Source organism: Variovorax pasteuri (assembly GCF_051216435.1).
Taxonomy (GTDB): Bacteria; Pseudomonadota; Gammaproteobacteria; order Burkholderiales; family Burkholderiaceae_C; genus Variovorax.
The window spans coordinates 219411-329593 of sequence record NZ_JBPJZS010000007.1 but is presented as its reverse complement, the minus strand read 5'-3'; the positions used below and the strand labels follow the sequence as shown (position 1 = coordinate 329593).

At 68.3% G+C, this 110183-nt stretch carries 102 protein-coding genes (1 of these 102 only partly in view); 37 read left to right on the top strand and 65 right to left on the bottom strand.

Going from position 1 to position 110183, the window contains the following annotated elements:
* Both ACSFBM_RS24690 and ACSFBM_RS24685 read left to right on the top strand, forming a co-directional pair.
* Window positions 1–695, top strand: the 3' portion of a protein-coding gene (locus ACSFBM_RS24690) for a transporter substrate-binding domain-containing protein (protein WP_435486738.1). The gene continues 127 nt to the left of window position 1, outside the view; 695 of the gene's 822 nt are visible here — the last part of the coding sequence; its start codon lies beyond the left edge, outside the window; it ends in the stop codon at window positions 693–695.
* 5 nt (window positions 696–700) lie between these two features.
* Complete coding sequence (locus ACSFBM_RS24685; protein ID WP_435486737.1) at window positions 701–1810, top strand: mandelate racemase/muconate lactonizing enzyme family protein; 1110 nt, start codon at window positions 701–703, stop codon at window positions 1808–1810.
* Window positions 1811–1829: 19 nt separating this feature from the next.
* Here the strand turns inward: ACSFBM_RS24685 and ACSFBM_RS24680 are convergent, their stop codons facing one another.
* Genes ACSFBM_RS24680 through recA form a run of 3 tightly spaced genes read right to left on the bottom strand, consistent with a single transcriptional unit; the run spans window position 1830 to window position 3866 of the window.
* Window positions 1830–2258, bottom strand: coding sequence for an SRPBCC family protein (locus ACSFBM_RS24680; RefSeq protein WP_435486736.1), 429 nt, complete (start codon window positions 2256–2258; stop codon window positions 1830–1832).
* Window positions 2239–2700, bottom strand: coding sequence for a recombination regulator RecX (recX, locus tag ACSFBM_RS24675; RefSeq protein WP_435486735.1), 462 nt, complete (start codon window positions 2698–2700; stop codon window positions 2239–2241). The genes ACSFBM_RS24680 and recX overlap by 20 nt, the downstream gene beginning before the upstream one ends.
* A gap of 50 nt (window positions 2701–2750) precedes the next feature.
* Window positions 2751–3866: a recombinase RecA gene (gene recA / locus ACSFBM_RS24670; protein WP_435437346.1), complete on the bottom strand. Its 1116-nt coding sequence runs from the start codon at window positions 3864–3866 to the stop codon at window positions 2751–2753.
* Between the two features lie 147 nt (window positions 3867–4013).
* Here recA and ACSFBM_RS24665 point away from each other — a divergent pair, with 147 nt between their 5' ends.
* Both ACSFBM_RS24665 and ACSFBM_RS24660 read left to right on the top strand, forming a co-directional pair.
* Entirely contained in the window at window positions 4014–4499 is a 486-nt protein-coding gene (locus ACSFBM_RS24665; RefSeq protein WP_435486734.1) for a MarR family winged helix-turn-helix transcriptional regulator, read from the top strand.
* A gap of 65 nt (window positions 4500–4564) precedes the next feature.
* Window positions 4565–5239: a response regulator gene (locus ACSFBM_RS24660; RefSeq protein ID WP_435437344.1), complete on the top strand. Its 675-nt coding sequence runs from the start codon at window positions 4565–4567 to the stop codon at window positions 5237–5239.
* Between the two features lie 34 nt (window positions 5240–5273).
* Here the strand turns inward: ACSFBM_RS24660 and ACSFBM_RS24655 are convergent, their stop codons facing one another.
* The 3 genes from ACSFBM_RS24655 to ACSFBM_RS24645 all read right to left on the bottom strand — a co-directional run bounded on the left by ACSFBM_RS24655 (window position 5274) and on the right by ACSFBM_RS24645 (window position 8777).
* On the bottom strand, window positions 5274–6221 hold the full coding sequence (locus ACSFBM_RS24655; RefSeq protein ID WP_435486733.1) for a hypothetical protein: 948 nt from the start codon (window positions 6219–6221) through the stop codon (window positions 5274–5276).
* 243 nt (window positions 6222–6464) lie between these two features.
* Window positions 6465–7457 carry an asparaginase gene (locus ACSFBM_RS24650; protein WP_435486732.1) on the bottom strand — a complete coding sequence of 331 codons (993 nt, stop codon included), beginning with the start codon at window positions 7455–7457 and terminating at the stop codon, window positions 6465–6467.
* A complete protein-coding gene (locus ACSFBM_RS24645; protein WP_435486731.1) occupies window positions 7458–8777 on the bottom strand; it encodes an MFS transporter in 1320 nt (439 codons plus the stop codon).
* 233 nt (window positions 8778–9010) lie between these two features.
* Between ACSFBM_RS24645 and ACSFBM_RS24640 the strand changes: the two genes are divergently transcribed.
* Together ACSFBM_RS24640 and ACSFBM_RS24635 are read left to right on the top strand one after the other, a co-directional pair.
* On the top strand, window positions 9011–9910 hold the full coding sequence (locus ACSFBM_RS24640; protein WP_435486730.1) for a LysR substrate-binding domain-containing protein: 900 nt from the start codon (window positions 9011–9013) through the stop codon (window positions 9908–9910).
* A 237-nt stretch (window positions 9911–10147) separates the two neighbouring features.
* A complete protein-coding gene (locus ACSFBM_RS24635; RefSeq protein WP_435486729.1) occupies window positions 10148–11590 on the top strand; it encodes a sensor histidine kinase in 1443 nt (480 codons plus the stop codon).
* 9 nt (window positions 11591–11599) lie between these two features.
* On the opposite strand, the gene ACSFBM_RS24630 is transcribed toward ACSFBM_RS24635, so the two are convergent.
* The 3 genes from ACSFBM_RS24630 to ACSFBM_RS24620 are packed head-to-tail and all read right to left on the bottom strand — an operon-like array spanning window position 11600 to window position 13295.
* Window positions 11600–11845 (bottom strand): sporulation protein, encoded by a 246-nt coding sequence (locus ACSFBM_RS24630; RefSeq protein WP_435486728.1) that lies wholly within the window; start codon window positions 11843–11845, stop codon window positions 11600–11602.
* A 5-nt stretch (window positions 11846–11850) separates the two neighbouring features.
* Entirely contained in the window at window positions 11851–12663 is an 813-nt protein-coding gene (locus tag ACSFBM_RS24625) for a biotin--[acetyl-CoA-carboxylase] ligase (protein WP_435486727.1), read from the bottom strand.
* A gap of 2 nt (window positions 12664–12665) precedes the next feature.
* On the bottom strand, window positions 12666–13295 hold the full coding sequence (locus ACSFBM_RS24620) for an SET domain-containing protein (RefSeq protein WP_435486726.1): 630 nt from the start codon (window positions 13293–13295) through the stop codon (window positions 12666–12668).
* Between the two features lie 85 nt (window positions 13296–13380).
* Between ACSFBM_RS24620 and ACSFBM_RS24615 the strand changes: the two genes are divergently transcribed.
* Both ACSFBM_RS24615 and ACSFBM_RS24610 read left to right on the top strand, forming a co-directional pair.
* Window positions 13381–16338, top strand: a complete 2958-nt coding sequence (locus tag ACSFBM_RS24615) for a DNA topoisomerase III (protein WP_435486725.1) — start codon at window positions 13381–13383, stop codon at window positions 16336–16338.
* Between the two features lie 5 nt (window positions 16339–16343).
* Entirely contained in the window at window positions 16344–17324 is a 981-nt protein-coding gene (locus ACSFBM_RS24610) for a tripartite tricarboxylate transporter substrate binding protein (RefSeq protein WP_435486724.1), read from the top strand.
* Between the two features lie 64 nt (window positions 17325–17388).
* Here ACSFBM_RS24610 and ACSFBM_RS24605 read toward each other — a convergent pair whose 3' ends face one another.
* Window positions 17389–18315: a LysR substrate-binding domain-containing protein gene (locus ACSFBM_RS24605; RefSeq protein WP_435486723.1), complete on the bottom strand. Its 927-nt coding sequence runs from the start codon at window positions 18313–18315 to the stop codon at window positions 17389–17391.
* 123 nt (window positions 18316–18438) lie between these two features.
* Here ACSFBM_RS24605 and ACSFBM_RS24600 point away from each other — a divergent pair, with 123 nt between their 5' ends.
* The 3 genes from ACSFBM_RS24600 (at window position 18439) to ACSFBM_RS24590 (ending at window position 20582) form a co-directional block, all read left to right on the top strand.
* Window positions 18439–19401 (top strand): tripartite tricarboxylate transporter substrate binding protein BugE, encoded by a 963-nt coding sequence (locus ACSFBM_RS24600; protein WP_435486722.1) that lies wholly within the window; start codon window positions 18439–18441, stop codon window positions 19399–19401.
* 13 nt (window positions 19402–19414) lie between these two features.
* A complete protein-coding gene (locus tag ACSFBM_RS24595; RefSeq protein ID WP_435486721.1) occupies window positions 19415–20290 on the top strand; it encodes an N-formylglutamate amidohydrolase in 876 nt (291 codons plus the stop codon).
* Window positions 20291–20402: 112 nt separating this feature from the next.
* The gene (locus ACSFBM_RS24590; protein WP_435486720.1) at window positions 20403–20582 is read left to right on the top strand and encodes a hypothetical protein; all 180 of its coding nucleotides are present in this window, start codon (window positions 20403–20405) and stop codon (window positions 20580–20582) included.
* 13 nt (window positions 20583–20595) lie between these two features.
* Here the strand turns inward: ACSFBM_RS24590 and ACSFBM_RS24585 are convergent, their stop codons facing one another.
* Window positions 20596–21240, bottom strand: a complete 645-nt coding sequence (locus tag ACSFBM_RS24585) for a TetR/AcrR family transcriptional regulator (RefSeq protein ID WP_435486719.1) — start codon at window positions 21238–21240, stop codon at window positions 20596–20598.
* 148 nt (window positions 21241–21388) lie between these two features.
* Here ACSFBM_RS24585 and ACSFBM_RS24580 point away from each other — a divergent pair, with 148 nt between their 5' ends.
* Window positions 21389–23032, top strand: a complete 1644-nt coding sequence (locus tag ACSFBM_RS24580; RefSeq protein WP_435486718.1) for an acyl-CoA dehydrogenase family protein — start codon at window positions 21389–21391, stop codon at window positions 23030–23032.
* 25 nt (window positions 23033–23057) lie between these two features.
* Here the strand turns inward: ACSFBM_RS24580 and ACSFBM_RS24575 are convergent, their stop codons facing one another.
* A complete protein-coding gene (locus ACSFBM_RS24575) occupies window positions 23058–23939 on the bottom strand; it encodes a gamma-glutamyl-gamma-aminobutyrate hydrolase family protein (protein ID WP_435486717.1) in 882 nt (293 codons plus the stop codon).
* A 140-nt stretch (window positions 23940–24079) separates the two neighbouring features.
* On the opposite strand from ACSFBM_RS24575, the gene ACSFBM_RS24570 reads away from it, so the two are divergent.
* Complete coding sequence (locus ACSFBM_RS24570; RefSeq protein WP_435486716.1) at window positions 24080–25135, top strand: sugar phosphate isomerase/epimerase family protein; 1056 nt, start codon at window positions 24080–24082, stop codon at window positions 25133–25135.
* A 15-nt stretch (window positions 25136–25150) separates the two neighbouring features.
* Here the strand turns inward: ACSFBM_RS24570 and ACSFBM_RS24565 are convergent, their stop codons facing one another.
* Window positions 25151–26236: a catalase family protein gene (locus ACSFBM_RS24565; protein WP_435486715.1), complete on the bottom strand. Its 1086-nt coding sequence runs from the start codon at window positions 26234–26236 to the stop codon at window positions 25151–25153.
* A gap of 492 nt (window positions 26237–26728) precedes the next feature.
* Here ACSFBM_RS24565 and ACSFBM_RS24560 point away from each other — a divergent pair, with 492 nt between their 5' ends.
* The 3 genes from ACSFBM_RS24560 (at window position 26729) to dbpA (ending at window position 28860) form a co-directional block, all read left to right on the top strand.
* Window positions 26729–26989 carry a hypothetical protein gene (locus ACSFBM_RS24560; RefSeq protein ID WP_435486714.1) on the top strand — a complete coding sequence of 87 codons (261 nt, stop codon included), beginning with the start codon at window positions 26729–26731 and terminating at the stop codon, window positions 26987–26989.
* Window positions 26990–27047: 58 nt separating this feature from the next.
* Window positions 27048–27317, top strand: a complete 270-nt coding sequence (gene infA / locus ACSFBM_RS24555) for a translation initiation factor IF-1 (protein ID WP_013544282.1) — start codon at window positions 27048–27050, stop codon at window positions 27315–27317.
* Between the two features lie 85 nt (window positions 27318–27402).
* Entirely contained in the window at window positions 27403–28860 is a 1458-nt protein-coding gene (gene dbpA, locus ACSFBM_RS24550; RefSeq protein ID WP_435486713.1) for an ATP-dependent RNA helicase DbpA, read from the top strand.
* Here the strand turns inward: dbpA and ACSFBM_RS24545 are convergent.
* Window positions 28820–30310, bottom strand: a complete 1491-nt coding sequence (locus tag ACSFBM_RS24545) for an MATE family efflux transporter (RefSeq protein ID WP_435486712.1) — start codon at window positions 30308–30310, stop codon at window positions 28820–28822. The two genes, dbpA and ACSFBM_RS24545, sit on opposite strands and share 41 nt — an antisense overlap.
* Window positions 30311–30373: 63 nt before the next feature.
* Between ACSFBM_RS24545 and ACSFBM_RS24540 the strand changes: the two genes are divergently transcribed.
* On the top strand, window positions 30374–30544 hold the full coding sequence (locus tag ACSFBM_RS24540) for a hypothetical protein (protein WP_165840364.1): 171 nt from the start codon (window positions 30374–30376) through the stop codon (window positions 30542–30544).
* A gap of 81 nt (window positions 30545–30625) precedes the next feature.
* Complete coding sequence (locus ACSFBM_RS24535; protein ID WP_435486711.1) at window positions 30626–30961, top strand: hypothetical protein; 336 nt, start codon at window positions 30626–30628, stop codon at window positions 30959–30961.
* A 29-nt stretch (window positions 30962–30990) separates the two neighbouring features.
* Here the strand turns inward: ACSFBM_RS24535 and ACSFBM_RS24530 are convergent, their stop codons facing one another.
* From ACSFBM_RS24530 to ACSFBM_RS24410, 25 genes are all read right to left on the bottom strand, one after another.
* The gene (locus tag ACSFBM_RS24530; protein ID WP_435486710.1) at window positions 30991–31929 is read right to left on the bottom strand and encodes a fatty acid desaturase family protein; all 939 of its coding nucleotides are present in this window, start codon (window positions 31927–31929) and stop codon (window positions 30991–30993) included.
* 73 nt (window positions 31930–32002) lie between these two features.
* Entirely contained in the window at window positions 32003–32671 is a 669-nt protein-coding gene (locus ACSFBM_RS24525) for a GntR family transcriptional regulator (RefSeq protein WP_435437322.1), read from the bottom strand.
* 26 nt (window positions 32672–32697) lie between these two features.
* The gene (locus ACSFBM_RS24520; protein ID WP_435486709.1) at window positions 32698–33999 is read right to left on the bottom strand and encodes an FAD-dependent oxidoreductase; all 1302 of its coding nucleotides are present in this window, start codon (window positions 33997–33999) and stop codon (window positions 32698–32700) included.
* Window positions 33996–34244: a (2Fe-2S)-binding protein gene (locus ACSFBM_RS24515; RefSeq protein WP_435486708.1), complete on the bottom strand. Its 249-nt coding sequence runs from the start codon at window positions 34242–34244 to the stop codon at window positions 33996–33998. The genes ACSFBM_RS24520 and ACSFBM_RS24515 overlap by 4 nt, the downstream gene beginning before the upstream one ends.
* Window positions 34241–35344: an NAD(P)/FAD-dependent oxidoreductase gene (locus ACSFBM_RS24510; RefSeq protein WP_435486707.1), complete on the bottom strand. Its 1104-nt coding sequence runs from the start codon at window positions 35342–35344 to the stop codon at window positions 34241–34243. Before ACSFBM_RS24510 ends, ACSFBM_RS24515 begins: the two co-directional genes overlap by 4 nt.
* Window positions 35345–35360: 16 nt before the next feature.
* On the bottom strand, window positions 35361–36302 hold the full coding sequence (locus ACSFBM_RS24505; RefSeq protein ID WP_435486706.1) for a 4-hydroxyproline epimerase: 942 nt from the start codon (window positions 36300–36302) through the stop codon (window positions 35361–35363).
* 14 nt (window positions 36303–36316) lie between these two features.
* The gene (locus tag ACSFBM_RS24500; RefSeq protein ID WP_435486705.1) at window positions 36317–37459 is read right to left on the bottom strand and encodes a branched-chain amino acid ABC transporter substrate-binding protein; all 1143 of its coding nucleotides are present in this window, start codon (window positions 37457–37459) and stop codon (window positions 36317–36319) included.
* 47 nt (window positions 37460–37506) lie between these two features.
* Window positions 37507–38421, bottom strand: coding sequence for a dihydrodipicolinate synthase family protein (locus ACSFBM_RS24495; protein ID WP_435486704.1), 915 nt, complete (start codon window positions 38419–38421; stop codon window positions 37507–37509).
* A gap of 167 nt (window positions 38422–38588) precedes the next feature.
* Entirely contained in the window at window positions 38589–39314 is a 726-nt protein-coding gene (locus tag ACSFBM_RS24490; protein WP_435486703.1) for an outer membrane lipoprotein, read from the bottom strand.
* Window positions 39315–39438: 124 nt separating this feature from the next.
* On the bottom strand, window positions 39439–40416 hold the full coding sequence (locus ACSFBM_RS24485; protein WP_435486702.1) for a tripartite tricarboxylate transporter substrate-binding protein: 978 nt from the start codon (window positions 40414–40416) through the stop codon (window positions 39439–39441).
* A gap of 42 nt (window positions 40417–40458) precedes the next feature.
* Window positions 40459–41661 carry a M20 aminoacylase family protein gene (locus tag ACSFBM_RS24480; RefSeq protein ID WP_435486701.1) on the bottom strand — a complete coding sequence of 401 codons (1203 nt, stop codon included), beginning with the start codon at window positions 41659–41661 and terminating at the stop codon, window positions 40459–40461.
* Between the two features lie 77 nt (window positions 41662–41738).
* Window positions 41739–43010, bottom strand: coding sequence for an aspartate aminotransferase family protein (locus ACSFBM_RS24475; protein WP_435486700.1), 1272 nt, complete (start codon window positions 43008–43010; stop codon window positions 41739–41741).
* A complete protein-coding gene (locus ACSFBM_RS24470; RefSeq protein ID WP_435486699.1) occupies window positions 43003–44082 on the bottom strand; it encodes a phosphotransferase in 1080 nt (359 codons plus the stop codon). Before ACSFBM_RS24470 ends, ACSFBM_RS24475 begins: the two co-directional genes overlap by 8 nt.
* Window positions 44079–45107, bottom strand: coding sequence for a histone deacetylase family protein (locus tag ACSFBM_RS24465; protein WP_435486698.1), 1029 nt, complete (start codon window positions 45105–45107; stop codon window positions 44079–44081). The genes ACSFBM_RS24470 and ACSFBM_RS24465 overlap by 4 nt, the downstream gene beginning before the upstream one ends.
* Entirely contained in the window at window positions 45104–45841 is a 738-nt protein-coding gene (locus ACSFBM_RS24460; RefSeq protein WP_435486697.1) for a GntR family transcriptional regulator, read from the bottom strand. Before ACSFBM_RS24460 ends, ACSFBM_RS24465 begins: the two co-directional genes overlap by 4 nt.
* A 34-nt stretch (window positions 45842–45875) precedes the next feature.
* Window positions 45876–46769 carry a DMT family transporter gene (locus ACSFBM_RS24455; RefSeq protein ID WP_435486696.1) on the bottom strand — a complete coding sequence of 298 codons (894 nt, stop codon included), beginning with the start codon at window positions 46767–46769 and terminating at the stop codon, window positions 45876–45878.
* The gene (locus ACSFBM_RS24450) at window positions 46766–48160 is read right to left on the bottom strand and encodes an aspartate aminotransferase family protein (RefSeq protein WP_435486695.1); all 1395 of its coding nucleotides are present in this window, start codon (window positions 48158–48160) and stop codon (window positions 46766–46768) included. Before ACSFBM_RS24450 ends, ACSFBM_RS24455 begins: the two co-directional genes overlap by 4 nt.
* A 36-nt stretch (window positions 48161–48196) precedes the next feature.
* The gene (locus ACSFBM_RS24445) at window positions 48197–49135 is read right to left on the bottom strand and encodes a 2-hydroxyacid dehydrogenase (RefSeq protein ID WP_435486694.1); all 939 of its coding nucleotides are present in this window, start codon (window positions 49133–49135) and stop codon (window positions 48197–48199) included.
* Entirely contained in the window at window positions 49135–50787 is a 1653-nt protein-coding gene (locus ACSFBM_RS24440) for an ABC transporter ATP-binding protein (RefSeq protein WP_435486693.1), read from the bottom strand. Before ACSFBM_RS24440 ends, ACSFBM_RS24445 begins: the two co-directional genes overlap by 1 nt.
* Window positions 50784–51632 (bottom strand): ABC transporter permease, encoded by an 849-nt coding sequence (locus ACSFBM_RS24435; protein ID WP_435486692.1) that lies wholly within the window; start codon window positions 51630–51632, stop codon window positions 50784–50786. The genes ACSFBM_RS24440 and ACSFBM_RS24435 overlap by 4 nt, the downstream gene beginning before the upstream one ends.
* A complete protein-coding gene (locus ACSFBM_RS24430; protein WP_435486691.1) occupies window positions 51629–52603 on the bottom strand; it encodes an ABC transporter permease in 975 nt (324 codons plus the stop codon). The genes ACSFBM_RS24435 and ACSFBM_RS24430 overlap by 4 nt, the downstream gene beginning before the upstream one ends.
* A gap of 34 nt (window positions 52604–52637) precedes the next feature.
* A complete protein-coding gene (locus ACSFBM_RS24425) occupies window positions 52638–54206 on the bottom strand; it encodes an ABC transporter substrate-binding protein (RefSeq protein WP_435486690.1) in 1569 nt (522 codons plus the stop codon).
* A gap of 70 nt (window positions 54207–54276) precedes the next feature.
* On the bottom strand, window positions 54277–55080 hold the full coding sequence (locus ACSFBM_RS24420; RefSeq protein ID WP_435486689.1) for a class II aldolase/adducin family protein: 804 nt from the start codon (window positions 55078–55080) through the stop codon (window positions 54277–54279).
* A gap of 276 nt (window positions 55081–55356) precedes the next feature.
* Window positions 55357–56211 (bottom strand): pirin family protein, encoded by an 855-nt coding sequence (locus ACSFBM_RS24415; protein WP_435486688.1) that lies wholly within the window; start codon window positions 56209–56211, stop codon window positions 55357–55359.
* On the bottom strand, window positions 56208–56792 hold the full coding sequence (locus tag ACSFBM_RS24410; RefSeq protein ID WP_435486687.1) for an NADPH-dependent FMN reductase: 585 nt from the start codon (window positions 56790–56792) through the stop codon (window positions 56208–56210). The genes ACSFBM_RS24415 and ACSFBM_RS24410 overlap by 4 nt, the downstream gene beginning before the upstream one ends.
* Window positions 56793–56921: 129 nt before the next feature.
* On the opposite strand from ACSFBM_RS24410, the gene ACSFBM_RS24405 reads away from it, so the two are divergent.
* Both ACSFBM_RS24405 and ACSFBM_RS24400 read left to right on the top strand, forming a co-directional pair.
* The gene (locus tag ACSFBM_RS24405) at window positions 56922–57848 is read left to right on the top strand and encodes a LysR family transcriptional regulator (protein WP_435486686.1); all 927 of its coding nucleotides are present in this window, start codon (window positions 56922–56924) and stop codon (window positions 57846–57848) included.
* Between the two features lie 39 nt (window positions 57849–57887).
* The gene (locus ACSFBM_RS24400; RefSeq protein WP_116911885.1) at window positions 57888–58364 is read left to right on the top strand and encodes an FKBP-type peptidyl-prolyl cis-trans isomerase; all 477 of its coding nucleotides are present in this window, start codon (window positions 57888–57890) and stop codon (window positions 58362–58364) included.
* Window positions 58365–58401: 37 nt separating this feature from the next.
* On the opposite strand, the gene ACSFBM_RS24395 is transcribed toward ACSFBM_RS24400, so the two are convergent.
* Window positions 58402–59940: a CYTH and CHAD domain-containing protein gene (locus tag ACSFBM_RS24395; RefSeq protein WP_435486685.1), complete on the bottom strand. Its 1539-nt coding sequence runs from the start codon at window positions 59938–59940 to the stop codon at window positions 58402–58404.
* A gap of 157 nt (window positions 59941–60097) precedes the next feature.
* Here ACSFBM_RS24395 and ACSFBM_RS24390 point away from each other — a divergent pair, with 157 nt between their 5' ends.
* Both ACSFBM_RS24390 and ACSFBM_RS24385 read left to right on the top strand, forming a co-directional pair.
* The gene (locus tag ACSFBM_RS24390) at window positions 60098–60514 is read left to right on the top strand and encodes a VOC family protein (RefSeq protein ID WP_435486684.1); all 417 of its coding nucleotides are present in this window, start codon (window positions 60098–60100) and stop codon (window positions 60512–60514) included.
* A gap of 166 nt (window positions 60515–60680) precedes the next feature.
* Window positions 60681–61748 carry a pirin family protein gene (locus ACSFBM_RS24385; RefSeq protein WP_435486683.1) on the top strand — a complete coding sequence of 356 codons (1068 nt, stop codon included), beginning with the start codon at window positions 60681–60683 and terminating at the stop codon, window positions 61746–61748.
* Window positions 61749–61771: 23 nt separating this feature from the next.
* On the opposite strand, the gene ACSFBM_RS24380 is transcribed toward ACSFBM_RS24385, so the two are convergent.
* The 3 genes from ACSFBM_RS24380 to ACSFBM_RS24370 form a co-directional block, all read right to left on the bottom strand.
* Window positions 61772–62062, bottom strand: a complete 291-nt coding sequence (locus ACSFBM_RS24380) for a YciI family protein (protein ID WP_435486682.1) — start codon at window positions 62060–62062, stop codon at window positions 61772–61774.
* A 103-nt stretch (window positions 62063–62165) separates the two neighbouring features.
* Window positions 62166–63182, bottom strand: a complete 1017-nt coding sequence (locus ACSFBM_RS24375; protein ID WP_435486681.1) for a tripartite tricarboxylate transporter substrate binding protein — start codon at window positions 63180–63182, stop codon at window positions 62166–62168.
* 99 nt (window positions 63183–63281) lie between these two features.
* On the bottom strand, window positions 63282–64373 hold the full coding sequence (locus tag ACSFBM_RS24370; protein WP_435486680.1) for a tartrate dehydrogenase: 1092 nt from the start codon (window positions 64371–64373) through the stop codon (window positions 63282–63284).
* A gap of 116 nt (window positions 64374–64489) precedes the next feature.
* On the opposite strand from ACSFBM_RS24370, the gene ACSFBM_RS24365 reads away from it, so the two are divergent.
* Window positions 64490–65428, top strand: a complete 939-nt coding sequence (locus ACSFBM_RS24365; RefSeq protein WP_435486679.1) for a LysR family transcriptional regulator — start codon at window positions 64490–64492, stop codon at window positions 65426–65428.
* Here ACSFBM_RS24365 and ACSFBM_RS24360 read toward each other — a convergent pair.
* Window positions 65415–66740 (bottom strand): Nramp family divalent metal transporter, encoded by a 1326-nt coding sequence (locus ACSFBM_RS24360; protein ID WP_435486789.1) that lies wholly within the window; start codon window positions 66738–66740, stop codon window positions 65415–65417. The two genes, ACSFBM_RS24365 and ACSFBM_RS24360, sit on opposite strands and share 14 nt — an antisense overlap.
* Before the next feature lie 123 nt (window positions 66741–66863).
* On the opposite strand from ACSFBM_RS24360, the gene ACSFBM_RS24355 reads away from it, so the two are divergent.
* Window positions 66864–67172, top strand: coding sequence for a putative quinol monooxygenase (locus tag ACSFBM_RS24355; protein WP_435486678.1), 309 nt, complete (start codon window positions 66864–66866; stop codon window positions 67170–67172).
* Window positions 67173–67261: 89 nt separating this feature from the next.
* Here the strand turns inward: ACSFBM_RS24355 and gap are convergent, their stop codons facing one another.
* Together gap and ACSFBM_RS24345 are read right to left on the bottom strand one after the other, a co-directional pair.
* Window positions 67262–68263, bottom strand: coding sequence for a type I glyceraldehyde-3-phosphate dehydrogenase (gap, locus tag ACSFBM_RS24350; protein WP_435486677.1), 1002 nt, complete (start codon window positions 68261–68263; stop codon window positions 67262–67264).
* Between the two features lie 63 nt (window positions 68264–68326).
* Window positions 68327–70429, bottom strand: a complete 2103-nt coding sequence (locus ACSFBM_RS24345) for a transketolase family protein (protein WP_435486676.1) — start codon at window positions 70427–70429, stop codon at window positions 68327–68329.
* Between the two features lie 145 nt (window positions 70430–70574).
* Between ACSFBM_RS24345 and speD the strand changes: the two genes are divergently transcribed.
* The 4 genes from speD to ACSFBM_RS24325 are packed head-to-tail and all read left to right on the top strand — an operon-like array spanning window position 70575 to window position 74046.
* On the top strand, window positions 70575–70964 hold the full coding sequence (speD, locus tag ACSFBM_RS24340) for an adenosylmethionine decarboxylase (protein ID WP_435486675.1): 390 nt from the start codon (window positions 70575–70577) through the stop codon (window positions 70962–70964).
* A 14-nt stretch (window positions 70965–70978) separates the two neighbouring features.
* Complete coding sequence (locus ACSFBM_RS24335; RefSeq protein ID WP_435486788.1) at window positions 70979–71707, top strand: nucleotidyltransferase family protein; 729 nt, start codon at window positions 70979–70981, stop codon at window positions 71705–71707.
* The gene (locus ACSFBM_RS24330; RefSeq protein ID WP_435486674.1) at window positions 71704–72648 is read left to right on the top strand and encodes a hypothetical protein; all 945 of its coding nucleotides are present in this window, start codon (window positions 71704–71706) and stop codon (window positions 72646–72648) included. The genes ACSFBM_RS24335 and ACSFBM_RS24330 overlap by 4 nt, the downstream gene beginning before the upstream one ends.
* Window positions 72649–72654: 6 nt before the next feature.
* On the top strand, window positions 72655–74046 hold the full coding sequence (locus ACSFBM_RS24325) for an aminopeptidase P N-terminal domain-containing protein (RefSeq protein WP_435439762.1): 1392 nt from the start codon (window positions 72655–72657) through the stop codon (window positions 74044–74046).
* Here the strand turns inward: ACSFBM_RS24325 and ACSFBM_RS24320 are convergent.
* Window positions 73988–74962 (bottom strand): LysR family transcriptional regulator, encoded by a 975-nt coding sequence (locus tag ACSFBM_RS24320; RefSeq protein ID WP_435486673.1) that lies wholly within the window; start codon window positions 74960–74962, stop codon window positions 73988–73990. The genes ACSFBM_RS24325 and ACSFBM_RS24320 overlap by 59 nt on opposite strands.
* Window positions 74963–75092: 130 nt before the next feature.
* On the opposite strand from ACSFBM_RS24320, the gene ACSFBM_RS24315 reads away from it, so the two are divergent.
* The gene (locus ACSFBM_RS24315) at window positions 75093–76169 is read left to right on the top strand and encodes an aldo/keto reductase (protein ID WP_435486672.1); all 1077 of its coding nucleotides are present in this window, start codon (window positions 75093–75095) and stop codon (window positions 76167–76169) included.
* Between the two features lie 5 nt (window positions 76170–76174).
* On the opposite strand, the gene ACSFBM_RS24310 is transcribed toward ACSFBM_RS24315, so the two are convergent.
* From ACSFBM_RS24310 to ACSFBM_RS24240, 15 genes are all read right to left on the bottom strand, one after another.
* Window positions 76175–76537: a DUF3325 domain-containing protein gene (locus ACSFBM_RS24310; RefSeq protein ID WP_435486671.1), complete on the bottom strand. Its 363-nt coding sequence runs from the start codon at window positions 76535–76537 to the stop codon at window positions 76175–76177.
* Window positions 76537–78210: a PepSY-associated TM helix domain-containing protein gene (locus ACSFBM_RS24305; protein ID WP_435486670.1), complete on the bottom strand. Its 1674-nt coding sequence runs from the start codon at window positions 78208–78210 to the stop codon at window positions 76537–76539. The genes ACSFBM_RS24310 and ACSFBM_RS24305 overlap by 1 nt, the downstream gene beginning before the upstream one ends.
* Entirely contained in the window at window positions 78207–78515 is a 309-nt protein-coding gene (locus ACSFBM_RS24300; RefSeq protein WP_435486669.1) for an iron transporter, read from the bottom strand. Before ACSFBM_RS24300 ends, ACSFBM_RS24305 begins: the two co-directional genes overlap by 4 nt.
* Window positions 78516–78689: 174 nt before the next feature.
* Window positions 78690–80063 (bottom strand): esterase-like activity of phytase family protein, encoded by a 1374-nt coding sequence (locus tag ACSFBM_RS24295; protein ID WP_435486668.1) that lies wholly within the window; start codon window positions 80061–80063, stop codon window positions 78690–78692.
* A gap of 117 nt (window positions 80064–80180) precedes the next feature.
* Entirely contained in the window at window positions 80181–82469 is a 2289-nt protein-coding gene (pbpC, locus tag ACSFBM_RS24290) for a penicillin-binding protein 1C (RefSeq protein ID WP_435486667.1), read from the bottom strand.
* A 162-nt stretch (window positions 82470–82631) separates the two neighbouring features.
* Window positions 82632–88652, bottom strand: a complete 6021-nt coding sequence (locus ACSFBM_RS24285; protein WP_435486666.1) for an alpha-2-macroglobulin family protein — start codon at window positions 88650–88652, stop codon at window positions 82632–82634.
* Between the two features lie 283 nt (window positions 88653–88935).
* A complete protein-coding gene (locus ACSFBM_RS24280; protein ID WP_435486665.1) occupies window positions 88936–89412 on the bottom strand; it encodes a DUF2269 family protein in 477 nt (158 codons plus the stop codon).
* Complete coding sequence (locus ACSFBM_RS24275) at window positions 89409–89783, bottom strand: DoxX-like family protein (RefSeq protein ID WP_435486664.1); 375 nt, start codon at window positions 89781–89783, stop codon at window positions 89409–89411. The genes ACSFBM_RS24280 and ACSFBM_RS24275 overlap by 4 nt, the downstream gene beginning before the upstream one ends.
* On the bottom strand, window positions 89780–89932 hold the full coding sequence (locus ACSFBM_RS24270; protein WP_435486663.1) for a hypothetical protein: 153 nt from the start codon (window positions 89930–89932) through the stop codon (window positions 89780–89782). Before ACSFBM_RS24270 ends, ACSFBM_RS24275 begins: the two co-directional genes overlap by 4 nt.
* 7 nt (window positions 89933–89939) lie before the next feature.
* Window positions 89940–91082, bottom strand: a complete 1143-nt coding sequence (locus tag ACSFBM_RS24265; protein ID WP_435486662.1) for a saccharopine dehydrogenase family protein — start codon at window positions 91080–91082, stop codon at window positions 89940–89942.
* Window positions 91079–92716 carry an FAD-dependent oxidoreductase gene (locus ACSFBM_RS24260; RefSeq protein WP_435486661.1) on the bottom strand — a complete coding sequence of 546 codons (1638 nt, stop codon included), beginning with the start codon at window positions 92714–92716 and terminating at the stop codon, window positions 91079–91081. Before ACSFBM_RS24260 ends, ACSFBM_RS24265 begins: the two co-directional genes overlap by 4 nt.
* A 117-nt stretch (window positions 92717–92833) precedes the next feature.
* The gene (locus tag ACSFBM_RS24255; RefSeq protein ID WP_435486660.1) at window positions 92834–94390 is read right to left on the bottom strand and encodes a polyamine aminopropyltransferase; all 1557 of its coding nucleotides are present in this window, start codon (window positions 94388–94390) and stop codon (window positions 92834–92836) included.
* Complete coding sequence (locus tag ACSFBM_RS24250) at window positions 94387–94605, bottom strand: DUF350 domain-containing protein (RefSeq protein WP_019653703.1); 219 nt, start codon at window positions 94603–94605, stop codon at window positions 94387–94389. The genes ACSFBM_RS24255 and ACSFBM_RS24250 overlap by 4 nt, the downstream gene beginning before the upstream one ends.
* Window positions 94606–94653: 48 nt before the next feature.
* On the bottom strand, window positions 94654–96135 hold the full coding sequence (locus tag ACSFBM_RS24245; RefSeq protein WP_435486659.1) for a DUF4178 domain-containing protein: 1482 nt from the start codon (window positions 96133–96135) through the stop codon (window positions 94654–94656).
* Between the two features lie 124 nt (window positions 96136–96259).
* Window positions 96260–97309 carry an SPFH domain-containing protein gene (locus ACSFBM_RS24240; protein WP_435486658.1) on the bottom strand — a complete coding sequence of 350 codons (1050 nt, stop codon included), beginning with the start codon at window positions 97307–97309 and terminating at the stop codon, window positions 96260–96262.
* Window positions 97310–97501: 192 nt separating this feature from the next.
* Here ACSFBM_RS24240 and ACSFBM_RS24235 point away from each other — a divergent pair, with 192 nt between their 5' ends.
* The 4 genes from ACSFBM_RS24235 (at window position 97502) to ACSFBM_RS24220 (ending at window position 101141) form a co-directional block, all read left to right on the top strand.
* Window positions 97502–99850 (top strand): NADP-dependent malic enzyme, encoded by a 2349-nt coding sequence (locus ACSFBM_RS24235; RefSeq protein ID WP_435486657.1) that lies wholly within the window; start codon window positions 97502–97504, stop codon window positions 99848–99850.
* A 180-nt stretch (window positions 99851–100030) separates the two neighbouring features.
* Window positions 100031–100444, top strand: coding sequence for a guanyl-specific ribonuclease (locus ACSFBM_RS24230; RefSeq protein WP_435486656.1), 414 nt, complete (start codon window positions 100031–100033; stop codon window positions 100442–100444).
* Window positions 100445–100494: 50 nt separating this feature from the next.
* On the top strand, window positions 100495–100920 hold the full coding sequence (locus ACSFBM_RS24225; RefSeq protein WP_086011111.1) for a barstar family protein: 426 nt from the start codon (window positions 100495–100497) through the stop codon (window positions 100918–100920).
* 77 nt (window positions 100921–100997) lie between these two features.
* Window positions 100998–101141 carry a hypothetical protein gene (locus ACSFBM_RS24220; protein WP_435486655.1) on the top strand — a complete coding sequence of 48 codons (144 nt, stop codon included), beginning with the start codon at window positions 100998–101000 and terminating at the stop codon, window positions 101139–101141.
* A gap of 70 nt (window positions 101142–101211) precedes the next feature.
* Here the strand turns inward: ACSFBM_RS24220 and rsmA are convergent, their stop codons facing one another.
* From rsmA to ACSFBM_RS24205, 3 genes are read right to left on the bottom strand one after another with little or no spacing between them, the layout of a single operon-like run.
* Window positions 101212–101976, bottom strand: coding sequence for a 16S rRNA (adenine(1518)-N(6)/adenine(1519)-N(6))-dimethyltransferase RsmA (rsmA, locus tag ACSFBM_RS24215; RefSeq protein WP_435439779.1), 765 nt, complete (start codon window positions 101974–101976; stop codon window positions 101212–101214).
* 7 nt (window positions 101977–101983) lie between these two features.
* Window positions 101984–103393: a peptidylprolyl isomerase gene (locus tag ACSFBM_RS24210; protein WP_435486654.1), complete on the bottom strand. Its 1410-nt coding sequence runs from the start codon at window positions 103391–103393 to the stop codon at window positions 101984–101986.
* A 20-nt stretch (window positions 103394–103413) separates the two neighbouring features.
* Window positions 103414–105993 carry an LPS-assembly protein LptD gene (locus ACSFBM_RS24205; RefSeq protein WP_435486653.1) on the bottom strand — a complete coding sequence of 860 codons (2580 nt, stop codon included), beginning with the start codon at window positions 105991–105993 and terminating at the stop codon, window positions 103414–103416.
* Window positions 105994–106230: 237 nt separating this feature from the next.
* Here ACSFBM_RS24205 and ACSFBM_RS24200 point away from each other — a divergent pair, with 237 nt between their 5' ends.
* The 4 genes from ACSFBM_RS24200 to ACSFBM_RS24185 all read left to right on the top strand — a co-directional run bounded on the left by ACSFBM_RS24200 (window position 106231) and on the right by ACSFBM_RS24185 (window position 110163).
* Window positions 106231–107334, top strand: coding sequence for an aminoglycoside phosphotransferase family protein (locus ACSFBM_RS24200; RefSeq protein WP_435486652.1), 1104 nt, complete (start codon window positions 106231–106233; stop codon window positions 107332–107334).
* A 40-nt stretch (window positions 107335–107374) separates the two neighbouring features.
* Window positions 107375–108106 (top strand): 16S rRNA (uracil(1498)-N(3))-methyltransferase, encoded by a 732-nt coding sequence (locus ACSFBM_RS24195; RefSeq protein WP_435486651.1) that lies wholly within the window; start codon window positions 107375–107377, stop codon window positions 108104–108106.
* 138 nt (window positions 108107–108244) lie between these two features.
* Window positions 108245–109600: a M20/M25/M40 family metallo-hydrolase gene (locus ACSFBM_RS24190; RefSeq protein ID WP_435486650.1), complete on the top strand. Its 1356-nt coding sequence runs from the start codon at window positions 108245–108247 to the stop codon at window positions 109598–109600.
* A gap of 101 nt (window positions 109601–109701) precedes the next feature.
* Window positions 109702–110163: a YidB family protein gene (locus ACSFBM_RS24185; RefSeq protein WP_435486649.1), complete on the top strand. Its 462-nt coding sequence runs from the start codon at window positions 109702–109704 to the stop codon at window positions 110161–110163.
* Window positions 110164–110183 lie beyond the last annotated feature (20 nt).

The window sequence follows — 110183 nt, the reverse complement described above, 5'->3', positions numbered from 1 at the left end:
AGATCCGCATCGCCATCGACCTCGCCGTGCCGCCCTACGGCCTGAAGGACGAGAAGCTCAACGCCACCGGCTCCGACGTGGAGACCGCGCGCCTGCTGGCCAAGAGCCTGGGCCTGGAGCTCGAGATCGTGCCCACCACCGGCGCCAACCGCATTCCGTTCCTGCAGACCGACAAGGCCGACATCGTCATCTCCAGCATGTCGGTGACGCCGGAGCGCGAGAAGGTGGTCGACTTCTCGGTGCCCTACGCCGCCATCCTGGCCGTGGTCGGCGCGCCCAGGAGCATGACCATCACCGGCCCCGCCGACCTGGCCGGCAAGAAAGTGATCGCCACGCGCGGCACCACCAACGACCAGGAACTGACCAAGGTGCTGCCGGCCGGCGCGCAGGTGATTCGCTTCGACGACGACGCCACCTCCATCACCGCCGTGGTGAGCGGGCAGGCCGACATCTTCGCGACCGCGCCGCCGCTGCTGAAGACCATCAACGAGAAGAACCCGGCCAAGCAGATGGAGCCCAAGTTCACCATGAAGGTCAACATGCTGGCCATCGGCATGCGCAAGAACGAGCCGCGCCTGAAGGCCAAGCTCGACGACTTCGTGAAGGCGCAGCTCAAGAGCGGCGAGCTCAACACCATCTACAAGAAGTTCCACGGCGCCGACCTGCCCGCGGACGTGACGCGCAACGCAGGCTGAGCACGATGGCGAAGATCGACCAGGTCGAAATTGCGCAGATCGACATCGCGCCCAAGGTCAGGCGCACCGACGCCATCCAGTCCTTCGTGACGCAGGAGACCGTGATGGTCACCGTGCGCTGCGACGACGGCTCGGCGGGCACGGGCTACACGTACACCATCGGCACGGGCGGCTCGTCCATCGTGGCGCTCCTGCAGGACCACCTGGTGCCGCGGCTGATCGGGCGCGACCCGCAGCAGTACGAGGCCATCTGGCGCGACATGTTCTTCCACACGCACGCCACCGCCGTGGGCGCCATCACCAGCCTGGCGCTGGCGGCCATCGACACCGCGCTGTGGGACCGCAATGCGCGCGCGGCGGGGCTGCCGCTGTGGCGCCTGGCCGGCGGTGCGCAGCCGCGCGTGCCGGTCTACACCACCGAAGGCGGCTGGCTGCACATCGAGCCCGCGCAACTGGTCGAGCAGACGCTGGCGGCCAAGGCCGACGGCTTTCTCGGCGCGAAGATCAAGGTCGGCAAGCCGCACGTCGCGCAGGACATCGCGCGCCTCGCGGCCGTGCGCGAAGCGGTCGGTGCGGACTTCGAGCTGATGGTGGACGCCAACCAGAGCTTCACCGTGGCCGAGGCCATTCGCCGCGCGCGCCAGTACGCGCCGCTCGACCTCGCGTGGTTCGAGGAGCCGATGCCGGCCGAGCATGTGCGCGGGCATGCGCAGCTGCTGGCGAGCACCTCGGTGCCGATTGCGGTGGGCGAGTCGATGTACCACCCTTCGCAGTTCGCGGAATACATCCAGCAGGGCGCCTGCTCCATCGTGCAGGCCGACGTGGCGCGCGTGGGCGGCATCACGCCGTGGCTCAAGATTGCGCACCTGGCCGAGGCGCACAACATCGCGATGTGCCCGCACTTTCTGATGGAGCTGCACGTGAGCCTGTGCGCGGCGGTGCCGAATGCGCGCTGGGTGGAGTACATCCCGCAACTCGACGACCTGACGACGAGCCGGCTGCGCATCGAAGGCGGCCATGCGGTGGCGCCGGAGACGCCGGGCCTGGGCATCGAGTGGGATGCGGACCAGCTGAAGGCGCGGCGCAAGTTCGCGCCGATCGTGGTACGCGGCTGAAGAAGCCCGGCCGCCTCGCTCAGGCTTCCAGCAGATTGCGCAACGCCAGCAGGTCGCGCGCGATCCACTGTGCATCGCGCTCGAAGGCCGCGTCGTCCATGTGCGGCTGGCGCAGCAGCGTGAACTGCAGCTCGCAGGCGTCGGGCGCGACGCCGATCACGCGAAAGGGCAGGTAGACCTCGCTCACGCCTTCGGGCGTGACCCAGTGGTCGAGCACGCCGAAGTCGTTGCGCGGCGCGAAGCGCATGCGGGCGTCGCCGCTCTCGGGCGTGCGCACGATCCAGTGGTCGCCGTGTGGCACCAGCGCGCTCTTCGCCAGGCCGCTGGCCCAGTCGGGCAGCCGCTTCGGGTCGGCCGCCAGCACGTAGGCGCGGCGCCATTCGCAGGCCACGCGCAGCGTGATCACGCGGGAGGGCGCGCCGGGGTCTTCATTCGTCTGCTGTTTCATCGAAATCGCTCCTGAGGACCCTGGACACGACGGCGCCGGAGAAACCGCGCGCCATCAGGAACCGCATCTGCTTCGCTCGCGCCTTCGCATCGGCGGGCGGAGCGTCGAAACGGCGGCGCCACAGGGCCGTGGCGCGTTCGACTTCCGTTTCCTGCAAGCCGGCCACCGCCTGCGCGATGGCCTCGGGCGCGATGCCCTTGGCCTGCAGCTCCTGCCTCACCCGCAACGCGCCCGAACGGGCCGCACGCTGGTTGAGCACCGAGGCCACCACGCGCGGCTCGCTGATGAAGTCCTTGGCGGCCAGCTCGTCGAGCGCCTTGGCCAGCGTGCCGGGCTCTTCTTCGTGCTTTGCCAGCTTGCGCTCCAGTTCCAGGCGCGAATGCTCGCGCTGGCTCAGCAGGCGCAGGGCGCGGCCTTTGAGGGAGGGGGCGTTGAATGCCATGCGGGGTCGCTCGCGCGGCCCCGCATGAGGCCGCGGAGCCGCGCGGGGTCTTATTCGCCCTTGTCTGCCTTCTCGGCCTTGTCCGCCTTGGCGGCCTTCTGCGGCTTCTCGGGCGTGGCGCCGGCGTCGGCGGCCAGCAGCGGGATGCCCAGCGACTCGCGCACCTTGTTCTCGATCTCGCGCGACAGCTCGGGGTTCTCGCGCAGGAACTCGCGGGCGTTGTCGCGGCCCTGGCCGATTTTTTCGCCGTTGTAGGCGTACCAGGCACCCGACTTGTCGACGATCTTGGCGGTGACGCCCATGTCGATGATCTCGCCTTCGCGGCTGATGCCCTCGCCGAACAGGATGTCGAACTCCGCCGTCTTGAACGGAGGGCTGACCTTGTTCTTCACCACCTTCACCTTGGTTTCGTTGCCGATGGCCTCGTCGCCCTTCTTGATGGTGCCGATGCGGCGGATGTCCAGGCGCACCGAGGCGTAGAACTTCAGCGCGTTGCCGCCGGTGGTGGTTTCGGGCGAACCGAACATCACGCCGATCTTCATGCGGATCTGGTTGATGAAGATGACCATGCAGTTGGTCTTCTTGATGGTGGCGGTGAGCTTGCGCAGCGCCTGGCTCATCAGGCGGGCCTGCAGGCCGGGCAGCGAGTCGCCCATTTCGCCTTCGATTTCGGCCTTGGGCGTGAGCGCGGCGACCGAGTCGATGACGATCAGGTCCACGGCGCCCGAGCGCACCAGCGAGTCGACGATTTCGAGCGCCTGTTCGCCGGTGTCGGGCTGGCTGATCAGCAGGTCGGACAGGTTCACGCCGAGCTTCTGGGCGTACTGCACGTCGAGCGCGTGCTCGGCGTCGACGAAGGCGCAGGTGCCGGCCTGCTTCTGCATGGAGGCGATGACCTGCAGCGTGAGCGTGGTCTTGCCCGACGATTCAGGGCCGTAGATTTCGATCACGCGGCCGCGCGGCAGGCCGCCGACGCCCAGGGCGATGTCCAGGCCCAGCGAACCGGTGGAGACCACCTGGATGTCCTCGAGCGCCTCGCCTTCGCCGAGCCGCATGATCGTGCCCTTGCCGAACTGCTTTTCGATCTGCGCCAACGCGGCCTGCAGGGCCTTGGCCTTTTCACTGTTGGCGACCGAGATGCTTGCGCCCTTGACAACTGCGTCCATGTGGAAATCTCCTTGAATATTAACGGTTTGTGTGAGGTTTCATCCGATCTGCCTTTAACCACAGGCTGGATGCTTGAACAGTAGTGTAGGGGCTCATTGGTTTGAGTAAACCCATTTTTTGATCAGTTTGCTTTACCATTTGACGCCATGTCCGAAGCCGCTTTTCCGCCCGACACCGACGCCTGGCGCCAGACCCACCTGGGCCGCCTGCTCGGCCATGCCATGCGCCGTTTCGACGCGCGCGTGCTCGAACTGATGGCGCACGACGTCGACGTGCCGCTGGCGCTGTCGAACCTCGCGGCGCGCGCGCAGGTGAGCGCGGCGCACATCCACATCACGCGGCACCTGGCGCGCGAGGGCTCGCGCCTGACCGAACTGGCCGAGCGCGCCGGCATGACCAAGCAGGCGATGGGGGCGCTGGTCGACCAGTGCGAGGCCTGGGGGCTGGTCACGCGCGGGCCCGACCCGCTGGACGCGCGGGCGCGGCGCGTGCTGTTCACGGCCGACGGCCTGGCCTGGCTCGACGCCTTCCGAAGCGCGGTGACGCAGGCCGAGCGAGAGTTCAGAAACAGCGTGGGCAACGACATCGCCACCGTGGTAACCATCGGTCTGGAAGCCTATACAGCCGCGTAGACTCCGCCGCAGAGACAAATGTGAACGGCGCCGGCACGGCGCCCGAAACCGGCCGGAGGTGCCTCATGCGGATTCTGATTGCCGAAGACGACCAGGTGCTCGCCGATGCCCTGCTGCGCAGCCTGCGCACCTCGGGCGCGGCGGTCGACCACGTGGCCAACGGTTCGCAGGCCGACACCGCGCTCATGACCCATGACGAGTTCGACCTGCTGATCCTCGACCTCGGGCTGCCCGGCCTGCACGGCATCGAGATCCTCAAGCGCCTGCGCGCGCGCGGCTCGCAGCTGCCGGTGCTGGTGCTCACCGCGGCCGACAGCGTGGAAGAACGCGTCAAGGGCCTGGACCACGGCGCCGACGACTACATGGCCAAGCCCTTCAGCCTGCAGGAGCTCGAGGCGCGCGTTCGCGCCCTCACGCGGCGCGGCATGGGCACCACCAGCAACACCATCCGCCACGGCCCGCTGGTGTACGACCAGGGCGGCCGCGTGGCCACCATCGACGGCAAGATGGTCGAGCTGTCGGCGCGCGAACTCGGCCTGCTCGAGGTGCTGCTGCAGCGCGCCGGCCGGCTGGTGAGCAAGGACCAGCTGGTCGACCGCCTGTGCGAATGGGGCGAGGAGGTGAGCCTGAACGCCATCGAGGTGTACATCCACCGCCTGCGCAAGAAGATCGAGAAGGGCCCGGTGCGCATCGCGACGGTGCGCGGGCTGGGCTACTGCCTGGAGAAGATCCCGGGCTGAACCCTTCGGGCCCCTGCGCCTTGGCCGTTGCGCGTTACGGCTGCTTGCGCAGCGCCGCCGACAGGGTTGCGCCGGTGGTCGTCTTCACCATGAAGAAGATGCTGCGGAAATAGCCGTTGCTGTCGAAGTTGCCCGCGGGCAGCAGCACGATGGCGGCGGGCCCCGAATAGGGCAATACGGCCGTGAGCTTGCAGGCATCCTTGCCGTCGGCATTGGCATCGACCGCAGTGAACTTCAGGCCGTACATGTTCTTGGAGGTGCCGGGCTGCGCCTGTGCGAGCGTGCCCGAGATGCTGCAGTTGCCGACTTGCACGCCGGCCGTGGTGCCCGTGAAAGCGCCCGAGACGTCGACGTCGATCGACAGGCCCACGCCAAAATTGCGGTCCGGGTTGGCCCACTTGCCGACCACGCTGTCCTGCGTGACCGCCAACGCGTTTTCCTTGATGTAGTCCAGCGGACCGAATGCCGAGGGCTCGCGCGTTCCGTAGGCGTAGGTGCCGCTCATCGTCTTCCTGGGTGCGAAGGTGCCCGAGCCCGTGACGGGCGAGGCCTTGATGAAGTAGTAATTCGTGTCGGGGTTGAAGGACCAGCCGAGGCCGTCGACCTTGATCGATCCCCACATCGTGCCGATGTGATCCTTGCTGGCAATCGATCCGTCGGCGCCGACAAGGGCGACATCGAGCAGCGAGAGGTAGATGCCTTCGCTGTCGTTGCCGGTCTGCGCGGTCGATCCGGGCTGGGGTGCGTCCAACGACGGCATCGGCTCGCTGCCCGGCACCGGATCGCGGTTCGGCGCGGGCGCCGGCGCGGGGGGTGGCGCGGGCGCAGGTGCCGGGGCCGCCGCAGGCAAGACCGGCAGCATCGGCATGCCGCCGCCCTCACCGCCTCCGCCGCCCCCTCCACAGCCCGCAAGGCCCGCGACACACACGGACGCGACGATCCACAACGGCTGCACGCAGCCGTTCAATGACTTGTTCTTCATGACTCACTCCCTGATGCTTTTTTGAATTGCAGAAACTGCACGCCGAGACTACAGCCGGGCCCCGCAGGGACGCCGCTGCGCGGGCTCACCACCACACCACTAAGTCACGCCCGGCGGAGATTTCTTGCCTGCCTCTGCGAACGGGGCGACCCGCAGCGGAGGAGGCCCGGCGCGCCGCTGTGCCACCGCGGTCGACGACAGCCAGCCGACTCTCCGCCGGCGCATGCGGCAAGAAAACCCGCCTCAGCACTGCGCAGCATTGAGCTTCTGAAAGACCTCGCGAACGCTTGTTGCCCCGGCCTCCAGCACAAGCGTCAACAAGATCCTGGATTTCCTCGGGCAGAGAAATCCAGCCATCACCATCCCGTTGGCAGCAAGATCGATTTCTCCGCCCTTGTACCCATAGGTTTTCTCCGCTGTCGGTCCCGCGCCGGTCCTGGAGGACACGACGACCGGCATCTTCCTGGCCACCGCTGCAAGCGCATCGGCCCACTGCACGGACACGTGACCCGCTCCGAATGCCCCGATCACCAAGCCGTCGTAGCCGGAATTCCCGACGTGCTCGATCAAGTCGGTATCGGCGGAAAGAGTGGCCTCGATCAATGCGACCTTCCCTGTGACCCGGGCCGGCGCTGGAAATGTCAACCGTGCAACTGGCGGGCGGTGATAGCGAATGGCGTCTTCGATCAGCGCCCCGCACGCGCCAAAAATCGGGGACTCGAACGCCGCAACCGACAGGGTGTTGTTCTTGCGAATGCGTTTGGCCTCATGGACCTGATCGTTGAACGCGACCAGCACGCCCCGATGGCGACTTTCCCGCTCCAGGGCGACCAGCGCGGCCGTCCACAGATTGGCCGGGCCATCCGCTCCAGGCTGAGATGCGTTGCGCATCGCGCCTGTCAGAACCAGCGGCTTTTCGCTGTCCCACAGCAGGTCGAGGAAGAACGAGGACTCCTCCAGGGTGTCCGTTCCCTGCAGGATCACCACGCCGTCGGCGCCGCTGGCGACTTGCGTTTTTGCCCACTTCAGCACATCGAGCAGGATCGAGAAATCCAGCGACGCGCTGGGAAGAAGCTGGATGGTCTCGGCCCTGAAGCGCGCAACGCCTGCGAGCTGGGGAACCGTCAACAGCAACTCCTCCACCGAAAGGGTAGGCCTGACGCCGCTTTGCGCGGCCTGCGCCTGCATGCTGACAGTCCCGCCGATGGAGCCGATGGCGATGAGTGGAAGCGTCATTTATCTCGCTCCCTTTGGTCCGGCCATCACGCCCGGACGAACGACCAGCATGGCCAAGGCGCCCACCGCGGCTGCAACGGATGCCGCGACGAACATCGAGTCGTAGCCGTACTTCGCAACGAGCACGCCCGTCAGCGTGGGCGCGAGAACCACGCAGCTGTTGGCGAGGAAATGCGTGATGCCGCTGAAGGTGCCGACCCGGGACGACGGCACCGTGTCGATGACGACGGCCCAGAACACCGCGTTGGGCAGCGCATTCAGGGCATTGCCCAACGTCATCAATGCAATGACTGCCACCGCGCTGTCGGCCATCGAAATGGAGCCGAACACCAGCGCCGTGCAAACGAGCGACGCCGCGGCAAACCAGCTTCTCGCGATCTTGAGGCTGGACGTGCGCCGGTAGAGCCAATCCGAGAGCTTTCCACCCAGCAGGACGGTGAAGCATGCGCCCACCCAGGGAATCATGCCCAGGTACCACAGCGAAGAAAGGCTGTAGCCGAAGTGGTCCTGCAGGTATTTCGGCGTCCATGTCAGCAGCAGGAAATTGACATAGATGTATGCGCCGTAGCCCAGGGCATTGAAGACGAGCGTGCTGCTGCGGAAAAATTTCCACCAGGGCAGTTCCTTGCCCGAGACGGATGCGCCCGGCTGGTTCTCTTGCTGGCGGCCCGCACGGATCAATGCGAGTTCTTCAGCGCTCACCCGGGGATTTTCCTCGGGGCGGCTCGTGAAGACGCGCATGAAGAAAACGAGGAACAGAAGCCCGCTCACCCCCAGGACGATCAACATCACGCGCCAGCTTCCGGTGAAAACCAGCAGGCCGACGGCAATGGGCGCAGTGAGCAGGGCACCCAACGGGGTGGAAAGCAATCCGATGCTCACCACGAGGCCGCGCTCGCTTTGGGTCGCCCAATTGGAATTGGTCTTGTTGATGATCGAATACGCCGGCCCTTCGGCCAGTCCGAAAAGGATTCGAATGCACGCAAATCCCGCCAAGGCGGACCCACCAAAGAACATCAGGCCGATTTCGCCGGCAAAGGCCGTCGCCACCTCGAAGATCGACCAGGCCACCCCGGCAATGATCCATACCTTTCGCGGCCCGAGGCGGTCTGCCATTGCGCCCCCGAACAGGGCACCGAACATGTAGCCATAGCCGAAATAGCCCATGACGGCGCCCCAGGAGGCCTTGTCCAGGCCGTATTCCCTGATGATGTCTCCGGATGCATATGAAATTGCGCCCCGGTCAACATAGTTGATCAGTGCGAGAACAAACACCATGAAAAATATGGTGTATCTGTAATTTGGCGAACCTGCCTTCATTCCACCGGCCTCCATTTGAAAATCAAGATGAAAATGCCGCGCAATGCCTTCTTTTGGACGTCAATGCGGCCTTGAAAAGGCCGTTATTGTTTCGAACCCTTAATCACACGACAAAAATTAACTATTGCCGTCAATTAAAGGCGAAGAATCACTGAGCGCAGCTTGTGTGCGGATTCTAAAAACAGGAACCTGACCCACAATCCACATTTTGGTTTTTTCGATGTGCACACTTCATGAACAATCTGCCCACACCCGAAGATTTGAGGGTGTTTGTCGCCGTGGTTCGAAAAGGCGGCTTTTCTCTTGCGGCAAATGAAATGGGTACGTCGCCCGCCTACATCAGCAAGAGGATCCGCATCCTCGAGGAAATCTTGAATTGCAGGCTTTTTGCACGGACCACGCGCGTGGTGGCCATCACGCAGACAGGGGAGCGCGTCTATCGATGGGCCGAGAAAATACTGAACGACGTGAACCTCCTGTATGAGGAAATATCGGATCACAAACAGCAGCCTCGCGGCCCGATTCGCATCTGCAGCAGCTTCGGGTTTGGCCGAAATCACGTAGGGCCCGCAATTTCATCGCTGATGGACAGATATCCGCTTCTGAGCGTTCGGTTCGAAGTCTTCAGCCACCTTGTGGATCTGGCGGAGCAGGGCTTCGACCTCGACATCAGAATTGGCGACGAAATTTCTCCGCAACTTATTGCGAAGCGCCTTGGAAGCAATCACAGAATTCTCTGCGCCTCGCCGTCCTATCTGAAAAAATTTGGCGCGCCCGCTTCCCTTGCGGAATTGGAGCTCCATAAATGCCTGATCATCAAGGAGCGCGACCACCCATTCGGGATCTGGCGTCTTTGTGGTGCAGCCGGAGAAGAATGCGTCAAGGTCAAAGGAAAACTCTCGACGAATCACGGTGAGATAGCGGTTGCCTGGGCTATTGAAGGCCACGGCATCGTGCTGCGGTCGGTATGGGATTTGAATCCTCATATCGGCACCGGCCAGCTGATTCAGGTGCTTCCGGCCTATTCGCAGCCGGCCAATATCTGGGCCGTCTATTCCGAGCGCGCCGACAATTCCGCAAAAATATCCGCCGCGGTCGCATTTTTTTCGGACTATTTCTCGAAGTTCGAGTGAGGCTTCCCCCATCGAACTGCAGGCACCGGCGGTGCGAACACATTCGCGCCGCCCTTTGAGCGGATCACGAGAAATGCGGGCGCGGGCACCTGCGTGCGGTTCACCCTGGTACTTCTGCATTGCGGAAACTTCGCACCGAAGCTACAACCGGTCGCCCTCCTCAACGGCACGCAGCCCTTGCGGATCGGCACCTTCGTTCATGCGCGTCAGCGTTGTTTCGTCCAGCCAGGAAGCCCCTTGAAGCTCTTTCAGCGCGCCCAGCGTTCTCTTTTCGGCGAAATCCTCGACTGGATGCTCACCCCGCTGCTGCTGCTCGTGCCCGTGAGCATCGGCGTCACCTGGCTGGTGGCACAGGGCATCGCCAACGCACCGTTCGACCGCGCGCTCGAGCACAACGTCAAGGCGCTGGCCGAACTCGTGACGGTGAAGGACGGGCAGACGCAGTTCGTGCTCTCGCAGCCCGCGCGCGAGATCCTTCGCGCCGACAACGCCGGCCACGTGTACTACCAGCTGCTCGATGGTCATGACACGCTGCTCAGCGGCGATCGCGAACTTCCGATGCCCGGCCTGGACGAGCCGCTGCCGCCCGGCCAGGTCTTCCTGCACAACAGCGCCCTGCACGGCAAGGAGGTGCGCGTGGCCTCGCTGTGGATCGCCAGCGGCAGCGACGACGTGCCGCCCACGCTGCTGCAGCTGGCCGAGACGCGCGAGAAGCAGTCGGTGCTGGCGGCCGAGATCATCAAGGGCGTGCTGCTGCCGCAGTTCGCGATATTGCCGCTGGCGGTGCTGTTGATCTGGCTGGCGCTGGTGCGCGGCATCAAGCCGCTGTCGGTGGTGGAGGCGCGCATCCGCGAGCGGCGCCCCGGCGACCTGAGCCCGCTGGACGAATCGTCGGTGCCGCTGGAGGTGGTGCCGCTGGTGTCGTCGGTGAACGAGCTGCTCGACAAGCTCAACGACTCCATCGGCACGCAGAAGCGCTTTCTGGCCGACGCGGCGCACCAGCTGAAGACGCCGCTGGCGGGCCTGCGCATGCAGGCCGACCTGGCGCAGCGCGAAGGCGCCAATGCCGACGAACTGAAGCAGTCGCTCAAGCAGATCGGCCGCGCCAGCAAGCGCGCCACGCACACGGTGAACCAGCTGCTGTCGCTGGCGCGCGCCGAAGGCAACAGCGCCCACGCGCACCACCAGCCCTGCGACCTGGCGCGGCTCACCATCGAGGTGGTGCGCGAGGCCGTGCCGCGCGCGATCGAGAAGCGCATCGACCTGGGCTACGACGGCGCGGAGGCCGGTGCGCCCGGCGTGGTGTTCGACGGCAACGTCACGCTGCTGAAGGAGCTGGTGCGCAACCTGGTGGACAACGCGATCAACTACACGCCCTCGACGCCCGAGCGCCCCGGCCTAATCACCGTGCGCGTGCTGGCCGACCCCTTCGGCCATGTGCAGCTGCTGCAGGTGGAGGACAACGGCCCGGGCATCGCCGAGACCGACCGCGAGCTGGTGTTCGAGCCGTTCTACCGCGTGCTCGGCAACGAGGCCGACGGCTCGGGGCTGGGGTTGCCGATCGTGCGGGAAATTGCCAACCAGCACCATGCGCGGGTGAAGCTGGAGGATGCGCATCCGGGCAAGCATCCGCCGGGGGCGCTGTTCACGGTGCGCTTCGAGGGCGAAGCGGCGCCTTGAGCCACGGCGTCAGGGCGAGGGCGCCGGGGCTGGCGCCGATGCGGGCGCGGGTGTCGATGCGGGCACGGCTGCGGCCGGCTTGACGTCCTTGCGGATCTGCAGCCACTCGGGGTGGATCTGGCGCGCAACACGCTGCGGCTCGCGTTCGTAGAGGCTCGCGGGCGCCAGGCCGAAGCCGGCGAGATCGCCGCGCGTCCACAGGAAGTAGCCGGCGTTGGCCAGCAGCAAGACGACGAGCAGTGCGCGCAGCTTCATGCCGGTCAGAAGGCCATGCCGCGAGGGCGCACGCTCACTTCGTCGCTGGAGATCAGCTGCAGGCCGGCGTCGGTGCGCACCTGCAGCTCACCGCCCCAGGCCACGCCTTCGCACAGGCCGGCGGTGCCGTCGCTGAGCACCACCTCGCGCCCGCGCAGCACGTCGCGCGCGGCAAAACGTTCGGCGAAGGGGGCGAAGCCGCGGGCCTCGAACTCGCGCACGCTGCGCACCAGCGGCTCGGCCAGTTCGCCCAGCACTTCGGGTGCGCTGGCGTGGGGACGCCACTGGCGCAGCCAGGCCGGCGGCGTGCGCATGCCGTCGGCGTCGCGCGCGCCGATGTTGATGCCGATGCCGATCACCACGTAGCGCTGCGCACCGGGTCTGCCGGCGTGCGGCATTGCGGTTTCGATGAGGATGCCGACCAGCTTGCGGTCGTTCACCCAGATGTCGTTGGGCCACTTGAGGCCGATCCTGTGCTCGCCCGACGGGTCGAGGCTTTCGGCCACGCTGACGCCGACGGCGAGCGACAGGCCCGACCAGTCGGCCGGTGCGAGAGGCAGGCCAAGCGAGAACAGGAGCGACGTCTGCTCCCGGCTCTGTTGCTCGCTCTGCCACGCGCGGCCAAGGCGGCCGCGGCCCGCGGTCTGGTGCTCGGCCACCAGCAGCACCGGCTCGACGCGGCCGGCGCGCGCGCGGCGCATGAGCTCGGTGTTGGTGGAATCGATCTCGGCCACGGCCTCGACCGCGAACCCGGGCAGCAGCGGCGCCACCGCAGCGGCGATCCGGTCCTCGTGCCAGGCAGCCGTGGTGTTGCCCATGCTCAGTCCTTGTCGGACTTGTCCTTCTTGGACTTCTTTTGCTCGTCCTTTTTCTCAGCCTTCTTGTCGGCTTTCTTGTCGGCTTTCTTGGCTTCCTTCTTCTCGGCCTTCTTCTTTTCAGCCTTCTTCTTGGCTTTCTTCTTCTTTTTCTTTTCTTCGTCCTCATCCTTGGGTGTCAAGAGCGTGCCGCGGCACTGCTCCGAGCCGCACCAGCAAGGAAACTCCGACAGCAGCTTGGGCGTGTACGGCTCGTCGATGATCAGGCCGTAGTCGTAATTGAGCTCTTCGCCTGCAGCGATGTTGCGCAGCGCCTTGATATAAACGCGCCCATCGACTTCGTCGGCCTCGCAGTTCGGTTCGCACGAGTGGTTGATCCAGCGTGCGTCGTTGCCCTTGACGTTGCCGTCGATCACACGTCCGTCATCGATGTGGAAGTAGAACGTGTGGTTCGGCTGGGCGGGGTCGTGCGGATGCCGACGCAGCGCCTCCTTCCAGTTGATGACTTCGCCCTTGTATTCGATCAGCGTTTCGCCTTCGGCCAGGTCCTGCACGGCGAAGACGCCGTTGCCGTGGACATCGGAGCGGCGCATCTGAATTCGGCGGCCGCCGGAAATGGGGGTTTTGGAAGGCATTGCCGAAGTCTGTTAGTTTGAATGTGCACACATGCGCGTGTACGCGTGCGCACGCGGGAAGCCGCACAGTATAGAGAGCCCTTAGATGACAAAGACGTTGGTAATCGCAGAAAAGCCGTCGGTGGCACAGGACATCGTCCGTGCCCTCACGCCGGTGGCCGGCAAATTCGACAAACATGACGAGCATTTCGAGAACGACAGCTACGTCGTGACCAGCGCCGTCGGTCACCTGGTCGAAATCCAGGCGCCCGAGGAGTTCGACGTGAAGCGGGGCAAGTGGAGCTTTGCCAACCTCCCCGTGATTCCGCCGCACTTCGACCTCAAGCCGGTCGACAAGACGAAGACGCGCCTGAACGCGGTGGTCAAGCAGGCCAAGCGCAAGGACGTGACGCAGCTGATCAACGCCTGCGACGCGGGCCGCGAGGGCGAGCTGATCTTCCGCCTGATCGAGCAGTACGCCGGCGGCAAGACCGGGCTGAACAAGCCGGTCAAGCGCCTGTGGCTGCAGTCGATGACGCCGCAGGCCATCCGCGAGGGCTTCGATGCGCTTCGCACCGAAAAGCAGATGCAGGGCCTGGCCGACGCCGCGCGCTCGCGCTCCGAGGCCGACTGGCTGGTGGGCATCAACGGCACGCGCGCCATGACCGCGTTCAATTCGCGCGACGGCGGCTTCTTCCTCACGACCGTGGGCCGCGTGCAGACGCCGACCTTGTCCGTCGTCGTGGAGCGCGAGGAGCAGATCCGCAAGTTCGTCTCGCGCAACTATTGGGAAGTGCACGGCAGCTTCGCCGCGGAGGCCGGCGCGTATCCCGGCAAGTGGTTCAACCCCGACTGGAAGAAGGCCAACGCGCCGCTGCAGGCCAACGGCGAGCCCGACCCCGAGCAGCGCGCGGACCGCGTGTGGAACGAGCAGGAAGCGCTGGCCATCGCCAACGCCGCGCGCGGCAAGCCCGCCACGGTCACCGAAGAAAGCAAGCCCACCACGCAGGCCTCGCCGGGGCTGTTCGACCTGACCTCGCTGCAGCGCGAGGCCAACGGCCGCTTCGGCTTCAGCGCCAAGACCACGCTCGCGCTGGCGCAGAGCCTGTACGAACGCCACAAGGCGCTGACCTACCCGCGTACCGATTCGCGCGCGCTGCCGGAAGACTATCTGCCGGTGGTCAAGGACACCATGGCCATGCTCGCCGACAGCGGCATGAAGCACCTGGCGCCGTTCGCCAAGCAGGCGGTCGACGGCAACTACGTCAAGCCCAACAAGCGCATCTTCGACAACGCCAAGGTGTCGGATCACTTTGCCATCATCCCGACCCTGCAGGCCCCCAGCGGCCTGAGCGACGCCGAGCAGAAGCTCTACGACTTCGTGGTGCGCCGCTTCATGTCGGTGTTCTTCCCGAGTGCCGAGCACCAGGTGACCACGCGCATCAGCACGGTGGAGCAGGGCGGCAAGAAGTACCCGTTCCGCACCGACGGCAAGGTGCTGGTCAAGCCGGGCTGGCTCGCGATCTACGGCAAGGAAGCCCAGGACGACGAGAAGGAAGACGACAAGGACGGCAAGCGCCTCGTGCCGGTGAAGCCGGGCGAGATCGTGCAGACCGAATCGGCCGACATCAAGGGCCTGAAGACACGCCCACCCGCGCGCTATTCCGAAGCCACGCTGCTCGGCGCCATGGAAGGCGCGGGCAAGACCATCGACGACGACGAACTGCGCGAAGCCATGCAGGAGAAGGGCCTGGGCACGCCCGCCACGCGCGCGGCCACCATCGAAGGACTGATCGCCGAGAAATACATGCTGCGCGAAGGCCGCGAGCTCATTCCCACGGCCAAGGCGTTCCAGCTCATGACGCTGCTGCGCGGCCTGGGCGTGGAAGAGCTCTCCAAGGCCGAGCTCACGGGCGAGTGGGAATACAAGCTCGCGCAGATGGAGAAGGGCGCGCTCAGCCGCGACGCCTTCATGCGCGAGATCGCCGCGATGACCGAGCACATCGTGAAGAAGGCCAAGGAGTACGACCGCGACACCGTGCCGGGCGACTACTCGACGCTGCAGACGCCGTGCCCCAACTGCGGCGGCGTGGTGAAGGAAAACTACCGCCGCTATGCCTGCACCGGCAAGAGCGGCACGGGCGAGGACGCCTGCGGCTTCTCGTTCGGCAAGTCGCCGGCCGGGCGCACCTTCGAGGTGGCCGAGGCCGAGGCGCTGCTGCGCGACAAGCACATCGGCCCGATCGACGGCTTCCGCTCCAAGGCCGGCTGGCCCTTCACCTCCGAGATCGTCATCAAGTACGACGAGGAAGCAAAGAACTGGAAGCTGGAGTTCGACTTCGGCGACGACAAGAACGCCGACACGGGCGAGATCGTCGACTTCAGCGAGCAGGACACCGTGGGCCCGTGCCCGGTGTGCGGCGCGCCGGTGTTCGAGCACGGCAGCAACTATGTGTGCGAAAAGTCGGTGCCCACCAACGCGCAGCCCACGCCGAGCTGCACCTTCAAGACCGGCAAGATCATCCTGCAGCAGCCGGTGGAGCGAGCGCAGATGGAAAAGCTGCTCGCCACCGGCAAGACCGACCTGCTCGACAAGTTCGTGAGCATGCGCACGCGCCGTGCCTTCAAGGCCTTCCTGACGTGGAACGCCGAAGAGGGCAAGGTGACCTTCGAGTTCGCGCCGCGCGAGGGCGGCAGCAAATTCCCGCCGCGCAAGACCTTCGGCAAGCCGGCGGCCAAGACCGCGGCCGCCAAGAAGGTGGCCGCGAAGAAGACGCCCGCGGCCAAGAAGGCACCGGCCGCGAAGAAGGCTGCGGCACCCCGCAAGCCGGGCGCGGGCCTCAAGCCCAGCGACTCGCTGGCCGCGGTGATCGGCGCCGATCCGGTGGCGCGCACCGAGGTCATCAAGAAGCTGTGGGACTACATCAAGGCCAACGGCCTGCAGGACGCGACCAACAAGCGCGCGATCAATGCCGACGCCAAGTTGAAGCCGGTGTTCGGCAAGGACCAGGTGACGATGTTCGAACTCGCGGGCATCGTGGGCAAGCACCTCTCGGCGCTGTGAGCCGCATGCAGCGCCGTCACTTCGCCACCCTGGCCGCGGCCGCGATGCTGCTGGCCGCCACGGGCGCGGCGCAGGCCGCCGCCTGGCCCGACAGGCCGATCAAGCTCGTGGTGCCCTTCCCGCCGGGGCAGGCCACCGACATCTTCGCCCGCGCGGTGGCCGAGCAGCTCGGCAAGCGGTTGGGCCAGCCGGTGATCATCGACAACAAGGCCGGCGCCGGCAGCAACATCGGCACCGAGTTCGTGGTGCGTTCCGCGCCCGACGGCTACACGCTGGTGGTGGCGGGCAGCGCGATGGCGGTGAACCAGACGCTCTACGCCAAGCCGGGCTTCGACCCCAGAAAGGACCTGGTCGGCATCTCGCTGGTCGCCAAGGTGCCGCTGGTGTTCCTGGCCACGCCGGAGAGCGGCATCCGCACGCTGGCCGACCTGACCGCGCGCGCCAAGGCCGAGCCCGGGCGCCTGAGCTACGCGAGCGCCGGCATCGGTGGCACGCAGCACCTGTCGGGCGAGATGTACAAGGCGGCGGCGCATGTGTTCATCACGCACATTCCCTACCGCGGCAGCGGGCCGGCGCAGTCGGACTTCCTGGGCAACCAGGTGCCGCTGATGATCGATTCGGTGACGGCCGCGCTGCCGCACATCAAGTCGGGCAAGGCGGTGGCGCTGGCCGTGACCTCGGCCACGCGCTCCTCGCAGCTGCCCGAGGTGCCCGCGGTGCGCGAGACCGGCGTGCCGGGCACCGCGAATTTCGAGGCCGTGGGCTGGCTCGGCCTGATGGCGCCGCGCGGCACGCCGGCGGACATCGTCGAGCGCCTGAACCACGAGGTGACCGACATCCTGAAGGGCGAGCAGATGGCGCGCTTCATCCGCGAGCGCGGCTCCGAGCCCGCCCCCACGACGCCGGCCGAGTTCGACCGCTTCGTGGCGAGCGAGATCGGGGTCTGGGGTGCGGCGGTGAAGGCCTCGGGCGCCAAGCCCGAGTAACCACGACAAGGGCAGGGCGCGGGCCCCTTGCCGCGTCCTGCCGCACCTTGCCGCTGTCACGCCGTCACGCCGGCGCGGCGGTCAACGCGTCCTTGCCCCGGTCGACCTCGGCCAGCAGCCAGCTGCGGAAATGGTCGAGCGTGGCCAGCTGGCCCCGCCCTTCGGGGTAGCAGAACCAGTAGCCCTGGCCGCCGCGGTAGCCGCCGCCGGGCAGCGGCTCGTCCACCAGCCCCGAGGCGATCTCGTCCTGCACCAGGCAGCGCGGCACCAGCGCCACGCCCATGCCCACCATCACGGCGCGGATCATGGTCTGGAACTGGTCGAACTGCGGGCCGGCAAGCGGGTCGAGCCCGCGCACGCCGTGCGCCTCGCTCCATTGCAGCCACGACTGCGGCACCGTCACGTGGCGCAGCAGCGTGCAGCGCGCCACGTCCTGCGGCGAGCGGATGACCACCTCGGCCTGCGCCGCGCGCGGCGCGATCAGCGCCACGTCCTGTCCCGCGAGGTAGTGGGAGCGGGCGCCGGGCCAGTGGCCGTCGCCGAAAAGAATGGCGCAGTCGAGCTCGGGCCGCTCGAAGTCGTAGCCGTGCACGAAGGGCACGAAATGCAGCGTGATCTGCGGGTGCAGGCGCTGGAAATCGGGCAGCCGCGGAATCAGCCACTTCGCGCCGAAGGTGGGCAGGGTCGACAGGTGCAGCGCGCCACCGCCGTCGCCGCTGGTGATGAGCTCCAGCGTGGCCGCCTCCAGCTGCGCGAGCGTGGCGCGCACCGCCTTCTCGTAGCGCTCGCCGGCGGGCGTGAGGGCCAGGCGCTTGCGGCTGCGCTCGAACAGCGGCGCGCCGATCCAGCGCTCGAGCTCCTGCACCTGCTTGCTGACGGCGCCCTGCGTGAGGTGCAGCGCCTCGGCCGCGCGCGAGACGCCGCCGAAGCGCACCACGGTCGAAAAGGCGCGCAGCAGATTCAGGGGAGGGTTGAGACGGCGCAGCGACATGGCAAGGACCTTGAAGGATCGCGATTAAAACATTCCGAATCGGAATATTAGCGGGTATATCCTTTGCTTCAAGTGAGGTGGCAAATCGCTTCTTCACTCTCAATGCACATTGGAATACACCCCATGCAACGTCGTCATTTCATTTCCACGCTGGCTGCCGCTTCTATCCTTCCAGGAATATCCTTTGCCCAAGGCAAGCCGATCCGCCTGGTCGTGCCCTTCCCGCCCGGCGGCGCCACCGACATCACGGCCCGCGTGCTCGGCGAGCCCATTGCCAAGATCCTGCAGCAGCCCGTGGTCATCGACAACCGCGCCGGCGCCGGCGGCTCCATCGGCATGGCAGAGCTGGCCCGCGCCACGCCGGACGGCCTGACCTTCGGCATTGCCACGCTGTCCACGCACGGCGTGAACCCGGCCGTGTACCAGAAGCTGCCGTACGACCCGATCAAGGGCTTTACCGCCGTGACCGAGATCGTCAAGGCGCCGGGCGTGATCGTCATCAACCCCGCCAAGCTGCCGGTGGCCAACTTCGCCGAACTGGTGAAGTACCTGAAGGCCAACCCGGGCAAGGTGTCGTACGCCTCGCCGGGCAACGGCACCATCGGCCACATGTGGGGCGAGCTGTTCAAGAGCAGCACGGGAACCTCGATGGTGCACATCCCCTACCGCGGTGCGGGCCCGGCCATCAACGACGTGCTCGCGGGCGAAGTGCCGGTGTACTTCGACCAGGTGGCCTCGTCGCTGCCGCACGTGAAGTCGGGCAAGCTGAAGGCGCTGGCCGTCTCATGGACCGGCCGCCTCGACGTGCTGCCCGACGTGCCGACCTACGGCGAGCTCGGCTACCCGGCGAACAACGACCCGTCGTGGTTCGGCATGATCGCGCCCGCCGGCACGCCGGCCGACCTGGTGCTGCGCATGCAGCAGGCCGTGGCCACCGCGCTGAAGGACGCCTCGGTGCGCGAGCGCCTCGCGCTGCAGGGCCTGTACGCCTCGGGCACCACGCCGGCCCAGTTCACCAAGCAGATCGCCAGCGAGATCGACAAGATGAAGAAGGTGGCCGAATTCGCGCGCGTCCGATTGGACTGAGCCGCACCTGCCTATGCATCCAGTCCTGAAACTGATTCAAAACCGCGCCCAGGTGACCAGCGTCGCCGGGCACACGCCGCTGGTGCTGGACTCCCCGCACAGCGGCACCGTCTACCCCGAGGACTTCGGCACGGTGCGCGAACTCGCGACGCTGCGCCGGGCCGAGGACACGCACGTGGAGAAGCTCTACGCCTTCGCGCCCGAACTGGGCGCGGCCTGGGTGGAGGCGCACTTTCCGCGCAGCTACCTCGACGCCAACCGCGACACGACCGAGATCGACACCACGATGCTCGACGGCGAATGGACCGACCCGGTCTCCACCGACCCGCGCGTGCTGTCGAAGGTGCGCCTGGGCAAGGGCCTGATCTGGAAGCTCACCGACGAGGGCCTGCCGATCTACGACCGGCAGTTGCCGGTCGACGAGGTGCGCCGTCGCATCGACAGCTGCTGGCGCCCATACCACGCGGCCGTGGCGCAGGCGGTGGACGAGGCGCATGCGCGCCACGGCTACGCCATCCACATCAACTGCCACTCGATGCCGGCCATCGCGGCCAGCCACGCGACCGACTTTCCGGGGCTGGCGCATGCCGACTTCGTGATCGGCGACCGCGACGGCAGCACGGCCGACCCGGCGCTGTCGCGCAAGATCTGCGAGCACCTGCGCGGCATGGGCTACAGCGTGGACTACAACCACCCCTACAAGGGCGTGGAACTGGTGCGCCGCAACGGCAACCCGGCGGCGAACCGGCACAGCATCCAGGTGGAGATCAACCGCAAGCTCTACATGGACGAGGCCACGCTGGCGCTGGACGAAGCCGGCGCGGCGCGGCTGCAGGCGCACCTGCAGTCGATGGTCGAGATGCTGCTGGCCACGGACCCGCGGCGATGAAGCCGGCCCTGTCACAACAACCCTGCCGCTGGCGGGCTTGTTGTGAAGGGCGGGCCGCCGCGCGGCCTATAGTGAACCGGCAGTGTCCATCCCCTCTCTCTTGGAGTTTCCAGTGAAGCCATTCATTTCAGCCGTGTTCGTGATCGCCATGGGCGCGCTGGTGTCGGGCTGCGCGGGCACGGGATCGGCCGGCAGCGGCGCGAACGCATCGGGCGCGACCGGCGGCAGCGGCATCACGGTGTTCGGCACCATCGACGCCGGCGTGAGCAACACGACGAACAAGTCGCGCTGACAAGCCCGGCCGCTCAGGCCACGCCGGCCAGGTAGCCGTGCAACGCGCCACGCAGCTGCCGTGACAGCGCCTGCAGGTCGGGCCGCCCGCCGGTGCCGATGTACGTGTGCGCCACCAGGCCGTAGAGGAGGGTCTGGCACACGCGGGCCATCTCCTTCTTCTCGATGCCTTTCCTGCAGCCGTCGGCCGCCAGGTCGCAGGCGGCGTCGAGCGCGCCCACCCACTCGCCCACGAAGCGGTCGTACATCTTTCGGTAGGCCTCGGGGCTGGAGAGATGGCGCTCCAGCAGATAGTGCGCACCCCAGGCCAGCGGCTGCTCGCGGTGGGCGTCGAGCTGCGCATCGATCACCGCGTCCACGATGTCGCGCAGCGGCCGGCCCGCATGCGAGGCGACCGCCGCGCGCATGCCCAGCAGCAGCGCCTTGGAGCGCAGGTGCAGGCAGACGCGCGCCAGGTCATCCTTGTTCTCGAAGTACTCGTAGAAGCTGCCAAGCCCCGTGCCGGCCACGGCCGCGATCTCGCGGATGGTGACTGCCGCGTAGCCCTTCTCGACCCAAAGCCGAACAAAGGCCTCCTGCAGCGCCTGCGAGGTGTGGCGCGCGCGGGACTGGCGCGGCTTTCTCCTCGGGGCGGCGGCCGCGGCGCGAGGGCTTGTCATGCGCGCCGAACCCGAACACCCTGCGGGCGTGTTGTTCCTAGAATTTTCGAACCCATCGAACGGATTCTGCAGTGGCCTTGCGCGAAAGGGCGCCGCCTGAACCTTTCCGGAGCTTCTTCTCCGATACAGCCGACACAAGGAGACACCCATGACCACCGCCACCGGCATCCACCTCGACAACCAGGTTCCCGAACTCAAGGACTACAACGTCTACACCAGCGACCCCGCGCTGCGCGGCGCGGTGGCGCGCGGTGGCGCCGAATGGCGCGACGCCGAACTGGTGCGCCAGGGCGCGGAGTACGGCGCCGAAGCCACGCTGCGCGCCGCCGAGAAAGCCAACCGCCACGAGCCCGAGCTGCACACGCACTCGCGCATCGGCGAGCGCATCGACCAGGTGGAGTTCCACCCCGCCTGGCACACCATGATGACCATCGCGCGGCGCAACGGCATCGCCAACCTGCCGTTCTTCGACGAGCGGCCTTCGGCCTGGGTGGGCTACGGCGCGTCGCTGTACATGCACAGCCAGATCGAGTCGGGCTCGACCTGCCCGACCACCATGACCAAGGCCTGCATCCCGGTGATGCGGCGCAACGCGGCGCTGTACGCGGCCGTGCGCGACAAGCTTGCCTCCAACGAACACGACCCGCGCGACATCCCGCTCGAGGGCAAGGCCTCGATGACCGTCGGCATGGGCATGACCGAGAAGCAGGGCGGCAGCGACGTGCGCAGCAACACCACGCGCGCCGTGCCGGCCGGCAGCGGCCCATGGGGCGAGGAATTCCTCATCACCGGCCACAAGTGGTTCTTCTCGGCGCCGATGTGCGACGGCCACCTGGTGCTGGCCAGGACCGACGAGCACGGCGCCTCGTGCTTCTTCGTGCCGCGCTGGCGGCCCGACGGCAGCAGGAACCCCGTTCACATCCAGCGCCTGAAGGACAAGGTGGGCAACCGCTCCAACGCCAGCAGCGAGGTGGAGTTCAAGGAGGCCTGGGGCGTGCGGGTGGGCGACGAGGGCCGCGGCATCCCGACCATCATCGAGATGGCGACCGTCACCCGGCTCGATTGCGCGCTGTCCAGCGCCGGCTTCATGCGCCAGGCCTTCGCGCAGGCGCTGCACTACACGCGCAACCGCTACGCCTTCGGCAAGGCGCTGGTCGACCAGCCGGTGATGACCGAGCTGCTGGGCGACATGGCGCTGGAGTCCGAAGGCGCCACGCTGCTGGCGATGGGCCTGGCCTCGCGCTTCGGCTCCGCAGCGCCGATCGACACGGCCTGGCGCCGCCTGCTCACGCCCGCGGCCAAGTTCTGGAACTGCAAGCGCGCGGTGGCACTCACCGGCGAAGCCATGGAAGTGTTCGGCGGCAACGGCTACGTGGAAGACGCGCCGATGGGCCGCCTGTTCCGCGAGGCGCCGGTCAACTCGATCTGGGAAGGCTCGGGCAACGTGATGTGCCTCGATGTGCTGCGCGCCGTCTCGCGCAATCCCGACGACGTGCACCTGGTGCTCGACCAGCTGCAGGGCATTGCGGCCGGCGAGCCGCGCCTGCTGGCCGAACTGCAGGCCGTGCGCCGGATGGTGCAGCTGCCGCCGCAGGACCTGGAGCGCCAGGCCCGCCGCTTCACGCAGCGGCTGGTGCTCTCGACGCAGGCCTGCCTGATGCTGGAACACGCGAGCGCGCAGGCCTCGGCCGGGTTCGTGTCCAGCCGCTTCGACCCCGACTGGGGCGCGGTGACGGGCATCAGCGCCGGCACCAGCGACCCGGGCGCGCTGGTGCGCGCCGCCTGGCACTGAGACGGCGAAGTGCGAAGCGGCGCTGTCAGCGCCTGAGCAACGCGCGCTGCAGCATCCGCGCCGCGCGGTCGCGGATCTTGCCGGTGTTGGAGCGAAGCGACGAGCGCGGCGCGACCTTGGCGGTGGCGCAGGCCCACAGGAAGTCGTGCAGGATGGGCGTGTCGTCGACCGTCTCGTTGCTGCCGTACTTGTGGAACTCGGGGTGCCACTGGGTGGCGGCGATGTAGCTGCGGCCCCGGTCCGGCCGGCGGCGGATGGCCTCGGGCACGCGGTCGGGCAGGCTCCAGGCCTCGATGTCGAAGCCGGGCGCGATGTCCTTCACCCCCTGGTGGTGGATGCTGTTGACGCGCGCCGTCTTTATGTCGGGAAACAGCTTGGACAGGCGCGTGCCCTCCACCACCTCGATCTGGTGGAAGTTCTGGTCGTAGGTCACCGGGTCGCGGTGGCGCAGCCCGCCGTCGTGCTGCGCCTCGATGTCCTGGTAGAGCGTGCCGCCGAAGGCCACATTGATGAGCTGCAGCCCGCGGCACACGCCGAAGATGGGCTTGCCGGCCTGCTCGAAGGCCTCCACCAGCGCCAGGTCGTAGAGGTCGCGGATCTGGTCGCCGATCCACGCATCCTTGAGCGGCACTTCGCCGTAGCTGCCGGGCCACACGTCGGCGCCGCCGTGCATCACCACGCCGTCGAGCCACTCGGCGTAGTGCGACAGCTTGGTGTCGCCGCGCGCGGTCTCGCCGGTGGGGCAGGGCACCATCACCACCATGGCGCCGGCGGACATGAGCCAGTGCGCGATCGATTGCTCGACGTACTGCAGCGTCTTGTTGGTGAAGAGCGAGCGGGCCGGGTCGGCGTGCGAGAAGCAGGCGGACAGGCCGATCTTGAGCCGGGCGGAAACAGGTTGTGTCATCGCGGGACTGTCGACGGTGCGAACCGGACGAGGGGTGCGAAAAGGAAAATCCATTGTGGCTCGTTGGCCTCTCGCACGGGGTCGGACGACACGCCAAGTATGCTTTCAACGCCGCCCCAACGCATAAGGAAGACAAGCCGATGAAAACCATCCAGGGCCCCGCCATTTTTCTGGCCCAGTTCGCCGGAGACACCGCCCCGTTCAACACGCTCGACGGCATTGCCAGATGGGCGGCCGGCCTCGGCTACAAGGGTGTGCAGATTCCCAGTTGGGACGCACGCCTGTTCGACCTGAAGAAAGCCGCGCAGAGCCAGACCTACTGCGACGAGGTGACGGGCACGCTCGCCGCGCACGGGCTGCAGATCACCGAGCTCTCGACCCATCTGCAGGGCCAGCTGGTGGCGGTGCACCCGGCCTACGACGCGGGCTTCGACGGCTTCGCGGCGCCCGAGGTGCGCGGCGACCCGGTGCGGCGTCAGCAGTGGGCGGTGGAGCAGTTGCACTTCGCGGCGAAGGCTTCCGCCAACCTCGGCCTCAAGGCGCATGCGACCTTCTCGGGTGCGCTGGCCTGGCCGTACCTGTACTCGTGGCCGCCGCGTCCGCCAGGGCTCATCGAAGAGGCCTTCGACGAACTGGCGCGCCGCTGGCGTCCGATCCTCGACGCATTCGACGCCGCGGGCGTGGACGTGGGGTACGAAATTCACCCCGGCGAAGACCTCCACGACGGCGTGAGCTACGAGATGTTCCTGGAGCGCGTGAACAACCACCCGCGCGCCTGCCTGCTGTACGACCCGAGCCATTTCCTGCTGCAGCAGCTCGACTACCTGGCCTACATCGACCACTACCACGAGCGCATCAAGATCTTTCATGTGAAGGACGCCGAGTTCAACCCCAGCGGCAAGCAGGGCGTGTACGGCGGCTTCCAGAGCTGGATCAACCGCGCCGGGCGATTCCGCTCGCTGGGCGACGGGCAGGTGAACTTCAAGGCCATCTTCTCGAAGATGGCGCAGTACGACTTTCCGGGCTGGGCGGTGCTGGAGTGGGAGTGCTGCATCAAGCACCCGGAAGACGGGGCGCGCGAAGGCGCCACGTTCATCGCCGATCACATCATCCGCGTGGCGGACCGGGCGTTCGACGACTTCGCGGCGGGTGGCGTCGATGTGGCGGCGAACCAGCGGATGCTGGGCATCGGCTGAAGCGGCTGCCAGACCTCAGCGGCGCATCGGGCAACCGTTGCGCTCGCTTCGGAAGCTGGAAGACGCCGCATACGCCACCTTGCGCGCGCGCATCACGTTGCCCAGCGGGCGATGTGCGGCCAGCGCGTGCCAGGGGTTGAAGGCCATGCCGTCATCGAACTCGCGCGCCAGCGCCTCGCTCCAGACTTCCTGCGGATCGGCGGTGATGCGCGCGACCGCGATGAACGGGCTGAGCTCTTGCGACCACTCGACCGAGGCGTCTTCGATGGGCATGCGCTCGAGGTCCACGCACAGCTGCGCGCGCAGTTCCCACACCGCCGGCTGCTGGCGCATGAAGTCCGCGACGGCCTCGCGCGTGCCGTCGGGCTTGTCAGTCAGGTCGATGGGCGCGTTCTCCAGCGCCTGCAGCGCGGGCGACACCGGCGCCAGCTGCAGCTTGGCGATGTAGTTGCCGTAGCGCATCGGCACCTGCGTGAAGAAGGTGGCGCCGAGCGGATGCGTCTCCGGGTGGCCGCCCATGGCGATGAGCGTGCCGCTCTTGCCACCGACCGCCTCGACCGCTTTCTCCACGCCCTGCAGAACGCTGGACAGCACACGCTTGGCGTTGGGCGCCTTGTCGGTGGTGCTGGCGATCAGCTTCAGGCTGCGCAGGAAGCCCTTGGCGTCTGGCGCGGCGAAGACCGGGCCGTCGACGAAGAGAAAGTCCTGCGTGCTCTGGTCTTCGGAGCCCTCGACGCGCGCGCCCTCCACGTCGAGCACCTTCACGGCCATGCCGCGCGGCAGCGAGACGCGGTCGTCGAGCACTTCCGCCGGCGGCGTCGACAGCCGCATCACCACCGGGAAGCGGCGCGCCGCAGCGAAGAGGCCCTGTGCCAGCGGCTCGGGCAAGCCGTCGAGCACGCGCAACTCGCCGCGCAGCAGGCCGTGGCTCTTGGCGTGCACGGCACGCATGGCATGGCCCGTGTGGTCGGCCATGGTCTTCTCCATGTCGACGAGGGTGGCGACAAGGTCCGTCTGCGTCTGGGCCTCGTCGTCGCGGAAGGTCTCCACGGCGGGGTCGTAGCGAACGGGGGCGGTGGAGAGCGTCGTGGTCGTGTTCATGGCGCGATTGAGCGCACCGGTGCTGCGGGCGGCTGTAGGAGCGCTTCGGCAAAGCGTGCGCTCGAACGCCTGCGCGGCGGCGCGCAGGGCGCACATGGCCTGCTCCTCCACTGAGCGCTATACTTTTAATAGCTAGCAGCGCCTGATCAACGGCCCTTCGGGGCCTTTTTCACGGGACCGTTGTAATTAAGACAAGCAGCCGTCACGCCCCGCAAGCTATAATGTCGGGTTCGTTTCGATACCACGACGAAGAATTTCGTCAATACCGCCGGCTGACCTGCATCGTCCCTTGGATCTTCAGGCCTCTCATTCCCAAGCCGGCTTGCACAGTGTGTTGGAGCGCCAGACCGGGCGCCCATGATTGCCACCACTGCCTTCGTTCATGTTGAAGCGAATAGCGCGTCCGCCGCGCCGTTCTGGCAGGCCCACGCCCGTTTTCAATCATTTTTCAGGCATTTCGCGCTCCACATCTGCGCGCTGTGCCAAGGCTTCATGGACATCATTCAACACAGTATCGCGGTGGGCAAGTACCTTGTTTCCCCGCTCATTCGACACCAGGACGACGGCAACTACGCCGCTTCCGTCTCGATCCGCTCAGGCCACGGCAGCGGCATGCACGACCGCGTGATGCGCTTCACGCCGCGCTTTGCCAGCCACGCCGCCGCCGTCGGCTACGCCGTCGACCAAGGCCTGGGCTGGGTGCGCGAACGCGCCCCGCGCAATGCCCCGCTCGCGCTGACCTGCGCAGGCTGAAACAATCACGCCCAATTCCATTTCCAACACACATCGAACGATTCAGAGGTAATCACCCATGCCCAAGGAAGAACTGATCGAAATGAACGGCGCAGTGACCGAAGTGCTGCCCGATTCGCGCTACCGCGTCACGCTGGACAACGGCCATCAACTGATCGCCTACAGCGGCGGCAAGATGCGCAAGCACCACATCCGCATCCTGGCGGGCGACAAGGTGTCGCTCGAGCTCTCGCCCTACGACCTGACCAAGGGCCGTATCACCTTCCGTCACCTGGAACGTCGCGGCCCGCCGCCGACCTCCGGCGGCAACAACTCTCCCCGCCGCTGATCCGCGACGCACGAAAGGCCTTGCGGCGCCCCGCGAAGGGCGCCGGCAAGGCTTTTTGTCTTTCATGGACCACGGCTGCTGAACGATGACCACACCCACTCCCACAGCCGGCGGCCCGCAAGCCCAGGCCCCTGCCGACCACGGCTTCGCCGCGCTGGCGCTCTCGCCCCAGATGCTGGCCAACCTCACGCAGCTCGGCTACACGCAGATGACGCCGATCCAGGCCGCCAGCCTGCCGCCGGCGCTGCTCGGCAAGGACCTGATCGCCCAGGCCAAGACCGGCAGCGGCAAGACCGCCGCCTTCGCCCTGGCGCTGCTCTCCAACCTGAACCCGCGCCGCTTCGCCGTGCAGGCGATGGTGCTGTGCCCCACGCGCGAACTGGCCGACCAGGTCACGACCGAAATCCGCCGCCTGGCGCGCGCGGAAGAGAACATCAAGGTCGTCACGCTGTGCGGCGGCGTCGCGCTGCGCGGGCAGATCGCCAGCCTGGAGCGCGGCGCCCACATCGTGGTCGGCACGCCCGGGCGGCTGATGGACCACCTGGAGCGCGGCAACCTCAACCTGTCGGCGCTCAACACGCTGGTGCTCGACGAAGCCGACCGCATGCTGGACATGGGCTTCTTCGAAGACATCGTGAAGGTGGCGCGCCAGTGCCCCAAGGAACGCCAGACGCTGCTGTTCTCGGCCACCTACCCCGAAGGCATCGCCAAGCTCGCGCAGCAGTTCATGAAGAACCCCGAGCAGATCACGGTGCAGGCGCAGCATGAAGGCAGCAAGATCCGCCAGCGCTGGTACCAGGTCAAAGACAGCGAACGGCTGCACACCGTGAGCCTGCTGCTCGACCATTTCCGCCCCGTCAGCACGCTGGCCTTCTGCAACACCAAGCAGCAGTGCCGCGACCTGGTCGAGGTGCTGCAGGCGCAGGGCTTCAGCGCGCTGGCGCTGTTCGGCGAGCTGGAGCAGCGCGAGCGCGACCAGGTGCTGGTGCAGTTCTCCAACCGCAGCTGCTCCGTGCTGGTGGCCACCGACGTGGCCGCGCGCGGCCTGGACATCTCGCAGCTCGAAGCGGTGATCAACGTCGACGTGACGCCCGACTCCGAAATCCACATCCACCGCGTCGGGCGCACCGGCCGCGTGGGCCAGCAGGGCGGCTCGGAAGGCCTGGCGCTCAATCTGGCCAGCATGAACGAGATGGGCCACGTCGGAAAGATCGAGCAGCTGCAGGGCCGCGAATCGGAGTGGCACGACCTGGCCGAGCTCACGCCGGGCAAGGGCGAGCCGATGAAGCCGCCCATGGCGACGCTGCAGATCGTGGGCGGGCGCAAGGAAAAGATCCGCGCCGGCGACGTGCTGGGCGCGCTCACGGGCGACTGCGGCTACGCCAAGGACCAGGTCGGCAAGATCAACGTCAACGAGTTCTCGACCTATGTGGCGGTCGACCGCGCCATCGCCGAGGAAGCCGTGCGCAAGCTCTCGAGCGGGCGCGTGAAGGGCAAGTCGGTCAGGGTTCGGCTGCTGACGCTGCAGGACCTGGGCGAGTAAGCCCCCCAGGCTGCGGCGTGGCGAGCGCCGCAGCCTCGCCGTGCGCCGAGGTCGGCGCCACCGGCGCGTCGAGCACCGGCACAGGCGCCGAATCGGGCGCTTGCTGCCGCGCCAGCTTCGCGGCCAGCCGGAACGCCACCACCACGGCGAACAGCCCGAACAGTGACGAGCCCACCGCCTGCCCGACCAGCACGCCGGCCGCGCCGTGGTGCGAGCCCCACCAGGCGAACGGAATCGTCCCCATCGTGGCGCGCCCCCAGTTGAACGCGGTCGACAGCAGCGGATGCCCCAGGTTGTTGAACGACGCATTCGCCACGAACAGCCCGCCCGCGAAGAAGAAACTCGGCGCCAGCCAGCTGCAGAACAGCGAGATCAGCTCCGCCGCCAGGCCTTCGGCCGAGAACGCGCGAATCAAAACGCCCTGGCCCAGCGCCAGCACCAGCCACGCCGCGGCCACCGACGCCACCATGAACAGCAGGCTGTCGCGCAAGCCCTCCTGCACGCGCCGGTACTGCCCCGCGCCCAGGTTCTGCGCCAGGATCGGCCCGACCGCGCCGCTCAACGCATAGACCAGCCCGAAAGCCACCGGCGTGAGCCGGTCGATGGTGGCCGCGCCCGCCACCGCCGAGGGCCCGAACTGCGCCACCGCGTGCGTGACGAAGGCCGCGCCCACCGGCGTGGCCAGGTTGGTCAGCACCGCGGGCCCGGCCACCGTGCCGAGCGCGCGCGCATCGCCGCCCAGGCGCGACGCGTCGAAGCGCCCGAGCATGCGGTGCGTGACCATCACGCCGTGCAGCCCGATGGCCGCCAGCACCAGGCGCGAGACCACCGCGCTGATGGCCGCGCCGTCGAGCCCCAAGCCGAAGCCGAAGATCAATATCGGGTCGAGCACCGCCGTCACGAAGGCCGCCGCGAGCGTCACCGTCATCGAGCGGCGCGCGTCGCCGACCGAACGCAGCAGCGCCGAGCAGGCCATGCCGATGCCCAGCAGCGGCAGCGTGTGCACCGTCACCGAGAGGTAGCGCTGCGCCAGCCGCGCGGTCTCGCCCTGGGCCCCCAGCGCCTGCAGGGCCGGGTGCAGGAAGAAGGCCGTGCCCGAGCCCACCACCACCGACAGCACCGCCATCAGCACCAGGCTCGACGTGCCGATACGCCGCGCATCGGCCGGGCGGCCCGCACCCACCGTGCGCGACACCACCGCCGCGATGCCGATGGTCAGCCCGATGCACAGCGACGTATGAAAGAAGCCCACCACGCCCGCGAAGCCGACGGCGGCGGCCGTCTCCTTCTCGCCGAGCAGCGAGATGTAGAACAGGTTGATCAGGTCGACCGCGAACACCGCGATCAGGCCGATGGCGCCGGTGCCCGCCATGACGCAGACGTGGCGCAGCAGCGACCCCGAAACGAAGCGCGGCCCCTCGACACCGCCGGCTGTTTCGGTTATTGGCATGTGAAATCCTTGAATGTGGCCTAATTGCGCCTCGAACATTCATTACTTTTACCCGAGCTTTTCATGCCCAAGACATTCCGTACCGAAGCCGAACGCGTTGCCACCCCCAAGCCGACGCCGCTGCCCGGCTACACCGCGCCTCGCTCCGGTGGCGGCCAGAAGGTCAGCCTCGAACGCGGCACCGCAACGCGCAGCAAGAAGAACCCCGGCAAGCGTCCCAAGAAGGGCGGCTGATCCAGCACCCATGGCTCCCACGAGCCACGACGAACGCGCCCCTGGGCGCGTTTTGTCATTGGGGCCTCCGAAAAAACCGCCATGTCCGACGACAACCAGATCTTCATTCCGCCCTCGTTCTTCGCGGTGTACAGCGACGCGCGCCAGCGCCTGAGCGAGCCGATCGCCGTGGTGCGCGCGCGCTACGAGATCTGCGAGGACCTCGCCAGCCACCTCGTGGGCCACGCGCAGATCCAGCACCACACCGAGGTGCCCGTCGAAAACGAGATCCTGCGGCGCATCCACGCCGGGCTGGCGACAGCCGAGTCGGGCGTCTCCGCGGCCGAGGCCACGTGGATCGTGCAGCGGCTGGCCGAGCTGCTGGGCTGGCCGGGCTGGCAAGAGCCCGAGCCGGAACCCGCGCCGAGCGAAGACTGACCGGACCTGCGGCTACCGCCTCCGTCGCGTCAGGCCGGCTGAGCCGACGGCGACGTGGCCCGCCTCAGCAGGCTCAGGTACCCAGGCTGCACCTCCATCCGCACAGTCGCACCCTGACGTTGCAGCAGGCGGTGCGCCTTCGGCAGCGCCCAGCAGGGCAGGCTGGTGAACATGTGGTGCTCGCAGTGGTAGTTGACCCAGTAGGGCGCCACCACCAGGCGCTCGATCCAGCCGGCATGCGTGGTGCGGGCCTGGCGCAGCGGGTCGGATTCGTTCTGCGCGACCAGCGCATGCTCGGCGATGTTGCGCACGCGGCTCACCAGCGGCAGCCAGGTGGCCATCGGCAGCAGCCACATCAGCAGCCATGCCCACCCGTAGCCCGCCAGCGCGAAGGCCAGGAAGCCGAGGCCGTTGGCGAGGAGGAAGCGCCTGTCCTTCGCAAGCTCCCGGCCGAACGCCTTCAGCGCCGATTCACCCGGCGCCCGTTCGCGGATGCCCTGTGCGATGTGCCCGAAGCGCTGCTTGTAGAAAGTCTGCCCGCTCAGGTCGCGCGCCACCTTGCGCCACATCGAGGCGCGCGGGATCGGAAAGGGCGCCGACAGCACGAGGTCGGGGTCCTCGGTCTGCTGCACGAAGCGGTGGTGCTGCAGGTGATAGGGCCGGTAGTCGCGCAGCGACGACGAGCACAGCCAGTGGCCGACCCAGTCGTTGACCTTGCGGTTGCGGTGCAGCCCCGCATGCGCCGCGTCGTGCATGAGGATGAACAGGCCCAGCTGCCGCGCGCCCACGATCGGCACCATGAGCGGCACGGTCCACGGCCACACGATGCCCACGAGCATCGCCGCGCCGATGGTGCCCCAGCAATGCGCCACCAGCCACAGCCCCTTCCACGACGAACGCGCGGTGAGCGCGCGCCACTCGTCGGCGGTGAAGAAGTCTTCGGGTTGGGCACGGGGGGCGGCGGCCATGCGTTTCAGTATGCGCCGGCAGCCCCGGCGGCACACGCGGAATTCCCCGGGGTACGGACAGGGGCCGCAGGGCCTACTTGTCGATGATCTTGCGCGCAAAGACCTCGAGGTAGTCCATCAGCCGTTCGGCGCCCGCGACGGCGGCGGCTTCGTCGCCGGTGGCAATGCCCTGCGCCAGTTCGAGGTGCGCGTTGGCCCCTTCGACGATCTCGCCCTCGTGCTGGTAGGCGTACCAGAAGCGCCGGCACTGCACGATCAGCGGCACCACCGCATGCACCGCCGAGTCGTTGTGGCTGGCCTGGTGGTTGACGAGGTCGAGCGCATGGTCGGCGCGCATGTAGTCGGTCAGGTCGCCGCGGCCCGCGGCCTCGACCATTGCCTGCGCGCACTGCACGATCTGCTCGCGCTGCAGCGCGGTGGCGCGGCGCGCCGAGCAGGCGGCCACCAGCCGTTCGAGCACGCGCCGGGTCTGGATCACGTCGAGGTGGTCGGCCAGGTCGATGGCCGACACCAGCAGGCCCCGGCGCGGCTGCTGCACGATGAGCCCGATGGACACCATGCGCATCAGCGCCTCGCGCACCGGCGTGCGGCCCAGGCCCGTGCGCTCGGCGAGTTCGGCCTCCACGACTTGGCTGCCGGGCTGGATCTGCAGGGTCGACAGCAGCGCTTCGATGGCGTCGTAGGCCACGTCGGCGGCACGGCGCTTGGGAAGAGGGCGGGAGTCGGGGGTCGGGGCGGCCATGGGGTGGTTCTGCGGATGCGGCGGCGTCATTGTCGAGGGTCGCCCGGCCCGGCGAGCGCGGCCAGTGTCGCGATGCGGACCGGCGACAAGGGCGGGCGCGGCACAGGGGGCGCCCAGCCGAAGAGGAACTGCGCCGCATCGCCGCAGACGCGGCCCTGGCAGGCGCCCATGCCGCAGCGGCGGTGCAGCTTGGCGTCGGTCCAGCCGGTGCTTGCCGAGAGCGCGGACAACGGCACGTCCTCGCAGCGGCACACGAGCGTGTCGGGCCGGGGCATCGTGCGCAGGTCCGGTGCCAGCGCGAAGCTGCGGTGCAGCTGCGCGGCAAAGGCATCCCAGCTGGCGCGTTCGCGCTGGTGTGCCTTGGCTTCGGCTTCGTTGCCGACGGCCGCATGGCCCGCGATGCTGCCCTGGGCCAGCGCGCGTTCGCTGCCGCCGAAGCCCGTGCACTCGCCGGCGGCGTAGATGTCCGCGACGCCCGTGGCCTGCAATGCATCGACCGACAGGCCCTGTGCGCCGTGTGCGCCGTGTGCGCCGTGTGCGCCGAGCGCGCAGCCGAGCATCTGGCCCAGTTGCGTGTTCGGCACGAGGCCGAAGCCGCAGGCCACGCGGTCGCAGGCGATCTCGACCTCGCGGCCGCCCTGCCTGAGCCGGACCGATTCGACCTGCGCCGTGCCCTGCACCGCCACGATGCGCGACGCGGTGCGGTACTGCGCGTTTGCCAGCGTCACGGCCTGCGCCGCCTTGCCGGGCCAGCGCACAAGGCTGGCACCGAAGCGCGCGACCGATGCGAACGAGGCCTGCTCGGCGATGCGCAGCACCTTCGCACCGGCCGCGCGCGCCGTCGCCGCGGCGGCCAGCAGCAAGGGCCCGCTGCCCGCGATGACGATGCGCTCGCCCTCCACCGGCATGCCCGCCTTGACGAGCGCCTGCAGACCGCCTGCGCCCGTCACGCCGGGCAGCGTCCAGCCGGGAAAGGGCAGCAGCAGCTCGCGCGCGCCGGTGCAGAGGATGAGCTTTTTCCACTGCATGCGTGCGGCGCCCTCGGCGTCCTCCAGCAGCAGTTCATGGGCGGCGGACACGGCCACGACGCGCGTGCCGCTGCGCACGCGGATGTTGGCGTGGCTCCGGAGCGCATCGCGCCATCGTTGCGCGGCAGGCGGCAGCGCCGCACCGGGGCCGTCGCGCCAGATCTGTCCGCCGGGCGCGGGGTTGTCGTCGATGACGACGACCGATGCACCGCTCTTCGCAGCCGCCACCGCCGCAGCCATGCCGGCCGGGCCCGCGCCGACGACCAGCACATCGCAGTGTTCGCCAGCGATGCCGCTCATTCCGTGGTCTCCACGCGCATGCCTTCGGCGCACACCGTCTGGCACGCCAGCCTGCGCCGGCCGTCGACCCACACGCGGCATTCCTGGCACACGCCCATGCCGCAGAACGGCGCACGCGGCTGGCCGGTGACCGAGGTGCGCGCCACGCCCATGCCGCCGGCCACGCACAGCGCGGCAGCGACAGAGCTGCCCGCCTTCACGCGCACGAGATGGCCGTCGATGTGCAGCAGGGTGTGACCGCTCATGTCATTTCCCGCAGACCGCGCGGCGCATACGGCGCCGCGTCGACATCGGGCGTCGTGCCGGTCATCAGTGCGGCCAGCAGATGCGCGCTGCCCGGTGCGGTGGTCACGCCCAGGCCTTCATGCCCGACGGCGAGCCAGAGCCTCTCGCGCCATGGGTGCCTGCCCAGCAGCGGCAGGCCGTCGGGCGATGCGGCGCGCAGGCCGGTCCATGCGCGCACCGCATTCAGGTTCGCAAGGCCCGGCAGGTAATCGAGCGTGCGCTGCAGCATGCGCGCCAGCATCGGCGCCTCGACCGCCGGGTCCGTCGTGTCGAACTGGCGCGACGAGCCGACCAGCAGTTGCCCCGTCGGTCGCGGCTGCACGTTGAAGGCCACCGAGTCGCCGTCGCTGTGGTGCGCGCTGGTCACGTAGCCGAGCTCGACGAGCTGGTGGTGCACCGTGCCCGGGTACCGGTCAGTGATGAGCAGGTGGCCCTTCTTGGGGCGTATCGGCAGTTCCGGGCACAGCGCCGTTGCCTGCATGCCGTTGGCCAGCACCACCCGCGGCGCGCTGCGGCGGTTGCCGTCGGCCAGGCGCAGCGTGCCGTTGTCTTCGATGGCCTCGACCTTGGCGTGCTCGATGCGGACCGATTTCGCTTCCTGGGCGAGCATCCAGCGCGCCGCATTCGGCGCATAGAGAATGCCGTCGCCCGGCACTTCGAGCGCGCCCGCGAGGCCCTGGCGCAGCGCGGGTTCGGCGCTTGCCAGTTCGGCCGCACCGAGCAGGCGGCTCTCGATGCCGTGCGCACCCAGCCGCTGCTGCTTGCGCTCGGCCTCGGCCATCTCTTCGTCGTTGGCGGCGATCCACAGCGTGCCGCAGGGGCTGTACGCGCAGTCCTCGCCCATGCGCGGGGCCAGCGCGCGCCAGCGCGCCACCGAATCGCGGCTCAGCTCAAGCTCGGCTGCGTTGTCGTCCATCACCACGAGGTGGCCCATGCCCGCGCCGGTGGCGCCGCCCAGGCGCGCATCGAGCACCAGCACCCGCGCGCCCTTTTGCGCCAGCGCCTGCGCGCAGGCCGCGCCGACGATGCCGGCGCCGATGACGATGACGTCCGCGTCCATGCCGAGCAGCCCGGCGTCAGCGCCGGATGCCCCAGCCGAAGGGGTCTTCGTCTTCGATCAGCAACGTGGCTTCGGCGCTGATGTGCGCGCGGCCGCGCAGCGTGGGAATGACCTTGTCGCCGTCCATCGCGTAGCTGGCCTCGAACACGCTGCCGATCACGCTGGCCTGCTTCCACACGGCCCCCGGTGCGAGCTTGCCGTCGGCCGCAAGGCAGGCGATCTTGGCGCTGGTGCCGGTGCCGCAGGGCGAGCGGTCGTAGGCGTTGCCGGGGCACAGCACGAAGTTGCGGCTGTCGGCGCCTTCGTCATCGTGCGCGAAGAGCTCGATGTGGTCGATCTCCGCGCCGTCCGCGCCCGTGATGCCCTGCGCCGCCAGGGCAAGGCGCAATGCGGCGGTGTAGTCGGTCAGGGCGGCGAGATTGTCGCTGGCCACGCGCTGGCCGTGCTCGCTCTCGCTCACCAGGAAGAACCAGTTGCCGCCATAGGCCACGTCGCCACGCACCGTTCCGTGGCCCGGCAATTCGACCGCCACCTGGTGCAGGTGCCGGTAGGCGGGCACGTTGCGCACGCTCACCGAGCCGTCTTCGTGCAGCGTGGTCGTCACCGTGCCCACGGGTGTCTCGATGCGGTGCTCGCCCGCGCCGATGCGCCCCATGTGCGCCAGGCTCGCGACCAGCCCGATGGTGCCGTGGCCGCACATGCCGAGGTAGCCGGCGTTGTTGAAGAACACCACGCCGGCCGCCGCATCGGGCGACACCGGCGCGCACAGCAGCGCACCCACCACCACGTCGCTGCCGCGCGGCTCCAGCACGGCGGCCGCGCGCCACTTGTCGTGGCGCTCGGCCAGCAGCGCGCGGCGCTCGGCCATGGGGCCGGTCCCCAGGTCGGGGAAGCCGCCGATCACGAGGCGCGTGGGTTCGCCGCCCGTGTGGGAGTCGATGACCTGGATGCGTTGCATGGGCCTGGTTCCGTTCAGTAGCTGGCGATGGGCACGGGGACCGCGTTCTTGAAGGTGAAGACGGTGATGGGCGCCTGCTTCATGTTGCCCTTGTCGTCGTAGGCATACGTGGCGGCCACGCCCTTGTAGGTGGCCTTGTAAAGCTCGGCGCCCACCTTGTCGGGATCGATGGAGTTGGCCTTCTTCATCGACTCGCCGATGAACAGCACCTGGTCGTAGTACGAGGCCGCGTACGCGTCGGGATCGGCGTTGAAGCGCTTCTTGAACTTCTCCTTGAAGGCCGGGCCGGTCTGCGCCTTCTCGAGCATGGAGCCGCCCTGCGCGCAGAACACCAGGTCGTTCACCGCGTCGCCGCCGAGCTTGCCGGTGGCCGGGCTGCACACGGTGTCGCCACCCAGCAGCTTGCCGGGCACGGCCAGCTGCTTCATCTGGCGCGCCATGGGCGCGGCCTGCGGGGCATAGCCGCCGAAGAAGATGGCCTCGGGCGCCTTGGCCTTCATGTTGGTCAGGATGGCGGTGAAGTCCACGGCCTTGTCGGTGGTGAACTCCTGGCCGACCACGGTGAGGCCCTGCTTCTTCGCCTCCTTGGTGAATTCTTCCGCCAGGCCCTGGCCGAAGGCGGTGCGGTCGTCGATGACGCCGACCTTCTTCACCTTCAGCTCCTTGGCCGCGTACACGGCCATGGCGGAGCCGATCTGGTTGTCGCTTGCGATGATGCGGTAGAGGTTCTTGTAGCCGCCCTGCGTCACCTTCGGGTTGGTGCCCACGGTGGAGACCAGAGTGCCGCCGTCGCTGTAGAGGCGCGAGGCCGGAATGGCCACGCCCGAGCAGTACGGCCCCATGACGTACTTGACGCCGTCGTCCACGAACTTCTGCGCCACGCTCACGCCGGTCTTGGCGTCGCACTGGTCGTCTTCGGAGACCAGCTCGAACTTCAGCGTCTTGCCGCCCACGCTGAGCTTCTTCGCGTTGAGCTCCTCCACCGCGAGGCGCACGCCGTTTTCGTTGTCCTTGCCCGCGAAGGCGTTGGGGCCCGACAGCGGCCCGCTGTGGCCGATCTTGACCACCTGCTCCTGCGCGTGCGCCTGGCCGGCGAGGGCAAGGGCCGCCAGGCCGGCAAGACTGAAAGATGAAACCATGCCTGCTCGTGTCTTCATGCTTCTTCCTAGGTTGGGACAATGAAAAGTGCGAAGGTTCGCGGTGACTACATGACCGACTGGTACTGCGCGGGCCGCGTGGCCAGCGCCTTCTTCACGATGTTCTCGATGAAGGCGCGCTCCTCGCCGATCAGCGGCAGGCGCGGACGGCGCATGTGCTCGGTGCCCACGCCCACCAGCACGTCGATGAGCTTCAGGTTCTGCACCAGCTTGGTCGACACGTCCAGGTGCAGCATCGGCGTCATCCACTGGTAGAGCTTGAGCGCCTCGGCAAACTTGCCGGCCTTCATCAGGTCGTACAGCGCCACCGTCTCGCGCGGGAACGCGCAGCCCACGCCGGCCAGCAGGCCGTCGCAGCCCAGCGCCAGGCCTTCGTAGGCCAAGTCGTCCACGCCCAGGAACAGCTGGTAGCGCTCGCCCACGGTGTTGCGCAGGTCGGTGATGCGGCGGATGTCGTCGGTGCTTTCCTTGATGGCCGCGATCCATTCGCAGTCGGCCAGCTCCACCATGTGCTGCGGCTTCAGGTCGACGCGGTAGGCCACCGGGTTGTTGTAGACCATGATGGGTTTCTGCGCGGCGTTGGCGATGGTGCGCACGTTGAGCATGGCCTCGCGCGCGTCGGCCACGTAGATCACCGAGGGCATCACCATGAAGCCGGCCACGCCCAGCTTGTTGGCGCCGTCCACGTAGCGCAGCGCCTCGCGCGTGCTGGTCTCCGACACGTTGGCCAGCACCGGGACGCGGCCGTCGGCGGCGTCCAGCGCGATCTTCGCGACCTGCAGCTTTTCTTCCAGCGACAGCGTGCTGGCCTCGCCCAGCGAGCCGCAGGTGACGAGGCCATGGATGCCGTTGCGGATCTGGAAGTCGATGTGGCGCGCCGTGCCCTCGGCATCGATGCTTTCGTCGGCGTGGAACTTGGTGGTGACGGCGGGAAAGATGCCTTGCCAGCGGGGATTGCTCACTTGATCGCTCCTTGTGGATGTGCGGTGTGGAAGCGTCGCACTTTAAATATATTAAGGATATATCGTCAAGATATTCGTGGGGCAAGCGAGCTTCCGGAGCCGGTTCTTCTGTGATATCGGGGAGAAAACGCCGGGCCGCGTGGCGTCGGGGCGGCCCGGCTCGCGGCCTACTTGTGGCCGTCCACAGGGCGCAGCACGCCGCGTTGGAGGGTGACCGGCTTGCCGATGGGCGGCGCGGACTTCGTCTCGACGGTGCGCACCGTCCCGTTGTCCATGCGCACCGCCACCTCGTAGACCGTGACGGTGCGCACGTGCTTCTCGATCTCGTTGCCCGCGAAGCCACCGCCCACCGCGCCCAGCACCGTGGTCGCCGCGCGCCCGTTGCCGTGCCCGAACTGGTTGCCGACCAGGCCCCCCACCACGCCACCGGCCACGGCGCCGACGCCGCTGGTGCTCTGCAGGCGCTTCTGCACCGGACGAACCGACTCGACGCGGCCGCAGACCGCACAAGGCGCAGGCGCTGCAGCCGCCAGCGGCGCATTCACGCCCGGCGCCGGTCCCGGCTGAACGGCCTGGGCGGGCAAGGGAGCGGGCGCAGGCATCGGCGCGGCCGCCATGGCCTGCGGGGACTGCCCCGCCGCCGTGGGCGGCACGGCAGGCGCCGACGGCATGGCTTCAGGCTTGAAATCGTCCGGCGCGGCCGGGGCCGTGGGCGACGCGGCGGCCACGACCGGCGGCGCGCCCGCGCTCACGGCGGGCCCCTGCTTGTAGAGCAACACGCCGCCGAGCGCCACGACGGCCACGGCCAATGCGCCGATCACGGCCCACAAGGCCTTGGGTGAGGTGCTCACGGGCTGGCCCGGGGGCGGGTTGAATGGTGAAGACGAGTCCATGGAAATTCCCTAGTCCGTCCGAAGCGACATCCTTCGGAACCCACCAGGGAGCATGAGCGCGGGCGGCGTGTTGTCAATTGACCGGTGTCCTACAGAGCGGCCCGTGCGTGCACCCCGGACAAGGTCAGTCGATCTTCGCGCCCGAAGCCTTCACCACGGCACCCATGGCATCCCAGTCGGAGCGCAGCAGCTTCTGGAATTCTTCTGCGCTCTGCATGCGCGGCTCCACGCCCAGGCGCTTGAAGCGCTCCTGGATCACCGGGTCCGCCAGCACCTTGTTGGCCGCGACATTGATGCGCTCCACCTCGGCCTTCGGCGTGCCGGCCGGTGCGAGCAGGCCGATCCACGAATCGAAGGCGTAGCCCGGCAGGCCGCTCTCGGCCACGGTCGGCAACTTGGGCAGGAAGGGGCTGCGCGACTGCCCGGTGGAGGCCAGCAGCTTCATGCGTGCATCGTCCTGGAAGCCGATCACGCCGATGCTCGACGAGATCACCGCCTGCACCCGGCCGGCGAGCACCTCGTTGACCGCCTCGCCGGTCGACTTGGTCGGGATGTGCGTCATCTGCAGCCCCGCCTTGGCCAGGAACGACGCCATGGCCAGGTGCGTGGCGCTGCCGTTGCCCGCCGAGGCGTAGTTGTACTTGCCCGGGTTGGCCTTGACCTCCTTGATGAAGTCGGCCGTGTTCGACACGTTCAGCCCGCTCGCCACCGCCAGAACATAGCCCGCATTGCCCACGTTCGCCACGCCCACGAAGTCCTTCAGCGGGTCGTAGCTCAGCTTGTTGTACAGAAAGCCCGCGATGTTGTGGCTCGCCGCGGCCAGCACCAAGGTGCTGCCGTCGGCCGGCGCGCGCGCCACCATCGCAGCGCCCACGGTGCCGCCCGCGCCTGCGCGGTTCTCGACGATGGCGCTGGCGTTCAGCGCCACCCCCAACTCGTTGTTGAAGGCGCGCGCCACCGTGTCCTGCACCGCGCCGGTGCCGAAGGGCACGACGATGTGGATCACGCGCTGCTGCGCATGCACGGGGGAAAAGGCGCAGAGCGCTGCCGCCGCAGCGGCAAGCGCGCCGAGGGAACGTCGGGTGAACGGGGTCGAGGGCATCGTGGTGTCCGCTTTCTTCATCGTCAACAGGGGAGAAGGATTTCAGGTGCCCGACGGCAGCCAGCGCTGCACCAGCTTCACGAAGTAGCTGGCACCGATCGGGATGATCTCGTCGTTGAAATCGAACGAGGTGTTGTGGATGATGCAAGGGCCGGGCCCGTGGCCGTCGAGCCGGTGGTCGCCGTCGCCGTTGCCCAGGAACGCGTAGCAGCCGGGCCGCGCGATCAGCATGTGCGCGAAGTCTTCGGCGCCCATCACGGCGGGGAAGTCGTCGGTGACCATGTCGTCGCCCACCACCTCGCGCATCACGCCGGCGGCAAAGCGCGCCTCCGCCGCGTGGTTCACGGTCGGCGGCGACGAACGGTTGAAGTACACCTCGGCCGTGCAGCCGTGCGCCGCCGCAACGCCGGCGGCCACCTCGCGCAGGCGGGCCTCGATCTTGTCGATGGCGTCGAACGAAAAGGTGCGGATGGTGCCGCCCACCGTGGCCACGTCGGGAATGACGTTGGGCGCGTCGGAGCCCTGCAGCTGCGTCACCGCGAGCAGCGCGCGCTCCGTGCTGGGAATGGTGCGCGGCACGATGGTCTGCAACTGCTGCGCCAGCGTGACCACCGCCGCCACCGGGTCGATGCCCGTGTGCGGCATCGAGGCATGCGTGCCGCGCCCGCGCACGGTGATCTTGTAGGTGTTGCTCGAGGCCATGAGCGCGCCTTCGTTGAGCGCAAAGCGTCCCACGTCGCCCACGGGGAAGTTGTGCAGCCCGAAGACCGCGTCGCACGGAAAGCGCTCGAACAGGCCCTCGTCGATCATCTTCTTGGCGCCCGCCTTGCCCATCTCCTCGGCGGGCTGGAAGATGAAGTTCACCGTGCCGTCGAAATCCTCCGGGCCCTGTTGCGAGAGGTGCCACGCGGCGGCCAGCAGCATGGTGGTGTGGCCGTCGTGGCCGCAGGCGTGCATGCGCCCGGGGTTCGTCGACTTGTGGGCGAAGTCGTTGGCCTCGTGCAGGGGCAGGGCGTCCATGTCGGCGCGCAGGCCGATGGTGCGCGTTCCCTTGCCCTTGCGCAGCACGCCGACGAGGCCCGTACCCGCAATGCCGCGGTGCACCTCGATGCCCCACTCGGTGAGCAGGTTCGCCACCTTCTCGGAAGTGCGGTGTTCTTCGAAACCGAGTTCGGGATGCGCGTGGATGTCGCGCCGGATGTCGACGAAGCGGGCGACGTTGGCGAAGGAGTCGACGATGTTCATGGTGGGGTGGCAACAGCTGGAGTCGTTCGAAGCGAACGATTCTGGCGCAAGGCAGTGCCGCTCGCCACGACAACGGCTCAAAGCCCGGTCAGCACCCGGTCCAGCGTGTCGATCAGCAGGTCGGCGTTGGCTTCGGAGAACACCAGCGGCGGGCGGATCTTGAGCGTGTTCGCGTGCTCGCCGGTGGCACTGAGCAGCACCCGCCGCTCGCGCAGGCCGTTGACGACGCGCACGGTTTCGGCGGTGGCGGGCGTGCGCGCCTGGCGGTCGGTCACCAGCTCCAGGCCCACGAACAGGCCGGCACCGCGCACGTCGCCGATCAGCGTGTGGCGCTCGGCGAGCTTGGAGAGCCCCGCACGCAAATGGCGGCCCACGCGCTGCGCATTGGCCATCAGGCCTTCGCGCTCGATCACGTCGAGCACGGCCATGCCCGCGGCCATCGACACCGGGTTGCCGCCGAAGGTGTTGAAGTAGCGGCACTCGCGGCCGAACGCGGCCAGCACCTCGGGGCGCACCGCCAGCCCCGCCAGCGGATGGCCGTTGCCGATCGGCTTGCCCATGGTCACGATGTCGGGCACCAGGCCCGCATGGCGCATGAAGCCCCAGAAGGCGTCGCCGGTGCGGCCGAGGCCGGGCTGCACTTCGTCGGCGATGAAGATGCCGCCGGCTTCGCGCACGGCGTCGACCGCTTCGTTCAGGAACCCCGCCGGGTCGGTGAAGATGCCGTCGCTCGAGAACACGGTGTCGACCATCAGCGCGGCGGGCCGCAAACCGTGGGCCTGCAGGTCGGCAATGGCGGCGCGCACGCCGGCCGCGAACGCCGCGCCTTGCGCTTCGGGCGGCACGCGGTAGCTGTCGGGCGGCGGCACGGTGCGCACCGCCTTGCCGAGCTGCACGAAGCGCCCGAGCGACGGCGAGGCCTGCGCGATCGACTCGGTCACGCCGTGGTACGCGTTGCGCGTGACGATCAAGCCCTCGGCCTTGGTGTGGGCCTTGGCGATGCGCATCGCGAGGTCGTTGGCCTCGCTGCCGGTGCAGGTGAACATCGCATGGCCCAGCGCCGGCGGCATGGTGGCCAGCAGGCGCTCGGCATAGTCGAGCACGCCTTCGTGCAGATAGCGCGTGTGGGTGTTGAGCACACCGGCCTGCCGCGCGATGGCTTCCACCACGTGCGGGTGGCAGTGCCCCACCGAGGCCACGTTGTTGTACGCGTCGAGGTAGCGCTTGCCGTCGGCATCGTCGAGCCACACGCCCTGGCCGCGCACCGGGTGCAGCGGCGCCTCGTAGAACAGGCGGTAGGCCGGGCCGAGCAGGCGCGCGCGGCGCGCGAGGAGCGATTCTTCAGACATGTGCGTGACCCTGGTTCATGCCGCAGGCGCGGCGGAATGCGGCACTGGCGACGTCGTTGCCGATGCGCTCGCAGGCCTGCAGGCGGCCCCACGAAAGCGCGTTGTTGCGCAGCAGGTAGGCCGCGTTGTCGGGATGCCGCGCGGCGCGCCAGCCGCTGATGGCCACCACCATCGCGAGCCGTGCGGTGATGAGCGTGAACAGCACCTCGACCTCTTCCCGCGCGAGCGGCAGCACTGCGTGGTAAGCCGCCACGAAGGGAACGATGCCGGCCAGCGCATCGCCCGCCGGCTCGAGCTGGTAGGCCGCGGCCACGGCCAGGTCGTCGATCAGCGGTGCGCGCACCATGTCGCCGAAATCGAGGACGCCGGCGATGCGATCGGTGTCGCCAGGATCGACCAGCACGTTGTAGATGTTGAAGTCGTTGTGAATGGGCTGGGTGCGCAGGCCCGCGAGCACCGGCTTGGCATCGCGCTCGAAGCGGTCGAGCGCACGCTCGGCCAGCGCGCGGCGCTCGGGATCGTCGATGTGCGCGAGCAGGCCGCGCACGCTGTCGGCGCGCTGGATGTCCCAGGGCAGCGCAAGGGCGCCGGCCGGGTGGTCGAAGCCGTGCAGCGCGAGGTCGAGCCGGGCCAGTGTGCGAGCGAGGTTCAGCTGTTGCGTCGGCGTGCGCGGCGCATCGGGCATGGGCGTGCCCGGCAGATAGGTGAACAGCCGCGTCACGCGCGGCAGGCCGTCGCCGGGGTCGCTCAGGAAGGAAGGCGAACCGTCGCGCGTGGGCACGATGCGCTGCACCGGCAGCGACGCATCGGTGGCCGCGATGTGCAGCAGCGCCTGCGTCTGGAAGTCCGCCACCAGCGGTGTCTCGGACGGATGCGAGATCTTCAGCATGAAGCGCTCGCCGGTGCGCGCGGATTCGAAGCGGTAGTTGCGGTCGCGCTCGCCCGTGAGCGGGCGCATCTCGCCGTCGATGCCATAGTGCCGCAGTGCGAGCGCACGCACCCAGTCGGCGTCGAGTTCGGGCGAGCCCTCGCTCAACACGTCCCCGTCGAACCCGTCCGCCGCCGCCGTCATGCGGCGCCCGTGAAGCCGCGCAGCGCGCTGGCGAGGTTGGGACCCAGGTCGTCGGACAGGTAGCCGCCTTCCTGCACCAGCACGGTCGGCAGGCCGAGACCCGCAATTTCCGCGAGCAGTTGCGCGAAGCCGGGCGTCGTGATCTTCATGCCCTTGTACGGATCGCGCTCGTGCGTGTCCAGGCCCAGCGCCACCACCAGCGCGCCGGGCGCGAAGGCGCGGATGCTCTGGCAGGCATCGCGCAGGGCCGGCAGGTAGCCGTCGATGTCGGTGCCCAGCGCGAGCGGCTTGTTGATGTTGTAGCCCAGGCCCGCACCCTCGCCGCGCTCGTGCGCATAGCCGGTGAAGAAGGGCGTGAAATTGCGCGGGTCGCCGTGCAGCGAAATGGTCAGCACGTCGGCGCGGCGGTAGAAGATGCCCTGCGTGCCGTTGCCGTGGTGCACGTCGATGTCGAGGATGGCCACGCGGTCGTGCGCCGCGCGCAAGTGCTGCGCGGCGATGGCCGTGTTGTTGAGGTAGCAGAAGCCGTTGGCGCGGTCCGCATAGGCGTGGTGGCCCGGCGGACGGCACAGCGCATAGGCCGCGCTCTCGCCCTGCAGCACCAGTTGCGCCGCATGCGTGGCCACGTGGGCCGAGGCCACGGCCGCTTCCCAGGTGTGCGCGCCGATGGAGCAGGCGTTGTCGCCCATGTGGTAGCCGGCCTGCCCGACCACGCTCTCGGGGTAGGTGCAGGGCTCGCCAGGGAAGGGATGGATGTTGGGCATCACCTCGTCGGAGGGGTCGTCCAGCAGCCGCCAGCGCGCGTAGGCCGTTTCCAGAAAGCGCAGGTACTCGGGCGTGTGGATCGCGGCGCGCGGGCCGGGGCCGAAGTCTTCCGCGGCAATCACCTCGTGGCCGTCCTGCTCGACCGCCGACAGCAAACGGAAAGCGCGCTCGGGCTGCTCGTTGCTGCGCTTCAGGCGCCCGCGCACCATGAAGAGTTGCGGGTCGTGGTCCTTGTGCACATCGCTGTAGACGATCTTCATCGCGCGGGTCCTTGCTTGGGGATGGGAGTGGGTGGGGAAGCGGTGCCGTGCTGCTTCACGAACAGCGCGCGCACCTGCAGCCAGGCGTCGTCCAGGTGCTCGCGCATGGCCAGGCGGGATGCATCGGCGTCGCGGCTTTCCAGCGCGTCGACGATGGGGTAGTGCGTGCTGGCCATGGTCTCGGGGTCGTGGTAGACCGCGTCGATGAGCGCGATGATCATCTGCATCTCGGTCTGCGTGTTCGAGTAGATGCGGTGCAGGTGGGCGTTGCCCGAGAGCTCGCTGATCAGGGTGTGAAAGGCCAGGTCGGTCGCGATGCGCACATGCTGCGGCTGCGTGGGCGCGTCGCGCACCATGGCATCGACCAGCGCGCGCAGGCGCGCCAGGCCCGCGTCGTCGGCCTTGCGGCAGGCCAGCTCGACGGCCGTCAGCTCCAGGCTCAGGCGCACCTCGAAGAGGTCGTCGATTTCCTGGACGCTGATGGTGCGCACCGCAAAGCCGTGGCGCGGCCGCGCCACCAGCACGCCCTGGCGCTCGAGCCGGCGCGCGGCCTCGCGCACGGGCGCGCGGCTCACGCCCATGCGGCGCGCGATCTCGGCCTCGACGATGCGGCTGCCGGGCGAGAGGTGGCCTTCGACGATGGCGCGGGTCAGCTGCGCCTCGACCAGCCCGACCAGGTCGGGCGCCTCGACGGACTCGAAGACAGCGCTGTCGGAAGAGGAGGAAAAGGCCATGTTGTTTGTCTCGTTGTGTGAGGGAAGCGGGGGGCTATTTTTTCACCGGCCGCCGCGCCAGGTAGATGCCTGCCGCCACGATCAATGCAATGCCCGCCATCGCCAACCCATCGGGCGGCCGGTGGAACCAGAAGGTGCTGAAGGCCACGGCCAGCAGCAGCTGAAAATAGTTGAGCGGCGCCAGCGTGGCGGCCTCCACGCGCTCGAAGGCGGCCAGCAGCAGCCATTGCGCCAGGCCGCTGCAGGCGCCGCCCGCGAGCATCAGCAGCACGGCACCGACGGCGGGCCGCTCGGCCGGCAGGAAGAAGGGCGCGGGCAAGGCCGTGGCCACGAGGCACACCACCGCCGTGTACGCGTACTGCACCGGGCTCGCGACCTGCCCCGCGAGGCGCCGCGTGAGCAGCTGGAAGATGGCGTAGCAAACGGCCGACACCGCCATCAGCACCGTGCCCAGCCACGGCAGGTTGCCGCCGGGCCGCACGATCAGCAGCATGCCGGCAAAGCCCACGATCACCGCCGCCCACTGGCTGCGCCGCACCGATTCGCCGACCAGCCAGGGCGACAGCGCCACCATGAGCAGCGGCGCGGTGAAGTAGATGGCGGTGGCCTCGGCCAGCGGCATCCACAGGAGCGCCGTCATGAAGCAGGTGGCCACCGTCGCGAGCATGGTGCCGCGCAGCAGCAGCAACTTCTTCTGCGGCGCGCGCCAGATGCGCAGGTCGCCATGGCGCAGCAGCATGGCAAAGGCGATGCAGATCACCGACAGGTAGCGCATCAGGTTGACGAACGGCGCCGGGTAGAACTGCAGCATGTACTTGCAGAAGGCGTCGTAGCTCGCGAAGGCCATCAACGCGCAGAAGAACAGCGCGATGCCGGTGCTCCGGGAGCCCGGCGGGCGCAGTCCTATGGCGGCGCTTGCCGTGTTCACGCCAGCGAGGCCTCGAAGCGGACCATGGCCCGGTCGAAGCGCTCGAACATCTCGTCGACCTCGGCGGCCGTGATGATGAGCGGCGGGCAGAAGGCCACGGCGTCGCCCATGGCGCGCACGATGAGCCCTTCGGCCAGCGCGAGTTCGGCCAGGCGTGCGCCGGCCTTCATTGCCGGATCGAAGGGTGTGCGCTTGGCCGGGTCGGCCGCGAGTTCGATCGCGCCGATCAGGCCCACGCCGCGCACCTCGCCCACGTGCGGATGGCCGGCGTAGCGTCGCAGGCCGGCCTGGAACTTGGGCGCCAGCGCCTGCACGTGCGCGAGCACTTCTTCGTCTTCGTAGATGCGCAGCGTTTCCAGCGCCACCGCGGCCGTCACCGGATGGCCCGAGTAGGTGAAGCCATGGCCGAAGGTGCCGATCTTTCCGCTGTTGGCGGCCACGGCCGCATGCACCTGCTCGGACACCAGCACGGCCGAGATCGGCACGTAGCCCGACGACAGCGCCTTGGCGGCCGTGAGGATGTCGGGCCGCAGGCCGAAGGTGGTGGAGCCGAACATCTCGCCGGTGCGGCAGAAGCCGCAGATCACCTCGTCGGCGATCAGCAGCACCTCGTACTTGCGCAGCACGGCCTGCACCTTCTCGAAGTAGGTGGCGGGCGGCACCAGCACGCCGCCGGCGCCCATGATCGGCTCGGCGATGAAGGCGCCCACGGTGTCGGGCCCTTCGGCCAGGATGCGCTGCTCCAGCGCATCGGCCAGCCGCGTGGCGAAGGCTTCTTCGGTTTCGCCGGGCTCGGCGTAGCGGTAGTGGTGCGGGCAGTCGACGTGCAGGATGCGGTCGATGGGCAGGTCGAAGTCGCGGTGGTTGGTGACCAGGCCGCTCAGGCTGGCCGCCGCCACGGTGACGCCGTGGTACGCATTGCGGCGCGCAATGATCTTCTTCTTGTCGGGCTTGCCGATGGCATTGTGGTAGTACCAGACCAGCTTGACGGCCGTGTCGTTGGCCTCCGAACCCGAGTTGGCGAAGAACACCTTGGACATCGGGACCGGGGCCATCGCGACCAGCTTTTCGGCCAGCGCGATGGCGGCGGCGTTGGAGCGGTGGTTGAAGGTGTGATAGCAGGGCAGCGTGTGCAGCGCTTCGCTGCCGGCCTGCGCCAGGCGCGCATTGCTGAAGCCCAGCGAGACGCACCACAGGCCCGACATGGCCTCCAGGTAGCGGCGGCCCTGGTCGTCTTCCACGAAGATGCCGTCACCGCGCTGGATCACGAGCGGGTCCACCTGCGGATGCGTCGCGAGGTTGGTGAAGGGGTGCAGGTGCGCCGCGATGTCATGGGCCGCGCGCTCGGCGTGCGCCGATTGCAGGACGGAAGCGGGGAGGGATGCGTTCATGGATCGGTCCGTTTCTTGGAAGGAGAACCTCGCGGCTCAGTAGCCCCGTTCGAGGTCGACGGCCGTGTCCGGCCGCTCGCCGCGCCGCAGCAGCGCGAGGTTGTGCAGTGTCTGCTGCGCGATCACCGAGACGTCGGTGCGCGTGGCGATGTGCGGCGTGACCAAGATGCGCGGGTGGCCCCAGAAGGGGTGGTCCGGCGGCAGCGGCTCCTGCGTGAAGGCGTCGAGCGTGGCGGCGGACAGCGCGCCGCTGTCGAGCGCGCGCAGCAGGTCGGCCTCGACCAGGTGCGCGCCGCGCCCGACGTTGATCAGGTGCGCGCCGCGCGGCAGCCGTGCGAACAGCCCGGCATTCAGAAAGCCCTGCGTCTGCGGCGTGAGCGGCAACAGGCACACCAGCGTGTCGCAGCCCGAGAGAAATTCACCGAGCTGCGCATCGCCATGAAAGCCCACGACACCCGCCGGCAGATCGGCCTTCGCGCTGCGGCTCCAGCCGCGCACCGCGTAGCCGATGGCGGCCAGTGCCTCTGCACAGGCCAGCCCCAGGGTGCCCAGCCCCGCGATGCCGACGCGATGGCGCCCGGGCGGGCTCATCGTCTGCTCTCGCCATGCGCCAACGGCCGCGCTCGCCAGGTAGGCCGGCATCCGGCGCTGGTGGTGGATCACGGCCCAGCATACATAGGCCTTCATGCCGGTGGCCATCTCGGGATCGACGATGCGGCACAGCGGCAATGCACGCGGCAGCTGCGGGTCGGCCGTGATGTGGTCGACGCCCGCGGCCAGCGACTGCACCAGTTGCAGCTGCGGCAATTGCGCCAGCAGGCCGTGCGGCGGATACCAGCAGACGGCCGCATCGATCTGCTCGAGCGGGCCGAGATCGGTGCCCAGGCGCAGGTCGATGTCGGGGCAGTGCGCGCGGAATGCGGGCGCAAGGTAGTGCATGTCGAGCACATCGCTCAGGAGCGCGACGCACGGCATCAGGCCACCCTCGCCACGGCGTCGGAGCGCCCCGCCAGACGCGGCACCGCGTCGATCAGCTTGCGCGTGTACGCGTGCTGCGGGTCGTTGAGCACCTTGTGCGTGTCGCCGTACTCCACCACTTCGCCGCGCTGCATCACCGCGATGCGGTCGCACATCTGGCCGGCCACGCGCAGGTCGTGCGTGATGAACACCATCGCGAGCTGGAACTGCTCGCGCACCTGCGCAAAGAGCTCCAGCACCTGCGCCTGCACCGACACGTCGAGGGCGGACCCGGGTTCGTCGGCCACCAGCAGCTCGGGTTGCATCGCCAGCGCGCGGGCAATGCCGATGCGCTGGCGCTGGCCGCCGGAGAACTCGTGCGGATAGCGCTGCGCCGCATCGGCACCCAGGCCCACGAGCTTGAGCAGTTCCATCGCGCGCGCCATGGCTTCGGCCTTGCCCACGCCCTGCGCGATGGGGCCGCCCGCAATGGCCGCGCCCACGCGGTGGCGCGGATTGAGCGAGGCATACGGGTCCTGGAACACCATCTGGATCTTGCCCGCCGCGCCGCGCCGGAAGTTCTGGCCTTGCGCGAGCGTGCGGCCCTTGAAGATGATGCGGCCGCTGTCGAAGGGCGCCAGGCCCACCAGGCAGCGCCCCACGCTCGACTTGCCCGAGCCCGACTCGCCCACGAGCCCCAGCGTTTCACCGCGGTGCAGCTCGAAGTTGATGTCCTTGGCCGCCTGCACCGCACGCCCGCGCTTGAACAGGCCGCCGCTCGAACGGTAGGTCTTGCACAGGTCCTGCACCTGCAGCACGCGCGTGACGTCGTCGTGCGGCACGGTCTGCGCCTGGCCGTCGGGAATGGCGGCGATGAGCTTGCGCGTGTAGGGATGCTGCGGTGCGCCGAGCACCTGCGCGGCGGGCCCGGACTCGACCACGTGCCCGGTCTGCATGACCACCACGTGGTCGGCGATTTCGGAGACCACGCCGAAGTCGTGCGTGATGAAGAGCACGGCCGTGCCGCGGCGCTGCTGCAGCTCGCGGATGAGCTTCAGGATCTGCGCCTGCGTGGTGACGTCCAGCGCGGTGGTGGGCTCGTCGGCGATCAGGAGCACGGGCTCCAGCACCAGCGCGCAGGCGATCATCACGCGCTGGCGCTGGCCGCCCGAAAGACGGAAGGGGTAGCTGTCGATCAGCAGCTCGGGTTCGGGCAGGCCCACGTCGGCCAATGCGGCGAGGATGCGGCGGCGCTTCTCCGCCGCGGGCACGTGGCCGTGGGCATCGAACACTTCGCCGATCTGCTCGCCGATGCGCATCACCGGGTTGAGCGCGGTCATCGGTTCCTGGAAGACCATGCCGATGCGCCGCCCGCGCAGCTCGCGCATCTGCGGCTCGGTGAGCTGCAGCAGGTCGTGGCCGTCGAACAGGATGCGGCCCGCCACGGGCGCCACGTGCGGGCGCGGCAAGAGGCCCATGACGGCATTGGCGATCATCGACTTGCCCGAGCCCGACTCGCCGACCACGCACAGCGTCTGGCCCGGCATCACCGAGAAGGTGGCGCCTTCGACGGCCAGCGCGCGGTCGGCGCCCGCAGGCAGCGAGATGCTCAGCTCGGCGATGTCGAGCACCGGGTGCGTCGGCTTCATGGCCATGACGGTGGCGTTCATTTGCCCCTCCCGTCGAGCCGCGTGTTGAGGCCGTCGTTCAGGCCCTCGCCCACGAGGTTGAGCGCCAGCACCGTCAGCACGATGGCCAGGCCGGGGAACAGCGCCATCCACCAGGCCTGGCGCAGCACGGTGCGCGCCGCGCCCACCATGTAGCCCCAGCTCATCTGGTTCGGGTCGCCCAGGCCCAGGAAGCTCAGGCTGCTTTCGAGCAGGATGGCCGTGGCCACCATCAGCGAGGCCATCACGATGATGGGCGACATGGCGTTGGGCAGTATCTGCGTGAGGATGATGCGCGGCGTCGATTGCCCCGCGAGCAGCGCGGCCTGCACGAAGTCGCGCTGGCGCAGCGTGAGGAATTCGCTGCGCACCAGCCGCGCCACCGGCGGCCACGAGACGATCGCAATGGCCACCACGATCGACTTGATCGAGGGCTCGAAGATCGCCACCAGCACGATGGCCAGCGCGAAGCTGGGCACGGCCTGGAACAGCTCGGTGAAGCGCATCAGCGCGGAGTCGATCCAGCCGCCGAAGTAGCCGGCCACGGCGCCGAGCGTGACGCCGATCAGCAGCGCCACCAGCGTGGACACCACGCCGATCAGCAGCGACACGCGCGCGCCGTAGACCAGGCCCGACAGAATGTCGCGCCCCAGGGTGTCGGTGCCCAGCAGGAAGCCGGGCTGGGCGCCCGGCCGCACGAAGGGCTGGTCGACCATGGCCCAGGGGTCGTTGGTGGCGAGCCAGGGGCCGAGCAGGGCAACGGCGGCCACGATCAGCAGCACGACCATGCCGGCCACCGCACCCTTGTTGCGGCGGAAGCGCCGCCAGAAAGGACTGTTCAACGTCATGTCAGTTCGATCCGTGGGTCGACCAGCGTGTAGACGAGGTCGGTGATGAGGTTGAAGAGCACCGCCATCGCGGCCGTCACGAGGAAAGCGCCGAGCAGCAGGCTGTAGTCGCGCTGCAGCAGCGCGTCGAACATGAGGCGGCCGATGCCGGGCCAGGCGAACACGGTCTCGGTGAGCACGGCGCCGCCGATCATTCCGCCGGCCTGGATGCCTGCGAGCGTGACCACCGGCAGCAGCGCGTTGCGCAGCACGTGCGCGCGCAGGATGCGCCCGGGCCGCACGCCCTTGGCGCGCGCGGTCTTCACGAAGTCCATCTGCGCCACTTCGAGCATCGCGGCGCGCGTCATGCGTGCGTACACGGCCATGTAGAACAGTGCGAGCGTGAGCGCCGGCAGCACCAGGTGCTTGGCCACGTCGAGCGCCAGCGCAAGGCCGGTGGCGCCGGAGCCCACGGTCGACAGGCCGAAGCCCGGCAGCCAGTCGAGCTGCACCGTGAACACCAGCACCGCCATCAGCGCGAGCCAGTAGAGCGGCGTGGCGTAGAACAGCAGCGCCACCACGGTGATGCCGCTGTCCACCCAGGTGCCCGCGCGCCGCGCCGACAACGCGCCCAGCGTGATGCCGAACAGCAGCGAGAGCGCAAACGCGGTGCCCGTGAGCAGCAGCGTGGCCGGCAGCCGATCCATGATGAGTTTCAGCACCGGCTGCTGCTGGCGGTACGAATAGCCCAGGTCGAGCCGCACCACCTTGCCCACGTAGGTGGCCAGCTGCGTGGACAGCGGCTGGTCGAGCCCGAACTGCGCGCGCAGCTGCGCGACGAACTGCGGGTCGGACGCGCCGGCCTCGCCGGCCAGCACCGACACCGGGTCGCCCGGTGCGGCGCGCACCAGCATGAAGTTGACCGTGGCGATCAGCAGGATCGCCACCAGGCCCTGCAGCACGCGGGTGAGCATGAACTGCGTGCGTTTCATCGGCGGCTCCTTCGTTGCGGGTGCGGGCGTGTCGTCATGCGACCGTCGCCGTACCGAGGCTGTCGTTCAGGCCGATGCCCGAGCTGATGATGTTGCCGAGCTTGGTGCGGTAGAGCGTGGGGAAGTTGAGCTCCAGCAGCCAGGCCACGGGCACCTCGTCGAGCAGGATCTTCTGCGCCTGCAGGTAGATGGCCTTGCGCTTGTCGGGGTCGGTCTCGCGCGCACCCGCGTCGAACAGCTCGTCGATCTTCGGATTCGAATAGCCCTCGACGTTGTTGAAAGGCGAGCCCTTGGCGATGTTGGCGGTGGTGTAGTTGCGCGCCACGCCCAGGGCCGGGTCGCCGTATTGATAGACGTAGGTGAAGGCAAGGTCGTAGTCCCAGTCGTTCAGGCGCTGGTTCCAGCCGGCCACGTCGGTGGCGGTCATCTCCACCTTGATGCCGGCCTGCGCCAGGTTCTGCTTCAGGATCTCGGCCTGGCGCGACCAGGTCTCGCCGTAGGGCAGCGGCAGCAGCCTCAGGGTCTCGCCCTTGTAGCCCGATTCGGCGAGCAGCTTCTTGGCGGTCTCGACGTTGCGCGGGTACTTGGCGACGTCGGTGCTGTGGAACTTGATGTTGCTGTTGAACGGGCCGGTGGCGGGCTTGGCAAAGCCCTGCCACGCGATCCTGGCCATGGCCTCGCGGTCGATGGCGAACATGACGGCCTGGCGGAACTTGACGTTGTCCATCGGCGCCTTGCGGTTGTTCAGCCACAGCCACGAATGCGGTGCGAAGAACTCCCAGCCCTTGGTGGTCACGGCCACGCCGGGCAGCTTGGCCAGGCGCTGCACGTCGAAGTATTCGACCGCGCCCCCGGGCACCAGGTCGACCTTGCCCGATTCGAAGGCTGCGGCGCGCGAGGCCGCGTCGGGAATGATGTGGAAGTAGACGCTGTCGACCAGCGGCACGTCCTTCACGTGGTACTTGTCATTGGCCACGAGCTGGATGTACGAGCCCTTGACCCACTCCTTGAACTTGAACGGCCCGGTGCCGATGGGCGTGGCGTTGGCGGGGTTGGTGGCGAAGTCGGTGCCGTCGTAGATGTGCTTGGGCACCATCGGCATGCTGCCGACCTCGAAGATGCCGATGAACGGGCCGAAGGGGTACTTGAGCTTGAACTCGACCGTGAGCGGGTCGACGGCCCGAATGCTTTCCACCGCGGCCAGGTTGGCGCGCAGGCGCGCATGGGTCTTGCGCAGGAACACGTCGGCCGAGAACACCACGTCGGCCGAGGTGAAGGGCTTGCCGTCATGCCAGGTGACGCCGGGCTTGAGCTTGAAGGTGTAGAGCGTGCCTTCCTTGTTGACGGTCCACGCGGTGGCCAGCGAGGGCAGCGGGTTGATCTTCTCGTCGTAGCGCAGCAGGCCTTCGTAGATGTTGCCGGAGATCATCTGCGTGGGGCCGTTCTGCGTGATGCCCAGCATCAGCCCCGGCGGCTCGGGCTGGACGACGGCGTTGATCACGCCGCCTTTCCTGCCCGCGGCCAAAAGATGCAGGGGAACGCCCGCGAGCGTCAGGCCGGCAGTGGCAGCGGCACCCATCTGGATGAGGTTGCGACGTTTCATGAGGGCGAACTCCTTCTGGCTCTTTCGAGGTGGTGGACGGGGACGGAAGAAAGAAACGGGGAAAAGCAGGTCAGTCGCGGAACGACGTGGCCGGCGCAGGCGCAATGCGCTGCAGCATCGCGCGCCATTCGCGCGCGTTCGGGTCGGAGTGGCCGGGCAGATCGCTGCCGCCACCGGCTTCGTACTGCTGCGCGGTCTTCTCGCAGACCTCGGCCGGTACCGGGTACACCGGCAGGCCGCTCGACTGGATCGCCACCTGCACGCGGCAGGCGCGCTCCAGGTTGAGCATCAGGATGAAGGCTTCCGACACGGTGCGGCCCAGCGTGACCAGGCCGTGGTTGCGCAGGATGAGCGCGCGCGCCGTCGGGCCCAGGTCGGCCACCAGGCGCTCGCGCTCCTCGGGGTCGAGCGCGATGCCCTCGAAGTCGTGATAGACCACGCGCTGGTAGAACTGCAGCGCCCACTGGTTGCAGGGCTGCAGCCCGCAGGCCAGCGACGACACCGCCACGCCCGCCACCGTGTGCGTGTGCAGCACGCAGGCCGCGTCGTGGCGCGCCGCGTGCACGGCGCTGTGGATGGTGAAGCCGGCCGGGTTCACGTCGTAGGGCGAGTCGTCGAGGATGCGGCCTTCGAGGTCGATCTTGACCAGCGACGACGCAGTGATGTCGCGGAACAGCATCCCGAAGGGGTTGATCAGGAACTGGTCGTCGGTTCCAGGCACACGCGCGGAGATGTGCGTGTAGATGCTGTCGTCCATGCCGTAGTGCGCCACCAACCGGTAGGCCGCGGCCAGGTCTTCGCGGACCTGGCGCTCGGCATCGGTGCCGGAGGCGGAAAGGGGTCGGGCCTTGCGGTCCACTGCCTGCCATTGCATATCGCGTTCCTTTGTCAGGCCCGGCGGGGGTCGCCGGCGCCTTGTTCGGGTTCATGGGGTCAACTTGTAAGCTGTCGACAGTTGACCCGCGACAGTCTTAAGCAATATGCGGGCCCACGTCATGGGGTAAGCCCTTGGGTATTGGGCGCAAGCCCCAACAGAACGACGTCGTACGAGGGAAAAAACGCCAAAACGCCGACGGCGCGCACCGGAAAGTGCGCGCCGTCGGCGTGGCTGGCGTGGGTCGTTCGTGCGCCCGGGCGCACCGATGAAGTGCTAGGGCAGGCGCCCTTCCTGGCGCAGTTGCGCGCCGATGCGCCGGATCTCGGCCTCGCCCTGCTCGAGCGTGGAGCGGCTCGTGTGCACCGAGTAGTGCCCCATCACCAGTTCGTGCGGATGCTTCACCGCCGAGCCCAGCACGAAGGCCGTGTCGCCACGGGCGGTGAAGTCGATCGCGTCCTGCGACGCTTCGAACACCGCGAGTTCGCCGCCGCCGATGGGGCCGCCCCGGCCATCGCCGGTTTCGAGCGCGCCTTCGTTGACCGCGACCCAGCCCACCGTGTGCCCGGCCGGCGGCACGTAGCGCCAGTGCTCGCCGTCTTTCAGCTGCACGGCCAGGTAGTTCATCGACGCGGGCGCCGCTATTGCGCTGCGCGCCGCGCCGTAACGCCCGAGCAGCACGCGCGCCGGGCCTTCCTGCGGCACCTGCGAGGGCGCGAGGTAGAGGCTTTGCGCGGGCGCGTTCTCTTCCGAGGCCGGCAGCGCCACCCACAGCTGGAAGCCGCGCACGCGCGTCACGCCCGGCGCGGGGCCGCCGGTGTGCCACACGCCGTTGCCGGCGCGCATCCACTCCACGCCGCCGCCCAGCAGCCTGCCTTTCTCGCCGGTCGTGTCTTCGTAGAGCGTGTCGCCTTCGATCAGGTAGGTGAGCGTGGCGATGCCCGAGTGCGGATGCAGGCCGAAGCCCTTGTGGCCGCCGGTGGTGTCGAAGCCGAAGAGGTCGAGGAACACGAAGGGCTTGAGGAATTCGCCCAGGTCGCCCGGGCTCACCAGCCGCGTGATGCCGCCGTGCTTCGCGCCGCGCGTGCGGTAGACGATGGCGCGGGCCTGCGTGACTGCGTCGGTGCTCATGCGGCCTCCCTTGCGGTCTTCAGCGCGCGGGTCCACCAGGCCATGTCGTCGAGCATGGCGGTGGCAGCCTGTGCGAGGTGAGGGAAGTCGTCGAACGACTTGCCCTGCCGCCAGATGCCCATGAACTCCACCATGCCGATGTGCACCGCATGGCGCACCGGTGCCATCTGCATCTCGACGGCAACGAGCCGCAGCTGCTCGACGGCCCGGGCCGCGCCCACGCCGCCGTAGCCCACGAAGCCGATCGGCTTGCGGATGAACTCCTTGTAGGCCCAGTCGATCGCGTTCTTCAGCACTGCGCTCGGGCCGTGGTTGTATTCGGGCGTGACGACGACCAGGCCGTCGAAGGTGACCAGCTTCGCCTGCCAGCGCTGCGCCGCCTCGTTCTTCACCGGACCCCACGCGGGGGCGCCGGCCTCGTCGAAGAAGGGCAGCGGATGGTCGCGCAGGTCGACGAGTTCGAAGGCCAGGTCGGTGCGCTGCTTCGCGATCTCGTGGATCCAGCGGGCGGGCTTGTCGCCGAAGCGGCCTTCGCGGGTCGAGGCGATGACGATGCCGATGCGGGGTTGTGCCTGGGTCATGGGGGGCTCCTGATGGGTTGGCATGGCGGCCGGGTCGGCCATGCACCGAAGCTTAGGCACGCACCCATTGATCGACTAGACGGTAGAGTCGGATTGCACTCATCCAGAATTCGAAGGAATCAACCCGCCATGTTCGACCTCAACGACATCGCCATGTTCGTGCAGGTGGTGCGCCACGGCAGCTTTGCCGAGGCGGCCCGCCGGCTCGGCCTGCCGCCCAACACGGTGAGCCGGCGCGTCCAGCAGCTCGAGGCGCAGCTGGGCACGCGGCTGATGCAGCGCTCCACGCGCAAGCTGACGCTGACCAGCGCGGGGCAGGCATTTCATGAGCGCTGCGCGGGGGCGGTCGACGGGCTGGTGGCGGCGGGGCAGGAACTGGTGGCGGGCGGGCAGGCGCCCAGCGGGCTGGTCCGGGTCGCGGCCCCGGCGGATTTCTTCGATTTCTTCCCGATGGAATGGGTGGCGGACTTCCTGGCCGAACACCCCCTGGTCAGGCTCGACTTCGTACTCAGCGACGCCGCCGCCGACCTGATTGCCGAGCAGATCGACGTGGCGTTCCGCGGCGGCGTGCTGCGCGATTCCGGCTACATCGGCCGTCGGCTGGCCACACGCAGCGGCGGCCTGCTGGCCAGTCCCGCCTACCTCGCGCGGCGCGGCGCGCCCGCGACTTTGCAGGCGCTGGCAGACCACGACTGCGTGACGCCGCCGCATCCGGCCGGCCACACCACATGGCGGCTCATGGGCCCCGACGGGGTGGAAGAAGAAGTGCAGGTCGCCGGGCGCTTCACCGGCAACACGGCGCAGGCGCTGCGCAAGGCCGCGCTGGCCGGCATGGGCATCGCGCAGCTGCCGCCGTCGATGGCGACGCGCGACGAGCAGGAAGGGCTGCTCGTGCGCGTGCTGCCGCAGTACGCGTACACGGGGCGGGGGCTGAGCGTGGTGTACCCGAGCCGCAAGCACCTGCCGCTGGCGGTGTCGGCGTTCATCGAGATGGTGGTGAGCAAGCTGGGCCAGCTGGACCTGCTGCAGGCGCCGCCGCTGCCCGGGAAAGCCTAGTCACCAGCGCTCTTTCGTTTCCACTGAAAATGCCACCCCATGAAAATCGAAAAAGACACCGTCGTCACCATCAAGTACAAAGTCTCCGACGCCCAGGGCAAGCTCATCGAGGCGAGCCCCGAGCCGATGGCCTACCTGCATGGCGGCTACGAGAACACGCTGCCCAAGATCGAGGAAGCGCTCGACGGCAAGGAGAAGGGCTACCAGACCGTGGTGAACCTGTCGCCCGAAGACGCCTTCGGCCAGCGCGACGAGGCGCTGGTGCGCAGCATTCCCAAGGCCGAATTTCCGCCCGGCGTGAAGATCGGCGGACAGCTGCAAGGCCGCCTGGACGACGGCACCGAGCATGTCTTCACCGTGATGAAGATCAAGGGCCCGGTCGTGCTGCTCGACGGCAACCACCCGTGGGCCGGCAAGGCGCTGAAGTTCAGCCTGCAGGTGACGGATGTGCGTGCGGCGCTGCCGGTGGAGATCGAGCACAAGCATGTGCACGGGGCGCACGGGCACCATCACTGACGACTGAAGCGGCCGGGTCGCCGGGACCGGCGGCCGCTCAGTTCTTCTTCCAGAACCTCGGCGCGTCCCCGATCTTTCCCAGCGTCTTGCGGCAGGCCTTCGCGCCGCCCGCATGCCGCGCAGTGAACCAACCCACCGCAAACCAAGCGCGCGCATCGCGTTCCGTAGCCTCGCGGTACAGCGCCAGCGCCACCGCCTCGTCGTTGAACTCCCCCAGCGCGTCCTGCGCGGGCCGCAGCGCCTTCAGGTAGCGCTCCGCGGCCTCCTTGTCTTCGCCCTCGAACAGCGGCGCCACGAACTCCGCCAGGTAGCGCAGGCGCTTGAGCCGCTTGCGCACGCGGTGCTGGCTTTCGGTTGCCAGTGACTCGAAGCGCTCGCCGTCGCGCACCGCCTGCTTGTGCAGCTTCTGCAGGCGCTTGCGCAACAGGCGGCGGGCGTCGTCGGCACTGGCCGCGGCGGATTCCGCCGGCGCCAATGCGGTGAAGCCGATCAGCGAAACCAGCACGTTCTGGAACGCCGCAGCACGCACCACATCGCCCGCAGACGACGCACTGGACGCCGCATCGCCCGCCATCGGGTCGAAGGCCGGCCCGCCCGCTTCGCGCAACAGGGGCTGCGCGAGCTTCACGACCTGTTCGCGGTCGCGCAATTCGCCGAGCGCGCGGAAGGCGTCGACCAGCGGCAGCTCCCACGCGGCGGCCTCGAACAGCCCTGGGTCCGCATCGAGCGGCGCCAATTCGCGCAGCGCCGTGCGCAGCCGCCGGATGCCGATGCGCAGCTGGTGAATCTGCTCTTCGTCCGCGGGGTCGGTATCGCCCGCCGCAATCTCGCTGGCATTCGGCAGCATCTGCGCCAGGCAGGACGCGACCACGGCCTGCTGAATCGCCCGGCCGTCGGGGTGCTGCGCGGCGAAGCGCGGCGGCTGCGCCTTCACCGCTTCCACGCGGTCTTGCGCGGCCAGCAGGCGCGCGCCGCGCTCGGCCTTCGACACGGTGCCGAACCACAGCCCATGCTGCTGCGACCAGCGCCGCGCGAGCGACACCAGGCCGCGCACGTCGCCGCTCTTGAGTTCCAGCTCCAGCTCGCACACCGGCGATTGGCGCTGTTCGGGCGTGCCCGCGTGCGCGACGACCTTGCCTACGTCCAGCGCCATCTCGACCACCGCGCCACCGGGCCCCGTCACGCGCACGTCGCGCGTGAGCCGCACGATGTCGGTCGATTGCCGTTCGACCAATGCAGCATCTCCCCCCTCCGCCAGCAGTTTGGCGAGCCGTTCGCCCACGGGCGTGCCCTGGTGGCGCTGCGGATCGATTTGCGGCGCCTTGCCCGCCGTGCCCAGGTCGACGTTGTGCTCCAGCCGGTGCAGCGCGTTGTCGCCCGTGGCCTTCACGGTCTGGACCCAGCGCGGGCCTTCCTTGCGCAGCCGCAGCACCATGCCATGGGCGGCCAGCCGGAGGTCGGCGGTGTCGAAGTAGCGGGCCTGCAGGCGGGTGCGCACGACGGCGCCGCGCTTCAGCGCGGCTTCGACGGCCTTCAGGCGGCCGGGGGGAATGCAGAACTTGAACTCGATTTCCATAGCCGCCGATGATGCGCGCGCCGCATCCGCCAGCAGCGCAAAACCCCCGCACCGAAATTCATGTGGACGCCGTCCATTTTCTTTGATATCTTTTGTGGACGGCGTACACAAAACACCGGAAATCCTCCATTCATCCTCATCGACACAGGACGACACCATGGCCACCAAGCAGATCTTCGTGAATCTCCCCGTCAAGAACCTCGACAAGACCAAGGCTTTCTTCGCCGCCCTGGGCTACACCTTCAACCCGCAGTTCACCGACGCCAACGCCGCGTGCATGGTGGTGCAGAAGGACAGCATCCACGTCATGCTGCTGGTGGAAGACTTCTTCAAGACCTTCACGGCCAAGGCCATCGCCGACACCGGCAAGACCACCGAGGTGCTGCTGTGCCTGTCGTGCGAGAGCCGCGCCGAGGTCGACGACCTCGTGGCCAAGGCGGTGGCGGCCGGCGGCACCACGCCGCGCGAGCCGCAGGACTACGGCTTCATGTACGGCCACGGCTTCCAGGACATCGACGGCCACCTGTGGGAGCTGATGTACATGGACCCGAACGCAGAGATGCCCAAGCAGTAACAGCGCAATGCGCCGCCGCACCCCGAGGCAAAGAACGATGCCCATCGTTCCATACGCGCTCTTCACTGTTGCAGGCAAGGCACCTACCGGAAGGCGCTTGCGCCCCGATATTCCAGCCATCGGCAAGGCACCATCGGCCATGCCCCCCATGGAAAGGAATAACGACATGTCCGAAGACAACAACAAGCGCGCGAGCCCCGTCCTGCAGGTCGCGCCCCTCGGGTTCCCGTGGCAGACGATCGACCCGTTCCTGTTCTGCGTGTACCACGATGACGCCTACCCACAGGGCAACAGCCGCATGGGCCCCGAAGCCTCGCTCGCCGGGCGCCAGATCGGCCAGGACTTCAGCCGCAAGGACGGCTGGAGCATGTACCACGGCGACACGGTGCCGGGCTTTCCCTCGCACCCGCACCGCGGCTTCGAGACGGTGACCATCGTGCGCAAGGGCCTGGTCGACCACTCCGACTCGCTGGGCGCCACCGCGCGCTTCGGCGGCGGCGACGTGCAGTGGCTCACGGCCGGCAAGGGCATCGTGCATTCCGAGATGTTCCCGCTGCTCGACGCCGGTGCACCGAACCCGCTGGAGCTGTTCCAGATCTGGCTCAACCTGCCGGCGCGCAGCAAGATGGCCGAGCCGCATTTCACGATGCTGTGGTCCGACGACATTCCGCGTTTCGCGTCCGACGACGCCAAGGGCGGGCGCACCGACGTCGCGGTGATCGCGGGCAAGCTCGGCGACGCCCTGAACGGCCAGGCGCCGATCCAGCCGCTGGCGCCGCCGCCCGATTCGTGGGCCGCGCAGGCCGACGCCGACGTGGCCATCTGGACGATCAAGATGACGCCCGGCGCGCAATGGACGCTGCCCGCCGCCACGGGCGAGGGCACGCGGCGCATGCTGTACTTCTTCAAGGGCGCGACGGCGCACGTGGGCGGCGAGCGCGTGCAGGGCCCGGTGGCCATCGAGCTGCGCGCGGACATGGCCGTCGAGCTGGTCAACGGCCCCGACGAGGCGAGCGAGTTCCTGGTGCTGCAGGGCCGCCCGATCGCCGAGCCGGTGGTGCAGTACGGCCCCTTCGTGATGAACACGCAGGCCGAGATCAGCCAGACCATGGCCGACTACCGGCGCACGCAGTTCGGCGGCTGGCCCTTCGACAATTCGGCACCGGTTCATGGCCGCGAGACGGCGCGCTTCGCGAAGCACCCGGGCGGGCGCGAGGAAGTGCCTGCGGCCTGACCGCGCCGTGCGGGCCGGGGGCGTCAGAGGGTCTTCAGCACCTCGGCGCCCAGCGCGGTCATGCTCGGGATGAACTCGAGCACCTCCGTGCGCGCCACACCGTTCTGCACGAACGGGTCGCGCGCCAGCACCGCGTCGAGCGCCTCCCGGTCACCCGAGCGCGCCAGGATCACACCCCCCTTGCGCGGCACCTGTCGCCCGGAGGCCACGAACAGGCCGCTCGCATAGTGCTTCTTGAGCCAGGTGACATGCGCGTCCATCAGCGCGTCGAGTTCCTCGAGCGGGCGGACGTAGGTGAGGGTGACGATGAACATGGCGGCATGGCGGGAGTTCAGGAAAACGCCATCCTATGGGCTCGGCGTGTTGCCGACTGCGCCAAGGTGTGCGCACCGGTAACCGACGGCGCGCCGGCGCGCGCTAGTCGATCGCCACGCCGCCTTCCTTCACCAGTTTCGCGAACTTGGCCGTCTCCTCGCGGATCTGCTTCGCCATCTCGTCCTGCGTGCCACCCAGCGGCTCGGCGCCGATGGCCTGCATGCGCTGCGCGAAGTCGGGCGAGTGGATGATCTTCACCATCTCGGTGTTCAGCCGCGCCAGCACGTCCTTGGGCGTGGCCGCCGGCGCGAGCACGCCGAACCAGGTGCCGATGTCGAAACCCTTGAGCCCCGCTTCTTCCAGCGTGGGCACGTCGGGCAGCACCGACGAGCGGCGTGCCGTGGTCACGGCCAGCGCGCGCAGCTTGCCGCTCTTGATGTGCTGCAGCACCGGCGTGATGGTGTCGAAGGACATCGCCACCTGCCCGCCCAGCAGGTCGGTGGTGAGCGGGCCGCTGCCCTTGTAGGGCACGTGCAGCAGCGTGGTGCCGGTGCTGGCCTGGAACTGCGTGCCAATCAGGTGCTGCGCCGTGCCGTTGCCGTTGGAGCCGTAGGCCAGCTTCTCGGGCGCGGCCTTGGCCAGCGCCACCAGTTCGGCCACGTTCTTCGCGGGCGTCTGGGCCGCATTGACGACCAGCACGTTGGGCACCATGGCCACCACGGTGACGGGCGCCAGGTCTTTCTGGAAGTCGTAGGGCAGCTTCTTGTAGACGCTGGTGGCGATGGTGTGGTGCACCGCGCCCATCAGCAGCGTGTAGCCGTCGGGCTTGGCCTTGGCCACGTAGTCGGCCCCGAGCGTGGCGCCGGCACCGGGCCGGCTCTCGACCACCACGGGCTGGCCCAGCGACTGCGAGAGCTTGTCGGCCAGCGCACGCGCCAGCACGTCGGTGGTGCCGCCCGCGGGGAAGGGCACGACGAGGCTGATGGGCCGCGCGGGCCAGCCGGCGGGCTGCTGCGCGAAGGACAGCGCGGTTGCACCCAGGCCCAGGCCGAGCCCGAGCCCCAGGGCGGTGGCGCGAAGCACGGTGCGCCGGCGGCGCGCGTCGAAAAAAGCGGTCATGGTGTTTGTCTCCGGCTTGTTGTCGTGGTGCGCGCATCGAGGCGCGCGAATACCGTCGGGGTCGCTTGAAATCGATCAGTCCATCCAGGCACCAGGCCGTCAGGCGGCCATGCGCTGCGGCACGCCGGCGATGTGGTCGCACACCGCGCGCGTCACCTGCGCCGTGGTCGCGCTGCCGCCCAGGTCGCGCGTGTGCAGCGACGGGTTGGCCGTGACGTGCTCCACCGCCGCCATCACGCGGCGCGCGGCCTCGGCCTCGCCCAGGTGCTCCAGCAGCATCACCACCGACCAGAAGGTGCCGACGGGGTTGGCCAGCCCCTTGCCCATGATGTCGAAGGCCGAGCCGTGGATGGGCTCGAACATCGAGGGGTAGCGGCGCTCGGGGTCGATGTTGCCGGTGGGCGCAATGCCCAGGCTGCCCGCCAGCGCCGCCGCCAGGTCGCTGAGGATGTCGGCATGCAGGTTGGTGGCGACGATGGTGTCCAGCGTGGCCGGTCGGTTGACCATGCGCGCGGTGCAGGCGTCGACCAGCTCCTTGTCCCAGGCGACGTCGGGGAACTCCCTGGAGACCTGCAGCGCGATCTCGTCCCACATCACCATCGCGTGGCGCTGCGCGTTGCTCTTGGTCACCACCGTGAGCAGCTTGCGCGGCCGCGAGCGGGCCAGGGTGAAGGCGAAACGCATGATGCGTTCGACGCCCGCGCGGGTCATCATGCTCACGTCTGTGGCGGCTTCGATGGGGTGGCCCTGGTGCACGCGGCCGCCGACGCCCGAATACTCGCCCTCGGAGTTCTCGCGCACGATCACCCAGTCGAGCTGGCCCGGCGCGCAGCGCTTGAGCGGGCCGTCGATGCCCGGCAGGATGCGCGTGGGCCGCACGTTGGCGTACTGGTCGAAGCCCTGGCAGATCTTCAGGCGCAGTCCCCACAGCGTGATGTGGTCGGGAATGTGCGGGTCGCCTGCGGAGCCGAAAAGAATGGCGTCTTTCTCGCGCAGCGCGTCCAGGCCGTCGGCCGGCATCATCTCGCCGTGCGCGCGGTACCAGTCGCCGCCCCAGCCGAAGTCCTCGAAGCTGAACTGCAGCGCGCCGCCGGAAGCCGCGGCCAGCGCCTCCATCACCTCGCGACCCGCGGGGATCACTTCCTTGCCGATGCCGTCGCCGGGAATGGTGGCAATGCTGTAGCTGCTCATCGATGTCCTTGTGAATGTGTGCTCTGTCGAAAGAGCCCACTGTAGGATTCGATGCGCCGAACGATTCATGCCGAAAGTGAATCCATCCTTAACTTCAATTCAACAGTGAGGTGGCCATGACATCCCCCGTCCAGCCCGCCGACCTCGGCTTCTTCGCCACGCTCGCGGCCTGCGGCAGCCTGAGCGCCGCGGCGCGCGAGCTCGGCATCAGCACGCCGGCGGTGAGCAAGCGGCTCGCGCTGATGGAAGCGCGCCTGGGCGTCACGCTGGTGAACCGCACCACGCGGCGCATGAGCCTCACGCCCGAAGGCGAGCTCTACGTGGCCAGCGCGCGGCGCATCCTCGGCGAGATCGACGACATGGCACAGCAGCTCGGCGGCGCCAATGGCGAGGCACAGGGCCTGCTGCGCGTGAACGCCACGCTGGGCTTCGGGCGCAGCCATGTGGCGCCGCTCATCTCGAAGTTCGTGCGCAAGCATCCGCAGGTGGAGGTGCAGCTGCAGCTCTCGGTCAACCCGCCGCCGCTGTCCGACGACGCCTTCGACGTCTGCATCCGCTTCGGCGCGCCGCCCGAGGCGCGCGTGATCGCGCGGCGCATCGCGTCGAACCGGCGCCTGCTGTGCGCCTCGCCCGCCTACCTGGCGCGCGCCGGCACGCCCAAGGTGCCGAACGACCTCACGCACCACCGCTGCATCGGCATCCGACAGGGCGACGAGGCCTACGGCGTGTGGCGCCTGAGCACGGGGCGCGGCACGGCGCAGCGCACCGAGGCGGTGAAGACGCGGGGCGCGCTGAGCACCAACGACGGGGAGATCGCGGTCAACTGGGCGCTGGACGGCCACGGCATCCTGATGCGCGCCGAATGGGACATCGCGCGCTACCTGCGCAGCGGCCGGCTGGTGCAGGTGCTGGCCCACTGCCGCACGCCCGACGCCGACATCCACGCGGTGTACCCGCAGCGCCACCAGCTCTCGGCGCGCGTGCGGGCCTTCGTCGATTTCATGGCCGCGGCGCTGGGCAAGGACGACGCCGAACCGGCGCTCAGCCGCCGCTGAGCACCGAGCCCACCAGCCACACGTTGGCCGCGCCGATCACGCCGAACAGGCCCCAGGCCAGCAGCTTGACCACCGACCCGTTGGCGAAGCTGCCCATCATGTCGCGCCGGCTCGTGAAGCGAATCAGCGGCCACATCGCGAACGGCAGCTGGAAGCTCAGCACCACCTGGCTGAGCACCAGCATCTTGCCCACGCCGCCGTCGCCGAACCACCACACGCCGAGGAAGGCCGGGCCCAGCGCCAGCAGGCGCGTGATCAGCCGGCGCTGCCAGCACGGGATCTTCATGTCGAGAAAGCCTTCCATGATGATCTGGCCCGCGATGGTGCCGGTGAAGGTCGAGCTCTGGCCCGAGGCCAGCAGCGCAATGCCGAACAGCGTGGCCGCGAACGCGCTGCCCACGATGGGTTCGAGCAGCCGGTAGGCGTCGTCGATCTCGGCCACTTCGCGGTGGCCCGTGGCGTGGAAGGCGCTGGCCGCCAGCACCATGATCGCCGCGTTGACCAGCAGCGCGAGCGACAGCGACACGACCGCGTCGAGCGTGCAGAAGCGCACCGCCTCGCGGCGCGCCGCGTCGGTGTCGGCCACGAGCCGGGTCTGCACGATGGACGAATGCAGGTACAGGTTGTGCGGCATCACAGTGGCGCCCACGATGCCGATGGCCAGGTACAGCGCGCCCGGCTGGTGCAGCCGCTCCAGGCTGGGCGCGAAGCCCATCGCCACGCCGAACCAGTTGGGCGGCGCCATCGCCAGCTCGACGATGAAGCAGCCCGCGATGGTGCCCACGAGCCCGAGCACGATGGCCTCCACGCGCCGGAAGCCCGCGCCCTGCAGGCCCAGCACCAGCAGCGTGTCGAAGGCCGTGATGGCGATGCCCACCGGAATCGACACGCCGAACAGCAGGTGCAGCGCCAGCGCGCTGCCCAGCACCTCGGCCAGGTCGCAGGCCACGATGGCCAGTTCGGCGCCCAGCCACAGCAGCCGATTGACGCGCGGCGAATAGTGCTCGCGGCAGGCGCGCGCCAGGTCCTTCTGCGCCACGAGCCCCAGGCGCACGCACAGCGTCTGCAGCAGCATCGCCGCCAGGCTCGCGAGCAGCACCACGAACAAGAGGCCGTAGCCGAAGCGTGAACCGGCCTCGATGTCGGTGGCCCAGTTGCCAGGGTCCATGTAGCCGACCGACACCAGCAGGCCGGGGCCCGCGTAGCGCATCAGCTTCTTGATGAACGGCAGGTCTTGCGGGACGGCGACGCTGCCCTTCACTTCGGACGGGCAGAAAGGCGCGGTGGCCGTGCGGGGCAGCGGAAAGAACATGCGCGCCATGATAGGGACAAGCCTGCGACGTTGTCGCGGACCGGACCCGCGCCCTCTGCGCGGCGGCGCGAAATCTCTTAGATTCGAGCGTCGAAATTCCTACACACCCTGGAGACCTTTCACATGATCCACGTCGTCGCAGTCATCACCGCCAAGCCGGGCCAGCGCGCCGCATTGCTCGAGGCCTTTGCCGCCAACCGCGCGGCCGTGCTGGCCGAAGCGGGCTGCATCGAGTACGGCGCCGCGGTCGATGCGCAAGGCGTCCCCACGTCCAAGGCCAGCTTCGGGCCCGAGACCTTCGTCGTGATCGAGAAGTGGGAAACGCTGGCCCATCTGCAGGCCCATGCCGTGGCGCCGCACATGAAGGAGCACGGCGCGAAGACCAAGGAGCTGGTCGAGAGCAAGCTGATCCACGTGCTCGAGCCGGTCTGAGCCTGGGCGAAAAGCAGCGCGGACGCGCCTTGCGGCCACCCATGAAAAAACGCGCCCTCGGGCGCGTTTTTCATTGAAGCCGCGAAGTCTTACTTCGACACGACCTTCACCATTTCGAGGCACTTGTTAGAGTAGCCCCATTCGTTGTCGTACCAGCTCACCAGCTTCACGAAGGTGCTGTCCAGCGCGATGCCGGCTTCGGCGTCGAAGATGGAGGTGCGCGGGTCGCCGCGGAAGTCGGTGGCCACCACCTTGTCTTCCGTGTAGCCCAGCACGCCCTTCAGCGCGCCTTCGCTCTGTGCCTTCATTTCGGCGCAGATTTCCTTGTACGTGGCTTCCTTCTCGAGCTCGACCGTGAGGTCGACCACCGACACGTCGGAGGTCGGCACACGGAAGCTCATGCCCGTGAGCTTCTTGTTGAGCTCGGGTATCACCACGCCCACGGCCTTGGCCGCGCCGGTGCTGGACGGAATGATGTTTTCCAGGATGCCGCGGCCGCCGCGCCAGTCCTTGTTGCTCGGGCCGTCCACGGTCTTCTGCGTGGCGGTGGTGGCGTGCACGGTGGTCATCAGGCCGCGCTTGATGCCCCACTTGTCGTTCAGCACCTTGGCCAGCGGGGCCAGGCAGTTGGTGGTGCAGCTGGCGTTGCTGATGATGGCTTCGCCGGCGTACTTCTTGTCGTTCACGCCGTAGACGAACATGGGGGTGTCGTCCTTGGACGGTGCCGACAGGATGACCTTCTTGGCGCCCGCGTCGATGTGCTTCTGCGCCGTTTCCTTGGTGAGGAACAGGCCGGTCGATTCGAGCACGATGTCGGCGCCGACTTCGTCCCACTTGAGCTGCGACGGGTCGCGCTCCTGCGTCAGGCGGATCTTCTTGCCGTTCACGATCAGCGTGTTGCCTTCGACCGTGACTTCACCCTTGAAGCGGCCGTGCACCGAGTCGTACTGGAGCATGTAGGCCAGGTAGTCGGGCTCGAGCAAGTCGTTGATGGCAACGATTTCGATGTCGTTCTTGAAGTTCTGCACCGCTGCGCGCAGCACGTTGCGACCGATGCGGCCGAAGCCGTTGATACCGAGTTTGATAGCCATCTGACTTGCTCCTAAGGTTGAAAAACTTGTTGTGAACCGGCAAGAAGAAACGCTGCGCGACGGTCAGTCGCGCAGTGCCGCTTCCACCGTGGCGGCCACGTTCTCCGCCGTGAATCCGAAGTACTTGAACAGTTCCGGCGCGGGCGCCGACTCGCCGTACGTGTCGATGCCGACGACGGCGGCGCAGCCGTACTTCCACCAGCCGCCCGTGCAGCCCATTTCAACGGCGATGCGCGGCAGCTTCTTCGGCAGCACGGCCTTCTTGTAGGCGAGGTCCTGGCGGTCGAAGGTGGTGGTCGAGGGCATCGACACCACGCGCACGGCGATCTTCTTTTCGGCCAGCAGCTTCTGCGCGGCCAGTGCGAGCTGCACTTCGGAGCCGGTGGCGATGATGACGGCGGCCGTCTTCTTGCTCTTGAGGCCCACGGTTTCCGGCTCGGACAGCACGTAGGCGCCGCGGCTGATGTCGCCGAGTTCGCTCTTCGGTGCGTAGGCGATGTTCTGGCGGCTCAGCAGCAGCGCGGTCGGGCGCGTCTGGTTTTGCAGCGCCACGGCCCAGGCCACGGCGGTTTCGGCCGTGTCGCCCGGACGCCAGACGTCCAGGTTGGGAATCAGGCGCAGCGAGGCGGCGTGTTCGATCGACTGGTGCGTGGGGCCGTCTTCGCCCAGGCCGATGGAGTCGTGCGTGAACACGTGGATCACGCGGTGCTTCATGAGCGCGGCCATGCGGATGGCGTTGCGGCTGTAGTCGCTGAACGTGAGGAAGGTGCCGCCGTAGGGGATGTAGCCGCCATGCAGCGCCACGCCGTTCATGATGGCCGCCATGCCGAACTCGCGCACGCCGTAGTTGATGTGCCGGCCGATGGTGCCGTGCGGCACTTCCACCGGGGCTTCGGGCTTGGCTTCGTCTTCGGCGCCTTGCTTGGCGTCGACCGCCGGCACGTTCATGACCACGGCGCCGGTCTTCGCGTCGAAGCGCAGGGCGGCAGTGCTCTTGGTGTTGGTGAGGTTGGAGCCGGTCAGGTCGGCGCTGCCGCCGAGCATTTCGGGCAGCGCGGCGGTGAAGGCTTCCAGCGCGAGCTGGCTGGCCTTGCGGCTGGCCACGGTCTCGGCCTTGGTGTGGGCGGCGACCACGGTGTCGAACGCCACCTGGTGGAAGTTCCTGGGCAGCTCGCCCTTCATGCGGCGCGTGAACTCGGCGGCCAGCTCGGGGAACGCCACGGCGTAGGCGGCGAACTTGGCGTTCCACTCGGCTTCGATGTTGGCGCCGGCTTGCTTGTGGTCCCAGTCGGCGTACACCTCGGCCGGGATCTCGAAGGGCGCGTAGTGCCAGTCGATGGCATCGCGCGTGAGCTTGATTTCTTCGGCGCCCAGCGCCTCGCCGTGCGCCTTGGCGGTGCCGGCGCGGTTCGGGCTGCCCTTGCCGATGACGGTCTTGCAGTTGATGAGCGTGGGCTTGTCGGTCGACTGCTTGGCCTTGGCGATGGCCTTGGACACTTCGGCGGCGTCGTTGCCGTCGATCGGGCCGATCACGTGCCAGCCATAGGCGTGGAAGCGTTCGGCCACGTTGTCGATGTACCAGGGCTTGACCTGGCCGTCGATGCTGATGCCGTTGTCGTCGTACAGGGCAATGAGCTTGTTCAGGTGCCAGGCGCCGGCCAGTGCGCAGGCTTCATGGCTGATGCCTTCCATCATGCAACCGTCGCCCAGGAAGGCGTAGGTGTGGTGGTCGACGATGTCGTGGCTCTTGCGGTTGAACTCGGCGGCGAGCAGCTTTTCGGCCAGCGCGAAGCCCACGGCGTTGGTGATGCCCTGGCCCAGCGGGCCGGTGGTGGTTTCCACGCCGGGGGTCACGTCGACTTCGGGGTGGCCGGCGGTCTTGCTGTGCAGCTGGCGGAAGTTCTTGAGCTCGCCGATCGGCAGGTCGTAGCCGGTGAGGTGCAGCACGGCGTACAGCATCATCGAGGCGTGGCCGTTCGAGAGCACGAAGCGGTCGCGGTCGAACCAGTGCGGGTTCGCGGGGTTGTAGCGCAGGTGATCGCCCCAGAGCGCGACGGCCATGTCGGCCATGCCCATCGGTGCACCCGGATGTCCGGAGTTCGCTTGTTGGACGGCATCCATGGCCAGCGCGCGAATCGCGTTGGCCATCAGGGCTTGGTTTGCCATGGGCATGGGGCTTTCGGGGGAAAAGGGTGGGTGGGATTGGGGGGAACCCGCGATTTTACCGGGCGAGCCCGCCGGGGCGCCGACACAGGCCGAACACCCGTCCGATGCGCTCCTGTGCCGGGCCGGACTGCTAGAGTTGCCACCCATGCATGGGCTGCACCTTACCGCCGACCTCCACGACTGCCAATGCGGCCTTCAATGGCTCACCGACCGGGAGGCCCTGGGTGCCGTCTGCATGAAGGCGGTGGCCGCCGCCGGCCTGCAGGCGGTGGGCAAGCTGGTCCACGGATTTCCCGCCACGCCCCTGGGGCCGGGCGGCGTCACGGCCACGGTGCTGCTGGCCGAATCGCACCTGTGCATCCACACCTGGCCCGAGCAGCGCGGCGTGACGCTGGACGTGTATGTGTGCAACTTCGGCGGCGACCATTCGGCCAAGGCGCATGCGCTGATGGAATGCCTGGTGTCGCTGTTCCAGCCCCGTCACAGCGAGCGCAACGAACTGCAACGCGGGCGCGTGGCAGCAGGCGCGCAATGACCCCGGTCCGCGCGATGGTGCTGGCCGCCGGGCGCGGCGAGCGCATGCGGCCGCTGACCGACGCCTGCCCCAAGCCCCTGCTCGAGGTGCGCGGCAAGCCTTTGATGCAGTGGCCGATGGAAGCGCTGGCCGCCGGAGGGTTCACCAAGCTGGTGGTCAACACCGACTGGCTGGGCGCGCAAATTTCAGACCATTTCGGCGCAACACCCTTGATGGACAAGGGTGTCGCGCTATCAATTTCATACTCCAACGAGGGCCGCGACTTCGGCGGCGCGCTGGAGACGGCCGGTGGCATCGTGCGCGCGCTGCCGCTGCTGGGCGAGGTGTTTTGGGTGGCGGCCGGCGATGTGTTCGCGCCCGATTTCACCTTCACGCAAGCCTCGGTCGAGCGCTTTGTCGCCAGCGGCAAGCTCGCCCACCTGTGGCTGGTGCCCAACCCCGAACACAACCCGAAGGGTGACTTCGGCCTGGCGCCCGACGGCCTGGCGCTGAACACGGCGCCCGAGAAGTTCACCTTCTCCACCATCGGCCTCTACCGCGCCGCGCTGTTCGCGCCGCCGTACTGCGACATTCCGGCCGGCAACCCAGAAGGCCGCAAAGCCCCCTTGGCCCCGATCCTGCGCGCCGCGATGGAGCGCCGGCAGGTGAGCGCCGAGCTCTACGCCGGCCCCTGGACCGACGTGGGCACGCCGCAGCGGCTGCAACAACTCAACGCCGGCCTGGTACCGGCGCCCGACGCATGACGATCGCCCCGCTGCCCGACGCGCTGCGCCTGCTGCCCCTGCGCATTCACGACCTGGCCCTGGAAACGGGCGCGGAACGCAACGGCGGCGCACCCGAAGACCCGCTGAGCGTGCCGATGTACGAAAGCGACTTCACGCGCCTGGGCCTCGCGCCCATGCGCCAGGGCTGGCATGTCGAGTATTTCGGCGAGACCTGGGGCGAGGCCTTCGAAGAAACGCTGGCCTGCCTGGCCCGCCAGGACGTGGCCGACTGCATCACCTCGCTGTCGTTCAGCGGCGTCGACAGCGGAGCGAACGGCACGCGCGACTGGACCTTCGCGCCGCTGCTCGACAGCCCGGTGATGTTCCCGCGCCTGCGCTCGCTGTTCATCAAGCCCACGCAGCCGGAGGACCACAACCAGTCGCTCGTGTGCGCGAGCGGCCGCATCCTCGAGGAAGGCGGCGACATCGCGCGCTGGGTGCGCAAGACGCCGCGCCTGAGCGAGCTCACCGTGCCGAACGCGCCGGACGCCGACTTCTTCGCGGTGCCGCTGCCGCAGCTGGGCAGCCTGTGCATCGGCGCCCATTTCGACACCCAGGGGTTCATCCGCAACCTCGCCGCGGCGGCGCACCTGCCGGCGCTGCGGCTGCTGGACTTTTCCGAATCCACCGAGCAGCAGATGGTGTGGCCGCCCGACCGGGCGCCCGGCGGCATCACGCCCTTCGAGGACTACGAGGCCCTGCTGCAAGGCCCCATGGGCGCGCAGCTGCGCGTGCTGAGGCTGCGCAACACCTGCCTGGACCTGGCGCAGCTCGAACGGCTGCAGGGCGTGCGCAAGGGGCTGCAATTCATGGTCATCCAGTCAACGATCGGCGGGTACGTCAGCCACTTTGCGCAGGATGTGTTCCCATGGCGGCACCTGGTTCCCGCGGACCCCGGACTTGCACCGTATCGAAAGTGAAAACCCATGCTCATTGACACCACGATCTACGCCGAGCGCCGCGCGCGCCTCGCCGCGCAACTGGGCAAGGACGGCATCGCCCTCATCCCCACGGCCCCCGAGCGCCAGCGCAACCGCGACAGCGACTTCCTGTTTCGCCACGACAGCTACTTCTACTACCTGACCGGCTTCACCGAGCCCAACGCCTGGCTGGTGCTCTCGGGCGACGGCCGCGCCACACTGTTCTGCGCGCCCAAGGACCTGGAACGGGAAATCTGGGACGGCTTTCGCCTCGGCCCCGAGGCCGCGCCCGCCGCGCTGGGCGTGGACGACGCCCTCTCGATCAACGAGCTCGACACGAAGCTGCCCAAGCTGCTCGAGAACAAGTCGACCGTGTGGTTTCCCTTCGCCACGCACAAGGGCCTGGAGACCCGCATCGACGGCTGGCTGCAGTCGGTGCGCGCGCGCGTGCGCTACGGCGCGCTGTGCCCCGAGGAGCAGCGCGACCTGTGCGGCCTGCTCGACGAGATGCGCCTCGTGAAGGACGCGCACGAGCAGGACGTGATGCGGCGCGCCGCGCAGATCAGCGCGCGCGCCCACATCCGCGCGATGCAGCTGTCGGCGCGCATGCTGCGCGAAGGCAAGGACGTGCGCGAGTACCACCTGGACGCCGAGCTGCTGCATGAATTCCGCCTGGGCGGCTCGCAGTACCCGGCCTACGGCTCCATCGTCGCGGCGGGCGCCAATGCCTGCGTGCTGCACTACCGCGCCGACGCCGCGCCGGTGCGCAAGGGCGAGCTGGTGCTGATCGACGCGGGCTGCGAGCTCGACAGCTATGCCAGCGACATCACGCGCACCTTCCCGGCCGACGGCAAGTTCAGCGGCCCGCAGCGCGCGCTGTACGACCTGGTGCTGCAGAGCCAGTACGCCTCGGCCGCCGCCACCAAGGCCGGCAACCGCTTCAACGACCCGCACGACGCGGCGGTGAAGGTGCTGGCGCAGGGCATGCTCGACCTGGGCCTGCTCGACGCCAACAAGGTCGGCGGCCTGGACGACGTGATCGACTCGCGCGCCTACTTCCAGTTCTACATGCACCGCACCAGCCACTGGCTGGGCATGGACGTGCACGACTGCGGCAGCTACGTCGAGCCCACGCAGGTCGGCGAAGTGAGCGAGCGAAAAGATCCGCTGTCCAACGAAGTCATCAAGAACCGCCCGAGCCGCATCCTGCACCCGGGCATGGTGCTGACGCTGGAGCCCGGCATCTACGTGCGCCCCGGCGAGGGCGTGCCCGAGCAGTTCCACCACATCGGCATCCGCATCGAGGACGACGCGATCGTCACGGCCACCGGCTGCGAGCTCATTTCGCGCGGCGTGCCGGTGGACGCGGACGAGATCGAGGCGCTGATGCGGGCTTGACCGCCCGCTGCGACACCGGCGGCGGCGCATGCCGCGCCTGCAGGAAGTCGATGAACACCCGCAGCTTGCGCGGCATCTGCGCGCGGCTCGGGTGGTACAGATAGAAGCCCGGAAAGGTCGGCCACCAGCGCTCCAGCAGCGGCACCAGCCGGCCGCTTTCGAAGTCTTCGCGCACTGCGCCTTCGAAGGCCGAGGTGATCCCCGCGCCCGCGCGCGCCGCGGCCAGCAAGACCTCGCTGTCGTTGCTGACCAGCGGCCCCGGCAGCGCGATGTCCAGCACGCGCCCGTCCTGCGCGTACTCCCAGCGATAGAGGCCGCCCGTGCTCAGGCGGTAGTTCAGGCAGCGGTGCTCGCGCAGGTCTTCGGGCACCAGTGGCGGCTTGCGGCCCTTCAGGTAGCGCGGCGCGGCGAAGGTGACCATGCGCAGCGGCCCGCCCACCGGCACGGCCACCACATCCTGTGCAAGGCTTTCGCCGAGCCGGATGCCGGCGTCGAAGCCGCCCTCGACCAGTTCGACCATGCGGTTGTCGCAGACCAGCTCGAGCGTGATGTCGGGCCAGGTGTCCGCGAAGTCGCCCAGGTACGGAAAGAGCAGCAGCTCGGCCGCCACCCGCGAGACGTTCAGGCGCAGCAGTCCGGCTGGCTTGTCGCGCGCCTCGTCGAGGCCTTCGACCGCCTGGGCCAGCGCGTCGAGTGCGGGTCGCGCGCCGTTCAGCAACTGCTGGCCCAGTTCGGTCACGCCGACCCGCCGCGTGGTGCGGTCCAGCAGGCGCACGCCCAGGCGCTGCTCCAGCGTGCGCACGGTCTGCGACAGGGCCGAGGGCGACACGCCCAGTTCTTCCGCGGCGCGCGTGAAGCTGGCGTGGTGCGCCACGCGGGCGAAGGCGGCGATGGCAGGGAGCAGCTCGGGCGACATGGCTTTCATTATGAAGACAGGCTTCACAAAGCATCAACCCCAGCGGTCTTTTTCCAGAGGAATTCCAGGCCTACCTTCGAGGCCATGGCGATGCGACCGCACCGCCAGCCATCTCGAAAGGACATTCACCATGAAGCTGGACAACTACCTCACCCTCGGCCGCTCGGGCCTGCGCGTCAGCCCCATGTCGCTGGGCACCATGACCTTCGGCAGCGACTGGGGCTGGGGCGCCGACGCCGTGGAGTCGCGCCGCATGTTCGACCTGTACCTGGAACGCGGCGGCAACTTCATCGACACGGCCAACTTCTATACCAACGGCAGCTCGGAGAAGCTGCTGGGCCAGTTCATCGCCGAGCGGCGCGAGTCGGTGGTGCTGGCCACCAAGTACACGCTGAACATGCAGCCCGGCAACCCCAATGCGGGCGGCAACCACCGCCGCAACATGGTGCGCTCGGTCGAGGCCAGCCTGAAGCGCCTGGGCACCGACTACATCGACCTGCTGTACCTGCACATCTGGGACAACCTCACGCCCATCGACGAAGTGATGCGCGGCTTCGACGACCTCGTGCGCTCGGGCAAGGTGCTCTACGCGGGCATCTCCGACACGCCGGCCTGGCAGGTGGCGCGCATGCAGACGCTGGCCGACCTGCGCGGCTGGACGCCGCTGGTGGCGCTGCAGATCGAGCACAGCCTGATCGAGCGCACCGTGGAGCGCGAACTGCTGCCGATGGCCCACGAGCTCGGCCTGGGCGTGATGGCGTGGTCGCCGCTGGGCAGCGGCGTGCTGTCGGGCAAGTACACGCGCGCCGACCTCGCGCAGATGAAGGGCGCCACGTCGGGCACGGCAGGCGTCTCGGGCACGCGCAAGGACCTGGTCGCCATCAACGGCGCGCTGAGCGGCCGCACGCTCGACATCGCCGACGTGGTCGCGCAGATCGCGAAGGAGCAGGGCCGCTCGTCCGCGCAGATCGCGCTGGCCTGGCTGCTGCACCGCAGCGCGCCGACCGTGATGCCGATCGTCGGCGCGCGCACCTTCGCGCAGTTCAAGGACAACCTGGGTGCGCTCGACGTGGAACTCGATGCCTCGGCGCTGCAGCGTCTCGATGCAGTCAGCGCCGTGCCGATGGGCTTCCCGCACGACTTCATGGCGCTGCCGGTGACGCAGGGCGTGCTCTCGGGCGGCACCGCGGCGCGGCGCCCGGCCTGAACGGCTCAGGCCAGCAACAGGAGCAGCAGGTAGAGCAAGCCGCCGCCCACGGCGACGAGCGCCGCGGCCGACCCGATCCACGGAAACCGCCGCGGCGCGCAGCCCAGCAGCCCGACCGTCGCCAACGCGGCGGCCGTGAGCGCGCCCAGCCACAGCACCCAGCCGATCGAGCTCCCCGCGGCCTGCAGGCTCGCGGCCAGCGACAGGCACAGCAGCACGGTGCCGCCCAGCTGCAGCCAGCGCCGCCACGTGCCCGGCGAGCTGCCGCGGCCGTAGACGTCTTCGCTGTGGCGGTCCATCGCGAGGCTCAGCGCGCAGAAGCCGCCGAGCGAAGCGGCGAACACGAGGGCCAGGAGCAGCGAATCCATCACGAACCCTGTTCCGAGGTGACGAGCGCGGACTGCGCCGCCGGCGTGGCCTTGGCCGCCGCCGGAGCGGCCTTCCTGGCCAGCGACGTGCGGCGCTTGCGCTCCACGATCCAGACCGCGCTCGCCAGGCCCAGGCCCAATGCAATCGCGACGAGGTCGAAGCCGGCCACCGCGCTCGGGCCCGAACGCAGGCTCACGGTCAGCGGCGCGGGACCCGTGAACGCGTTGAGCACCGGCAGCAGCACGAACAGCAGCGCGCCGAATGCCAGCTGCGCCTGCCACATGCGCAGCGTCGGTCGCAGCAGGCCGAGCACGGCGGTCGCGCCCCAGACGATGAAGAACCAGCGGATCTCGACCGCGCCGCGCTCGGCCACGTCGACCGGCACCAGCCGGTTGGCCCAGAAGAAGGCGGCCATCGCCACCGGCAGGCCGGCGACGGCGCCGACATTCAGCCCGTCGACCAGCCGCAGGCCGAAACCGATGCGCCCGCCCTGCTTGAGCGTTTTGGCAAACTTCTGGCGCTCCTTCACGGCCCACAGCAGCAGCCCGGTCGCCACCATCAGGCAGCCGGCCAGGCCCGAGAGGAAGAACAGCGCGCGCACCAGCGGATCGCCGAAGCGCCCGATGTGCAGGCCGTAGAGCACGCCGCGCGTTTGCGCGGCCGGCCGGGGCACGTCACCGAAGGCGCCGATCAGCGCGCCGGTGGCGCCGTTGAACTGCATCGACGGCTGGTCGTACGACAGCTGCGGCCCTTCGGCGCGCGTGAGCGAGACCACCGCGTTGGCATCGTTGGGCTGGTGCACGGTGATGCGGCCCACGGCGGCGCCGTTCCAGTGCGCCGAGGCCTGGGCCAGCATCGGCGCGAGGGGCGCCAGCGGCGCCTTGGTGCCCGAGGCCTTGACCTGGTCGCGGCCGCTGCCCGGGAAGGCTTCGGCGAAGAAGGCCTGCTCGCCGCCGCGGTCCTTGTAGGCCACCTGCGGGCCCCAGGGCATGTACATGAACATCAGCGTGACCAGGCCGGTGTACGTGATCATCAGGTGATAGGGCAGCGCGAGCACCGCCGTCACGTTGTGCGCGTCGAGCCAGGAGCGCTGGCCCTTCTTCGGACGGAAGGTGAAGAAGTCCTTGAAGATGCGCTTGTGCGTGACGATGCCGCTGAAGATGGCCACCAGCATGAACATCGCGCAGAAACCCACGATCCAGCGTGCCCACAGCGCGGGCATGTAGTGCAGGTCGAAGTGCAGGCGGTAGAAGAACTCGCCGCCGCGGGTGGCGCGCGGCGCGGACATCGCTTCGCCGGTGGCCGGGTCGAGCGAGGCGCGGTCGAAGCGGCGGCGCGGCCTCTCGGCGGGTGCGGCACCGGCGGCGGCGGGCGCCGGCGCGGCGAGATACAGCACGTCGGTCGAGGGCTGGCGCTCGGTCGGCAGGTTGATGAACCAGCGCGGGCTGCCGGCGCCGTGCCGCTGCAGGTAAGCCACGGCGCCTTCGGCGGCCTGGAGCGGCGGCACCGCGTGCTGCGCCACCGCATGCAGCTCGGGCTTCATCCAGAACGTGATCTCGTCCTTGAAGTACGAGGCCGTGCCGGCCGCGAACACCATGAACAGCACCCAGCCGACCAGCAGCCCCGACCAGGTGTGCAGCCACGCCATCGACTGGCGAAAACCTTCCTTCATGCGGCGCCCCCGGCGATGCGCAGGAGCACGAACAGCAGCACGGCGAGCGGTGCGGCGGCAACGGCCAGGCCGGTCCATGCGCGCACGGCGGTGCGCGCGGCAAAGACCCACATCACGGCCAGCGCGAAGACGATGAAAGAGGCCAGCGTGCCGGTCATGGCGGCTTCGCTGCGTGCCATGCCGAAGGCGGCGGGCAGGCACAGCGCGAGCACGGCGGCAGAGAGCGCCGCCACGCCGTAGCCGCCGGCAATGGCGGCCACCGCGCGGGACGCCACGCCGAGGCGATGGCGAACGCCGGTGCTCACGCCGCGCGCCGGACGGCGCGCGAGGTCGTTCGGAAATTCATGGGAAAGGGGACGAGGGAATATGCTTGAAGATGAGAATCATACGCATTTGGCGCAATTTCCCCAACCTACACCTCACCCGCCCTGCCTGCGCGCGGGGCAATGCGGCCCCCGGGCGCGCCCCGTGCCCGCCGCCTACTTCGCCTGCAGCAGCGCGCCCGCTTCCAGCAGCACCAGCTCGTTGTCGTCGGCCTTGTTCGGCTCGCGGCTGCTCGAGAAGGGCAGGTTGTTGTCGTTGCCGACCACGATGTGCGTGGCGTCGACCACGTCGACGTTCTCGATGGTGAAGAACGGGAACTTCAGCACGCCGTCGTTCAGCGGCTTGCGCGCGAGCTTGTCGGGATCGGCAATGTTCAGCAGGTCGATGTAGCCGATCTTGCGCACCGGGCCGCCCACGTTGGCGTCGCTCAGCTCGACCTTGTAGACGCGCTTGAACTTCGCGATGTCGTGGAAGCAGTCGGTGCGCTTCTGGCCTTCGGGGCAGGCCTTGTCGCTCGTGCCTTCACCGTTGTCGCGCTCGATGATCAGGCCCATGGCACTTGTGCCATCTCCTGCCTTGCCGTCGATCATGTTGAAGTCGCCGATGGCGTTGCCGTTAGCTTCCAGCACGTACTTCCAGTGGCGCCACGTCCACTGCTCGGTGGCCACGTCGAACTCCAGCACGCGCAGCGCCTCCTTGCCCTCCACGCGCTCGTAGTCCTTGGCCTCGGCGTTCCACACCGGGCCTTCGAGCAGCGCATACAGCTTGCTGCCGTCCTTCGAAGACGCCATGCCCTCGAAGCCCTTGGAGCGCTTGATCTGGAAATCGACCGCGCCACCGGGCGCGCCCGGCGTGGTCACCGCCGGATGGTCGGGCGAGCGCACGGCCTTGCCGTCGACCAGCGTGTCGAACACCGCGAGCACCTTGCCCTTGAGGTCGGCCTTGATCAGGAAGGGGCCGAACTCCTCGCCGATCCACAGCGCGCCGCCGGCGAACTGGAAGCTCTCGGGGTCGAAATCCGAACCCGTCAGGTAGCGCTGCTTGGTGCCCTCGTGGACGATGCGAAACGGCACCTTCTTGTCGGGGTCGTGCAGGAACACGGTTTGCAGCCGGTCGAACTTGCCGCTCTTGAAGTCCACCTTGTAGTGGTTCAGGTAGAGCATGAAGTCGGGCGAGTTGGCCTTGGCGCCCGCGCCGTTGTCGGTGAGGATCCAGAACGTGCCGTCGTCCATCTTCTTGATGCCCGAGTGGCCCTGCAGCGGCTGGCCCTTGAAGGGCACCGAGATCCCCGTGCCGCGCCCGGCCGAGAGGCCTTCGACGGTGCCGATGGCCTCGACGCGCCTGGGCGTCGTGAACTTGCCGCTGACCTGCAGGTCGGCCGGCGCGTCCTTCGGCGCTGCCACGAAGCTCTGCGCGGGCAGCACGGCGTGGCCGGCGAGCGTGGACGGAAAGGCGGTCTGCGCCGCCGCGCTGCCGCAGGCGAGTGCGGTGGCCAGGGCGATGAAGGAAAGGGAAGCGAGGCGCGTCATGAACGTAGAAGTTCCAAGTCGAAAACGCGTGACCATGCCGGGCAGGCATGACGCGACCATGACATCCGGCGGCCATGACATCCGGCGACCATGACATCCGGCGACCATGACATCCGCTCAGGGTGCGATATCCACCGTCACCTCGCGCGATTCGGCGCGTCCCTGGTCGTCGACCGCGCGCAGCACGTAGCGCCGGCCGGACTCCGAAAGGCTCGGCATCCAGGTGATGCCTTCTCCTGGCGCGGCACGGCCGATGAGCGCGTCGTCGGCGAACCAGTACACCGCCTGCGTGCCTGCGGCGGCCTCGGCGCGCAGCACCAGAGGCTCGGGCTTGTTCACGCGCAGCGTGTGGCGCACGCCGCGCAGCGGCGAGGTGATGAGCGGCGCGCCCTCGGGTGCATCGCCGTCCTTCTCGCAGCCGTCGGCCGGTGCGCTCGCGCGCGGCAGCCCGGCCTGGCGGAACAGGCGGCGCATGTCGCTGCCCCACTGTTCCACCACCTGCTGTCGTGCGTTGGGCTGCGGCCCGCACACCACCTTGCCGGTGGTCTCGTCGACCCACACCGCGCGGTGCAGGTTGCTGACCTGGATCGGCGACTTGCCGGCGATGAACCACGTCGTCGCGCGCACCGGGCACAGCGCATCGGGCAGGCCGCCGGTGGCGGCGCACACCTCGACCTGGCGCAGGTCCGGCGGCTGGCGCGACGCGACTTCACCCGGGTCGAGCCGCTCGGCGCGCAACGCGTCGACCATGCGCAGGAACAGCGGCGCGGCCGCATCCACGCCCACCAGCGCGGGGTTGCTGGTGCCGTCGAAGTTGCCCACCCACACCACCAGCACATGGCGGCCGAACACGCCGGCCGTCCATGCATCGCGAAAGCCCCATGACGTGCCCGTCTTCCACGCGACGGCGGGGCGCGCGGGCAAGGTGGTGTCGGGACGCGGCGTGTGGCGCAGCATGTCGAGCGTGATGAACGATGCCTCTTCGCTCAGCAGGCGCAGCGGCTGCACAGGCGGCTCGTCGGGCGCGGGCTGCGTATAGCGGATGGGCTGCGAAATGCCGCCGTTGGCCAGCGTCGCATACATGCCCGCGAGCTCCTCGGGCGTGACCTCGCCGCCGCCCAGCACCAGCGCCAGCCCGTAGTGCGATTCGCTCTGCAGCTTCTGCACGCCGGCCAGCCGCATGAAGTCGTACAGCCCCGGTTTCGAGAGCTTGGCGGCCACGGCCACCGCGGGAATGTTGCGGCTGCGGATCAGCGCCTCCTGCGCCGACAGCGGACCGGCGAAGCGGTGGTCGAAGTTCTCGGGCGTGTAAGGGCCGAAGGAGGTCGGCGCGTCTTTCAGCATCGTGCGCGGATGCAGCAGCCCCTGGTCGAGCGCCAGCGCATAGATGAAGGGCTTGAGCGTGGAACCCGGCGAGCGCTTGGCCAGCACGCCGTTGACCTGGCCCGAAATGGCGTCGTTGCGGAAGTCGGCCGAGCCGATCATGGCGCGCACCTGCATGGTCGAGGCGTCGAGCAGCAGCGCGCTCGCGTTGGTCATGCCCACGTCGGCATGCGTGCGCAGGTACTGGCCCATCACGCGCTCCAGCGTGGACTGCACGCGCAGGTCGATGGTGGTGCGCACCTCCTGCACGCCGCGCTCCTGCGCAAGCAGCATGTCGGTGGCGTGCGGCGCCAGAAAGGGCAGGCTGCCGCGCGACTGCGCCGAAAGCGCGAGCTGCGCGTCAGGCGCATGCTGCTTGGCGGTGGGGTCGCGCTCGGCCCACAGCGCCCACAGGCGTTCGCGCGCCGACTGCAGCTCGGTGTTGCGCCCGCGCTCGGCAATGCGCTTGACGGGGTTCTGCGGAATCACCGCGAGCGTCAGCGCCTCGGGCAGGCTGAGCCTGGCGGCGTCCTTGCGGAAGTAGATGAGACTCGCCGCCTGCACGCCTTCGATGTTGCCGCCGTAGGGCGCGGTGTTGAGGTAGGCCTCCAGGATGTCGTGCTTGCTGAAGCGTGCTTCGAGCCACAGCGCGGCGAAGATCTGCCCGATCTTGCCGGTGGGCGTGCGGCTGTCGATGCCGTACACGCGGCGCGCGAGCTGCATGGTGAGCGTGGAGCCGCCCTGGCGGCGCTCGCCGCTGGCGATGCGCCACGCGCTGCGCGCCAGTGCGGCGGGGTTGACGCCGGGGTGCGCGTAGAAGCGGCGGTCTTCGTACAGCAGCACCGCATCGACCAGCGTGGGCGAGATGCGCGCGAGCGGCACCCAGAGCCGGTACTGTTCATCGCCCGCGAGCGTGAGCCGCATCAGTTCGCCGCCCTGGGCGTAGACGGCGCGGGAGCTGCCGACGGTTTCGCTGAGCGGGGCGTGAGGCCAGAGGCGCAGCAGGGCGAGCAGCGCGGCAATGACCGCAAGGACGACGAGCATCTTGCGCCCCCGTGTCTTGCCCCCTCTCCCGCGTGCGGGAGAGGGCTGGGGTGAGGGGAGCGGCGACGGATCAAGCAGCGTGTTCATGGGAAGGCCTGGCCCTCACCCTAACCCTCTCCCGCACGCGGGAGAGGGGACAAGACCGAAGGCCGCGGTGGTCACTCAGTTGCCCACCACCTGGAAGCGACCACCCGCCGAGCGCGAGAACACGCGCCGGTCGTACATCGCCTCGCCGTACGCCGCCGGCACCACGTAGTCGCCCACGTTGGTCGCGCGCGCCTTGTAGGTCACTTCGAGCAGGTCCTTGCCGACGCCGCCGTAGAACACCACGCGGTCTTCGCGGATGTCGGCGTACTGCACCTGCCACGAGCCGCCGCCGCCCAGGCGCTTCTTCCAGATCGGCGCGTCGGCGTTGGCATCGTCGTCGTCGCCCACCGCCTGCAGCACCGGCTCCAGCCCGCCGGGCAGCACGTCGACCAGCGCCACGTCGGCGATCTGCGCGCGGTCCAGGCTGCGCACGCGCACCCGCACCGTGACCTCGTCGCCGAGCTTCACCTTGGTGACCGGGTTGCCCTTGGCGTCGAGCACCTCGTGGAATATTTCCATGCCCTGGTTCACCGGCGTGGCGGGCACGTTGCGCTCGAAGCCCTGCTCGGCCCAGCTGTAGTACAGGTTGAAGTCGCTGTCGTTCGACAGCTTCAGCTTCGCGGTGCCGGCCGGCACCGCGGCGCGCGTGATCGGGTTCACCGCACCCAGTGCCAGCGCGGCGGCCTGGCCCTGCGCGTTGACGGCGCTCGCCGTGAGCTTGCCTTCGGCGTTCTGCCCCACGGCCTCGAAGTACGAGTCGACCGCCAGCAGCATCGAGGCCGACGACAGGCTGTTGTACCAACCGTCGCGCACCATCGCGGCCATGCCTTCCCACACGGCGGGCTTCAGCGTCTTCAGGCGCGCCGGAAAGTGGCGGCCCACCAGGTGCAGCGTCATGCTGTCGTGCACCAGCGGGTCGTAGTAGGCGCCCCAGACGTTGCGGCGCTGCTTCTTCTCGGTGCGCGCGAGCAGGTCGCTCCACACCGGGTCGAGCAGCTCGTTGGCTACCTGCTCCTGCTTCACGAGCTGGTAGCTCGCGGCGAGGTACACAGCGCCCAGGTCGTCGTTCCAGCCCTGCGTTTTCTTGTTGCGCCAGGCTTCGCGCAGGTTGGCCAGCGCGGCCGGCGCGATGATGCCCTGGCGCGTCAGCAGGTAGGCCGCCTGCGTGCGCTGGCGCCAGCCGTCGAGCGTGGCGTCGCCGCTGCCGAGCCAGCCCTGCAGGTAGGTGTTGGCCTTCTGCAGCAGGTCTTGCGGCACCGGCAGCTTGTGGTCCCTGGCCTCGACCAGCAGGTGCACCGCATAGAGCGTGGCGAAGGCATCGGTGCCCGCGCCGGGCCACAGCGAGAAGCCGCCGTCGGCCGTCTGCCGCGCGCGCAGCTGCACCAGGTAGCGCTCGAAGGTCTTGCGCGCCTCGGGCAGCGGGCCTTGCTCCGCGGTGCGGCCGCGCGCCATTTCCTTCACCAGCTCGGGCCGGCCCGACAGCAGCACCGCCGGGAAGGTCTGGCTCGTGATCTGCTCGGTGCAGCCGTGCGGGTAGGCCTCCAGGTACTGCATGAGGCCGGTCGCAAAGGCCCAGGGCGCGGCCGACACGGCCACGTCGCTCTGGCGGAAGTTCGGGTACAGGTCGGCCTTGCTGCTGAGCTCGCCGGCGCGCTGGAAGCTGCCGGCCTGCACCAGCGTGACGAAGGGCGATGCGGGCCGCACGCTCACCTCGGTCGACAGGCGCGCGCTGAAGGTCTTGTGCGTCGAGGTGAACACCAGCGCCGAAGAACCCAGCACCGCCTGCTCGCCCGGCTTGGCGCGCACGTTGAATTTGGTGCTGGCTTCACCGCGCTCGTTGACCTTGAGCGTCTGCGTGGCGTCGCCCACCACTTCGAGGCCGCCCGAGGCGGTGAGCGTCAATGCAATCGGCGCTTCCTTGCCGGAGCCCGCGATGTTGTTCGCCAGGCCCACGCCCACCTCGACCGTGTCGCCCGGCGCCATGGCGAGCGGTGCGTTCGGCAATATCACCATGTCGCCGCGCACCACGGTGCGCGTGCTCTTGGCGGCGGTGGCTTCGTCGTTGATGGCCACGGCCATCACGCGCAGGCTGCCGTTGAAGCTCTCGGGCACGGTGTAGCTGAACTCGCGGCTGCCGTTCACGTCCACCAGGCCCGACCAGTAGGCCACCGGCTTGTCGCGCTTGCGCTTGAACGGGTTCAGGTGCTTGCCGAGCTCGCCTTCGCCGTCGCCGCCGGGGGCCGCGCCCTGCATGAGCTTCTTGAACTCCGGCAGGATCAGGTCGAGCGTCTGCAGCGTGCCCACTTCGAGCGCGCGCTTCTGAAAGAAGTGCTTCAGCGGGTCGGGCGTCTTGTAGCGCGCCACCTGCAGGATGCCCTCGTCCACCGCGAACACCACGGCGCGCGTGGGCGTGTCGCTGGTGAGCTTCATCTTCACCGTCTGCCCCGGCTTCACCAGCTCGCTGCTGGTGAGCTGCAGGTTGGCCGTGCGTTTGGTCAGCGCGGTGGCGAAGGGCACGATGCCGTACGACAGCGGGCTCATGTAGACCTCGTCCGAGGACGGGTCGCGCACGAAGTGCACGTTGATGTAGCCGGTGCCCTCGAAGTCCTTGGGCAGCACGATCTTCTGCACCGAGGCGGTCTTGTCGGTCTTGAACCACGCATGGGCGTAGACCTTGTCGCGCTCGATGGTGATGAGGCCCGCGCCCACGTACGGGGCACGAATGCTCACCGCTATTTCCTGGCCGGGCTCGTAGTCCTTGCGGTCGAGCGTGAGCTGCAGCTCGGCATTGCGGTCCAGCGAGCGCGACACATTGGCGTTGCCCGCCACGCTGTACTCCACGCGGTTGAGCTCCTGGCCCTGCGCGTTGCGCACCACGTAGGCGAAGTTGCCGGGCGCGGCGGTGTCCAGCGACACGGTGTTGCCTGCTGCGGCAATGGCGAAGGGCTTCTCGTCGAGCACCACTTCCTTCTTGCGCGACTCGTAGCGGTACAGGCCGTTGTCCTGCTTGACGAGCACCGACAGCACCTTGCGCTCCACGCGCTCGAGCTTCAGCTCGGCCACGGCCGTCTTCTTCGCCTGCGGGTCGATGGCGATCACGGTGGCGTTGCGCGCGGCGCCCTTGCTCACGTAGGCCACATCGCCGTCGACCTTCACGCCCACCAGGTAGGGCATGTCGCTCACCAGCGTCTGCGCCTCGGCCGACACGCTGCGCCCGCCCTCGGGCTCGAAGGCCTTGGCCAGCACGTGCACCTGGTAGGTGGCCGCGTCGAAGCGCGACAGGCGCAGGTCGAACTCGGCCTTGCCGTCGGCGCTGGTCTGCACGCTGCCCAGGTCGTCGACCTGCTTGTCGGCGGCGCGCTGCGGGTCGAAGAAGGCGTAGTCGGTGAACGCGCGAAACACCGGGAAGCCCGGGCTCAGCGTGAGCGTGCCTTCCACCTTGCGGTCGGGCGCGGGCGTGCCGAAGAGGTTCTGCACGTCGACGAGGGCCTTCAGGTCCTTCGGCTTGACCCAGCCTTCGGCCGCCTCGCTGCTGAGCCTGGCGGTGACCTTGCTGCGGTCTGGCAGGAACTCCTGCACTTTCACGGTGGTGCTGCCGATGAGCAGGCCTTCGACCTCCGGCGTGCCGGGCGACGATTCGCGCGGCAGGTAGAGGTTGACGGTGTAGTTGCCGGTGGGCGAGCTGTCCTGCGTGGTGTGGGCGATTTCCGCCGCGCCGCCGGGGCCGAGCTTGAGCTTTTCGCGGCGCACGCTGAGGCCGCGCGCGTCGATGATCTCGGCTTCCAGCGGCAGGTCGCGCAGCGAGGTGCCCCAGTTGCCGGCTTTCACCATCATCGCGATGTGCATCGTGTCGCCGGGGCGGTAGATGCCGCGGTCGCTGAACACATAGGCCGTCATCTGGTTCGGCACGCCGGCCGCGCGCAGGCCGCCGACGTCAAAGCGCGAGATGTCCAGCGTGCGGTCGCTGCGGTTGAAGGGCAGGAAGCTCAGGTCGCCGTCCTTGCGCACGACCAGCACCACGGGTGTCTTCTCGCGCTGGTAGCCGGCCAGGTTGGGCAGCTTCGCGGCGCCGGTGGCGTCCGTGGTCTGCGACGCGACGATCATGCCGTTGCGACCCCACACCTCCACCAGCGCATTGGCCACGGGCTGGCCGTTGGCGATGCTCTGCACGAACACGTCGCGCGTGCCGTCGAGCGACTTCTTCGCGACGATGCCCAGGTCGGTGACGAGCACCAGGCGCTGGTCGAGCTGCTGCTCGGGGTTGCCGGCTTCGCCGTTGCTCTCATCTCCGTCGGAGGACTGTTCTTCCTGCTGCTGTTCGTCTTCCGGCTGGGCTTCGCCGCCGCCTTCGGGCTTCTTTTTGGCCTTGGGGTCGTAGCCCTGCACCTTCAGCAGGAACACGCCGCGCCGGTCGGCCACGTCGTTGCGCAGGTACTCCGCGAAGTCGACCGTCTCGTAGTGCGCCTTGCCGGCGGGAATGCTGAGCGGAATTTCCTTCTGGAAGCGGTCGACCAGGTTGTCCGACGTGAGGCCGCCGTAGAACTGCGGATGCGAGAAGTCGCCGTTGGTCTGCGTCACCAGGTGCTGCAACTGCTGCGGCAGCAGGCGGCCGATTTCCAGGCGGATGCCGGGCAGGTCACGCACCAGGATCGGCAGCTTGCGCTCGCCCGACAGCGCGAGCAGCGAGCCCTGGCTCATGATGCTGAGCTCGGGCGCGAAGGTCTTGAGCAGGCGCACGTCCTGGCGCGCCGCACCCAGCTGGTAGCCGCCGGGCGTCTTCAGGCCCTTGGCAATGCGCACCAGCAGGTAGCGCCCGCCCTCGGCCTGGGGCATGCGGAAGCTGACCATGTCGGTCACTTCGCGCTCGCTGGCGATGGGCTGCAGGTTGATCTTCTTCGCGCGGCGCAGCACGGCGTCGGTCACCTTCGCCGGGTCGGCCGACCAGTCGAACTTCTCCTCGTTGTCGTCCTTGTTGCCCTTGGCCTCCTCGGTCGCGGGCAGCAGCCAGGCTTGCACCACGCGCGCCATTTCGCGCTCGTGCACGGGCATGGAGGCGCTGACGTGCATCACGTGCTCGGGCTCGCCGTTCTCGCCGGTGACGATGGTCGGGTCGATGCTGGCGATGCTCAGGCTGAAGAGGCCGGGAATGTCGACCGCGCGGGACACGTCGTTGCGCAAGGCCGGGCCGCCCTTTTGCGCGAGCGCGCCTGCCGTGAGGCTCAGCACCACGGGGCGGGTCTTCTCGGGAATGGGCAGCGGCTCGGACTGCAGGGTGGCGTTGAGGCGCAGCTTGTCGTAGCTGACGGTGAACTTCTCGCTGGCGCACTTGCCGACGCTGAAGAACGAGGTGCTGCAGGCCTGGTCGTAGGTGAGCACCAACCGCTTCTCGAGCTCGGCGGTGTTGACGGGGTGCGAGAAGCGCACCTGGAACAGCGCGCGACGCACGTTGGCCTGCACCGGATCTTGATAGAACTCGGCGCCGGCGATCTGGGCGGTGAACTCGGGGGAGCTGAACTCGTACTTGCGCTGCGCCATCTCGATGTGCGGCGCGAGCGCGTTGCCGGCAAGCTGCACCTTGTAGGGCTGGCCGACGGGCCAGTCTTGCGCGGGCAGGAACTCGAGCCGGTTCTGTTGGGTCCAGGTCCAGCGGCCTGCGATGGCAGGCTCGATGCTGACGCCGGTGGCCTCCTGGCCGATGCGCGCAATGGGCGCCACCGAGGCCGAGAAGTTCATGACGAAGGGGTTCGGCCCCTTGTCGAGCTCGATCAGCGTGCGCTGCGGCGGTTCGATCTTGGCGGTGGCGACGACGGGCTCCACGCGGTCGGGCGTGAGGCCGTGCCACCACTTCAACACATGGGGGCTGGCCATCCAGCCGGCGAGCACCAGCAACATCAGCAACACAAGCCATGCCAACCGTTGCTGAAGCCACTGCAACCCGAGCAGCGCGAAGGCACCCGCGATGCGCAGCCAACCCGGCGGTCGCCATGACCCGATGAGCCCACGGGCCACCGGACGCAAGAAGCCGAGCACACGGCCCAGTCCGCTAAAGAGCACGTCACTGAACGACGCGAGTTTTCGATTGGCGACTTGAAGCATGGATGCCTCCGCTGTTTTTGTTGGCGTTGGGGAGTGTGCTCAGGGCTTGTGAAGCAATGGCGATGTGTGTGAAGTCTTTGTGAAAACCGCACGGGTTTCGGGGCGGGTGAACAGGACGCCGGGTACTCCCCTCCGCGAATGTCCCCCGGGGCTGCGCCCCTCCTCCTTTATTTCGCTGCGGGGAGCACCCGACGCCCTGTCCACTTGGGCACGCTGCCGGAGAACCGCGATCAACGACCGCTGCCAACAGCGATCACGCCCTGAACGACGCATCGGCTTCATCTCAGAACGAGAGCTGCGGTTTGTTCACCATCAGGTAGAACACCACCGCCATCGCCACGAAGGCCGGGTAGCCGAGCAGTTCCCAATAGCGTTGGTACCGCGCGTAGAGCGGCGGCAATGCGGTGCCTTCGCGGTGCGCCTGCGACGCGATGGCCGCCATGCGAATCTGCAGCCACACCACCGGCAGCCAGCACAGGCCCGCGACCACGAACAGCAGCAACGACAGCGCGAGCCACGGCGTGGACATCGGCCAGCCCGCCATGTGCGCCAGCGCGAACCCGGTGGCCGGCTGCAGGATGACGGTGGGCGTGGTGAACCACCAGTCCGCGCGCACCACCAGCCGGCTGACCACCGCCTGCGCAGGCACGCTGCCGCTGCGGTTGGTGAAGAACATGTAGAACGCCGAGCCCAGCCCCGTGCCGACCATCAGCACGCTGGAGACGATGTGCAGCCACTTGAGGACGAGGTACGTGTTCATGGTGTGGCGCGTCGGTACAGGTGCCAGAGCAGGGCGGCGATGGGCAGGTTCTTGAGCAGCGGGCCGAGCGGATGCAGCCACAGGCTCGGCTGGAGCACGGTCGCCACGGCGGTCATGACGGCCATCAACGCGAACGCCGCGGCGTAGCTCGCGCGGCCCGGCCAGCGCCACAGCGCGATGGCGATGAGAAGGTCTGCGGCCGCACCGCCGACGATCAGCCCCTGCACCAGCCACGGCGGCGACGCAATGCCCGCGGCGGCCAGCACCTCGCGGCTCTGCCCGTTCAGCTCGACCAGGCTGGCGACGGCGGTGAAGAGCCACACGGCGACAAGGCTCAGGCGCAGCAGGCGATCGTCGTCGCAACGGGTCATGCCGCGCCGGCCCCGTGCTGCGTGTCGCGGTGCCGCATGGAAACGGCCCAGCGGCTGAAGGAGAAAGAGCGGCCGACCAGCGAATCCCAGCGCGCGCGCCACACATGGAAGTGGAAGGCGTCGAAGACCACGTCGGCGGGTGCCGGCATGTCGAACTCAAAGCGGCGGTGCGCCATGGCCTTGCACCGCGGTTGCCGCCTCTTCGACGATGTCGGTCACCATGCCCCAGCGCGCGAACTCGGGCGCGAATTCGTCCAGGGCCAGCAAGCCGGCGCAGGCATGCGCGCCCGTGGGCAACGCATCGCTGCGCGCGAGCCGGCGCGCCAGCAGGATGGCGGCCATGCACGGGATCTCCGGTCCGTGGTTGTGGTCCGCGGCGATGTGCCAGGCGCGGCGCGCTGCCCGGCCTTGCGTGTCCGTGCCTTCGACGCGCACCACCATGCCGCCCAGCGCGGTGCCGAGCGCATCGAATACGCGGCCTGCCGAATGCAGCAGCGGCGCCAGCTTGCGCGGCGCGGGCAGCAGGCCCACGCGGCGCATGAAGGCCATGAGCGCGAACGCGTGCTGCGCCAGCCCGACTTCGAGCGCGGCGCGGAACATGACCGACTGCACGCCGGAGTAGCGAGAGGGAAGAAGCTCGAGGTCGGGGATGTCGCACAGCGCACCGCGCCTGGGCTTCATGCGCGCGAACTCGATCTTCACCGGGTCGGCCCAGCCGAGCCGCTCGACCCACCGGCCGCCCTGCCACACGCGGACCGGCTCGCCGCAGTAGGCGAGCACGCCGGCCAGCGTGGCCTCGCCGCGCGGCGCGCCTTGGGCCGGGGCGATGCAGATGTCGATGCTGCGAATGCATTGCCAACCCGCCGCGAGGTGGTCGACCACCGCCGAGGACAGCGCGGGCACGGTGCTGGCGCCACTGACCGCGGTGCGGCCCGCGTTGCGGAAGGCGGCATCGAGCGCCGCCGGAAAGTCGCACACGAAGCGTCGGCCGTCGGCCAGGTCGATGTAGTGCGCGCCTGCTGCGGCCACGGCCTGGGGCACGCGGTAGTCCTGGCTTTGAAAGGGCCCCGCCGTGTGGATCACCAGGTCGACACCCAGCTCGCGCAAGGTGGCCGCCAGGTCGCCCGCCTGCACATCGAGGCGGACACCGCGCGCACCGCCGCCGAGCGAATCGGCCAACGCGGTGGCACGCTGCGCATCGCGCCCCGCCACCAGCAACGCGATGCCGGGGTCGGCGGCCAGTGCGCGGCAGATGCGCGCACCGAAGTTGCCGTAGCCACCGAGCACCAGTGTCTTCATGCCACTGCGGTCCCGGCCACGTGCCCGCGCGTGAAGGCCTCCTCGAAAATCGAATAGCCCGACCAGTCGGCATGCGCGAACGACAACCGGCCCGCGACGACGCTGCCGCGGTGCGCGTCGTCCGGCGCGCTGCGCTGCGAACCGATCTGCGCGAGCAGGCCGGGTCTGGGGATGGACATCGCATGCCCGTAGCGCGTGATGTCGATGCGCGTGGCCAGCGAGGGCAGGTCGGGGTGCGGCACCGACAGCTCCGCGAGCAGGTCGTCGCGCCAACCGGTCCAGGGGCGCTCCAGCAGGAGCTTGCGGCCGTCGACCGTGTCGTAGCTGCTGGCGCCCAGCGGGCGGTACCAGCTCAGCACGGTGCCGCGCGGTGTGGGGTCCAGTGTCTGGTGGCGCGCGTCGACATAGCCCAGGCCCTTGGTGCCGTACACCACGTTGTCCCAGCTCGGCGCGGCGCCGTGCCGGTCGGCCAGCGGCCCGCGCAGGTGGATGTTGGCCACCAGCCAGGGCGCGTAGCGCACGTGCGCGGCGGCGTTCTTCAGCACCTCGGGCGGGTTCTCGACCACGCGCGCGGCGATGAACACCGGCAGCGCGACGATGCAGCGCTCGGCCTGCCAGCGCACCAGCGACTTCGTGGCGGTGTCCCACGCATCAACCTCGACGCCGCCGCGCACGTCGGCGATGCGTGTGACGACCTGGCCGGTGCGCAGCCGCTCGCCGAGCGGCTTGGCAAGCTGCTTCGTGAGCCAGCCGTTGCCTTCGGGCCAGGTGAGGATGCCGTCGCGCTCGGGGTTCGCGTCATTGGCGCTGCCGGTCGGATCGCCGGGCGCATGAAAACCGTGCCGGCTGGCGAAGTAGTGGATGCCGGCCCAGGCCGACACCTGCGCGATGCCCGCGCCGTAGTCGTCGCGGCAGCAGTACTCCAGGTACCAGCGCAGCTGCACGTCGCTGAAGCCCTCGCGGTCGAGCCAGCTCGAAAAGGGAATCGCGTCGAGCGCCAGCAGCTCGGGCGTGACGGCGACCTTGAGCGTGGGAATGGCGAAGTGCGCCGCGTGCTGCAGCGCGTCGATGCGCTGCGAGAACTTGCGGTACTGCGCCAGCGTGCCTTCGCCCACGCCGTGCACGGGCAGCAGGCCGTCCTGCCATTCGCCCTGGAAGAACAGGCGTTCCTGCGGGCTGTGGCACAGCGTGACCTCGTCGTACGCCCAGCGGCCCGCCACGCGGCGGCGCAGGCCGAGCTCCTCGAGCAGGTCCTGCACCTCGCGCGCATCGTCGCCGGGCACGGGCAGGTAGTGCGCGCCGAGCGGGCAGGCAATGCCGTTGACCATGCCGCCGCGCGCGTTGCCCCCGGCCGTGTCTTCGAGTTCGAGCAGCGTGAAGTCGTCGATGCCCGCGAGCCGCAGGGCGCGTGCGGCGGCGAGCCCGGCGACGCCGCCACCGGCGATGACGACACGGGTGCGCTTCACGACAGCGGGTGCCGCGCTCTTGAGCGCGCCGTCGCGCATCGCATGGCCGCGCGCCACGTCGATGCCGGTGAAACCGCCTTCAATGGGCGCGGGCGGCGCCTCGCAGCCCGCAAGCGCCAGGGCGCCCGCCGCACCTGCGGCTGCGCCAAGGAAGCCACGGCGCTTCATCGGATCCGTTCCCTTCGGGGAACACCGCGGATGCGGCTTCGCCGGGCCGCAGGTGTTGCCCCCGGCAGGGGGTTGGCGAAGCGACACGAAGTGCACGCAGCCTGGGGGCGAGCCATATCAATGCGCCATCACCTTGCCCCACTCCTGTTCGTAAGTGGTGACGAGGATCTGGTTCGACAAACGGTTCACTTCCGTCGGCACGCGCGCCATGTCGAGCGGAAAGTCGAACATCAAAGGCAGCGTGGAAGGCGAGAGAAAACGCAGGCCCGGCGGCAGCGCGTCGGGCATGCGGTACGGCCGGCGGCTCGCGATGATGTAGCCCCATTCGCCGAAGCTCGGCACATGCGCGTGGTACGGGGTGGCGCGCAGGCCCACCGATTCGATGGTCGTCGCCACGGTCCAGTAGCTCTTGCGTGCCACCAGCGGCGAGGTGGTCTGGATCACCGCGTAGCCGCTGGCCGACAGGCGCTTTTCGAGCAGCGCATAGAAGCTGTTGGTGTAGAGCTTGCCGATGGCGAAATTGGTCGGGTCCGGAAAGTCGACCACGATCACGTCGTACATGTCGCCGGGTTGCTGCAGCCACTGGAAGGCGTCGGTGTTGACGATCTTCACCTTCGGCGAGGACAGTGAATGGCCGTTGAGCGCGGCCAGCGTCTCGTGCGTGGTGAAGAGCTGGGTCATGTTCGGGTCGAGTTCCACCAGCGTGACCGACTCGACCGACGGGTACTTCAATATCTCGCGCACCGCCATGCCGTCGCCGCCGCCGAGCACGGCGACCTTCTTGGGCGCGCCCTGCGCGGCCATCACCGGATGCACCAGGGCCTCGTGGTAGCGGTACTCGTCGCGCTCGGCGAACTGCAGGTTGCCGTTCAGGAACAGGCGGTGGCCGAGCAGCCCGCGCGTGACCACGATGCGCTGGTAGGGCGAGGTGGCGCTGAAGACGATGTGGTCCTGGTAGAACTTGTCCTCGGCCAGCGTCGTGATGTGGTCAGCCCAGATGAAGGCCGCGAGCAGCGCGGCCAGCGCCAGGAAGCAGGCCACCGCATGCGCGCCGATGCGGCGCAGCTCATGGCGGAACAGCCACAGCGCCCACACCGCCACGGCGGCGTTCATGAAGCCGAACAGCAGGCCGGTGCGGATCATGCCGAGCTGCGGCACCAGGATCAGCGGGAACGCCACCGACACCGCCAGCGCGCCGAGGTAGTCGAAGGTGAGCACCTGCGACACCAGGTTCTTGAGCACGATGTTGCGCTTCAGGATGCGCATCACCAGCGGAATTTCCAGCCCCACCAGCGTGCCCACGACCATCACCAGGCCGTACAGCAGCAGGCGGAAGGCGCTGGGCACGTAGGCGTTGGCCAGGAACAGGATCGCTGGCAGCGCGCCGCCGATCAGCGCCACCATCAGCTCGATGCGAAGAAAGTGCGCGGGCAGCTGACGGTCGAAATAGCGCGAGAGCCACGAGCCCACGCCCATGGCGAACAGGTAGGTGCCGATGATGGTGCTGAACTGCAGCACCGAGTCGCCGAGCAGGTAGGAGCTCAGCGCGGCCGCGCTCAGTTCGTAGACCAGCCCGCAGGCGGCGACCACGAACACGCTGGCAAGCAGCGCGATCTCCACGGGTTGCGGCCCCCGCGCATCCGGGGTGCGCGCGGGCAGGGCCGCGTCGCTCAATGGATTGCTGCGGCCACGATGATGCTGATGCCCAGGCTCATCGCGGCAACCACCAGCCCCAGCGCCACGTTCTGCTTCTCGACGATCTCGCCCCACAGGTCATAGGGCGTGATCTTGTCGATGATCAGGAAGCACAGCCAGAAGATCACGACGCCGATCAGCGCGTACACGAGCGATCCGAGGACCACGCCCGGTTTCAGCCATTCAAATCCCATGGGGACCTCCAGTCGTAGTAATAAGAAACATCGCGTGCATCTTCGCCGTCATTTGTGGCCGCCGCCACTCGAATAGCCGCCGTACGAGCCGCCCGAACTGCGCGAGCCGCCGGACGATCCGCCGCTGCAGGTGCTCAGGATGATCAGCAGGATGATGATCACCACGATGATGAGGATGATGGTGCCGCAGCCCATGCCCGAGGCGGCGCTCACGGGCAGCGCGTCGGCCCGCTTGAACATGTCCTTCTTGGCGTCGAGCTTGAAGGCGGTGGCCACCACGCCGCTGTCGAGCTTGATGCCCGACGACCACGTGAGCTCGTTGGCCGAGCGCTCCATCGACAGCAGCGCGGGGCCGTTCGCAAAGTCGCGGTTGAAGGTTTTCTGCCCGCGCTCGACCTGCCAGTAGAACTCGCCCGCCACGTAGGTGGTCTCGGCGTTGTAGGCGTACTGCTGCTGGTAGCGCTTGTTGAGGTAGGTGGCGGTGCTGCCGTTCTCGGCCATCACCGGCGCGCCGGTGGTCGGCTTGACCATGCTCCAGCCGTCCTCGGCGTCCACCAGGAAGCTGAAGCCGCGCTTCTTGTTGTAGAGCAGGTACTCGTCCCAGCCGAACATCTCGTCGTCGCCGGGCTCGGTGCCCATGCGGTGCTGGAAACCCACGACCTGCCACTGCGCGCCCTGCAGCTGGCCCGTGGCGCCCAGCGCGATGAGCGGGCGCACGGGCTCGTCCTGCGTGGCGTGCTTCAGCTCGCCGCCGATGCCTTGCGACAGGTCGATGATGCTGTTGCACGAACGGCAGGTGATGCTCTTGCTGTCGGCCAGGTTGACGGTGACGGGCGATCCGCAATTGGGGCAGTTGAAGCTGCGGCCCGTCTCGTTCTTGGCGGAGTCCTCGCGCAGGCCGGTGAGCTGCAGGTCTTCGAGCTGTACCGAACGGCCCAGGGAGGCCGCCGGCGGCGCGGTGCCGTAGTCCAGGCTGAGCACCAGCCCCTTGTCGTTGCGCAGCTCGACCATTGCGAACGAGCGGCCGAGCTCGGGCAGGTGCGGCAGTTCGCCCTGCGCGGAGGTCAGCGCCACCTGCTCGTTCGAGGTGACGGTGTAGCTCTGGCCGGCGAAGGCGGTGGTGGCGCCCACGCGCAGTTCGTTCCAGGGCGGCGCGGTGCGCTGGATGTCGAAGGGCAGCGCGAACACGTAGGCGCCGTTGTCCTCGCTCAGCACGCCGGTGCGCTCGCCGTCGAGCGCGGCGATCCACTCGGTCCAGCGGCCGCCGGGGTAGGTGTACTGCAGGCGGCCGATCAGCGTGAAGGGCTTGTCCTGGATGCGGCCGGCGGCGAACAGCTGCAGCGGGCTGAAGTCGTCGAACAGCTCGGCCATCTTGCCGGTGCGCGCGAGCGTGTCGCCCTGTCGCACGACGGTGCTCTGGCAGTAGGGACAGACCGCGTGCGTCGACTGCGCCGAGCGGAATTCGACCGGCGCGCCGCAGCCGGGGCAGGGCGCGCGGTAGTAGCGTTGGTTGCCGGTTTCCTCAGCCATGAAGCGATGCTGAAGACAAGGCGAACGAGGCGGGAGATACCGCGGAACCGGCTACGCCGGGCCGCAGGTATCGCCCCCTGCAAGGGGGGAGGAGTAGCGACACGAAGTGCGCGAAGCCTGGGGGTTAGACCAGCTTCTTGAGCAGTTCGACCTTCTTGGCGTCGAACTCTTCCTGCGTGAGGATGCCCTTGGTCTTGAGTTCGCCGAGCTTCTCGAGCGTGGTCATCACGTCGGTCGCGCTCACCACGGCCACGGCGGGCTGCTGCTGCGTGGCTGCGGCCTGGGCGGCCGCGTTCGGGCTCAGGCCCTGCGCGAGGTTCTGCGCCAGCACCTGGCCGAGCGCCACGCCGGCACCCAGGCCCATCGCGTCGCCGGCGATGCCGCCGCCGTTGGCAGCGCCTTCGGCGAACTTGGGGATGGCCTGCGCCGTCTGGTACTGCATGAACTTGCCCATGTCGTTGCCGACCATGCCCATGCCGATCTTCTGGTCCAGGATCTTCTGCAGCTCTTCGGGCAGCGAGACGTTCTGCACCGTGATGTTCTCGAGCTTGATGCCGATCTTCTCGAACTCGGGCACCAGCTGCGCGGCGAGCGCCTGGGCGAACTGGATCTGGTTGGCCGCGAGGTCGAGGAAAGGCACGCCGCTGGACGCGATGGCGTTGCTGATGTTCTGCAGCACCAGGCCGCGCAGCTGGCCGTCGAGGTCGGCCACGCTGTAGATGTCGCGCGTGCCGGAGATTTCGGTGTGGAACAGCTTGGCATCGCCGATGCGGAAGCTGTAGTTGCCGAAGGCGCGCAGGCGCACGGCGCCGAAGTCCTTGTCGCGGATCGTGATCGGCTGGGGCGTGCCCCACTTCTGGTCGACCTGCTGGCGCGTGCTGAAGAAATAGACGTCGCTCTTGAAGGGGGACTCGAAGAGCTTGTCCCAGTTCTTCAGGTACGTGAGCACGGGCAGCGTCTGCGTCGTGAGCTTGTACATGCCGGGGCCGAACACGTCGGCCACCTTGCCTTCGTTGACGAACACGGCCACCTGCGACTCGCGAACGGTGAGCGAGGCGCCGTTCTGGATTTCCATCTCCGCCATCGGGAAGCGCCAGGCCAGCGTGCCATCGCCGGTCTCCGTCCACTGGATGATGTCGATGAACTGTTTCTTGATGAAATCCATCAGCGCCATGGTCGCTCCTCTTCAGGTTTTTTCAGGTTTTGTCCGAGCCGTGCATATTGCCACAGCGACTTGACGGCGCAACCCGTGCATTTGGTCATGGGCGCCCCCGGCCATGCGGCGTATGGCCTCTGCCAGGGGCCTTGCGGGGCGAGGTCTACAATCGGCGCCCCCAGAAGAAGCGCCACCAGGAGCTACAGGCACATGTCCGATTCGACCCCCTCGACCTCATCGACTCCCACGCCCGAAGACAAACGCGCCGAGCTGCGCCGTGCCGCCCTCGAGTACCACGAGTTTCCCGTCCCCGGCAAGATCGCCATCGCGGCGACCAAGCAGATGGTCAACCAGCGCGACCTGTCGCTGGCCTACTCGCCCGGCGTGGCCGCGCCCTGCGAGGAAATCGTCAAGGACCCGCTGAACGCCTTCAAGTACACCTCGCGCGGCAACCTCGTCGGCGTGATCAGCAACGGCACCGCGGTGCTCGGCCTGGGCGACATCGGCCCGCTGGCCTCCAAGCCGGTCATGGAAGGCAAGGGCGTCCTGTTCAAGAAGTTCGCCGGTGTCGACGTGTTCGACATCGAGATCGACGAGAAGGACCCGGTCAAGCTGGTCGAGATCATCGCCTCGCTGGAACCCACCTTCGGCGCCATCAACCTGGAAGACATCAAGGCCCCGGACTGCTTCTACGTGGAGCGCGAGCTGCGCAAGCGCATGAAGATCCCGGTGTTCCACGACGACCAGCACGGCACGGCCATCACCGTGGCGGCCGCCATGGTCAACGGCCTGAAGGTGGCCGGCAAGAACATCGCCGAGGTCAAGCTGGTCACCTCGGGCGCCGGTGCCGCGGCGCTGGCGTGCCTGAACCTGCTGCTCAAGGTCGGCCTGAAGCGCGAGAACGTGTTCGTCACCGACCTGGCCGGCGTGGTCTATGAAGGCCGCGAAGAGCTGATGGACGACGACAAGCGCCAGTACATGCAGAAGACCGACATGCGCAAGCTGTCGGAGGTGATCGTCGGTGCCGACGTGTTCCTGGGCCTGTCGGCCGGCGGCGTGCTGAAGGCCGAGATGGTGGCGAAGATGGCGGCCAAGCCGGTGATCTTCGCGCTGGCCAACCCGAACCCCGAGATCGCCCCCGAAGACGCCCATGCGGTGCGCGACGACGTGATCATGGCCACCGGGCGCACCGACTATCCGAACCAGGTCAACAACGTCCTGTGCTTCCCGTACATCTTCCGCGGCGCGCTCGACTCGGGTGCGACCACGATCACCGACGAGATGGAAATCGCCGCGGTGCACGCCATTGCCGACCTGGCCCAGGCCGAGCAGAGCGAGCGCGTGGCCGCTGCCTACGTCGGTGAAAAGCTGTCCTTCGGCCCCGAATACCTGATTCCGAAGCCCTTCGATCCGCGTCTCATGATGAAGATCGCGCCGGCGGTGGCCAAGGCCGCCGAGGAAAGCGGTGTGGCAACGCGTCCGATCAAGGACATGGACGCCTACCGCGACAAGCTGCAGAACTTCGTCTATGCCTCGGGCACGACGATGAAGCCGATCTTCGAAGCGGCCCGCCGGGCGCAGAAAAAGCGCGTGGCGTACTGCGAAGGCGAGGAAGAGCGCGTGCTGCGCGCCGCGCAGATCGTGGTCGACGAAGGTATCGCGCGCCCGACGCTGATCGGCCGCCCGGCCATCATCGCGCAACGCATCGAGAAGTTCGGCCTGCGCCTGAAGGAAGAGCTCGACTACGACATCGTCAACGTCGAACAGGACCACCGCTACCGCGACTTCTGGCAGACCTACCACCGCATGACCGAGCGCAAGGGCCAGACGGTGCAGACCGCCAAGATCGAGATGCGCCGCCGCCTCACGCTGATCGGCGCGATGCTGCTGCACAAGGACGAGGTCGACGGCATGATCTGCGGCACCTGGGGCACCACGCTGATCCACCTGCACTACATCGACCAGGTGATCGGCAAGCGCCCCGGCGGCTGCGAAAGCACGCCGCAGGACGTGCCGGTGTACGCCTGCATGAACGGCCTGCTGCTGCCCGACCGCCAGGTGTTCCTGGTCGACACGCACGTCAACTACGACCCCTCCCCCGAGGAGCTGGCCGAGATCACGACCATGGCGGCCGAGGAAATGATGCGTTTCGGCCTGAAGCCGAAGGCCGCGCTGCTGTCGCACTCCAACTTCGGCACCAGCAACGAGCCCAGCGCCATCAAGATGCGCAAGACGCTCGACCTGCTGCGCGTGCAGGCACCGTGGCTTGAGGTGGACGGCGAAATGCACGGCGACGTGGCGCTGGACAGCAAGCAGCGCGCGATCGTCATGCCGCACAGCGCGCTGGCCGGCGACGCCAACCTGTTGGTTTTTCCGAACATCGACGCGGCCAATATTTCGTACAACCTGCTCAAGACGGCGGCCGGCGGCAACATCGCGATCGGCCCGGTTCTGCTCGGCGCGGCCAAACCTGTGCACATTCTCACGGCCAGCGCGACTGTTCGGCGCATCGTGAACATGACAGCCTTGACAGTGGCTGACGCAAACGCCGAAAGATAGGCGCTTTGGCGAGAGTGGTCGCCAACTTAAAATACCACTCGCCCCCTTGGCGACTGCTCAAACTTTGGGCAGTCGCTTGCTATTTTCGCCAGCGTGGTGCACACTCGCGGGCTTGAATTTGCGGGTTAACCCCGAGGTTGGACGCCGATTCAAACCCCCGCTCTTTTCTTGTGGTGCCCCATGGCGGCTTACGCCTCGATCACGTCCTCTGTCAAAAAATTTGCGCTCGCCGGCCTGATGCTGGCGGCGTTGACGACCGGGGCCGAGGCCCGCGGATGGTTCGGCGCCGGAAAAACGTCCATCGAGGGAACGATCGCCCTGTCCGAATTGCCGGTGCAGGGCCAGCGAACCTACCAGTCCATCCTCAACGGTGGACCTTTCCGGTACGACAAGGACGGCACGGTTTTCGGCAATCGAGAGCGTCTTTTACCGCCGGCACGGCGTGGCCACTACCTCGAGTACACGGTGACAACACCCGGCTCGCGCAATCGTGGTGCACAACGAATCGTTTGCGGCGGTGAACAACGCACCAACCCCGAGGCCTGCTGGTACACAGCGGACCACTATGCAAGTTTCAGACGGATTGCGCCATGAGCGATGACAACGACCTGGGTGGCGCCCCGAAGCGCCCCGAAGAAATGATGATGACTATGGAAAGACCAGCGGAGATGACCTTATCCCTTCGTGCCGTACGCCCGAACATCGTGCAATCGATCCGCGCGTTCCGCGTGAACGACCTGCAGGACGCTGCCAACGCAGCCGGCCAGCACTTCCTGTACGCCAACCTGGGCAATGCCCAGACCAAGCAGGACGTGCTCGACCTGATCGCGCAGCAATTCACGTTCCCGGCCCACTTCGGGAAGAACTTCGATGCGCTGTACGACTGCATGACAGACCCGTTGCATAAATCGGGCCCGCAGCCAGGTTTCGTCATCGTGCTGGAGCAGATTCCGGCCAACGCCAAGTTCGACAAGGAAGCACGCGAGCAACTGCTCGACATCTTCCGCGACGCCTCGGACTACTGGGGCGACCGCAAGGTCCCGTTCCGGTGCTTCTATTCTTTTCTGTAGCCCGTTCTGCATCTACCAGCCAAGCAGAACGGGCGAACGAGGCTCAGCCCAAAGCTGAAACCCTCGATGGCATCGAAGTGAACACCACCGCAGCAGCAGCCACCGCCAGCACCGAGCCGGCCGGCGAAAAAATGCCGACCGACAAGCTCGTCGACGTGTCGCCGCTGGCGCTGCGCATGAGCAGCCCGTTCAACGCGGGTTACTGGCTCGCCGCCGCTTGAATCGGTTCAAGCATCGGCGCCTGGGCTTTCCCCGGCGCACATAAAAAAGCCCGTCTGTGACGGGCTTTTTTCATGGGGCCACGGCCTGCGCCAGCGCCACATATTCGTGCACGGGCACTTCCTCCGCCCGGCGCTGGGTGTCGAACTCGCCAGTGAAGCCATGCTCCTGCAGCCACTTGCCCAGCGTGTGCCGCATGATCTTGCGCCGCTGGCTGAAAGCCACCTGCACGATTTCGCCCAGGCGCTTCGCATCGACGACCGGCGGCTGCGCCAGCGGCACCATGCGCACCACGGCGCTGTCCACGCGCGGCGGCGGCTCGAAGCTCTCGGGCGGCACGAACAGCACGTTGGCCATGTCGTAGCGCCACTGCAGCATCACGCTCAGGCGGCTGTAGTCCGACGTGGCGGGCTTGGCCACCATGCGGTCGATCACTTCCTTCTGCAGCATGAAATGCTGGTCGGCCACCAAGTGGGCCGAGCCCAGCAGGTGGAACAGGATGGGCGTGGAAATGTTGTAGGGCAGATTGCCCACCACGCGCAGCGGCTTGGCCGGAAAGCGGCCCGCGAGTTCGGCGAAGTCGACCTTGAGCACGTCGGACTCGATCACGTCGAGCTGCGCATGCTCGCGCAGTCGCTTGGCGAGGTCACGATCCAGCTCGATCACGGTGAGCCGGCCGAGCCGCTCAACCAGCGGTTGCGTGAGCGCCGCGAGCCCCGGGCCGATCTCGACCATGGCGTCGCCGGGCTGCGGTGCGATTTCCCGCACGATCGCATCGATGATCCCGCCGTCGGACAGGAAATGCTGCCCGAACCGCTTCCTGGCGATGTGTGCCATCGGTGAATCAGGACTGCGGGGGTTCGCGGTATTCGACGTAGGCGCGCGCGCGCACTTCCTGCACCCAGGTGGTGAAGGCTTCCTCGACGCGCTGCTCGCGCAACGCCGCCCGCGCAGCTTCGCGCTGCTCGGACTGGCTCAGCTTGGCCTCGCGGCGGCCGACCACCTGGATCAGGTGCACGCCAAAGCGCGACACCACGGGATCGCTGATCTGGCCCGGCGAAAGCCGGTCCATCGCTTCCTCGAACTCGGGCACGAACTGGCCCGGGCGTGACCAGCCGAGGTCGCCGCCGGCCTTGGCGCTCGCGTCCTGCGAGTTGTCGCGAGCCAGGGCCGCGAAGTCGGCCGTACCGGCCTGCAAGCGGCGCTTGAACTCCGCCAGCTGCGCGACCGCCTGGGCCGTGGTGCGCTTGGGATCGCTCAGCAACAGGATATGGCGCACCTGCGTCTGGGTGACGGCGGCGTCGCCCGAACCGATCTGGGCCTTGGCCACCACCTTGAGCACGTGGAAGCCGGCGCTGGAGCGCACCGGTCCGGCAATGCCGTTCACCGGCGTCGATTGCGTGGCCTCGACGAACAGCGACGGGTAGCGGTCGGCGCTGCGCATGCCGATGGCGCCGCCGTTGGCGCGGTCGGGCGAATCGGAGTTGTCCTGCACCAGCTTGGCGAAGTCTTCGCCGGCGCGGGCGCGCTGGGCGAGGCCCTGGGCCTTCTGCTGCGCGGTGGCGATCTGCGCGTCGGTCGCGTTTTCCGGCACGGCGACCAGGATCTGCGCCAGGTTGAGGTTCTCCAGCGCGGCGTTCTTGACGGACACGTTGCGCTGGTCGCGCAGGTACTCGTCGGCCTCGGCGTCGCTGATCTTGACCTTCGACTCGACCTCGCGGTCGCGCAGGCGCGTGAGCAGCAGCTGGTCGCGCAGGTCGTTGCGGAACTCCTGCTGCGCAATGCCTTCGGCGGCCACGCGGCGGCGCAATTCGACCAGGCTGATCTCGTTCTGGCGTGCCACGGTCTGTTCGGCCTGGTCGATCGCCACCTCGTCGACCTTGATGCCGTTTTCCTTGGCGAGCTGGAGCTGCGCGCGCTCGGTGATCAGGCGCTCGAGCACGAGGCGCGTGAGTTCGTTGCGCGGCACGCGCTGCGCATCGGGGTTTTCCTTCAGCAGGCGATCCACGCGGGTGAGCACCTCGGTGTTGGTGATGGGCTCGGAGTTGACCAGCGCGACGATGAATTCCGCCGAGCGCTGCACCGGCGCCGCGGTAGGCGTGGCGGGCGTGGGGCGTGCGGCCGGCGGGCCCAGCCGCGGACCGGCGCGCATGATGTCCGTGATGCCGCCGCCGGAGCGAAAGCCCTGGGCGCCCGCGGTTGCAGCCATGGCTGCAAGGCAGCCGAGGGTGATGATGGAACGGATGTTTTTCATGGCTAGCTCGGTCAGTCGACTCAGTCGTAATTGGTGAAGCGGCTCGGCGCCTCGCCCGGTTGGCGCAGGGGTTCGTAGCGCTGGATGTTCTGCCGCAGGGCCTGCATCGGGCTGGAGCCGATGCTGGAGAACCCGACGAATTCGAGCTGGAACATGATGCGGGTGTTCGCCGTCACCAGGCCGGTGGTGGTGCGCTGCAGCACCACGCGCCCGATCCAGCAGCAGCCGTCGTACTCGAAGCCGAGCACCCCGTCGGTGAGCTTCTTGTCCTGCAGGCTGTAGTTGAGGCGGCCCACAGCGTACCAGCGTCCGCCGCCCTGGCCCTTGCCCGGACCCAGGTTCTTGCCCTTGTCGCCCCATAGGTCGTTGAGGGGCCATTGCCAGCCCACGTCGAACGACTTGCTGCCGTCGGTGGCGGTCGGGGTGGTGGGCGCCTGGTAGCGGAAGGCCGCGCTCAGGTTGTGGTACGGCTCGGGGTTGTAACGGGCACTGATGGCCGAACGCTCCGAGCGGCGGGTGTCGGGGTTGTACTGGACCACCGTGTCCAGGCTCCACTTGGGCGTCCAGTTGATCTGCGCGCCCACCAGCAGGTCGCTCGCGCGGTCGGTGACCGGCGTGCCGCCGGGCAGCGTGACCTTCTGGTCGCTGAAGCGCAGGCGCTGCGCGATGCCGAAACGCGCCGCCTCGACACCGGTGGCCGGGTCGATCAGGCGCGAGGTCACGCCGAGCGTGAGCGCATTGGTGTCCGAGACGCGGTCGCCGCCCGAGAACGCGTTCTCGGTGTAGATGGTCGCGAAGCTGAAGTCGTTGGCGGCCGAATCGTAGTTCGGCAGCATGCTCTGGTTGCGGTACGGCGTGTACACGTAGTACGCGCGCGGCTCCAGCGTCTGGCGGAAGGCGCGTCCGAAGTAGCTCGCATCGCGCTCGAAGATCAGGCCGCTGTCGAGGCTGAAGGTCGGCACCGTCCGGTTGCTGGAGGTCGGGAAGAAATACAGCGAGTTCGGGTTGTAGGGAATCCCGCCGACGTACTGCGTGCCGTTGATCGTGAGCTTCGGAATGTCAGCCTGCGGCACGTAGTAGCTGTACGACGCCGCGTTCACCATCACCTTGGGGATGACGAACGAGCTGGGCGTGATGAACGGCCGGCTGATCGAGGCGATGGCGGAGGCCCGGTCGCCGTCGGGCTGCGACTGCTGGTTGACGTCGTAGCCGGGCTGGCCGCTCAGGATCGTGTTGACCCGGAAGCGCGTGTAGTCCAGGTTGAGCGACACGTCGAAGCCGTGCCAGTCGTACTTGTTGTAGTTGGCCGTGATCTGCGGCATGCGGTCGTACGACGGCACGATCGGCGACAGGTTGTACTGGAGGTTCTGGTACTTCAGCGTGCGGACCATGCCGCTCCAGTCGTCCTTGGCCCAGTTGAGCGACGCGTCGTTCGGCAACTGGCGTTGCGCGAGCGACGGCGTGCGCGTGAAGTCACGCCAATAGTCGTTGTCGCTCACGCGGTTGATTGCGATGTTGGCCGACAGCGAGTCCAGGCCGAACGCCTTGGCGTCGAAGTCCTGGTGGTGATTGAGCCAGAGGCCCCAGCGCTTGGTGCTGTTGGGCGGGGCGGTCAGGTCCTTGGCCTGGATCTCTCCGTTCGCCAGCTGCTGCAGCTGGCTCGCGCGCAACTCGTTGTAGCGCTGGCCCACGAGGCGGTCGCTGCCCATCAGATCGAGCCGGGCCGTGCCGTTGTAGCCCTTTTCGAGGTAGCGGAACTCGTTGCTGAGGTTGAGCCCGCGCTTGCTCATGAGCGTGGGCGTGATCGTGGCGTCGCGGTTGGGCGCGATGTTCCAGTAATACGGCTGCGCGATCTCGATGCCGTTGTTGCTGTCGATGCCCACGGTCGGCGGCAGCAGGCCGCTTTTGCGATCGTTCGACAGCGGGAAACTCACGCTCGGAATGGGCGGCGTGGTGATGCCCATGAAGCTCAGGCGCGCATTGGTGGCCACGCCCTCGTTTTCCTCGGTGTCGGTGGTCAAGGTGGTTGCGGTCAGCAGCCATGCCGGCATCCAGCCGGGAAAGTCCTCGCGGCGGCAGGTGGTGTAGGTGGCTTGGCGGGCCACCGACACGTTGGCGTCGACGAAGTCGATGCGCTGTGCCTCACCGTGCGCCTCGTTCGCCAGGAACTGGTAGCGCACGTTGTTGAAGAAGCCCTCGAAGGTCTCCAGCTTGAGCTGCAGCTCCGGGCCTTCGTACACGTTGCCGCCCTGGTTGACCCGCACGTTGCCGGTAGCCTTGGCCAGGTCGTCGGGCTGGTAGTACTCGAGCCGGTCGGCGGTGATGGCGACCGGGCCGCGGCGCAGCGTGGCATTGCCTTCGACCACGGTCTCGAGGTCGGGGCGACCGGACATACGGTCGCCGGTGACCAGGCTGGGCAACTGGCCGCGCTCGGCGGGCGGCACGACCTCGGTCAACAGCGGCGTGCGCTTCAGCGTGAGCGGTCCGTCGAGGTTGGCCGCGGTCTGCGCGGACGCGCCGTGCACATGCATGAGGGCCAGCGACAGCACAGCCAGCGGCAGAGGCGGGCTCGAGCGCCGCAGGGTCACGCGTCGGCTCATCAAGCCTCCCGCCCGGCCGTTCCGAGGAAAGCCGGCGACTCCCCCGGGGAGAGCAGCGAGCGCGCAAGGTGCCCAGCGTGAGGGCTTTGGGTCGTAGGCATCGGTTCGGAACGAAAGATCGTCGGGGAGACGGCGCGGCAGGCCGGCGGGTTGCAGGGGCCGGCGGCGACCCCGGCCCGGCCGGAAGCCGGCCACGAGGGGTTGCCGCGCCAGGCGGATTTGTAGAATCGATTATCCATGACAGCACCCTTGCCCCCCGCCTCTTTGGCCCCGAGCCCCGCCGAGACCATTCTCTGGACCGATCCGCAACGTGCCGAGGCGTTCCGGGCCTGGCTGGCCGACGTGGCACCCGCCCAGCGGCTGCTGCCCGACACGGTGCGCCTCGCCTCGGCGGACGCGAGCTTTCGCCGCTATTTCCGCGTCGACACCACGGACCCGGTCGCCCCCACGCGCATCGTGATGGACGCGCCGCCGGACAAGGAAAACAGCGACCCCTTCGTCCAGGTGGCGCAGTTGATGGCCGAGGCTGGCGTGCTCGCCCCCACGGTGCTCGAGTGGGACCGGCTCCAGGGCTTTTTGCTGCTCGACGACCTGGGCCGCCAGACCATGCTGGACGTGCTCGACCCGGCCCGGCCCGACGCGAGCCGCCCGCTGTACGACCAGGCGATCGACGCGCTGATCAAGTGGCAGCTGTCTTCCAAGCCAGGCGTGCTGCCGCCCTATGACCGGGCGCTGCTCGAGCGCGAACTGGCGCTGTTCCCCGAGTGGTACATCGGCCGCCACCGCGGCGTGGCCATCGAGGGCAAGCTGAAAGAGCGGCTGGAGCGCAGCTTCAAGCTGATCGTCGACAGCAACCTGGCCTCGCCCAGCGTGTACGTGCACCGCGACTTCATGCCACGCAACCTGATGTTGAGTGCCGCCCCCAAGGGGGCGCTCGGCGTGCTCGACTTCCAGGACGCGGTCTACGGTCCCATCACCTACGACATCGCCAGCCTGATGCGCGATGCCTTCCTGAGCTGGGACGAGGAGTTCGTGCTCGACATCACCATCCGCTACTGGACCGCCGCGCGCAAGGCCGGCCTGCCGGTGGACGAGGACTTCGGCGCCTTCTACCGCGCGGTCGAGTGGATGGGCCTGCAGCGCCACCTGAAGGTGGCCGGCATCTTCGCGCGCCTCACCCTGCGCGACGGCAAGCCCAGGTACCTGGCCGACACGCCGCGCTTCATCGCCTATATCCGCGCCACCGCCAGCCGCTACATGGAGCTCACGCCGCTGGTGCGGGTGATCGACGAGGTCGAAGGCACCTCGGCCCTCACCGGCTTTGCCTACGGCCGCGTCTGACGCCCGCCAGATGGACCTGTGCCGCTACTGATTTCATAGCATGCCGCGTTTTCACTGTTCCGTGCCGCTGACCGCCGGCACCAGCCTGGCGCTGCCGTCCGGCGCCGCACGCCACGTGCAGGTGCTGCGCATGCAGCCCGGCGACGCGCTCACGCTGTTCGACGGCGCGGGCGGCGAGTACGCGGCCACGGTCGAGCGCATGGGTCGCAGCGACGTTTCGGTCATGGTCGGCGCCCACCAGCCGGTGGAGCGCGAGGCGCCGCGCGCCGTGCACCTCGCGGTCGGCATGCCGGCCAACGAGCGCATGGACTGGCTGGTCGAGAAGGCCACCGAACTCGGCGTCGCGAGCATCCAGCCGCTGGCCACCGCGCACGGCGTGCTGCGTCTCTCAGGCGAACGGGCCGAGAAGAAGCGGGCGCACTGGGAGGCCATTGCCGTCGCCTCTTGCGAGCAATGCGGGCGCAACCGCGTGCCGATGATCCATCCGGTGCAGTCTTTTGGGGGCTGGATCGATGCCCAACCGGTCCAACCGGCGGAATTGGCCGCCGTGCGCCTCGTGCTGAGCCTGGCCGACGGCACCCGCGCCGTGCACGCGCTGCAGGTGCCGCAAGACCGCGGCGCGCTCGTGCTGAGCGGGCCCGAAGGTGGCCTCAGTGGCAGCGAGGAACAGCAGGCCATCGCCCGCGGATTCGCGCCGGTCACCCTCGGCGCGCGCGTGCTGCGCGCCGAAACGGCGGCGCTGGCCGCGCTGGTGTCGCTCGCCGGGCTTTGATCCCTCCGCGGCAGGTGCCGGACAAAGGTCGAAAAGCTTCGAACAGAGGGCGAAAGGTGGGTGTTTTCCGCCACGCGCGCGTGGAGCAGTTGGGAAACAATCGTTACCTTATTAAGACAAAAGAAGGACTTTTGCCCCATGTCCCGCCTGCCTGGCGCGCTGCGCCTCGCCCCGCTCGTTCTTGCCGCGCTGTGCGCGGCCCAAGGCGCCAGCGCCCAGACCCCGGCCGTCGCCCCGGCGCCGGCGCAAGTGAGCCCCGAGGTCGACAAGGCCTACACCCAGCTGATGGCGTCCCCTGCCATCCAGAAGCTGCTCGACGCCGTCAAGGCCGACCATGAACGCTCGGTCGAAGACCTGAAGATGCTCACCGAGATCGAGGCGCCCCCCTTCAAGGAGCACAAACGCGCGGAGGCCTTCCTCGCGCGCATGAAGGCGCTGGGCCTGAGCCACGCGAAGATCGACGCCGAAGGCAACGTGGTCGGCCTGCGCAAGGGCATCGGCGGCGGGCCGAAGCTGCTCGTTTCCGCCCACCTCGACACGGTGTTCCCCGCCGGCACCGACGTGAAGGTGAAGGAGCGCGACGGCCGGCTGTATGCGCCGGGCATCGGCGACGACACGCGCGGCCTCGCCGTGCTGCTGTCCTGGCTCAAGGTGCTGAACGAGCACAAGGTGCAGACCGTGGGCGACCTGATGTTCGTCGCCAACGTCGGCGAGGAAGAGCTGGGCAACCTGCGCGGCATGAAGGCGATCTTTCGCGACCACCTCGACATCGACGGCATGGTGGGACTGGAGCCGTCCCCGCCGGGCGCCGTGCTGGTGCTGGGCACCGCGAGCCACCGCTACGAGGTCACGTTCCAGGGCCCGGGCGGCCACAGCTTCGGCGCCTTCGGCCAGGTGCCCAGCGCCATCCACGGCATGGGCCGCGCCATTGCGAAGATCGCCGACGTGCGCACGCCGAGCTTCCCCAAGACCACCTTCACCGTCGGCACGGTCGGCGGCGGCACCTCGGTCAACACCATCGCACCCGACGCGCGCATGGCCATCGACATCCGCTCGGACGACATGGGCGCGCTGCTCGAGACGGAAAAGAAGATCCTCGCCGCCGTCGACGAGGCCGTGGCCGAGGAAAACAGGCGCTGGAACGTGAACACGCTGAGCGCCAGCACCAGGCTCATCGGGGACCGGCCCGGCGGCCGCACGCCGCCGGACTCGGTGATCGTCGAGGCCGCGACGCGCTCGAACGCGGCCTTCGGCCACAAGACGATGCTGCGCGGCGGCAGCACCGACGCCAACGTGCCGATCTCGCTGGGCGTTCCCGCGATCATCGTCGGCGGCGGCGGCAAGGGCTCGGGATTCCATTCGCTCGCCGAGTCCATCGACGTGACAGACGCCTGGAAAGGCGCGCAGAATTCCCTGGTGACGGTGCTCGGGTTGGTGGGTGTGCAAGGGGTGAGCCCTGCATTGCTGCCCAAACGCGTGGCGCGTACCAAGTAATTTGTCACGTTGCCCGTTCGAAAGTGGCCATGCCACTTTCGATTCAAGGTCCGCTGCATTTAACAATGTTGTCGGTTCTGTCACACACCAAGGAAACGGCCATGGGATTGCTCGATTCGGTACTCGGTCAAGTGCTGGGAGGCGCTGCACAACAGCAGCAGCCGCAAGGCGGAGGCCTCGGCGGGCTGGGCGATCTCGGTGGCCTGGCCGGCGCGCTGGGTGGCCTGCTCGCGAACAATGGCGCACAAGGCGGTCTGGGAGGACTGGTCTCGAAGTTCGAGCAGGCCGGCATGGGCAACGTCATCAACTCGTGGATCGGCACGGGAGAAAACCAGCCGGTCTCGGGTGACCAGCTGCAGAACGCACTGGGCGGCGACACCATTGCCGCCATCGCGTCCAAGCTGGGCATCAATGCACAGACGCTGCTGCCGATGCTTGCGACCATGCTGCCGGCGCTCATCGACCAGCTCACGCCGCACGGCAAGGTGCCGGAGCAGGGCCTGGGCAACCATGAAGACCTGCTGGGTTCGCTCAGCGGCCTGCTGCAAGGCAGACAGTCCTGAGCGACGGCTGCCTCTTTCCC

Excerpts from the sequence above, each read along its gene's own strand:
- ACSFBM_RS24450 (WP_435486695.1), bottom strand. The coding sequence starts at position 48,160 with ATGAACGCATCCCTCCCCGCTTCCGTCCTGCAATCGGCGCACGCCGAG.
- pbpC (WP_435486667.1), bottom strand. The coding sequence starts at position 82,469 with ATGCTCGTCGTCCTTGCGGTCATTGCCGCGCTGCTCGCCCTGCTGCGC.
- ACSFBM_RS24480 (WP_435486701.1), bottom strand. The coding sequence starts at position 41,661 with ATGAACATCGTCGACTCCTTCGCCAACGTCGCCCGCTTCGTCGACATC.
- ACSFBM_RS24540 (WP_165840364.1), top strand. The coding sequence starts at position 30,374 with ATGCCCAAGACATTCCGTACCGAAGCCGAACGCGTTGCCACCCCCAAG.
- ACSFBM_RS24580 (WP_435486718.1), top strand. The coding sequence starts at position 21,389 with ATGACCACCGCCACCGGCATCCACCTCGACAACCAGGTTCCCGAACTC.
- ACSFBM_RS24315 (WP_435486672.1), top strand. The coding sequence starts at position 75,093 with ATGAAGCTGGACAACTACCTCACCCTCGGCCGCTCGGGCCTGCGCGTC.
- ACSFBM_RS24185 (WP_435486649.1), top strand. The coding sequence starts at position 109,702 with ATGGGATTGCTCGATTCGGTACTCGGTCAAGTGCTGGGAGGCGCTGCA.
- ACSFBM_RS24210 (WP_435486654.1), bottom strand. The coding sequence starts at position 103,393 with ATGAAAAACATCCGTTCCATCATCACCCTCGGCTGCCTTGCAGCCATG.
- ACSFBM_RS24390 (WP_435486684.1), top strand. The coding sequence starts at position 60,098 with ATGGCCACCAAGCAGATCTTCGTGAATCTCCCCGTCAAGAACCTCGAC.
- ACSFBM_RS24650 (WP_435486732.1), bottom strand. The coding sequence starts at position 7,457 with ATGACGCTTCCACTCATCGCCATCGGCTCCATCGGCGGGACTGTCAGC.
- ACSFBM_RS24680 (WP_435486736.1), bottom strand. The coding sequence starts at position 2,258 with ATGAAACAGCAGACGAATGAAGACCCCGGCGCGCCCTCCCGCGTGATC.
- ACSFBM_RS24385 (WP_435486683.1), top strand. The coding sequence starts at position 60,681 with ATGTCCGAAGACAACAACAAGCGCGCGAGCCCCGTCCTGCAGGTCGCG.
- ACSFBM_RS24640 (WP_435486730.1), top strand. The coding sequence starts at position 9,011 with ATGAACAATCTGCCCACACCCGAAGATTTGAGGGTGTTTGTCGCCGTG.
- ACSFBM_RS24285 (WP_435486666.1), bottom strand. The coding sequence starts at position 88,652 with ATGCTTCAAGTCGCCAATCGAAAACTCGCGTCGTTCAGTGACGTGCTC.
- ACSFBM_RS24400 (WP_116911885.1), top strand. The coding sequence starts at position 57,888 with ATGAAAATCGAAAAAGACACCGTCGTCACCATCAAGTACAAAGTCTCC.
- ACSFBM_RS24535 (WP_435486711.1), top strand. The coding sequence starts at position 30,626 with ATGTCCGACGACAACCAGATCTTCATTCCGCCCTCGTTCTTCGCGGTG.
- ACSFBM_RS24485 (WP_435486702.1), bottom strand. The coding sequence starts at position 40,416 with ATGCCCTCGACCCCGTTCACCCGACGTTCCCTCGGCGCGCTTGCCGCT.
- ACSFBM_RS24310 (WP_435486671.1), bottom strand. The coding sequence starts at position 76,537 with ATGGATTCGCTGCTCCTGGCCCTCGTGTTCGCCGCTTCGCTCGGCGGC.
- ACSFBM_RS24250 (WP_019653703.1), bottom strand. The coding sequence starts at position 94,605 with ATGGGATTTGAATGGCTGAAACCGGGCGTGGTCCTCGGATCGCTCGTG.
- ACSFBM_RS24445 (WP_435486694.1), bottom strand. The coding sequence starts at position 49,135 with ATGCCGTGCGTCGCGCTCCTGAGCGATGTGCTCGACATGCACTACCTT.
- ACSFBM_RS24490 (WP_435486703.1), bottom strand. The coding sequence starts at position 39,314 with ATGGACTCGTCTTCACCATTCAACCCGCCCCCGGGCCAGCCCGTGAGC.
- ACSFBM_RS24465 (WP_435486698.1), bottom strand. The coding sequence starts at position 45,107 with ATGAAGATCGTCTACAGCGATGTGCACAAGGACCACGACCCGCAACTC.
- ACSFBM_RS24585 (WP_435486719.1), bottom strand. The coding sequence starts at position 21,240 with ATGACAAGCCCTCGCGCCGCGGCCGCCGCCCCGAGGAGAAAGCCGCGC.
- ACSFBM_RS24200 (WP_435486652.1), top strand. The coding sequence starts at position 106,231 with ATGACAGCACCCTTGCCCCCCGCCTCTTTGGCCCCGAGCCCCGCCGAG.
- ACSFBM_RS24345 (WP_435486676.1), bottom strand. The coding sequence starts at position 70,429 with ATGGCAAACCAAGCCCTGATGGCCAACGCGATTCGCGCGCTGGCCATG.
- ACSFBM_RS24560 (WP_435486714.1), top strand. The coding sequence starts at position 26,729 with ATGGACATCATTCAACACAGTATCGCGGTGGGCAAGTACCTTGTTTCC.
- gap (WP_435486677.1), bottom strand. The coding sequence starts at position 68,263 with ATGGCTATCAAACTCGGTATCAACGGCTTCGGCCGCATCGGTCGCAAC.
- ACSFBM_RS24530 (WP_435486710.1), bottom strand. The coding sequence starts at position 31,929 with ATGGCCGCCGCCCCCCGTGCCCAACCCGAAGACTTCTTCACCGCCGAC.
- ACSFBM_RS24575 (WP_435486717.1), bottom strand. The coding sequence starts at position 23,939 with ATGACACAACCTGTTTCCGCCCGGCTCAAGATCGGCCTGTCCGCCTGC.
- ACSFBM_RS24230 (WP_435486656.1), top strand. The coding sequence starts at position 100,031 with ATGGCGGCTTACGCCTCGATCACGTCCTCTGTCAAAAAATTTGCGCTC.
- ACSFBM_RS24190 (WP_435486650.1), top strand. The coding sequence starts at position 108,245 with ATGTCCCGCCTGCCTGGCGCGCTGCGCCTCGCCCCGCTCGTTCTTGCC.
- ACSFBM_RS24595 (WP_435486721.1), top strand. The coding sequence starts at position 19,415 with ATGCATCCAGTCCTGAAACTGATTCAAAACCGCGCCCAGGTGACCAGC.
- ACSFBM_RS24685 (WP_435486737.1), top strand. The coding sequence starts at position 701 with ATGGCGAAGATCGACCAGGTCGAAATTGCGCAGATCGACATCGCGCCC.
- ACSFBM_RS24610 (WP_435486724.1), top strand. The coding sequence starts at position 16,344 with ATGCAGCGCCGTCACTTCGCCACCCTGGCCGCGGCCGCGATGCTGCTG.
- ACSFBM_RS24240 (WP_435486658.1), bottom strand. The coding sequence starts at position 97,309 with ATGGCGCTGATGGATTTCATCAAGAAACAGTTCATCGACATCATCCAG.
- ACSFBM_RS24570 (WP_435486716.1), top strand. The coding sequence starts at position 24,080 with ATGAAAACCATCCAGGGCCCCGCCATTTTTCTGGCCCAGTTCGCCGGA.
- ACSFBM_RS24420 (WP_435486689.1), bottom strand. The coding sequence starts at position 55,080 with ATGCAATGGCAGGCAGTGGACCGCAAGGCCCGACCCCTTTCCGCCTCC.
- ACSFBM_RS24660 (WP_435437344.1), top strand. The coding sequence starts at position 4,565 with ATGCGGATTCTGATTGCCGAAGACGACCAGGTGCTCGCCGATGCCCTG.
- ACSFBM_RS24330 (WP_435486674.1), top strand. The coding sequence starts at position 71,704 with ATGACGATCGCCCCGCTGCCCGACGCGCTGCGCCTGCTGCCCCTGCGC.
- ACSFBM_RS24375 (WP_435486681.1), bottom strand. The coding sequence starts at position 63,182 with ATGACCGCTTTTTTCGACGCGCGCCGCCGGCGCACCGTGCTTCGCGCC.
- infA (WP_013544282.1), top strand. The coding sequence starts at position 27,048 with ATGCCCAAGGAAGAACTGATCGAAATGAACGGCGCAGTGACCGAAGTG.
- ACSFBM_RS24515 (WP_435486708.1), bottom strand. The coding sequence starts at position 34,244 with ATGAGCGGTCACACCCTGCTGCACATCGACGGCCATCTCGTGCGCGTG.
- ACSFBM_RS24320 (WP_435486673.1), bottom strand. The coding sequence starts at position 74,962 with ATGTCGCCCGAGCTGCTCCCTGCCATCGCCGCCTTCGCCCGCGTGGCG.
- ACSFBM_RS24235 (WP_435486657.1), top strand. The coding sequence starts at position 97,502 with ATGTCCGATTCGACCCCCTCGACCTCATCGACTCCCACGCCCGAAGAC.
- ACSFBM_RS24435 (WP_435486692.1), bottom strand. The coding sequence starts at position 51,632 with ATGACGTTGAACAGTCCTTTCTGGCGGCGCTTCCGCCGCAACAAGGGT.
- ACSFBM_RS24195 (WP_435486651.1), top strand. The coding sequence starts at position 107,375 with ATGCCGCGTTTTCACTGTTCCGTGCCGCTGACCGCCGGCACCAGCCTG.
- ACSFBM_RS24475 (WP_435486700.1), bottom strand. The coding sequence starts at position 43,010 with ATGTCTGAAGAATCGCTCCTCGCGCGCCGCGCGCGCCTGCTCGGCCCG.
- ACSFBM_RS24405 (WP_435486686.1), top strand. The coding sequence starts at position 56,922 with ATGTTCGACCTCAACGACATCGCCATGTTCGTGCAGGTGGTGCGCCAC.
- ACSFBM_RS24265 (WP_435486662.1), bottom strand. The coding sequence starts at position 91,082 with ATGAAGACACTGGTGCTCGGTGGCTACGGCAACTTCGGTGCGCGCATC.
- ACSFBM_RS24205 (WP_435486653.1), bottom strand. The coding sequence starts at position 105,993 with ATGAGCCGACGCGTGACCCTGCGGCGCTCGAGCCCGCCTCTGCCGCTG.
- ACSFBM_RS24630 (WP_435486728.1), bottom strand. The coding sequence starts at position 11,845 with ATGAAGCTGCGCGCACTGCTCGTCGTCTTGCTGCTGGCCAACGCCGGC.
- ACSFBM_RS24260 (WP_435486661.1), bottom strand. The coding sequence starts at position 92,716 with ATGAAGCGCCGTGGCTTCCTTGGCGCAGCCGCAGGTGCGGCGGGCGCC.
- ACSFBM_RS24645 (WP_435486731.1), bottom strand. The coding sequence starts at position 8,777 with ATGAAGGCAGGTTCGCCAAATTACAGATACACCATATTTTTCATGGTG.
- ACSFBM_RS24655 (WP_435486733.1), bottom strand. The coding sequence starts at position 6,221 with ATGAAGAACAAGTCATTGAACGGCTGCGTGCAGCCGTTGTGGATCGTC.
- ACSFBM_RS24380 (WP_435486682.1), bottom strand. The coding sequence starts at position 62,062 with ATGTTCATCGTCACCCTCACCTACGTCCGCCCGCTCGAGGAACTCGAC.
- ACSFBM_RS24305 (WP_435486670.1), bottom strand. The coding sequence starts at position 78,210 with ATGAAGGAAGGTTTTCGCCAGTCGATGGCGTGGCTGCACACCTGGTCG.
- ACSFBM_RS24510 (WP_435486707.1), bottom strand. The coding sequence starts at position 35,344 with ATGGACGCGGACGTCATCGTCATCGGCGCCGGCATCGTCGGCGCGGCC.
- ACSFBM_RS24370 (WP_435486680.1), bottom strand. The coding sequence starts at position 64,373 with ATGAGCAGCTACAGCATTGCCACCATTCCCGGCGACGGCATCGGCAAG.
- ACSFBM_RS24440 (WP_435486693.1), bottom strand. The coding sequence starts at position 50,787 with ATGAACGCCACCGTCATGGCCATGAAGCCGACGCACCCGGTGCTCGAC.
- speD (WP_435486675.1), top strand. The coding sequence starts at position 70,575 with ATGCATGGGCTGCACCTTACCGCCGACCTCCACGACTGCCAATGCGGC.
- ACSFBM_RS24545 (WP_435486712.1), bottom strand. The coding sequence starts at position 30,310 with ATGCCAATAACCGAAACAGCCGGCGGTGTCGAGGGGCCGCGCTTCGTT.
- ACSFBM_RS24615 (WP_435486725.1), top strand. The coding sequence starts at position 13,381 with ATGACAAAGACGTTGGTAATCGCAGAAAAGCCGTCGGTGGCACAGGAC.
- ACSFBM_RS24280 (WP_435486665.1), bottom strand. The coding sequence starts at position 89,412 with ATGAACACGTACCTCGTCCTCAAGTGGCTGCACATCGTCTCCAGCGTG.
- recA (WP_435437346.1), bottom strand. The coding sequence starts at position 3,866 with ATGGACGCAGTTGTCAAGGGCGCAAGCATCTCGGTCGCCAACAGTGAA.
- ACSFBM_RS24335 (WP_435486788.1), top strand. The coding sequence starts at position 70,979 with ATGGTGCTGGCCGCCGGGCGCGGCGAGCGCATGCGGCCGCTGACCGAC.
- ACSFBM_RS24295 (WP_435486668.1), bottom strand. The coding sequence starts at position 80,063 with ATGACGCGCCTCGCTTCCCTTTCCTTCATCGCCCTGGCCACCGCACTC.
- ACSFBM_RS24325 (WP_435439762.1), top strand. The coding sequence starts at position 72,655 with ATGCTCATTGACACCACGATCTACGCCGAGCGCCGCGCGCGCCTCGCC.
- ACSFBM_RS24245 (WP_435486659.1), bottom strand. The coding sequence starts at position 96,135 with ATGGCTGAGGAAACCGGCAACCAACGCTACTACCGCGCGCCCTGCCCC.
- ACSFBM_RS24395 (WP_435486685.1), bottom strand. The coding sequence starts at position 59,940 with ATGGAAATCGAGTTCAAGTTCTGCATTCCCCCCGGCCGCCTGAAGGCC.
- ACSFBM_RS24275 (WP_435486664.1), bottom strand. The coding sequence starts at position 89,783 with ATGACCCGTTGCGACGACGATCGCCTGCTGCGCCTGAGCCTTGTCGCC.
- ACSFBM_RS24270 (WP_435486663.1), bottom strand. The coding sequence starts at position 89,932 with ATGCCGGCACCCGCCGACGTGGTCTTCGACGCCTTCCACTTCCATGTG.
- ACSFBM_RS24500 (WP_435486705.1), bottom strand. The coding sequence starts at position 37,459 with ATGAAGACACGAGCAGGCATGGTTTCATCTTTCAGTCTTGCCGGCCTG.
- ACSFBM_RS24665 (WP_435486734.1), top strand. The coding sequence starts at position 4,014 with ATGTCCGAAGCCGCTTTTCCGCCCGACACCGACGCCTGGCGCCAGACC.
- ACSFBM_RS24415 (WP_435486688.1), bottom strand. The coding sequence starts at position 56,211 with ATGAGCACCGACGCAGTCACGCAGGCCCGCGCCATCGTCTACCGCACG.
- ACSFBM_RS24225 (WP_086011111.1), top strand. The coding sequence starts at position 100,495 with ATGACTATGGAAAGACCAGCGGAGATGACCTTATCCCTTCGTGCCGTA.
- ACSFBM_RS24410 (WP_435486687.1), bottom strand. The coding sequence starts at position 56,792 with ATGACCCAGGCACAACCCCGCATCGGCATCGTCATCGCCTCGACCCGC.
- rsmA (WP_435439779.1), bottom strand. The coding sequence starts at position 101,976 with ATGGCACACATCGCCAGGAAGCGGTTCGGGCAGCATTTCCTGTCCGAC.
- ACSFBM_RS24565 (WP_435486715.1), bottom strand. The coding sequence starts at position 26,236 with ATGAACACGACCACGACGCTCTCCACCGCCCCCGTTCGCTACGACCCC.
- ACSFBM_RS24470 (WP_435486699.1), bottom strand. The coding sequence starts at position 44,082 with ATGACGGCGGCGGCGGACGGGTTCGACGGGGACGTGTTGAGCGAGGGC.
- ACSFBM_RS24520 (WP_435486709.1), bottom strand. The coding sequence starts at position 33,999 with ATGAGCGGCATCGCTGGCGAACACTGCGATGTGCTGGTCGTCGGCGCG.
- dbpA (WP_435486713.1), top strand. The coding sequence starts at position 27,403 with ATGACCACACCCACTCCCACAGCCGGCGGCCCGCAAGCCCAGGCCCCT.
- ACSFBM_RS24505 (WP_435486706.1), bottom strand. The coding sequence starts at position 36,302 with ATGCAACGCATCCAGGTCATCGACTCCCACACGGGCGGCGAACCCACG.
- ACSFBM_RS24425 (WP_435486690.1), bottom strand. The coding sequence starts at position 54,206 with ATGAAACGTCGCAACCTCATCCAGATGGGTGCCGCTGCCACTGCCGGC.
- ACSFBM_RS24605 (WP_435486723.1), bottom strand. The coding sequence starts at position 18,315 with ATGTCGCTGCGCCGTCTCAACCCTCCCCTGAATCTGCTGCGCGCCTTT.
- recX (WP_435486735.1), bottom strand. The coding sequence starts at position 2,700 with ATGGCATTCAACGCCCCCTCCCTCAAAGGCCGCGCCCTGCGCCTGCTG.
- ACSFBM_RS24430 (WP_435486691.1), bottom strand. The coding sequence starts at position 52,603 with ATGAAACGCACGCAGTTCATGCTCACCCGCGTGCTGCAGGGCCTGGTG.
- ACSFBM_RS24625 (WP_435486727.1), bottom strand. The coding sequence starts at position 12,663 with ATGGGCAACACCACGGCTGCCTGGCACGAGGACCGGATCGCCGCTGCG.
- ACSFBM_RS24620 (WP_435486726.1), bottom strand. The coding sequence starts at position 13,295 with ATGCCTTCCAAAACCCCCATTTCCGGCGGCCGCCGAATTCAGATGCGC.
- ACSFBM_RS24600 (WP_435486722.1), top strand. The coding sequence starts at position 18,439 with ATGCAACGTCGTCATTTCATTTCCACGCTGGCTGCCGCTTCTATCCTT.
- ACSFBM_RS24525 (WP_435437322.1), bottom strand. The coding sequence starts at position 32,671 with ATGGCCGCCCCGACCCCCGACTCCCGCCCTCTTCCCAAGCGCCGTGCC.
- ACSFBM_RS24355 (WP_435486678.1), top strand. The coding sequence starts at position 66,864 with ATGATCCACGTCGTCGCAGTCATCACCGCCAAGCCGGGCCAGCGCGCC.
- ACSFBM_RS24460 (WP_435486697.1), bottom strand. The coding sequence starts at position 45,841 with ATGGCCTTTTCCTCCTCTTCCGACAGCGCTGTCTTCGAGTCCGTCGAG.
- ACSFBM_RS24360 (WP_435486789.1), bottom strand. The coding sequence starts at position 66,740 with ATGTTCTTTCCGCTGCCCCGCACGGCCACCGCGCCTTTCTGCCCGTCC.
- ACSFBM_RS24365 (WP_435486679.1), top strand. The coding sequence starts at position 64,490 with ATGACATCCCCCGTCCAGCCCGCCGACCTCGGCTTCTTCGCCACGCTC.